The sequence below is a fragment of the Asticcacaulis sp. W401b genome (genome assembly GCF_046503825.1).
GTDB lineage: Bacteria > Pseudomonadota > Alphaproteobacteria > Caulobacterales > Caulobacteraceae > Asticcacaulis.
This window is the reverse complement of the sequence record NZ_JBKFEE010000001.1, coordinates 906,488-1,008,907: the sequence shown is the minus strand read 5'-3', so window position 1 is coordinate 1,008,907 and position 102,420 is coordinate 906,488. Positions and strand designations below refer to the sequence as shown.

90 protein-coding genes and 4 pseudogenes (1 of these 94 running past the window's edge) are annotated in these 102,420 nt (G+C 56.1%); 64 read left to right on the top strand and 30 right to left on the bottom strand.

The features are described 5' to 3' along the window. From ACK8OE_RS04700 to ACK8OE_RS04675, 6 genes and pseudogenes are all read left to right on the top strand, one after another. Positions 1–453 (top strand): annotated as a pseudogene (locus ACK8OE_RS04700) (IS21 family transposase); the annotation flags it as partial. Then, the gene (istB, locus tag ACK8OE_RS04695; protein WP_410271580.1) at positions 443–1,222 is read left to right on the top strand and encodes an IS21-like element helper ATPase IstB; all 780 of its coding nucleotides are present in this window, start codon (positions 443–445) and stop codon (positions 1,220–1,222) included. The pseudogene ACK8OE_RS04700 and the gene istB (ACK8OE_RS04695), both read left to right, overlap by 11 nt. 87 nt (positions 1,223–1,309) lie before the next feature. Beyond that, positions 1,310–1,462: pseudogene (locus ACK8OE_RS04690) on the top strand (Mu transposase domain-containing protein); the annotation flags it as partial. Between the two features lie 183 nt (positions 1,463–1,645). After that, entirely contained in the window at positions 1,646–1,846 is a 201-nt protein-coding gene (locus ACK8OE_RS04685) for a hypothetical protein (protein WP_410271579.1), read from the top strand. A 20-nt stretch (positions 1,847–1,866) separates the two neighbouring features. Next, a complete protein-coding gene (gene istB / locus ACK8OE_RS04680; RefSeq protein ID WP_410271598.1) occupies positions 1,867–2,610 on the top strand; it encodes an IS21-like element helper ATPase IstB in 744 nt (247 codons plus the stop codon). 158 nt (positions 2,611–2,768) lie between these two features. Next, positions 2,769–3,386 (top strand): glycosyltransferase, encoded by a 618-nt coding sequence (locus ACK8OE_RS04675; RefSeq protein ID WP_410271578.1) that lies wholly within the window; start codon positions 2,769–2,771, stop codon positions 3,384–3,386. A 77-nt stretch (positions 3,387–3,463) separates the two neighbouring features. Here the strand turns inward: ACK8OE_RS04675 and ACK8OE_RS04670 are convergent, their stop codons facing one another. Beyond that, positions 3,464–4,771 carry an O-antigen ligase family protein gene (locus ACK8OE_RS04670; RefSeq protein ID WP_410271577.1) on the bottom strand — a complete coding sequence of 436 codons (1,308 nt, stop codon included), beginning with the start codon at positions 4,769–4,771 and terminating at the stop codon, positions 3,464–3,466. 231 nt (positions 4,772–5,002) lie between these two features. Next, positions 5,003–5,254 (bottom strand): hypothetical protein, encoded by a 252-nt coding sequence (locus ACK8OE_RS04665; RefSeq protein WP_410271576.1) that lies wholly within the window; start codon positions 5,252–5,254, stop codon positions 5,003–5,005. 219 nt (positions 5,255–5,473) lie between these two features. Here ACK8OE_RS04665 and ACK8OE_RS04660 point away from each other — a divergent pair, with 219 nt between their 5' ends. Both ACK8OE_RS04660 and ACK8OE_RS04655 read left to right on the top strand, forming a co-directional pair. Continuing rightward, on the top strand, positions 5,474–5,869 hold the full coding sequence (locus ACK8OE_RS04660) for a VanZ family protein (protein ID WP_410271575.1): 396 nt from the start codon (positions 5,474–5,476) through the stop codon (positions 5,867–5,869). Positions 5,870–6,037: 168 nt separating this feature from the next. Next, a complete protein-coding gene (locus ACK8OE_RS04655; protein WP_410271574.1) occupies positions 6,038–6,382 on the top strand; it encodes a hypothetical protein in 345 nt (114 codons plus the stop codon). Between the two features lie 177 nt (positions 6,383–6,559). On the opposite strand, the gene ACK8OE_RS04650 is transcribed toward ACK8OE_RS04655, so the two are convergent. Both ACK8OE_RS04650 and ACK8OE_RS04645 read right to left on the bottom strand, forming a co-directional pair. Then, positions 6,560–7,729: a hypothetical protein gene (locus ACK8OE_RS04650; protein WP_410271573.1), complete on the bottom strand. Its 1,170-nt coding sequence runs from the start codon at positions 7,727–7,729 to the stop codon at positions 6,560–6,562. 464 nt (positions 7,730–8,193) lie between these two features. Then, positions 8,194–9,594, bottom strand: coding sequence for a hypothetical protein (locus ACK8OE_RS04645; RefSeq protein ID WP_410271572.1), 1,401 nt, complete (start codon positions 9,592–9,594; stop codon positions 8,194–8,196). Positions 9,595–10,111: 517 nt separating this feature from the next. Here ACK8OE_RS04645 and ACK8OE_RS04640 point away from each other — a divergent pair. Continuing rightward, the gene (locus ACK8OE_RS04640; protein ID WP_410271571.1) at positions 10,112–10,585 is read left to right on the top strand and encodes a VanZ family protein; all 474 of its coding nucleotides are present in this window, start codon (positions 10,112–10,114) and stop codon (positions 10,583–10,585) included. A gap of 426 nt (positions 10,586–11,011) precedes the next feature. Further along, a complete protein-coding gene (locus ACK8OE_RS04635; RefSeq protein WP_410271597.1) occupies positions 11,012–11,419 on the top strand; it encodes a MucR family transcriptional regulator in 408 nt (135 codons plus the stop codon). A 109-nt stretch (positions 11,420–11,528) separates the two neighbouring features. Here ACK8OE_RS04635 and ACK8OE_RS04630 read toward each other — a convergent pair whose 3' ends face one another. Continuing rightward, on the bottom strand, positions 11,529–12,674 hold the full coding sequence (locus ACK8OE_RS04630) for a flagellin (protein ID WP_410271570.1): 1,146 nt from the start codon (positions 12,672–12,674) through the stop codon (positions 11,529–11,531). A 307-nt stretch (positions 12,675–12,981) separates the two neighbouring features. On the opposite strand from ACK8OE_RS04630, the gene ACK8OE_RS04625 reads away from it, so the two are divergent. Continuing rightward, on the top strand, positions 12,982–14,121 hold the full coding sequence (locus ACK8OE_RS04625; RefSeq protein WP_410271569.1) for a Fic family protein: 1,140 nt from the start codon (positions 12,982–12,984) through the stop codon (positions 14,119–14,121). Positions 14,122–14,371: 250 nt separating this feature from the next. On the opposite strand, the gene ACK8OE_RS04620 is transcribed toward ACK8OE_RS04625, so the two are convergent. Further along, positions 14,372–14,713, bottom strand: coding sequence for a helix-turn-helix domain-containing protein (locus ACK8OE_RS04620; protein WP_410271568.1), 342 nt, complete (start codon positions 14,711–14,713; stop codon positions 14,372–14,374). A gap of 137 nt (positions 14,714–14,850) precedes the next feature. Here ACK8OE_RS04620 and ACK8OE_RS04615 point away from each other — a divergent pair, with 137 nt between their 5' ends. The 4 genes from ACK8OE_RS04615 to ACK8OE_RS04600 all read left to right on the top strand — a co-directional run bounded on the left by ACK8OE_RS04615 (position 14,851) and on the right by ACK8OE_RS04600 (position 21,610). Continuing rightward, positions 14,851–15,657 carry a sigma-70 family RNA polymerase sigma factor gene (locus ACK8OE_RS04615; protein WP_410271567.1) on the top strand — a complete coding sequence of 269 codons (807 nt, stop codon included), beginning with the start codon at positions 14,851–14,853 and terminating at the stop codon, positions 15,655–15,657. 131 nt (positions 15,658–15,788) lie between these two features. Next, a complete protein-coding gene (locus tag ACK8OE_RS04610; RefSeq protein ID WP_410271566.1) occupies positions 15,789–16,700 on the top strand; it encodes a FecR family protein in 912 nt (303 codons plus the stop codon). Positions 16,701–16,808: 108 nt separating this feature from the next. Then, on the top strand, positions 16,809–19,376 hold the full coding sequence (locus ACK8OE_RS04605; RefSeq protein ID WP_410271565.1) for a TonB-dependent receptor domain-containing protein: 2,568 nt from the start codon (positions 16,809–16,811) through the stop codon (positions 19,374–19,376). 128 nt (positions 19,377–19,504) lie between these two features. Further along, positions 19,505–21,610: a prolyl oligopeptidase family serine peptidase gene (locus tag ACK8OE_RS04600; protein WP_410271564.1), complete on the top strand. Its 2,106-nt coding sequence runs from the start codon at positions 19,505–19,507 to the stop codon at positions 21,608–21,610. 20 nt (positions 21,611–21,630) lie between these two features. On the opposite strand, the gene ACK8OE_RS04595 is transcribed toward ACK8OE_RS04600, so the two are convergent. The 4 genes from ACK8OE_RS04595 to ACK8OE_RS04580 all read right to left on the bottom strand — a co-directional run bounded on the left by ACK8OE_RS04595 (position 21,631) and on the right by ACK8OE_RS04580 (position 25,107). Next, positions 21,631–23,313, bottom strand: a complete 1,683-nt coding sequence (locus ACK8OE_RS04595; RefSeq protein ID WP_410271563.1) for an asparagine synthase-related protein — start codon at positions 23,311–23,313, stop codon at positions 21,631–21,633. A 67-nt stretch (positions 23,314–23,380) separates the two neighbouring features. Next, entirely contained in the window at positions 23,381–24,049 is a 669-nt protein-coding gene (locus ACK8OE_RS04590; protein ID WP_410271562.1) for a lasso peptide biosynthesis B2 protein, read from the bottom strand. A 52-nt stretch (positions 24,050–24,101) separates the two neighbouring features. Next, positions 24,102–24,239: a benenodin family lasso peptide gene (locus tag ACK8OE_RS04585; RefSeq protein WP_410271561.1), complete on the bottom strand. Its 138-nt coding sequence runs from the start codon at positions 24,237–24,239 to the stop codon at positions 24,102–24,104. Positions 24,240–24,504: 265 nt separating this feature from the next. Then, entirely contained in the window at positions 24,505–25,107 is a 603-nt protein-coding gene (locus tag ACK8OE_RS04580) for a GntR family transcriptional regulator (protein ID WP_410271560.1), read from the bottom strand. A gap of 352 nt (positions 25,108–25,459) precedes the next feature. On the opposite strand from ACK8OE_RS04580, the gene ACK8OE_RS04575 reads away from it, so the two are divergent. The 27 genes from ACK8OE_RS04575 (at position 25,460) to ACK8OE_RS04445 (ending at position 56,754) form a co-directional block, all read left to right on the top strand. After that, entirely contained in the window at positions 25,460–25,639 is a 180-nt protein-coding gene (locus tag ACK8OE_RS04575) for a hypothetical protein (protein WP_410271559.1), read from the top strand. A 60-nt stretch (positions 25,640–25,699) separates the two neighbouring features. Next, positions 25,700–26,299: a thymidine kinase gene (locus tag ACK8OE_RS04570; RefSeq protein WP_410271558.1), complete on the top strand. Its 600-nt coding sequence runs from the start codon at positions 25,700–25,702 to the stop codon at positions 26,297–26,299. Beyond that, a complete protein-coding gene (locus tag ACK8OE_RS04565) occupies positions 26,296–27,279 on the top strand; it encodes a serine/threonine dehydratase (RefSeq protein ID WP_410271557.1) in 984 nt (327 codons plus the stop codon). The genes ACK8OE_RS04570 and ACK8OE_RS04565 overlap by 4 nt, the downstream gene beginning before the upstream one ends. A gap of 88 nt (positions 27,280–27,367) precedes the next feature. Beyond that, entirely contained in the window at positions 27,368–28,135 is a 768-nt protein-coding gene (locus ACK8OE_RS04560) for a hypothetical protein (RefSeq protein WP_410271556.1), read from the top strand. Between the two features lie 2 nt (positions 28,136–28,137). After that, positions 28,138–29,022 (top strand): hypothetical protein, encoded by an 885-nt coding sequence (locus ACK8OE_RS04555; protein ID WP_410271555.1) that lies wholly within the window; start codon positions 28,138–28,140, stop codon positions 29,020–29,022. A 58-nt stretch (positions 29,023–29,080) separates the two neighbouring features. After that, on the top strand, positions 29,081–30,040 hold the full coding sequence (locus ACK8OE_RS04550) for an NUDIX domain-containing protein (protein ID WP_410271554.1): 960 nt from the start codon (positions 29,081–29,083) through the stop codon (positions 30,038–30,040). Between the two features lie 128 nt (positions 30,041–30,168). Next, positions 30,169–31,335 carry an AGE family epimerase/isomerase gene (locus tag ACK8OE_RS04545; protein ID WP_410271553.1) on the top strand — a complete coding sequence of 389 codons (1,167 nt, stop codon included), beginning with the start codon at positions 30,169–30,171 and terminating at the stop codon, positions 31,333–31,335. Between the two features lie 79 nt (positions 31,336–31,414). Beyond that, positions 31,415–32,227 carry a 3'(2'),5'-bisphosphate nucleotidase CysQ gene (gene cysQ / locus ACK8OE_RS04540; protein WP_410271552.1) on the top strand — a complete coding sequence of 271 codons (813 nt, stop codon included), beginning with the start codon at positions 31,415–31,417 and terminating at the stop codon, positions 32,225–32,227. A 125-nt stretch (positions 32,228–32,352) separates the two neighbouring features. After that, positions 32,353–32,871 (top strand): hypothetical protein, encoded by a 519-nt coding sequence (locus ACK8OE_RS04535; RefSeq protein ID WP_410271551.1) that lies wholly within the window; start codon positions 32,353–32,355, stop codon positions 32,869–32,871. 91 nt (positions 32,872–32,962) lie between these two features. Continuing rightward, positions 32,963–33,829 carry a hypothetical protein gene (locus ACK8OE_RS04530; RefSeq protein ID WP_410271550.1) on the top strand — a complete coding sequence of 289 codons (867 nt, stop codon included), beginning with the start codon at positions 32,963–32,965 and terminating at the stop codon, positions 33,827–33,829. A gap of 124 nt (positions 33,830–33,953) precedes the next feature. Further along, a complete protein-coding gene (gene cysD, locus ACK8OE_RS04525) occupies positions 33,954–34,868 on the top strand; it encodes a sulfate adenylyltransferase subunit CysD (RefSeq protein WP_410271549.1) in 915 nt (304 codons plus the stop codon). Further along, a complete protein-coding gene (cysN, locus tag ACK8OE_RS04520; protein WP_410271548.1) occupies positions 34,868–36,790 on the top strand; it encodes a sulfate adenylyltransferase subunit CysN in 1,923 nt (640 codons plus the stop codon). Before cysD ends, cysN begins: the two co-directional genes overlap by 1 nt. A 113-nt stretch (positions 36,791–36,903) precedes the next feature. Further along, entirely contained in the window at positions 36,904–37,764 is an 861-nt protein-coding gene (gene kdsA / locus ACK8OE_RS04515; RefSeq protein WP_410271547.1) for a 3-deoxy-8-phosphooctulonate synthase, read from the top strand. A 1-nt stretch (position 37,765) separates the two neighbouring features. Continuing rightward, positions 37,766–38,497: a 3-deoxy-manno-octulosonate cytidylyltransferase gene (locus ACK8OE_RS04510; protein WP_410271546.1), complete on the top strand. Its 732-nt coding sequence runs from the start codon at positions 37,766–37,768 to the stop codon at positions 38,495–38,497. A gap of 3 nt (positions 38,498–38,500) precedes the next feature. After that, positions 38,501–39,499: an SIS domain-containing protein gene (locus ACK8OE_RS04505; RefSeq protein ID WP_410271545.1), complete on the top strand. Its 999-nt coding sequence runs from the start codon at positions 38,501–38,503 to the stop codon at positions 39,497–39,499. A 154-nt stretch (positions 39,500–39,653) separates the two neighbouring features. After that, complete coding sequence (gene galU / locus ACK8OE_RS04500) at positions 39,654–40,523, top strand: UTP--glucose-1-phosphate uridylyltransferase GalU (protein WP_410271544.1); 870 nt, start codon at positions 39,654–39,656, stop codon at positions 40,521–40,523. Positions 40,524–40,552: 29 nt separating this feature from the next. Next, positions 40,553–42,058 carry a phosphomannomutase/phosphoglucomutase gene (locus ACK8OE_RS04495; RefSeq protein ID WP_410271543.1) on the top strand — a complete coding sequence of 502 codons (1,506 nt, stop codon included), beginning with the start codon at positions 40,553–40,555 and terminating at the stop codon, positions 42,056–42,058. A gap of 212 nt (positions 42,059–42,270) precedes the next feature. Beyond that, positions 42,271–43,305 carry a GDP-mannose 4,6-dehydratase gene (gmd, locus tag ACK8OE_RS04490; RefSeq protein ID WP_410271540.1) on the top strand — a complete coding sequence of 345 codons (1,035 nt, stop codon included), beginning with the start codon at positions 42,271–42,273 and terminating at the stop codon, positions 43,303–43,305. A 124-nt stretch (positions 43,306–43,429) separates the two neighbouring features. Further along, positions 43,430–44,389 carry a GDP-L-fucose synthase family protein gene (locus ACK8OE_RS04485; RefSeq protein ID WP_410271542.1) on the top strand — a complete coding sequence of 320 codons (960 nt, stop codon included), beginning with the start codon at positions 43,430–43,432 and terminating at the stop codon, positions 44,387–44,389. Between the two features lie 41 nt (positions 44,390–44,430). Next, on the top strand, positions 44,431–46,425 hold the full coding sequence (locus ACK8OE_RS04480; RefSeq protein WP_410271541.1) for a DUF4214 domain-containing protein: 1,995 nt from the start codon (positions 44,431–44,433) through the stop codon (positions 46,423–46,425). 2 nt (positions 46,426–46,427) lie between these two features. After that, a complete protein-coding gene (locus ACK8OE_RS04475) occupies positions 46,428–47,582 on the top strand; it encodes a glycosyltransferase family 4 protein (protein ID WP_410271596.1) in 1,155 nt (384 codons plus the stop codon). A 120-nt stretch (positions 47,583–47,702) separates the two neighbouring features. Next, a complete protein-coding gene (gene gmd / locus ACK8OE_RS04470) occupies positions 47,703–48,737 on the top strand; it encodes a GDP-mannose 4,6-dehydratase (RefSeq protein ID WP_410271540.1) in 1,035 nt (344 codons plus the stop codon). Then, positions 48,721–49,608 carry an NAD-dependent epimerase/dehydratase family protein gene (locus tag ACK8OE_RS04465; protein ID WP_410271539.1) on the top strand — a complete coding sequence of 296 codons (888 nt, stop codon included), beginning with the start codon at positions 48,721–48,723 and terminating at the stop codon, positions 49,606–49,608. The genes gmd (ACK8OE_RS04470) and ACK8OE_RS04465 overlap by 17 nt, the downstream gene beginning before the upstream one ends. A gap of 1,447 nt (positions 49,609–51,055) precedes the next feature. Continuing rightward, entirely contained in the window at positions 51,056–53,320 is a 2,265-nt protein-coding gene (locus ACK8OE_RS04460; protein WP_410271538.1) for a glycosyltransferase family 4 protein, read from the top strand. A 101-nt stretch (positions 53,321–53,421) separates the two neighbouring features. Beyond that, positions 53,422–54,504 carry a hypothetical protein gene (locus ACK8OE_RS04455; protein ID WP_410271537.1) on the top strand — a complete coding sequence of 361 codons (1,083 nt, stop codon included), beginning with the start codon at positions 53,422–53,424 and terminating at the stop codon, positions 54,502–54,504. Positions 54,505–54,663: 159 nt separating this feature from the next. Further along, complete coding sequence (locus tag ACK8OE_RS04450; protein WP_410271536.1) at positions 54,664–55,494, top strand: FkbM family methyltransferase; 831 nt, start codon at positions 54,664–54,666, stop codon at positions 55,492–55,494. Positions 55,495–55,956: 462 nt separating this feature from the next. Beyond that, positions 55,957–56,754: a WcbI family polysaccharide biosynthesis putative acetyltransferase gene (locus ACK8OE_RS04445; protein ID WP_410271535.1), complete on the top strand. Its 798-nt coding sequence runs from the start codon at positions 55,957–55,959 to the stop codon at positions 56,752–56,754. Between the two features lie 77 nt (positions 56,755–56,831). Here the strand turns inward: ACK8OE_RS04445 and ACK8OE_RS04440 are convergent, their stop codons facing one another. The 4 genes from ACK8OE_RS04440 to ACK8OE_RS04425 form a co-directional block, all read right to left on the bottom strand. Beyond that, positions 56,832–57,650 carry an FkbM family methyltransferase gene (locus ACK8OE_RS04440; RefSeq protein ID WP_410271534.1) on the bottom strand — a complete coding sequence of 273 codons (819 nt, stop codon included), beginning with the start codon at positions 57,648–57,650 and terminating at the stop codon, positions 56,832–56,834. A gap of 347 nt (positions 57,651–57,997) precedes the next feature. Further along, a complete protein-coding gene (locus tag ACK8OE_RS04435; RefSeq protein WP_410271533.1) occupies positions 57,998–58,837 on the bottom strand; it encodes a glycosyltransferase in 840 nt (279 codons plus the stop codon). Further along, a complete protein-coding gene (locus ACK8OE_RS04430; RefSeq protein WP_410271532.1) occupies positions 58,815–59,621 on the bottom strand; it encodes an ABC transporter ATP-binding protein in 807 nt (268 codons plus the stop codon). Before ACK8OE_RS04430 ends, ACK8OE_RS04435 begins: the two co-directional genes overlap by 23 nt. A 2-nt stretch (positions 59,622–59,623) precedes the next feature. Beyond that, on the bottom strand, positions 59,624–60,436 hold the full coding sequence (locus tag ACK8OE_RS04425) for an ABC transporter permease (RefSeq protein ID WP_410271531.1): 813 nt from the start codon (positions 60,434–60,436) through the stop codon (positions 59,624–59,626). 589 nt (positions 60,437–61,025) lie between these two features. Here ACK8OE_RS04425 and ACK8OE_RS04420 point away from each other — a divergent pair. Beyond that, positions 61,026–62,084 (top strand): mannose-1-phosphate guanylyltransferase/mannose-6-phosphate isomerase, encoded by a 1,059-nt coding sequence (locus ACK8OE_RS04420; protein WP_410271530.1) that lies wholly within the window; start codon positions 61,026–61,028, stop codon positions 62,082–62,084. Between the two features lie 194 nt (positions 62,085–62,278). Here the strand turns inward: ACK8OE_RS04420 and ACK8OE_RS04415 are convergent. From ACK8OE_RS04415 to ACK8OE_RS04400, 4 genes and pseudogenes are all read right to left on the bottom strand, one after another. Continuing rightward, a pseudogene (locus tag ACK8OE_RS04415) lies at positions 62,279–62,617 on the bottom strand (glutamate racemase); the annotation flags it as partial. Beyond that, entirely contained in the window at positions 62,618–63,613 is a 996-nt protein-coding gene (locus tag ACK8OE_RS04410) for a glycosyltransferase family 2 protein (protein ID WP_410271529.1), read from the bottom strand. 57 nt (positions 63,614–63,670) lie between these two features. Next, a pseudogene (locus ACK8OE_RS04405) lies at positions 63,671–64,126 on the bottom strand (His/Gly/Thr/Pro-type tRNA ligase C-terminal domain-containing protein); the annotation flags it as partial. Between the two features lie 111 nt (positions 64,127–64,237). Further along, complete coding sequence (locus ACK8OE_RS04400; protein WP_410271528.1) at positions 64,238–65,089, bottom strand: glutamate racemase; 852 nt, start codon at positions 65,087–65,089, stop codon at positions 64,238–64,240. 173 nt (positions 65,090–65,262) lie between these two features. On the opposite strand from ACK8OE_RS04400, the gene ACK8OE_RS04395 reads away from it, so the two are divergent. The 7 genes from ACK8OE_RS04395 (at position 65,263) to ACK8OE_RS04365 (ending at position 73,260) form a co-directional block, all read left to right on the top strand. Further along, entirely contained in the window at positions 65,263–67,374 is a 2,112-nt protein-coding gene (locus ACK8OE_RS04395) for a M3 family metallopeptidase (RefSeq protein WP_410271595.1), read from the top strand. A gap of 122 nt (positions 67,375–67,496) precedes the next feature. Continuing rightward, entirely contained in the window at positions 67,497–68,039 is a 543-nt protein-coding gene (rfbC, locus tag ACK8OE_RS04390) for a dTDP-4-dehydrorhamnose 3,5-epimerase (RefSeq protein WP_410271527.1), read from the top strand. A 38-nt stretch (positions 68,040–68,077) separates the two neighbouring features. Continuing rightward, on the top strand, positions 68,078–69,139 hold the full coding sequence (gene rfbB / locus ACK8OE_RS04385) for a dTDP-glucose 4,6-dehydratase (RefSeq protein ID WP_410271526.1): 1,062 nt from the start codon (positions 68,078–68,080) through the stop codon (positions 69,137–69,139). A 2-nt stretch (positions 69,140–69,141) separates the two neighbouring features. Beyond that, positions 69,142–70,032 (top strand): dTDP-4-dehydrorhamnose reductase, encoded by an 891-nt coding sequence (rfbD, locus tag ACK8OE_RS04380; RefSeq protein WP_410271525.1) that lies wholly within the window; start codon positions 69,142–69,144, stop codon positions 70,030–70,032. A gap of 24 nt (positions 70,033–70,056) precedes the next feature. Next, positions 70,057–70,929 (top strand): glucose-1-phosphate thymidylyltransferase RfbA, encoded by an 873-nt coding sequence (rfbA, locus tag ACK8OE_RS04375; protein WP_410271524.1) that lies wholly within the window; start codon positions 70,057–70,059, stop codon positions 70,927–70,929. Between the two features lie 223 nt (positions 70,930–71,152). After that, positions 71,153–72,379 carry a putative DNA modification/repair radical SAM protein gene (locus ACK8OE_RS04370; protein ID WP_410271523.1) on the top strand — a complete coding sequence of 409 codons (1,227 nt, stop codon included), beginning with the start codon at positions 71,153–71,155 and terminating at the stop codon, positions 72,377–72,379. Next, the gene (locus ACK8OE_RS04365) at positions 72,376–73,260 is read left to right on the top strand and encodes a TIGR03915 family putative DNA repair protein (protein WP_410271522.1); all 885 of its coding nucleotides are present in this window, start codon (positions 72,376–72,378) and stop codon (positions 73,258–73,260) included. Before ACK8OE_RS04370 ends, ACK8OE_RS04365 begins: the two co-directional genes overlap by 4 nt. Here the strand turns inward: ACK8OE_RS04365 and ACK8OE_RS04360 are convergent. Both ACK8OE_RS04360 and bioB read right to left on the bottom strand, forming a co-directional pair. After that, positions 73,230–74,396 (bottom strand): nucleotide sugar dehydrogenase, encoded by a 1,167-nt coding sequence (locus ACK8OE_RS04360; protein ID WP_410271521.1) that lies wholly within the window; start codon positions 74,394–74,396, stop codon positions 73,230–73,232. The genes ACK8OE_RS04365 and ACK8OE_RS04360 overlap by 31 nt on opposite strands. 159 nt (positions 74,397–74,555) lie before the next feature. Continuing rightward, positions 74,556–75,542, bottom strand: a complete 987-nt coding sequence (bioB, locus tag ACK8OE_RS04355; protein ID WP_410271520.1) for a biotin synthase BioB — start codon at positions 75,540–75,542, stop codon at positions 74,556–74,558. Positions 75,543–75,693: 151 nt separating this feature from the next. On the opposite strand from bioB, the gene ACK8OE_RS04350 reads away from it, so the two are divergent. Then, entirely contained in the window at positions 75,694–76,356 is a 663-nt protein-coding gene (locus tag ACK8OE_RS04350) for an exopolysaccharide biosynthesis protein (protein WP_410271519.1), read from the top strand. Here ACK8OE_RS04350 and ACK8OE_RS04345 read toward each other — a convergent pair. After that, entirely contained in the window at positions 76,350–77,678 is a 1,329-nt protein-coding gene (locus ACK8OE_RS04345; protein WP_410271518.1) for an amidohydrolase family protein, read from the bottom strand. The two genes, ACK8OE_RS04350 and ACK8OE_RS04345, sit on opposite strands and share 7 nt — an antisense overlap. A 177-nt stretch (positions 77,679–77,855) precedes the next feature. On the opposite strand from ACK8OE_RS04345, the gene ahcY reads away from it, so the two are divergent. Next, a complete protein-coding gene (gene ahcY / locus ACK8OE_RS04340) occupies positions 77,856–79,253 on the top strand; it encodes an adenosylhomocysteinase (protein WP_290797076.1) in 1,398 nt (465 codons plus the stop codon). Between the two features lie 69 nt (positions 79,254–79,322). Here the strand turns inward: ahcY and ACK8OE_RS04335 are convergent, their stop codons facing one another. Continuing rightward, positions 79,323–79,517 carry a hypothetical protein gene (locus tag ACK8OE_RS04335; protein ID WP_410271517.1) on the bottom strand — a complete coding sequence of 65 codons (195 nt, stop codon included), beginning with the start codon at positions 79,515–79,517 and terminating at the stop codon, positions 79,323–79,325. A 279-nt stretch (positions 79,518–79,796) separates the two neighbouring features. On the opposite strand from ACK8OE_RS04335, the gene ACK8OE_RS04330 reads away from it, so the two are divergent. Both ACK8OE_RS04330 and cutA read left to right on the top strand, forming a co-directional pair. Next, the gene (locus ACK8OE_RS04330; protein WP_410271516.1) at positions 79,797–80,153 is read left to right on the top strand and encodes a vanz family protein; all 357 of its coding nucleotides are present in this window, start codon (positions 79,797–79,799) and stop codon (positions 80,151–80,153) included. Positions 80,154–80,191: 38 nt separating this feature from the next. Continuing rightward, positions 80,192–80,509 (top strand): divalent-cation tolerance protein CutA, encoded by a 318-nt coding sequence (cutA, locus tag ACK8OE_RS04325; protein WP_410271515.1) that lies wholly within the window; start codon positions 80,192–80,194, stop codon positions 80,507–80,509. Here cutA and ACK8OE_RS04320 read toward each other — a convergent pair. Both ACK8OE_RS04320 and rhaI read right to left on the bottom strand, forming a co-directional pair. Continuing rightward, the gene (locus ACK8OE_RS04320; protein WP_410271514.1) at positions 80,499–81,248 is read right to left on the bottom strand and encodes a DUF1961 family protein; all 750 of its coding nucleotides are present in this window, start codon (positions 81,246–81,248) and stop codon (positions 80,499–80,501) included. The two genes, cutA and ACK8OE_RS04320, sit on opposite strands and share 11 nt — an antisense overlap. A 40-nt stretch (positions 81,249–81,288) precedes the next feature. Then, on the bottom strand, positions 81,289–82,629 hold the full coding sequence (rhaI, locus tag ACK8OE_RS04315) for an L-rhamnose catabolism isomerase (protein ID WP_126422467.1): 1,341 nt from the start codon (positions 82,627–82,629) through the stop codon (positions 81,289–81,291). A 370-nt stretch (positions 82,630–82,999) separates the two neighbouring features. Here rhaI and ACK8OE_RS04310 point away from each other — a divergent pair, with 370 nt between their 5' ends. The 4 genes from ACK8OE_RS04310 (at position 83,000) to ACK8OE_RS04295 (ending at position 87,045) form a co-directional block, all read left to right on the top strand. Further along, complete coding sequence (locus ACK8OE_RS04310) at positions 83,000–84,445, top strand: FGGY-family carbohydrate kinase (RefSeq protein WP_410271513.1); 1,446 nt, start codon at positions 83,000–83,002, stop codon at positions 84,443–84,445. Positions 84,446–84,583: 138 nt separating this feature from the next. Next, on the top strand, positions 84,584–85,432 hold the full coding sequence (locus ACK8OE_RS04305; protein WP_410271512.1) for a DeoR/GlpR family DNA-binding transcription regulator: 849 nt from the start codon (positions 84,584–84,586) through the stop codon (positions 85,430–85,432). A 138-nt stretch (positions 85,433–85,570) separates the two neighbouring features. Next, a complete protein-coding gene (locus ACK8OE_RS04300; protein WP_410271511.1) occupies positions 85,571–86,188 on the top strand; it encodes a hypothetical protein in 618 nt (205 codons plus the stop codon). Then, complete coding sequence (locus tag ACK8OE_RS04295) at positions 86,185–87,045, top strand: nucleotidyl transferase AbiEii/AbiGii toxin family protein (protein WP_410271510.1); 861 nt, start codon at positions 86,185–86,187, stop codon at positions 87,043–87,045. The genes ACK8OE_RS04300 and ACK8OE_RS04295 overlap by 4 nt, the downstream gene beginning before the upstream one ends. Before the next feature lie 131 nt (positions 87,046–87,176). Here the strand turns inward: ACK8OE_RS04295 and rhaM are convergent, their stop codons facing one another. Both rhaM and ACK8OE_RS04285 read right to left on the bottom strand, forming a co-directional pair. Then, positions 87,177–87,494 (bottom strand): L-rhamnose mutarotase, encoded by a 318-nt coding sequence (gene rhaM, locus ACK8OE_RS04290; RefSeq protein ID WP_410271509.1) that lies wholly within the window; start codon positions 87,492–87,494, stop codon positions 87,177–87,179. A 5-nt stretch (positions 87,495–87,499) separates the two neighbouring features. Next, on the bottom strand, positions 87,500–88,744 hold the full coding sequence (locus ACK8OE_RS04285; RefSeq protein ID WP_410271508.1) for a rhamnogalacturonan acetylesterase: 1,245 nt from the start codon (positions 88,742–88,744) through the stop codon (positions 87,500–87,502). A 323-nt stretch (positions 88,745–89,067) separates the two neighbouring features. Between ACK8OE_RS04285 and ACK8OE_RS04280 the strand changes: the two genes are divergently transcribed. The 3 genes from ACK8OE_RS04280 (at position 89,068) to ACK8OE_RS04270 (ending at position 95,936) form a co-directional block, all read left to right on the top strand. Further along, positions 89,068–92,937, top strand: a complete 3,870-nt coding sequence (locus ACK8OE_RS04280) for a beta-galactosidase (protein ID WP_410271507.1) — start codon at positions 89,068–89,070, stop codon at positions 92,935–92,937. Positions 92,938–92,969: 32 nt separating this feature from the next. After that, positions 92,970–94,166, top strand: a complete 1,197-nt coding sequence (locus ACK8OE_RS04275) for a glycoside hydrolase family 105 protein (RefSeq protein WP_232037047.1) — start codon at positions 92,970–92,972, stop codon at positions 94,164–94,166. A gap of 156 nt (positions 94,167–94,322) precedes the next feature. Beyond that, positions 94,323–95,936 (top strand): MFS transporter, encoded by a 1,614-nt coding sequence (locus ACK8OE_RS04270; protein WP_410271506.1) that lies wholly within the window; start codon positions 94,323–94,325, stop codon positions 95,934–95,936. Positions 95,937–96,095: 159 nt separating this feature from the next. Here ACK8OE_RS04270 and cimA read toward each other — a convergent pair whose 3' ends face one another. The 4 genes from cimA to ACK8OE_RS04250 all read right to left on the bottom strand — a co-directional run bounded on the left by cimA (position 96,096) and on the right by ACK8OE_RS04250 (position 99,651). Then, complete coding sequence (cimA, locus tag ACK8OE_RS04265; RefSeq protein ID WP_410271505.1) at positions 96,096–97,688, bottom strand: citramalate synthase; 1,593 nt, start codon at positions 97,686–97,688, stop codon at positions 96,096–96,098. A 104-nt stretch (positions 97,689–97,792) separates the two neighbouring features. Beyond that, a complete protein-coding gene (pseF, locus tag ACK8OE_RS04260; protein WP_410271504.1) occupies positions 97,793–98,485 on the bottom strand; it encodes a pseudaminic acid cytidylyltransferase in 693 nt (230 codons plus the stop codon). Next, the gene (locus ACK8OE_RS04255) at positions 98,482–99,423 is read right to left on the bottom strand and encodes a phytanoyl-CoA dioxygenase family protein (RefSeq protein ID WP_410271503.1); all 942 of its coding nucleotides are present in this window, start codon (positions 99,421–99,423) and stop codon (positions 98,482–98,484) included. Before ACK8OE_RS04255 ends, pseF begins: the two co-directional genes overlap by 4 nt. Before the next feature lie 6 nt (positions 99,424–99,429). Beyond that, positions 99,430–99,651: an acyl carrier protein gene (locus ACK8OE_RS04250; RefSeq protein WP_410271502.1), complete on the bottom strand. Its 222-nt coding sequence runs from the start codon at positions 99,649–99,651 to the stop codon at positions 99,430–99,432. Positions 99,652–99,777: 126 nt separating this feature from the next. Here ACK8OE_RS04250 and ACK8OE_RS04245 point away from each other — a divergent pair, with 126 nt between their 5' ends. The 3 genes in view from ACK8OE_RS04245 to ACK8OE_RS04235 are tightly spaced (each overlapping or abutting the next) and all read left to right on the top strand, a layout consistent with a single transcriptional unit that may run on beyond the window. Further along, positions 99,778–100,839: a 3-oxoacyl-ACP synthase III family protein gene (locus ACK8OE_RS04245; RefSeq protein WP_410271501.1), complete on the top strand. Its 1,062-nt coding sequence runs from the start codon at positions 99,778–99,780 to the stop codon at positions 100,837–100,839. Beyond that, positions 100,832–101,944 carry an aromatic ring-hydroxylating oxygenase subunit alpha gene (locus ACK8OE_RS04240; RefSeq protein ID WP_410271500.1) on the top strand — a complete coding sequence of 371 codons (1,113 nt, stop codon included), beginning with the start codon at positions 100,832–100,834 and terminating at the stop codon, positions 101,942–101,944. Before ACK8OE_RS04245 ends, ACK8OE_RS04240 begins: the two co-directional genes overlap by 8 nt. Further along, on the top strand, positions 101,941–102,420 hold the 5' portion of the coding sequence (locus tag ACK8OE_RS04235) for an SDR family NAD(P)-dependent oxidoreductase (protein ID WP_410271499.1). Its footprint extends 321 nt past the window's final position; 480 of the gene's 801 nt are visible here — the first part of the coding sequence; it begins with the start codon at positions 101,941–101,943; its stop codon lies off the right edge, out of view. Before ACK8OE_RS04240 ends, ACK8OE_RS04235 begins: the two co-directional genes overlap by 4 nt.

Sequence of the window (102,420 nt, the reverse complement as noted above, 5' to 3'; positions counted from 1 at the left end):
GAAGGCCAGATCCTGTGTGAGCACAAAAGGATCATTGAGCGCTCTCATCATGGAGGCGGTCGGACGATTTACGACTGGCGGCATTATCTGGCGGTGATCCAGCGCAAGCCCGGCGCCTTACGCAACGGCGCCCCATTCCTGGAGTTGCCTGAAGCCTTCCGCCGCCTACAAGTTCATCTCCTCAAACGGCAGGGCGGGGACCGCGAAATGGTGGAAGTCCTTGCCTTGGTTCTGCAGCACGATGAACAGATTGTTCTGCAGGCCGTAGAGATGGCACTGGATGCAGGCGTGCCTACAAAGACCCATATCCTGAACCTGCTGCATCGCCTGGTTGACGGCACGACACCGCCGGAAACCATAGATGCCCCCCAGGCCCTGCGGCTGGCACAAGAACCCCTGGCTAACGTGGAGCGCTATGATGCGCTGCGCGGGGAGGCTCGCCATGCGTCATGATCCTGCCAGTGCCGCCATTGTCATCATGCTGAAATCCCTGAAAATGTACGGCATGGCCCAGGCTGTCGGCGAGTTGATGGAGCAAGGCTCACCGGCCTTCGAAGCGGCAATGCCAGTGCTGTCGCAACTTCTGAAGGCCGAGACCGCAGAACGCGAGGTCCGGTCTATATCCTACCAGATTAAGTCCGCCCGCTTCCCAGCCTACAAGGACTTATCCGCCTTCACGTTCGCCTCTAGCGAGGTCAATGAGGCCCTGGTGAGACAGTTGCATCTTTGCGAGTTCCTCAACGGTGCGCAAAACGTGGTCCTGATCGGTGGGCCTGGCACTGGCAAAACGCATATGGCCACCGCCATCGGCGTCCAGGCCGTCGAGCATCACCGCAAGAAGGTCAGGTTCTTCTCGACCATTGAACTGGTCAACCTCCTCGAACAGGAAAAGGCACAGGGTAAGGTGGGGCAAATGGCCGATCGATTGCTCAAGCTCGACATGGTCATCCTCGACGAGCTTGGGTACCTGCCGTTCAGTCCATCTGGCGGCGCTCTCTTGTTCCACCTGCTGAGCAAACTCTATGAGCGCACTTCGGTCGTCATTACGACCAACCTCAGCTTCAGCGAATGGGCAGGGGTCTTCGGTGATGCGAAGATGACAACGGCGCTACTCGATCGGCTAACGCATCACTGTCACATACTTGAGACCGGAAACGACAGCTTCCGCTTCAAGGCAAGCTCCGCAACCGCCAAAACCAAGAGGGAGAAAACTATGTCTTGACGCACTGCAAACCCGCACCATTATACCTTTTAGCGGGTCAATTCTCAGTGAAAATCCTAGGTCAATTCTCGGCGAAAATTAACAGGCATCGATTATCACGTCGAATTCGACCGGCACTTTTACTCGATCCCCTACCGCTATGCCCGCTGCGACGTTGAACTGCGCGCTACCCGCCGGACAATCGAGATCTTCCTTCATGGCGAACGTATTGCGTGTCACGTGCGCGGATCGGGTGATGGTAAGCACACCACCCTGGCCGAGCACATGCCTTCCAGCCACCGCCGTTACGACGGCATGACGCCTGCAGCCTTGCTCCGGTCCGCCGAGGCGGTCGGTCCCAATACCGCACTGCTTTGCCAACGCATTCTTGACCGGCGGCCCCACCCAGAGCAGGGCTTCAGAACCTGCCTGGGCGTTGTACGCATGGCTAAAGTCTTTGGTGCCGCTAGACTGGAAGCGGCCTGCGAGCGGGCACTTGAGATCGGGGCCCTGAACTACGGCTCAATCAAATCCATCCTCGATAACCGCCTGGAGGGCCGGCCTATCAACCGGCGTGGCGAAGAGGTCGATCAGTCGCACGACCTCTTCCACACCAATATCCGAGGCTCAACCTACTACCACTGAAACTGGAGGAGACTGTGCCGTTGCTACCTCATCCGACAATCGACCAGCTGAACGCCATGGGCCTTTATGGCATGGCCAAGGCCTTCCACGATATCGCCGCTAACCCAGACGCCGATGGGCTGTCACATGGTGAATGGCTCGCCTTGCTGTTAGATCGCGAACAGGCACTGCGATATGACAAACGCCTGGCCGCACGGCTGCGCTTCGCCAGGCTTCGGCACAAGGCCGCAGCGGAAGACATCGACTTCCGCGCCGATCGCGGCCTCGACAGGCGCCTGATCCAGGATCTCCTTACCCTCAAATGGATCGATAACCATGAAAACCTGATCCTGGAGGGACCGACGGGTGTCGGCAAAAGCTGGTTAGCCTGCGCCTTCGGTCAAAAGGCTTGCCGCGATAACCGCGCCGTCCTCTATGTGCGAACGCCCAAGCTCTTTGATGAGCTGGCGCTCGCCCATGCGGACGGCTCTCTGGCCAGGCGGATAAAAGCGCTCGGTGCCGTCGAACTCCTGATCATGGATGACTGGGGGCTGACACCGCTTGATACCCAATCTCGCCATGACCTTCTCGAAATCCTCGAAGATCGGTATGGTCGCAAATCAACCCTCATCACCAGCCAACTGCCCGTCGCTGACTGGCACAGCCTAATCGGGAATGCGACCTATGCTGACGCTATCCTCGACAGACTCGTCCATAATGCGCATCGTATCTCGCTGAAAGGCGAATCCATGCGCCGGCTAAAATCAAACTCGCCCTTGACCTGAGACACATAATCAGACCACCTAAAACAACATCAACGGCTCGCCAGTGGTGCGCGGCATGATGTCGGAATAGTGCGCGGCTTCATCTCGGAATGAGTGCTCGGCATCGTCGGAATCCGCACCTTAGCATCGTGCGGAATTGGGTAGATGTAGACAGTCTGGTGCCGCGTCCAGGTCGCAACACGTACCGTGATGAACTGGGGATAGACGCAACCCAGTTCGTTGTCCTCTATGCAGGTAACATAGGAAAAAAGCAGGCATTGCATCTGGTGGCCGATGCGGCGGAGGCTCTGCAAGAAAATGCTGGCATAGTGTTTGTGATAGCTGGCGAAGGGCCAGAAAAATCCAAACTTGTCGAACGTAATCTGCCCAATATTCGCTTTCTCCCCTTGCAGCCGGAAGAGCGTCTCGGAGACCTTTTGGCATTAGCCGACGCCCACGTTTTGCCTCAAGAGAGTGACGTGGCAGATCTCGTACTCCCTTCTAAACTTGGCGGGATGTTAGCCAGTGGTCGGGCGATGATTGTCATGGCGAATGAAGACACAGAGCTATTCGATTTCTTGGAAGGGGAAGCCCGAATTGTTCCTCCAGGGGATGCGTCAGCCCTCGCACAAGCGATTCTTGCTGAAATCGAGACACCATCACCTAAGCATACGGGTAGGCGCGAGCGGCTTCTGAGGGCGTTATCTCGGCCTGACGCGATGAGCGTGTTCACGGATTCCCTTCTCTCGCAAGGAAGACCCGCCGAAGACCAATTGCTTTTGAAGCCGACTCAATAGGTTCGCTTCATTTTGGTGGTTCGGACAAAGCGCGCCGCGTTGAGCGGGCCTTAGTTCATTTAAGGCAGGAACCTCTTCTATCCCCGTCCTCTCTCGTTCGTCGCCAAAGCGAGCGCATTTCCAAGGATGGTCGCAACGAAGATTGTCAGGGCGGGTTCCTGAAATGCGTAATCGGTAAATCCGTGGAGCAGGAAGACGCTGTGGGCCGCAAGAACAGTCGGCAGGCGTGGACCGACACTTTGGCGTCTACGGAACCCGAGCCAAATCAAGACGACTATCGAAACATTTAGGGCGATCAGACTTATTAGGCCAAGCAATCCTGTTTCCAGATACCATTGGAGGTACACATTGTGCAGCGCACCAATGGTCGACAGTTCCGGATAGTTCTCGGGCGACAAAATGAGGCTATTGACCTGCTGGAACGACCCAAGCCCGCTACCAAACAATGACTGACTCGAGGCAATATCCTGGTGAGCGGAAAAAATGACATTTCGTGTTGCCGCGTCCGTCTCTGTAGCCTCAAAACGCCCTACGACCGCCTGCAGGGGTGCCGCAAACATCACCGCCAGAACACATACCGCTGCTACGAGAGTGAGCCCACTCTTGACTGGCGACATCTTGCGAAAGGTTAGAACCAGAAAGATCAGAACGCTGGCAATCACGGTTGACAACATACCGCCGCGTGACGATGTCATCAGCAGCGCGCCTAAAGTTGCTAACCAACATGCAAAATAGGCAGGATCGATCCGGCTTAAGGTGGATCGGCTCCTCGTCGACTGAAACCGATCAATCAGCCGACCGAGTGCTAAGACCGAGACCGATCCAAAAAGAGTAGCTGCGCTGTTGGCTGACGAGAACGCACCCGTAAGGCGACCAGCTGCCATTTTTTGTATGCCGTAGATACCGTTTGGGTCCGCAATCTGCATCAGTATCGACACCACAGCCCATATACCACCCGCATATATGACGCCGTCCAGGAGGGCTTTACCGCGCTCATCCGTCATGGACATCCGGAACGCGCCTGTGAAGCAAAAGGCCACGCCGGCAAGGAGTAAGTACTGGACCAATGCGGCAGACGGATCGAAGAGGGCTAATGAGGGGTAGCTGTGACCCACGGCAAGGTGAAGCAAGGGCTTCATCCCAATGATGAGAGCGAATATGAAAAATGCTGCAGCTACAAAAACAAGCTCAGGACGCTTCATCAACGCGGGTGAGGTTTTCAACGGCCACAGCCAGACGCCCGCGCTCAGAACGCACCCGATCGAGATAACAAGGCCCGCGACGCTCGGCTTCGAGCTATCCGGCAGCGCCCAGGCAAATAGAAGCAATGCCCCGAACAATAACCCCGGCAGGGCAGATAGAAGTCTCGATTGGATCGTTAGCATACCAGTCTCAAGTCAACGAACGGCGAACCCGTGATAAAACCGGATGGCCGCAACTGCACCTAGGGTAGGGCGTCATGCCGTGTCGCAGAGTTACTAACGGACTTTCCCCCAAGCTAAAATCTAGCGTGGGGCGAGATTTTTGGAAATGGAAATCATCGAGGGAATTGCCGAAAAACTCCCAGCACTGGGGCCGGCATCGACCGCACGATGCTCAATTTGGCGCAGATAGCCTCAATGCCAGATCAGAAGCGCGAGGAGGGCCCAAAACGTGCCGCAAAACGCCACTAAACCGAGGAGGGTCCAACCAAAAGGCGTCTTCTTTTCCTCGGCGAACGACTGCGCAACATGATCTTGTAATATCAGAGCGGGCGAAGCGGTTTGCGCGAGTTCGACGTCGGAGGCATCAACCGATTTCAAGACCGCAGACTTTTTGCCGCGATTTTGAGATTTGGACATCGTATGCCAGAGGGGTTGAGCTGCCATGGGATCCTCGCTGAGTCCCTTTATGATACTTTATGACAGTTAATTACAACTTTAAAAACAAGGATAAAAAAATATTACTCACGCTTTTTTATAAACAGCTTGAAAGTGACTATCCCTAAATGCTGCACTTGCGTTATTTGCTTCGCGGACGCAATATTAACATTAAGCGACGGTAAACGGCCGTGCAGACTATTTAATCGTTTCGAAGTGGAGTGGGTTATGACGAAGGCACCTACAGGCTTAAGAGGGGTACAGGTGTGCGTGGGTATCCTCTTCATCGTGATTGCGGTCCTCACCCTCGGCCCCTTTCAAGGCGCGGAGTCACAGTTCGGGCTGAGTGACAAAGAGGCGCACTTGCTGGCTTTCTTTTGTTTGACCCTGCTTCTACAGGCTGCGCTGCCCTCAAGCCGGCGCATACTCATCATCGTAAGCCTGCTTGGCTTTGGCGCGCTGATTGAGGTGGTGCAGTTTTTCACGGGTCGAAGCGCTAATGTGTTTGATTTCACCGCGGATGCTGTTGGCGTGGCCATGGCATCGGTCGCAGCTCTTTTTGAAAAGCTCCGTATGCACTTTAAGGCCTTGATCTCCGCGACATCAGACACCCCGGATATTTGATCATTTAAACCGCTGCGGAGCGGTGATTTTCTGGAAACCGTTGGCTACACTGAGTATAGCGCCCATATTTCCAGAAATTACGAATGTTAAAGAGCTATGCATTCTGTTTGCGAAATCAATTCGGATGAACAGGAATCGTTATGGTGAGCCGCAAAGACCGTGACAGCGATGCAAGACTTTGCGCAAATTGAGTGGCCCGCGGGGATCAGGGGGCGCGTTGGCTCTATTTTGGACCATCAGGAACCGCTTCCTGATGGTGCAGATCTGAAGAATGCGAAGAGCCTTCGTCGGCAGCGCGAGTTTAATGCTGGCCGAAACATCGCACGGGATCTGTTAGGTGACGGCGACGTGGTGGGCATTAATCCTCAAACCGGCGCGCCTGTTTGGCCGTTGGGGGTGGTGGGGTCCATCAGCCATAGTCGTGAACTGGTCGCAGTCGCTCTGGCCCCAAGCTCCGCTATAGCGGGGATAGGGATAGATATCGAAGCCCACGGTCGGTTTCGCAATGGTTAGCACTGTCCTAAATTGACCTTTAAGGCGAAAGTTGACATACACTCTCCTTATGCTTCGTGGCAACGCCGAAACGTTCTTTCAGAGGAATCTAAGATTGCGATAAGAAGGCGAATTATTATTCAGATATGTATATCTAAAGCACCACTTGATGCCCAAATATATTGGCGGCCTTGTTGGTCACAATTTTCCCATATTTCTCAATTCTTTTTCAATATATATTAATTCGTTCTCTATTTCCTTTATGCGATCCTGAATGTCATTTTTGTCATATTTATTTAATGAAGAATTTTGATTTTTGCGCGACAATAAACTTTTTAACCTATCTCGTTCCTCATTTAATTTCTCTTTCTCTTTTTGTAATATTTCAGCTCTATTATACTCATCTATAATGAAATCGTCTTTAACGCTGTTCGCACTGACAACCACGTCTTCGAACCTATGAAGGCGATTGTTTGATTTCCCATTTGCAGGACAAAGCACTTCCACTGGATGGATCTCGGCGCTTAGTGGAGCGACGCTCAGATTAATCGCGGATATAGTCCGACGTGTTTTTGGGCTTGAAGCGCAATAATAGTGTATGTTGTGTGGGTCTCTTTGACTATGGATGACGCAGGTGACAGTGGTGAAAGCCGTATTGTTCTGGCACTTCCACTCAATGCCCCCACTTTTTTCGCGATAGCCTGTTTTTGGATTAAGATCGGTCGACTCGCGATAAAAGGCTGCGATTAAGTGCGACGAGCCCCTGCCGCGACCACCAGGGTCGGCCACCAAGACACGGCCGTATGACACGGGGCGCCACTCGCTGGTAAGGAAGTCTCCGGTAAACCCTCTACTTTCATCTTCATCAGCGCTTCGAGAATTCCTTACGGCGAAAGGCACACCGACGATATCAATATTTCGTCTTCTCTGACCTCGTGCTCTACGGATCTCTCGACCGCGCTCTGCTTCGGACTCAATCAGAGTTGAGCTCCATTCGCAGCTTGCACGGTAATCCGGAAAATTTGCTTTCACATAACTCTGGTAGTCACGTTCAATGTCATCGAAATCGCTTTGTTCCGCGACAAAATGATCTGTGAAGAAGACGGTTTCTCGTCGATCCATGTCTTCATGCACGCTTTTTTCGACCTCAATGCGACAAGCACGTTCCTTAAGGCGGTCACGGCTACCCTGCAGACACGCCGCCATGCGTTCCGACGTCAGATCCTCCCTGACAAATTGGCTCGAGGGGGGGCCGCGATTGTACATTGGGCTAGCCGAACAGAACATATAGCCCTCATTCGCGCTTGCAATAGTGGTGGCGCCAAGCCAACCAAGGCACGCCAATCCAATCTTCCTGATGACTTGCATGCCATCCCCCTCTTAGCACCCGCAGCATTTTTAAATCCTCCCGAGCCATACTGTCAACAGACCTGTCGTGGATTTCAGGCCAGGATAGAGTAATCCGCTGCCAGGGCGACTGAAAGGTTGCCTAAAGGCAAAGAAATAATGTTTAAAATCAATTAGTTTTAATTTTCAAACAGGGCTCGACGGCGTCGCTTACGATACACGCCCTCACGACCACAACCTTTTGCTGAGACTGGGCAATTGCGTTGGTGCCGATCGCAAATTCGGGCTTTTTCAACCCTCTGTTATCAGCGATAGAAATCTTCCGGCACGCCGTCTTAAGGTAACGCCCCGGGCCTGCTGACTGAACCTTCAGGTCTGACCATGGCTCTGATAGAACGAAATGAAACCAGGATCACCACAGACGGCACTGAACCGGGGCGTTCCATTACCATTTACAGACTCAGAAAGCGGACGGCACCGGGTCCCTATGCCGGGGTGAATAGTCTGACCCGTGTCCGCTCGACACTCGACGGATCGAGGAGCGTACCGGTCCAGTCTTTCCACGCGACGGCGAACCCGTTCCCGACGGTTCCAATTTTCGGATAGACCTTTGGGTCGGGGGAGGGGGTGTTCACGAGGAACTCGTTACCCGTCTTGCTCCCGTCGGCCGTGAAAGCCTGGGCCTTGATGGTACTGATGGCAGTGTCCCCCAAGGTCTGGCTATTGTCCTGCCAGGCGATAACGAAATGCCCGCTGTTCAAGACGGCAATGCTCGGTCGGCTCTGGTTATTGGCTGTATTTGTGTTCACCAGAAACTCTGGACCGCTTTTCGATCCCGTAGCGGTAAAGACCTGCGCCTTTATGGCGCCGACACTGGCGTCGCCGCCGAGCAAACTCGTGTCTTCCCATGCCGCTACAAATCCGCCGTTCAGCAAACCCGCAACAGAAGGGAACCATTGCAACTCGGCCGTTGTCGTATTGACCAGAAACTCTTCGCCGACACGCACACCAGCGGCATCAAAGATCTGCCCTTTCACGCTAATGCGGCTGGTGTCTCCTAAGGTTTTGCTGTCGTCGTGCCATAGGATTACGAACCCGCCCCCTGCGAGCCGCGAAACCGACGGCGCCGTCTGAAAGCTAATGGTGTTGGTGTTGACCAGGATCTCTGTCCCGATGAAAGCCCCGGTAGGTCCGAAAATCTGAGCTTTAATGGCATCGTCATTTAAATCACCGTAGGAATCGACCCAGGTCACCACGAAGCCAGCATTGGTCAATGACGCTACCCGCGCATAGGTTTGACTGCCGTCGAGCCGCGTGTTCACGCGAATTTCACCGCCGAGCTTATTCCCCAAACTATCGAACAGCTGCGCGCGCACACCGCCGGAGGGATCGGCCTGAATAAACGGAGGCGGAAGGTTCGGTCCGCCGCTGCCAAGAGCATAAAAGTCAGTCCAGACGAGGACAAAGCCTCCGATGCTGAGGGCTGCGCCATCGGGTTCCTGCTGATTGTCATTTACCTGCGTATTGACAAGTATTTCTGGGCCGATCTTTGCACCTGACGTGGTGTAAACCTGAGCTCGAACATCAGCTTGTGACTGAGCGCGATCGCTCCAGCTTGTGACGAAGTACTCACTTGAAAGCCCAACCGGAGCACCATGGCTCAGGCCGTTTGAAACCTGGGTTTTTATTGTGAATTCGGTGCCAGCATTAAAAGTTAGCGGCGCAGGCCCAGAAGAAGACGACGATGACGAAGATGACGAGGACGAAGCGCCGCCACCGCCGCCGCTTGAACTACCCCCGCCGCCTCCGCCGCCACAGGCGTTAACCCCCGCCGCCAGAGCCGACACGGCCAGCCCCTTGAGCACAATGCGTCTGTCTTTATGCATATCTTAAAGATCCCCCATCAAGACCGGCAAAAATGCCGTATTCCCAATGTCTAACTAGCCGATGGCAAGGCGGATGTTAAGCACCCAGCGACGTATCGTAGCTGTTTCGTTTCGATAAAGTCCCCAGATCTAATCTGGCTGATTGCCCAGGCCGGCCATATGGGTGAGTGGTTGTACCTGCCGCGCGCCCCGACCGCCGGTACCAAGGACAGAGCGCATCGCGGGTTGTCAACGATCTTCCATCGGGTGATGGCTGTTTGAGCGCAGACCGCAAAACAAACATTGCTCGAAGATAGCACTATGAGATTTAGAAGGGTGAGCGTGACGCCCGGTGCGGTTAAAGAGCCATTTCGTTAAGCATTCTTTGAGCAAAACTAATACCGCTTTAAAAATTACAAACATAACGGCTTCAAAATAGAAAGTTTGCGGTTATAAAAATTATAACGCCGTTTGCTTATATTTATAGGCGAAAATTTAACTCTGCTTCGTCATACTGAGAGATGAAGGAGAACGAACTATGCCGCGCGCTCACAAAGCCCTGATCTATATCCGAACCTGCCTTGGACTTTTATCCATCTGCATTGGCGTTTTGGTGCTGGGGCCATTTTCGGGCGCCGAAGAAGCGTTTGGGTTGACTGACAAAGAGGCTCACATCATCGCCTTTTTTGCGCTAACGATCATGCTCCAACTGGCCTTTCCGCGGATGCGGCGCACAGATCTCGCGCTCGGCGTCTTGGCGGTGGGTGCGTTAATTGAAGTGGCGCAGCTCTTTACCGGACGAAGCGCGAGCGTGGCAGACTGGATGGCGGATCTTATAGGGGTCGGCGCCGCAACCTTGCCTTCCTACATCGAAACCTTCAGACACTTTGCTCGCCTCGGCACCGCGGCCCCCGCTCGCCGGGCGTCAGACGCATCTGAGCAGACAGAAGGTGTCGTTCATGCCTCTTCAGGACCTGAAAGGGCGAGTCGATCGCAGACGAAGCAGGACTGATGACCGTATCGCGGCCTCGCGCGTCTTGAAGTGCCCTTGGCTCGGCGCATTTGAGCTTTCTGTCCCTATGAAAGTATAAGCTTTTGTAGGCCATAGCCAGACAGTCGCCCGCCACTGAAGAAGCCCTTCACGAGCGGACTTTAAGCCGTCAGCCAGACACGAGGGGCCATGCCTGCTCGTCCGGGGGCGCCCATCCGTGGACTGGATTATCGTTGGGGCTTATGTGGGTCCACCTGCGTACCGGAGCTGCCAGATGGACCCGGGTGCCCGTGTGCCTCACCACAACGAGCATCTTATTTCATCCGTGTTCGAGAAATCTGTCAACTTTAACGGATGTTTTGACGCGATTAGCAACACAGTATAAGAACGATAAAAATGGGCATCGCAACACCTTGTTGCTTGATTCGCTTCTTACAGGGCAAATACGTGGAACAAAAATCGGAAGTTACGAACAAGGTCGTTGACATCGTGGCCGCCTATGTTGGCAACAACTCTGTGGCAGCCAGCGAAGTCCCTCAGCTTATTTTGAGTGTGTATAACGCCTTGTCCAGCCTGACGGCCGAAGACATCAATCCAGCAGAACACCAGAAAGCACCAGCCGTTTCGATCAAGAAATCCATTACGGATGATTATCTGATCTGCCTTGAGGATGGTTTAAAGTTCAAGTCGCTCAGACGCCATCTGCGTACGAAGTACAATATGAGCCCTGAGGATTACCGGGCAAAGTGGAACTTACCGGCAGACTACCCTATGGTGGCCCCCTCCTACGCGGCCGCGCGTTCGAATCTGGCAAAACAAATGGGGCTTGGCCAGGGGAGCCGAAAGAAGCGATAGCCGCAACGGGCAGGGCACACCCTGAGGGCTGGAGACTGCCTACGAGCCTTGCACCTTTATGCTGGGCTGTCAGGCAGCGCAGATCATCGACTGAGGAGAGGCCAGGAGCCTACCTATTGAACAGGTTTAGGATCCATTGGGGCTGCTGGCTGGCTATGGACAAGGCTTGTGTTGCCAGTTGCTGTTTTATCTGTTGCGCTTGTAAAATAGCGCTTTCTTTCCCCAGATCAGCGTCCACGAGAGTTCCGATGCCAGCGTTCAAGGCATCCTGAGTTTTGACCGCTGCTATGTTCGCTCTTTCAAGCCCGTTCTGTTTGCTGCCGATAGCCTGACCAGCCTCTGTAACGATGTCACGTGCCGTTTTTACAGCTTGAACGACACTCGCAGGGTCATTGAAGTCTAGGGCTGACAGACCGATGGCGCCGCTCCTCAAATCCCATGTGCCAAGTCTGGTTGTACCGCCTGAGGGGTCAGACACAATGTCGACAGGCCTTGCAGAATTGCCTGAGATTGCCATGCCAAAATATCCGGTAGCGGGGTTGTAGGTAAATGAAACCGTACCTGGGGGGAGGGCGCTTGGCAGATCCCAATCATTGTGCTGGTCCCCATAGGGCGACGGATGCATGGGCTCTATGGCTATGTTTGTAATCGCTCCGGTTCCATCTGCGACGTGTTGAGCCGAAACGAGGCTGACACCAAAAGGCATCCAGCCGCCCACTGTGGTAATTTCGACCGGCAAATGGATGCTGAGCGTAGGTCCGGACTGCTGAAATGATGAAACCATATCGCCAGTCCAACTGCCTGGCCTGTTCAGAAGGTTTATTCCATCAAATGACGCTCCGTTGATGGCGGCATCAAACGCGGTAACGAGCCTTTGAATCTCCCCTTGAATGGCGTTTCGGCTGCCCGAACTCAGAGAGGGATCGGTAAGAGAAACTGCCTGCTCTTGCATCTTCTGGAGAGCATCCTCGGCATCAGCAACGCCCGCCGACGCTACATCGAGGATGGACTGTCCCCGGACTAAGCTGCGCTGTGCCGAAGTCCAACTCTCGCTGTTTGCCTTCAGATTTTGGGCGATGGAATAAATTGCAGGCTCATCCTTTGCACCGCTAACCGTCAGCCCCGAAGAAAGGCGAGCATGCGTTTGGTTCAGTTGACTGGTTGCCCGCCCAAGTGATTGCAAAGCGGTAATTGCACTCTGATTTGTGCGAATGGAGGTCATTTTCAATCGTTGTGGCGAATCATTTTTCCACAATTACGATACTATCATTTTTACGCGTAAACAAAAAACTCCTGTGAGTTGTGCAACATAGGAATACTCGATTGGCGCGGATCAGCAGCCTGGTCAACCAAGCCTGACGGGACATTCCGCATGCTTGGGGTTCTTGTTAGCGAGTTGAAAGCCGTCTGCCGCCCAAACCTTGGGCAAGGGCACGCCCCTCAATGCGTGTTGAATTTTTTTACGCTAACCTTTATTATGGAGCCAATATCTCGGTTTTAGTTAAGGTTTTCCAGTGAGAAGAGACGATTTAGTATCAACGCTTAGAGAGCGGCTGAAGCGATTGCCGGAGCCCCACAGCGCACACTATGGTGTGTTGCCCGTTCCGCCACCGGAAGACAATTTTACCTTTGAAGACAAGAATGGGCGTCATCGAGTGGCACTGGCGCAGATCGCCAAGGTCGATGTATTGGCGAGTGAACTCGGCGATCCCTACCTGATCAGTCGTCTCCTCACGCGACGTGAAGCCGTAACGAGTTCGTCGATAGAGGGAACACACAGTACGCTCGATGAACTGCTGCGTGTTGAAGAAGACGATGAGACAGCGGGTGATGCCGCGCGCCAGGTGGGTGACTATGCCCTGACACTGGATCGTTTCATCCCACAAGCGCGGGCGTTCGGGCCGGAACTGTTCACGACGGGTTTGATATGCGATTTACACGCTGAGGCCATGAGGCGCGATCCAGATTACCGCGATCGTCCCGGTGACCTGCGCTCCGCGGTTGTCTGGATTGGAGGTAACGGACAAATTGCCTATTCCACGTTCAACCCGCCACCGCCGGAAGACGTTCCAGCATCACTTGAAGAGAACGCGCGCTATATGCGATGCGAGGGCATGCAGGCGTTCAAGCAAACCCTAATTGTACGCATGGCCCTCGCCCACGCGCATTTCGAAGCGATACATCCGTTTAGAGACGGAAATGGTCGTGTGGGACGCCTTTTACTACCGCTCATGATGGCAGCGGACCACCATACACCACTCTATCTCTCAGCCTATATTGAGGCGAACAAAACAGCCTACATAGACGCGTTGAAAGCAGCGCAACAGAGATTGGAGTGGGCCGCCCTGATCGACTATCTATCTTCAGCGGTCATCGCAACGGTCGATGAACTGTTCGACACGCGAAGAGCGTTGATGTCTCTCGCTGTTAGCTGGAAACAACGGAGAAGGTTCAGAGCGAACTCCGCCGCCGAACGATCACTAGTGTTGTTGCGGGACTATCCTGTTATTACGGCCAAGCGACTGGCCAACAAATTAGAGATATCAGTTCCCGCGGCGACGACAGCGGTAGAACAATTGCAGGACGCCGGGATTCTCACTGAGCGCACCGGCTATCGTCGTAACCGAATATACGTGGCAGCGGAAGTTCTATCGATATTGAACAGACCCTTTGGTAGCTCACCCTTTGTCAATCATGTGTAGAGTGGGGGAATGCAGCCTCAACCCATGACCTTGTATTTAGGGGCGTCGCTTAACTTGTGTGCGGGGGTTGCCATGCCGTATCCCGCCGCCACTGGTAGATAAATCATGAAGGTAGGGCGGCCTTAATTGTCTGATAAATCCAGAAGCAAACCGGCAACAGCTTCAGGTAGCTCAAATTTTGCTCGATAGGTTCGCGGCACCGTTGTCTTAAATATTCAATTTCGGACTAAGTCCGAAGGCAGCATCACGTTTAGCCACGTCGGGCAAGTATGCTGTCTAAAACGCCCTCCAGCCAATCCAGATCCTCATCGGATAGTTTTGCCAGACGCGCGGACATCGCAGAAAGTTTTGGTCGTTTTAGGGTGCTCCGGGGCACCTCTGAGGTGAACAATTCGGCGGGATCGATCTCGAGCGCATTCGCCAGCTTAACAATTGTCGGGAACCGCGCGCCAGAAGCGCCCGTCTCCATACGAGCAATCATATCCTTACTTAAGTCCGCGAGGGAACTCAGTTCGGGCTGGGTAAGCCCCCTGCGTCGCCTGTTCGCTGTAAGCAGCGACCCAAATCTGGCTCTGAGTTCCTTTTCATCCATCCCAAAACGGTAATCAGATTGCCTGGTTACGCAAATTAACTTGGGCGTCTATTTTCTCAAAAATAGACGCCTACTTGATATTTTTGGACGTAAAGATATATTTTCAGAATTCATGCATATAGCTTCCAAGAACGCTCATGTTCGAAACATCCAACTTTGCGTGCGCTGAGGATCACCTTTCAAAGGCCTTTGACCGCCATGCGGGCGGGCAGCTTCGTCTGCGGCGTCGAGCTATGCAGATTTCCCAAGAGCGGCTCGCTCGTGAACTGGGTATGTCTGTCGATCAGCTTCAGGCCATCGAAGAGGGAAGGGCGCGGATCGACCGGAGCGACATGGCTAGGGCGGCGGCTATTCTCGGTGTCCCGTTGAGATTTTTCTTCACGGGTTTTGACACGGGATACCGTATCCCGAAGGATGAACTCGAGCGGCATGAGCTAAACCGCTGGTTCTCTTCACACCTGTTTCCGCACGAGGGCATGTTTCTGGCGGTCGGTCGCCGCCTGACCGGCAGCGCCGAGACGGCACGAGAGCTCCTTCAGGACCTTTACGCGGATATTGTAGCTGGGGAAAAGTGGCGCAGGATCTCTAATCCGCGCGCCTACGCCCTGAAGGCGATCAGAAATCTGGCGGCCATGTGGTTTCGTCGGTCGCGGGTCGTGTCAATCGAGCTCGTTCCAAATTTTGATAGCTTTGATCCGGTAGACCTCAACCCCAGTGCGCACGAGGTCTTATCAGCCAAAGAGAAGCGTCGATTGATTCTGGAGGCGATAGAAACGCTACCCCCGCAGTGCAGGAAGGTGGTCAAGATGCGCCGCCTGAAAGAGATGCCGCCTCAGGAAATCGCGCGCGAACTTGGCATAAGCGTATCGATGGTCGAGAAGCATCTAGCCAAGGGGATGGCCATTATTGCGTCACGTCTGTGCCAGGATGATTTTGGCTCCTAGCGCCTCGGCAGAACGGTCCGAACACGGATTCGGACGAATAGACGGGACATGCCTTTCCCATTAAGCTTGAGCTTAGCGTTCGGGGGACGGAGATCATCAGAAACGTGAAAGAGGAGGAGATATCACGCTGGATGGCCCTGCACGAGGAGGCCGCTCTTTGGCATGCCCGGCTTGAATCCGGAACGGCTGACGTCGCCGAATTTAAGGCGTGGCGTGACGCCGACCCGCATCATGCAGTGGCTTACGCACGTATTCTCGATACCGCTGATGCCATGGAGGGTTTGGGGGGTATCGACATATCCGATGATCCTGACCTTAGACCCACCCCTAATATGGACCGGCGGAACTGGTTGAAACTGGCTCTGGGGGCAGGCGTCGTGACAACGGTGGCAACCATCTGGGTGATGGGCCGTGATGAGGCAGAGGCCTCAACGCGCGTGGGAGAACGCACAACAGTACGATTGGATGATGGTGTACGTCTCGACCTGAACACGGATACGCGCATTGTCTGGAAACCTGAGGAGGCGGGCACTCGCATCTGGCTAAAGCGAGGCGAATTGAGTGTGACGGTGCCGACGGGTGCCAGGCCCTGTATGATCGCTGCCGCAGATCAGATGGTTCGCGTGCCGGCGGGCGATGTGAACATGCGATTGCGCTCTACCGCGCTTGAAGTCATCGTGCTCGGGGGGGCGTGTTTGATTGGAAGTGGGGCGCAGACGCAGAAGATCGGAGCAGGTGAGGGGGCTCTCACCAGCGGACCGGATCTGCGCATCAGGGAGGTTGGTGCCTCTGACCGCGATTTCGCCACCTCGTGGCGCGACGACGTGGTGGTAATTGATGGCCAGACCCTGGCCGTCGCCGTAGACGAGTATAACCGCTACCTGACTCGCAAAATCATCATCGTTGACCCGGAGCTGTCCGGTATCCGCCTGGGCGGACGCTTCAGTACGCGCGACCCCCGCGATTTTCTTGCGACTTTGCACACGAGCTTCGGCATTCATGTAGCGTCAGCTAAAGACGGAACGGTATTGTTGTCAAAATAGACACAGCCGATGCAAAGCGGAAAAATTTCAGAGTGATGAAGGTGCGGTGATGGATTTGTGACGCAACGACTCCCCGACACGTCCATTTGGCGTGGTGAAGGGGATCTCATGTCTGTCAGTTCAAACCGTAAGCTTTTTACATCTGTTTCGCTGGGCGCTTTCGCCCTTGCCGTTTCGTTGACGCTGGGAGCTCCGGCCTTTGCCGAGGTGCCCAGATACGCACTTGATATTCCGTCGGAAAATGCAGCGAAGGCACTTCAGGCGTTTGCGCATCAATCTGGCGTTCAGATCATGTTTCCTTATGAGGCGGCGGCATCTGCGCAAGTACCGGCGCTAAAGGGGCAGTATACTCGCGAGGAGGCGCTGAAACTCATCCTCGCTCACACCGCCCTCGAAATCGCAAGTCAGGACGAAAAAACCGTCTCTTTGCGGGTGGCAACAAAAAACGTCCCGGACCCCGTCGTCCCGGATGAAGTTGTCGTGGTGATCACAGGTTCACATATCCGGAATGGTCACCCGACGTCACCCGTGAGAACTATCAACCGGGCTGAGATTGAACAGTCCGGCTATTCGCAGATCGGCGATGTGATGCGGGCGCTTCCCGAAAACTTCGCCGGCGGGCCAAACCCCGGCGTTTTGGGGGCCAACAATGTTAATCCGTCCAACTTCAATGCCACCAGCGCTTCGACCGTCAATATTCGGGGGCTGGGGCCTGACGCCACACTCGTCCTGCTGAATGGTCACCGACTGAACAATGACAGCCTTTATCAGTCAGCGGACATTTCCGGCATTCCCCTGGCGGCCGTCCAGAGAGTCGAGGTGCTGACGGATGGTGCCTCCGCACTCTATGGTGCCGACGCGGTCGCCGGCGTTGTCAATTTCGTCCTTCGCAAGGATTATGACGGTGGTGAAGCCAGTGTTCGTCTGGGAGGTACGACCCAGGGCGGCGGCTTTGAGCAGACCTATAGCCTGCTGCAAGGCAAGGCGTGGCGTGATGCCTATGCTCTCATCAATGTGGAATACTCCAACCAGACGGCCATCAAAGCCGGGGATAGGGCATTTACGCGTGAGGCAGTGCCGGTCACCGACCTGATTAGCCCGCTTGAACGCACGTCCGTATTCGTGGCTGCCGGACGAGATCTGTCAGATCGGATAAAGGTCGGCGCAGACGCCTTGTTCAGTCAGAGAGACGCGTCGCAGGACCTCAAATACACACCGACCGGGGCCTTATATTACAGCGCAAGGACCTCTCCCTCTCTCAGTGTGTCCACCCACGCGGATTTTGCGCTTTCTCCGCTCTGGTCGTTGCGGGTAACGGGAGGCGTGTCGCAAAGCCACAATAGCACGCGCGACACGGTGGCGACGGCGACGACGACAAGCCGGAGCATTTCCTATATTTTCAATGAAACCCAATACGCGGAGGCCACGCTCAGCGGGCCGGTGTTTTCTCTGCCGTCCGGCGATATTCAGGCCGCATTCGGTGCCGGTTACCGTAAAGACAACTTCCAGCTCGGACATCCGGGCGGGAGCAGCTATATGGCGCCCTCGCGCGAGATTGGCTACGCTTTTGGGGAACTTCAGGTGCCCGTTGTCTCCCCTTCTGCGGACCGTCCAGGCCTCAACAGCCTGACCTTAAGCCTTGCGTCTCGCTATGAGGACTATAGTGACTTTGGTGCGCAGACGAGCCCGAAGGTGGGCTTTCGCTATGAACCTTCGCGCAGTCTTGTGATTCGAGGCACCTGGGGTAAATCGTTTAAGGCCCCGACCTTTTATCAGGTCTACCAGCCACAGTATCTCTACCTCTATCCAGCCTCTGTCCTGGGATATACCGGCGGCGGCCAGGCGCTCTACACAAATGGCGGCAATGTCGACATGAAACCCGAACGGTCCGAGTCATGGACCCTCGGTGCTGACTATATTCCGACGAACCTGAGATCGCTCAAACTGTCGGCGACGTGGTTCAATATCGATTACACAGACCGGGTCGTGCGCCCCATTACCAGCACGGTTACGTCCCTGAGCAATCCGACCTTTGCACCCTTTGTGACCTGGTCGCCGTCCCTCGCTCTGCAATCAGAGCTCGTTTCGCGCGCTACGACCTTCTATAACACGCGCAATCTTGTCTATAATCCATCGAGCGTTGTTGCTGTAGCCTTCAACAACTTCACCAATGCCACAGCGCAGGCGATTGAGGGGGCGGATGTCAGCTATCGACAGACTTTCGAGCGTGGCGACGCGCGCATCAAGCTCTTTTTAAACGCGACCTGGCTGACGATTGACCAGAAGACGGTGCCCACGCTGCCCAGCGTTCAGCTCTCAGGTACCATTTTCAACCCCTCTGAGCTCAAAGCCCGCGGCGGTATCAACTGGGAACGCGGCGGATGGTCTGTTACGGGCATCGTGAACCATGTCGATGGCCTCGACGATACGGGCATGACGCCGGTTGTGAGAATAGCAAGCTGGACGACAGCAGACGCGACGCTCGTTTACCGCTTCGAGGGCCGCTCCCCGTTCTTGAAGGGCGTGCGGGTCTCACTCTCGGCAACAAACCTGTTCGACCGTGATCCACCGAAAGCCTTTAGTACGGCACGGACCTTTACTGGGTTCAACTACGACAGCACCAACCATTCGGTCATTGGCCGCACCCTTGCCCTGACTTTGAGCAAATCATGGTAGTTCGGCGCGTCCGTCTTTGGGTGTTGGTCGTCTGTCTGGGTTTAGCGGTGGTGGCGGGCTCAACTGGGCTCGCCGCCGCCGCGCCCGCGCCCGCGCCCGTGGAGTTTACTGAGTGGTCGATAAGGGCAATGATCGAGGCCCCCCATGTTCTGGAGACGGCGATCTCCGGAGATGGCCAACGGGGCCTCGTTCTGGTTCGATATGACGATCTTTCAACAAATCAGCGAACGCGCTATCTCATCGAGGTCGATCTTCAGACAGGGGCTCGGCGACACCTCCTGAAAGCGGAGTGGATATCGCGGATCGAAGCCATTCCCAATTCTGAGGACTGGTCGGTGTTGACGGACCAGGGAGAGGGGGTGCAGCTCTACCGTATCTGCGCAGACGGGCAAATCAGCCGTCTGGTGGCTGGTGCTTCGACTGTGCTTATTGGCGCTGACCCTCGTCGGGCGGTTCTCATGTCGACAACAGAAGCCAGCCATCGCTTCGGCGTTCTTGATTACGGGTGGGCGCCCGATGGCCGGTATCTTTGGTATTCAACGGCTCGAGTGGTCGATCCCCTACCGGGCGTCTTTCAGGTTATGGAGAACCCACTTGAACCACTCGATAGCTACGTCCCTAACCAGTCTGAATTAAGGCTACGAAGCCCCGACGGGAATGAGCGGCTTCTGGCAACGGCACGGGGAGAAGATCGGCCCTATCCGACTATTGTCTACGGTGCACAGGCGGCGACATGGCAGGCCAAAACAGGACAGGGGAACGAGCCCGTCCTCGTTTACAAAGCCCTAGTTCCGACTGCTGACGGCCGGTTGGTTTTTTCCCTGCGCCACCTCGGCGTCATCAGTGGCTCACATGAGCCGCCGTTTCAGGAGGCCAGCGGTATCCACGGCCCCAATGGTGGGACGCTTGAGATTTCGGGGTTCGGTGCCGAACGCGCACTGCGCGAGCGGCTATCATCAGGAGAGGTGAAAACCTTCGGCCCGATTGATTTTGAAATCGGCACGGCTCTGGCACCTCTTGCCCGGACGTACCCGTCGCTGGGTTTCGGCGTATACGGTGCGCGTTACCGCACGGGCGTGGTCCGCAATGGTCTTATCCGGGTGTCGAAGGATCAGATAGATTCCGTCCCGGTCAGCCACGACCTTTCTCTAAGCCAATGCAGCGCCGCGGATCTGCAACCTGTCGCGGTCTGCATTCGAGAGGGGCTGAATGCGCCGCCTGAGATCGTACGCGTTGATCTGCGGACGCTCACTCTGAGAGATCTCGGTGCCATCGATGAGCGTTACGCCCGTCTTCCGGCGCTTAAAGCTGAGGCGCGGGCCTGGCACAAGGACGACCTTACCGTCAGCGGCTTCGTGTTGCTTCCGCGCGGTTACAGGAAGGGCGCATCCTACCCGGCTATTGTGGTCACCCATGGCGGTGACGCGGACAATCGGTTCGTCAACCCGGAGATACAGTGGAGTTATCCGCTCCAGCAATGGTCAGAACGCGGGTTTGTCGTCGTCTACATTAACGACCTTGTTCAGTCGGACAACGTAGAACGGCTGGAGGCTTTCCGGCAGTGGTTTGCGAAAAAGGGGACCTTACCGGGAGACAAGGTGGTTCAGCGCGTCTGGCTCGACCAGGTGGCTATGTTCAAAGCGGCGATTGATGCGCTGGCTCAGGAGGGGCTGGTGGATCCCTCCCGGGTGGGCATCGTGGGGTACAGCCGTGGTTCGCAGATCGTAAATATGGCCGTCACTCAGTCGGACCTGTTTCGTGTCGCGTCCAGCGGTGACGGAGGATATTTTGCGCCGTCCTCATACTGGACTGAAGGAATCAATCCGACGCAGCAAATGTTGTTTGGCGGGTCACCCTACGATGCTGCCGCCCGCAAAAACTGGGAGCGCGCCGCACCTGTGTTTCGTGCGGGCAATGTTCGTGCTGCCGTCCTGTTTCAGGCGGCACGGGTCCTGAGCTCGCGCGTTGATTTTTTCCAGGCCTTGCGAGCCTGTAAGAAGCCAGCCGAATTCGGCTTTTTCCCGGACGAAACGCACCTCCTGCATGTCCCGTCCAACCGCGCCGTCGCAATGACGCAAAACCTTGAATGGTTTGATTTCTGGTTGAAAGGTGAGGAAAGCGGCGATCCGGTGAAAGCTCAGCAATACATGCGCTGGCGACGAATGCGGAACGATCTGGCGGCCGATGCGTCAAAGGAGGCATGCCCGCCACAGCCGGCGCCTAACGCATTCTAAGGACGGCCTGAACCCTGGCATCAGTTGAATTCTTCGCGCTTTTGCTGCCAGTACCGAACCCACGCTTCGGCCTCGAGAAGCTGGGTGAGACGCATGCGAACCTCTATTGGAAAGGGGCGCGGGTCTGAGAGTGTCTTCTCAAGGCTCGGCAAATCGAGCAGTCCCGCACCGGCGAGTTGACCTTTCAGCAGCCGGTCTGGCAACTCATTCCTGCGAGACGCGATAAACTGGTAGGCGAAGCTACTCGGTCCGCCCTTCGAGCGACGCCTGAGGAGCTCACGGGGCAAGCAGTCATCCGCCGCCTGGCGGGCGACGGAACGGTTGCGGCCCCCGGACACCCACTGCCAGGAGGGGATGCTGAGGCAAAGCTCCACAATCGGTTGGGACATCAGCGGGAGTATCTGAGGCGGGCCAGAGCGTCGCGGCAGAAAGTCGGGCGATACCTGCATCCGAAGTAGCATAGCAATGTGCGTGGCTTTACCGGGCAGGGCGCCTTCCGGGGCTTCAAGCCAGGGGTGCGACAATGGCCCCGCCGCCCGCACATGTTCGGGAGCCAGCAGTATTGTGTCGCCTTGCCAGCGATAGGCGGCCCCCTTGTGGTGGCGAGCCCAGGCCTGTCGGAACACATCCCAGACGCTGCAACCGTTTAGCCGGCATATGTCAATCAGGGTCGTCCACAGTTGGGGGCCAACCCCTTCGGCGAACAGAAGATCGAGAAGCGGCCCGGCAGATGGTGTCAGGCAAAAGACGTTGTCCCCGCCCGCCCCGCTCAAAAAAGCGTCAATTGATTTGTCTGACGCGATCGCCAGCTTGTGCTTTCGACCGCATTGGCCAATAGGTGTGCCAATGGGTAGCGGGAGATGAGGGGTGGTGGTCTTTTCGGGATCGATGTCTGACAGATCGTAGAAGGCTTCGACCAGAGGTCTATCAATGTGGCTGGCAAGGAGTCGCGCGTATCTGCGCTCGTCTCCACCTGGATCCCGCGTCGACATGGTCAGCAGGCTCAGGTCGGTGTGCGGGGCGGTGAGGGCCGCGACTATCGATGAATCGAGCCCGCCCGAAACCCCGAGCAATAGGTGAGAGAAAGTGCTGGCCCAGGCCCTGTGACAGGCAATGAGCGTAGAACGAAGGGCTTCGACGTTTTCGGGCTCGCTACGCGCGCTGTGTCTTGCCACATGATCCCATGGAGACCAGTCTTCGATCTGGCAAACCCTGTCGGCTTCTACAGCGAGGCTGAACCCCGGGCGCACTTCTTTCACGCCTTCAAGCGCAGTGTCTTCGTTACGCAGATCGGGAGCCATCAGATATCGCAGCAATCCCGGCCAATCGATACCGGGGCGTCGTTTACTGGCCTCGTACAGGGTGTCAACGTCTGAAGCCAGAAACAGAGCTCCACCAACTCTTGCGTAGTAGCACGGCAGGGCACCAGATGGGTCTCTCAGGACCCGAACCGTGCCCGTAGCGTGATCAGCGAAAATGGCGACGTAGGCACCCCAGTAGTGCGTCAGTAGGCGTTGCCCAGCCGTTTTGAGGATCTGTTCGGCCTCGCCATCGCCAAGGGAGGTGACACGCGCAGGGTCATCGGATCGGGTAAAGAGGGTGCCGAAGATCACACCTCCATGTCCCGGAAGGACGAAGGTTTCGACGGAGCGATCGCTCTGTGCGATCACGCCCTTCGACGCGAAAACCAGCTGAAGGTCCATCGTCTGAGGGACCGGGGGCGGCCCGAAAGTTTCCGACTGAACACGGACAGAATAGCGAAGGGCCATGTTACACCGCCAGAATGGGAGTGTAGAGTAAGACCCGATCGAGTTCGTCTGTTAGTACCATGTCCGCTTGCTGCACCCAGGCATGGGCGCCGAACGGATCGCTACGGACGCCGATGACAAGCGTCAGATCGGCACATCTGTGCGCAAAGGCGTCGAGACAGGCAATGGACCAGGGAAGGCATCGATCCTGAGTAGGGACTAAAAAACGCGTATCGAGAAAAGCCGCCAGGTGTTTAGCTGACAAAGAGACGCAGTGGCGACGTGACCGGCCCGCGTAGTCGAGTTTTCGCCTTTGAATGTGCTCGATCGTCCTGTGAAGAGGCTGGCATTTGAATCTGACAATCGAAAACAGACGCCGTGCCGTCGCCTCACAGAGGTCGAAAAGGCCGACGCGCAGCAACGACCCGTCCAGTATAGAGCTGAGGGGCACGTTGACATCGGGCGTCGGCCAGAGAAAATCGTTCCCATAGGTCTCGGTGAGTACACCTGCCTTGCACAAGGCTTCAAGCTGCGTCTGCATATGAACATGCGGTTTTCCGTCGCGCAAAGCGAGCAGAGTGTCGGCGAGGGTCTTGGGCAGCGCGGCATACCTGTTTGTTCTTAGGTTGAGGACAATAACCACACCGGACGCCTCGCAGGCGAAAACGTTACCTTCAAATCTGTATCCCATGGGCCACCTCCCAATTGAAAAAGGCTCTGCGCGAATAGCGCAGAGCCCTCTCTCAGTCGGCCGACAGCGGCGCGACAAACTGGCGACCACCGATTTCGGGGTCGTCTTCCTGCAGTTGTCCACCGCCACGCGTCTCAACGGTGACAGCACCGAGGTCGATCAGTTCAAGTTCATCGTTATGCTTGTTCATAAACAGTCTCCATTCTATTCAGTTTGTGCCGCCCCCAATGAGCGGCATGAATATAAATAAAGCGCATATTTAATTTTGAAAACTGATCATATATTAGTTTTATAATGATTATAATTTGAATTTGTATTGAATTCAGTGTGAAATCAGTTTGCGAATCGTATTTATTCACTTGAATATTTGTGCGTGTTGAAATTTGTGAAAAAATTTTCCCGAGTTGTCTCCAAGCTATTATTTTGAAATGTGCCAGTTTTGACAGACTCGATGGTCACGTTCTGGAAATCCGGGCAAGCTCGTGAACTTTTGACGTTCGAAATTCGATGTATTGCTCGAGGAGCATCTCGTATCTTGGAAGATCAAGTGCGCGTAGGGCTTCGATCAGGTCGTCGATGCCAACACCGGCGCTGTCGATAAATCCCCGTTTCTGAAGGCGTAATCGATGAAGCTGCCCATTATTTCTGCGCACTACTCCTGCGAATGCCAGCCCCTCGCTGAGGGTCGCAAGGCTCTCGAAGAAGCCCTCTGTGCGTTGCACGAGGTCTGCGTCTTCGCAGACAATCGGGAGGGTCTCGGCGTGTGGATTCAAGGCGATGAAACGTCGGGGCATTTCTTTCGCGATCCACTGGTAGAGCTTGTAGGCCTGCCAGATATGTTCTGCCGTGAGATGAAACACGAGAAAGATGTCTCCACGCCTTTCAAGCAAGCCTTCTGAGACAAGAACCTCGAAAAAACCACGCATGATTGGTCGACTGACCCCGTAGACGCTTGCCATTTGCGACACGCTGAGGTGATCGCCCTGGCGATAGCGACCTTCGATGAGATTTGAACGGAATTCGATCTTGGCCGCATCAGCCTTGAAAAGCTCATCCATTTTGTCGACTCTCGTAACGTGAGTGGGCCGGTCCAATCGCATGCACGGATAAAGAGGCTGTCCGTGCCAGGGAACCCTATGCCTTGAGTTGCAATATCAGCAACTAAATCGAGACCTATTGGTCTTGTCGCGTCGACGACGGGAGACCAGGAAGGCGAAGCGCTTTCTTTCTCGTCTGTCAGATATATATCTCATTAAATTGAATTTTATGTAATTCGTCCTTTAAGATCTATAAAGGGCCCACTTCCACGCCCCTAGTCGCTGTGTAACATTTTTTGAGTGGGTGCCCGCAACTTTAAGATGTTCTCGTGTTGATGGAAGGAACCGTTCGCTCAGAAGGCTCGGTGTTCTGTTGATTGTCACCGCCGCGATCGAGACGATGTTCTTCCTCAACGCGGTGTCCATGTTCCGGTCAATATGGCGTGAAAGCGTGGAGGAGCGCGTTCCTCATAAAGATGCTGGAATTGCAGGTATCACGGTGAAGCGACCGTTTCCTTTGTCGCCAAATCTGGACTCGATGGATTTGGAGTGAGCTATCCCAGTCGGGTGTGTAAACTGATGCCGATTCGTAATATGCCCGGAGGCATTTGAGATGTATGGCCGGTTAACGGTGATTTGCGGCCCGATGTTTGCGGGCAAAACGACCGAGCTACTCAAGCGTATTCTCTGGGCCCGCAATGGTGAGCGTAAGGACGTGCTTGTGGTCAAAACCGCCTTCGACGTGCGCTATTCGCGCACTGAGGTGATCACCCATGACGGTCTGGCTGCCGAAGCGGTGGTGCTGCACGCCTTCGCCGATATCGATGCGCGTTTTCAGGAGGCTGATCTCGTCTGTTTTGATGAGGTGCAGTTCTTCCAGAATATGGACCGCGACGTGGTGGAGGTGATCAAACGGCTGCTAGAATCAGGCACGGATGTAGTTGCCGCCGGACTTGACACCAACTGGAAGGGCGAGGCCTTTGCGGTGACGGGGCTCCTGATGGCCATGGCCGATGAGGTGGTGAAATTGCGGGCCCACTGTGCCGTGTGTGGGCAGCCGGCGCATAAGTCTTTCAAGAAGGTGGAAGACGAGGCCGAAATACAGCTGGGGCATGGCGATATTTACGAACCACGCTGCAACCGGCACTGGTTCTCAGAACTGCCACTGATTGCGATGGCGCGCGGTGCCGAAGACGAAAGATATATGGCATGAATGACGTAAGCCCCGAAGACACTGCTGCCGCTCAGGCGCGGATTGTCGGGCATGTCCATCGCACGCCCCTTATTCAATCAGGGACTTTGAACAGGGCCTTGGGTCACCGCATCGTCTTTAAGGCAGAAAACCTCCAAAAAACAGGCGCTTTCAAGCTAAGGGGTGCCACTAATACGCTCAAGGCATTAAAAGAACAGTACGCTCTGTCTGATCAGGTCTGCGCCTTTTCTTCCGGCAATCATGCGCAGGCCGTGGCCTATGCGGCCCGCGCCATGGGCGTTAAAGCCACGGTGTTCATCCCTAAACAGGCGTCCAGTCTCAAGATTGCCGCAACGCGTGCCTGCGGAGCCGAGGTGGTGGTGACCGAAACGCGGCAAATCGCTGAGGCGGCCGTGGCGGAGTACATCGAGCGCGGTGCTACCTTCGTCCACCCCTATGACAATCCGCATGTCATTGCGGGGCAGGGCACGGCCTGTCTGGAAGCCCTCCAGGACGGCGTTGAGGCCGATGCCGTTTTCGCGCCGTGTGGGGGCGGTGGGTTGATGTCGGGGACATGGCTGGCCACCCGGCTGGCGCGACCGCAGGCGAAGGTTTTTGCTTGTGAGCCGTCGATGGCCAATGACGCCCACAGGTCGGTGCAAAGCGGTGAGGTTGTACGTTTGAATGAGACGCCCATGACTATAGCTGACGGAGTGCGAACCCTCGCAGTGTCGGAGCGTACCCTGTTCTGTCTGCGTCAGCTTGATGGATTTTACGAAGTCGAGGAGTCCGACATTATCCTGTGGACCCAGTGGCTCACCCACCTGCTGAAGCTGACGATTGAGCCTACCTCAGCCATGTGCATGGCGGGGGTAGCACAGTGGCTAAAGACCCAAACGGCCCCGCGCACGGTTCTGGTCATTCTTTCGGGTGGTAACATCGGCGCGGATACACACAGACAAATATGGGCTAAGGATCGGCTTTTGACTCTCCCTTGGTAAGCCTCTACGAAGGACATCGCATCCTTATATCCTGATGCCGGTTTTTGCCGTATTTGGCCGTAACAGAGTGCCTTTCGAAGGAGATGTCATGGCCGCGAATATAGACCCTGTTACCCGACTTGTTGTATTGACGTTTGGCGCACCGGGCGTCGCCCTTCTGTTCGCGGCGGCCATCCTGCTCTTTGCCGTAGGGCTTATCGTCTATTCCGGCTTCAAGGCCTACAGGCCACTGTTGAATGAAATCCGAGACCGCTGGAATCTGCTGACAGGTCTGGCAGGACCCGGTGCGCGTCAGGCCTTTCTCGATCGGTTTGCCAAAATAGATACACGCTTTTCCGGTACGGTCGGTGATGGACACGTCTCGGCCGCTCTGGTCCTGGGTTGGGCCAATTATCGCAGCCTGCTGGTCGATAACGAAGGCGAAGGCTTTGTGACCTCCATTCGCGCGGCGGAAGCCTTTGATCGCCTTGATGAGCCCGCGCGCGCGCTTGAATGGTGGGCGAATATTCTGGTGGCTGTGGGCCTGGTGGTGACCTTTCTCGGGATCGTCGCAGCCCTGTCTGAGGCGACCTCGGCCATGCGTACAGGCAATGGGGGCGGCGCCATGCAATCCGCTCTGATGGGGCTTCTGGCTATTGCGGCGACCAAATTCTGGACCTCGATTGCGGGGGTACTGGCCTCGATCATCCTGCGTGTTGTCGCGCGCTTCCGCCGGCAGGCCATCGAAACCGCTGAGGCTGGTTTGTTTGTGGCGCTGGACGGCTGCGTTGGCTTTATGCCCCCCGAAAAGGTCTCACTGGAGCAGCTCAAGAGCCTGAAACGGGTTGAAGCCGCGCTTGTACGTCCGGGGGTCTGAACATGCAGTTTCGGCATAGGCGCGCCCGCGAACTCGAGGAAGGCGAAAGCTATTACGTCTCCATGACCGATCTGATGGTCGGGGTCCTTTTCATCTTCATCATCATGCTGGCTTATTTCGCCCTGCATTTTCGGGATACGACCGAAGAACTGGTCAGTGCCAAGGACGCTCAGACGACAGCGCTGATGCAGGTCGCCACCGATCTGCGCGCGCGTGAGGCCGAGATAGAGGTTGATCACAAAAACAGAATAGTCTGTCTGAAAGATACGGACCTACTGGAAGCGGGTGCGACGGGGGATCGACGCTGCTTTGCCTATTCCGCCACTACGCCTGGCCGCAATGCGGATGAGGCTTTGCAAAGAATCGCCGCGGCTCAGGCACTGTTCGCTTCATCGCTCAATGGTGATATCGGTTCGGCGGTGCCATCGGCCAGTGTCAATCTATCGGATGGTTCGACAAGTTTCGACGCGGATCGCCTCTTCATTAAGGGCACAGCTAGCCTGACCGATGAAGGCCGGACGGGGGTTGCGGAACTGGCGCGCGGTCTGGCCGCCCGGCTTCCCTGCATGGCCTATGGGGTAAGTGTCTCAAATTGTGCGGACACTCCGAAAATGAGCGCGGTGACGGTAGTCGCCTATGCGAATATCAACGCCTTCACTGCAGAGGGCCGCGCCGCGCAGACTCTATCGCTCGAACGATCGGTCGCTTTTTATCAGGCCTTGATTGCGGCTCAACCCCTGCTAGGTCAACTGCGCACACAGGCCGAAGGTGGAGAGCCCTTGTTGCGGGTTGCGTCCGTAGGTCAATCTTCAGTTAATGCTCCGACAAACGGTTCCGGGAAGACGTTGGCAATTCAGTTCCAAATGGCGCCCTTGCCACCGTCTTGAGAATACTGTTTTGATTGAGAACACCTATTTTTTGCGATGTGTTCTAAAGTCAAAACCCATGAATATTGTCCTCGTCTGTCGGTTCCAACCTTTTGTTTTGTCTCATCTTAATATTCTCAAATCAGCGTCTGCGACGAGCGAACGGCTTGTTGTCGTGGTGGTGGGGATGGAGGAGCGCCGAGAAGCGCGGTATCCTTGGACGGCTTTCGAACAAGCATTATTCGTCGAAAAGGCGCTGGAAGGGCAACAAGCGGAGATAGTGCGAGTGGGCGAGTATGGCGCCGATCAGGACTTGCTCCTCACACTTAAACCCAGTCTGGGTGAGCCGGAGTTATGGCGTTGGGGCGTAATCGAGGACGATTTTGACCCTGAGGCCCTGGGCTTACCCATTTGGTCAGTCCCCGATACGCGCTCTGAGACCAGGAGAGTTCGCGATGAGATTTTCGAGGGAAAATCGCCTGGCTCAGTCGCTACGGCGTCTGCAGTTGACCAGTTACGCGGGCTCCCTCAATGGGAAGACCTGGTTGCAGAAAATCGAATGATCAAAAAATACATGCAGTCATGGGAGGCCGCCCCGTATCCGGTAAATCTCGTGACCGCGGACAGTGTCCTCTACCGCGATGGGGCGATTCTACTCATTCAGAGAGCGCTGATTCCTGGAAAAGGTCTGTGGGCTCTTCCGGGAGGGTTTGTCGAACCTAATGAGTCTCTTTTAGCCGCTTCAATTCGGGAGGTGTCGGAAGAAACTGGGTTGCGACTTCCGCTACATGTGTTGAAGGGGCGCCTTTTGGGTACGCAAGTGTTTGATAGGCCCAATCGTTGTTCGCGTGGGAGAACCATAACTCACGGATTTATCTACGATCTGAGCGGTGTTGATTTGCCACCCTTGATGGCCGGCGACGACGCAGGGGATGCGATATGGGTACCTGTGGCGGCCCTGGTCGAGTGGCAAGAGGTTTTTTTTCAGGACCATTATCACATTGCCCTTTCTCTGCTTCGCCAAGCTGGCCTGGTTTAAAGCTAATCGCATTTAGGGTGTTTGACCTCCCACTCCTCTGACTGGTATAGGTCTGCAGTCCCAATTTAAGTTCATAATTACCACCCACTTCAGCCCATCAGTCTGTTTCCACGAAAGCTTTTAGATCTATGTCATTTCCTGCATTGAAGACCGCACTTGACGCCAAGAAATCTGACCTGAGAAGCTGGCTTTTTGAGGCCGCCCTGCCGATCTGGCGCGATATTGGCGTCGACAAAGAAAAGGGCGGTGTCTTTGAAACCCTGGCGCTCGACGGTACGCCTGCGGACGTCAACCGCCGTACACGCGTCGCTGCACGTCAGGTCTATTCCTATGCCCTCGCAAAACAGATGGGCTATGAGGGTGATGCCGACACGGTCATCGATGCCGGGTTGAACTGGCTAGGTGGACCTGCGGCCGCGCCAGGCGGCCTCGTGTATGCCGTTCTGACGCCGCAGGGTGAGGTGGTGAAGGCCGAGTTCGATTTCTATGACCACGCCTTTGCGCTTTTGGCCTATGCCTCGGCCTTCAAGGTGCGCCCGCACGACAAGAGTCTTGAGCAAAAGGCCATCGCCATCCGCGATACATTGATGACGACCTACAAGCATCCGGTGCGCGGCTTTGAAGAAGCCAATCCGCGCACCCTGCCGCTAAAAACCAATCCGCATATGCACATGTTCGAGGCCTCGCTTGCCTGGATCGAAGCCGGCGGTGACAGCGTCTGGAAAGACATCGCGGGAGAAATCGCCCGGCTGTGTCTCGACAAGTTTCTGCACCCGGTAAATGGTAGCTTGCGCGAATATTTCGACGGCGACTGGAACCCTCTGGAAGGTGAGATGGGTCGCATCATCGAGCCGGGCCATCAGTTTGAATGGGCGTGGTTGCTCGTTCGCTGGGCGGCCATCAGTGGCGAAGATAAATTCATTGTGCCAGCCAAGCGTCTGGTCGAAATCGCGGAAGACTTCGGCACGGATCATGTGCGCAACGCCACCGTCTTCGAGCTGTGGGACGACTTCTCGGTTAAGGATAACAAGGCGCGCTTGTGGGCCCAGACCGAGCGCATGAAGGCTTATGTGGCCTTGCAGTCGATCGCCGCCACACCCGAAGAAAAGGCTGATTATGTCGCAAAGCTCATCAAGGGCGCCGAGGGTCTTGAGCTCTATTTCGATGCGCCGGTGCGCGGGCTTTATCGTGATAAGATGAACCCGGACGGCAGCTTCGTGCAGGAGCCCGCCCCGGCTTCGACCCTCTATCATATCATCTGCGCCATCGACGAAACCTTCCGCGTCGAAATGTGAGACTTAAAGACAGCTTACGGGCTTGAGTGCGCGTTCACGCCATTCTAAAAGCCCGTAAGTTTTTCGCGGAGTGCCCCGAATGTCTGATGTCCCGCCAATCCTGCTGATTCTGATTGCGCTGAAGGCGGGGGCCAGGATTATGGACGTCTACCAGACTGATTTTTCGGTTGATGCCAAGTCAGACGCCTCTCCGGTCACCGAAGCAGATGGCGCGGCGGAAGAGATCATTTTGACGGAACTGGCCAAGCTGTCGCCGGACATCCCTGTCGTTGCGGAAGAGGCCGTGTCGAAGGGTGACGTGCCGGAGACAGACAAGGTCTTCTATCTGGTTGATCCGCTGGATGGTACGCGTGAATTTATTTCCCGTAATGGCGAATTCACCGTCAATATCGCCCTGATAGAAGAGGGCGTACCTGTTACCGGAGTTGTCTATGCCCCTGCGCTTGGGGAACTCTTTTGGGGCGCGAAAGGTAAGGGCGCGTTCCGGGCTGCGGTGAAAGAGGGGGTTATAGGTTCGCAGGAACCTATACGGGTCCGTTCGGCCCCTTCAGCGGTGACCGCCATCGGCAGTCGCTCGCACGGCAGTGCTGAAACTGAAGAGTGGCTTAAGCAATATATGGTCAATGATTTTGTGGCCGCTGGGTCCTCGCTGAAATTCTGCCGCGTGGCCGAAGGCTCGGCCGATCTTTATCCCCGTCATGGTCGTACCATGGAATGGGATACGGCAGCCGGTGATGCCGTTTTGCGTGCGGCCGGTGGTCTGGTCACTACGCTGGATGGGCAGCCGCTCACATACGGCAAACGCGACCGAGCGGACGCCACCGATTTTGCCAATCCCTACTTCATTGCCTATGGGGATCAGGATCTTGTCGGCGCAACTGTCTCTGCTTAGCGCTGAAATCAAATCTGAATGGTGGGTAACGCTCTATGGTTGAGTACGTGGCCAACTTCTGTTGACCTCTGCCGCTCCTGAATTACGCTAACCGTCTTTCAGCGAGAGTACAGGCGGTGAGAGGCATGACCAAGGTCGGTGAGCAAAGTGTGGTCGCGTATCTTGGCGATTTAAAGCCGCTTTTCGTCGACAAATGCAAAAAGGATGGGTTGAGTGCGTCAGAGGGCTTAAGGCGGCTTGTCGTTGAAGCTTTGAACACCAAAGAGACCTCCTACCGTATTGAACCCAACGAACCTGAAGCGGTGTCAATCGGCGTTCAAGTCCGTTTCACGCCCACTGAGCTCGCTGCCGCGAAAGCGTGCGCTACGGCTTCCGGCCTTTCAATTCAAAAATGGTACGCGTCCTTATTGCGGGGTTACCTGACGCGCCTCCCTCAATTTGGTCAGTATGAGCTGGAGGCGTTGGGCGAAAGCAACCGTCGGCTGGCTCAGATGGTTCGCCAGCTTCGTGGTTCTGAATTCGCCTCCGTAAATGAAGCCATTCATGGGAATGACATTGTCTCTGAGTTGAGAACGCATCTTAAACACGTTGCCGTTCTCATGACCTGCAATCGTGACCGGTGGAGATTATCTCCTGATGACTGAGCCGAGTCCATTCACCGAAGACGACGTCCATGAGATTATCCCTTCCAAGGGCCGCACGAGCCGGCGGAACGTGAGTCTCATAAGCGGTGTTATGATTTCCGTTCCCACACCTTGGCATGAGTTGAAAACCAACCACGCTGCCGCCAACTTCTCGTCGCTTATGCGAGGTGCTCCGGAGGTTGTCAGCAAGATTACCCGTTCAAAAGGGGGGTATCCCTCGGCGGCTGCCACCCTCGACTATGTTTCGCGCGATGGGCAACTGGAACTCATAACCGAGGAAGGCGAAGTGATCGCTGGGCGTACCGATCTCCATGATCTAAAAGCGGAATGGCGGTATGGTGGCGTACCGATGCCCAGCGAGTCCCAATTCACTGAGGTGGTTAAGGTGGTGCTCTCAGCGCCAGAGGGCACGGATCCGGACTGCATTCTTCGGGCCGCCAGGGATACCGCCGAAATCATGCTTGCCGGGCATCAGTACGCAATGGTGCTTCATGACCCTCGCACTGATCCATCACCGAATGTCTCGCGTTATCCCCACGTACACATCGTTGTAAAAGCGATGTCATTACGGGGTGTCCGTTACAATCTTACACTCGGAGAAATTGACGCCTGGCGAAAGATATTCGCGGCAAATCTAAGGGCCTTGGGGGTTGAGGTTACGGCCTCGTGGCGTTTTGAGAGGTTCATGGACTACCAATATAAATTGGAGGAAGAGGGCATTCCAGAGCCGGGCATGGACATTAGAAAGAGTTTGACTGCGTCAGAAAATAAAGCGTTGCAAGCCTACGCCAAACTCTCTGTCGAGAGACTCGACGGCGCAGACGGGGATCCGCAAACGGCTTTAGACATCGTTCGCTTCCTCAAGCGCAAACTTGGCCCGAAAGTGATCGAAACGCCGCAGGACAAAGAAGAGCGCCGACAGCGACATAGAGAGCCGGATAGGGGCATCGACCGCTAGGTGTCATTGATTAGCACCGCTGAACCGTTCTAACAGCCTTTTACGTTTGTCCGCGTAAGTCTTCCTCCGTAAAAGCCGGACAAGAGAACGGACCGCGGGGTCCGCGAAAAGAGTGTGGCAAGGCATGTCGATTACCCCTGACCGGTTGACTCACCTGCGGCGGCTGGAAGCCGAGTCGATCCATATCATGCGCGAAGTGGCAGCGGAGTTCAAAAACCCCGTCATGCTCTATTCGATCGGCAAGGATTCGTCGGTCATGCTGCATCTGGCGCTAAAGGCCTTCTATCCCTCAAAGCCGCCCTTCCCCCTGATGCACATCGACACGACGTGGAAGTTCCGGGAGATGATTAAATTCCGCGACGATACGGCGGCGCGCCTCGGTCTGACCCTATTCAAACACACCAATCCCGATGGTCTGCGCGACAACGTCAACCCGTTTGACTACGGTAGCTCGGTCTATACCGGTATCATGAAGACCGACGCGCTCAAGCAGGCCCTGACGGCGCATGGCTTCGATGCGGCCTTTGGCGGCGCGCGCCGCGATGAGGAAAAGTCGCGGGCGAAGGAACGTATCTTCTCCTTCCGCACGCAGAACCACGGCTGGGATCCCAAGAACCAGCGGCCGGAACTGTGGAACCTCTACAATGCCCGCATCAAGCCGGGAGAGTCGATCCGTGTCTTCCCGCTGTCCAACTGGACCGAGTTGGATATCTGGCAGTATATCCTTGTCGAAAACATCCCTATCGTGCCGTTGTATTTCTCGGCCCCGCGTCCGGTGGTGCGGCGCGGCGGCCAGTGGATCATGGTTGATGATGAGCGCCTGCCGCTCGAACCCGGCGAAACCCCTGAAATTCGCAATGTCCGCTTCCGCACACTCGGCTGTTATCCGCTTACGGCGGCTATCGAGTCTGAGGCCACAACCTTGGAAGAGATTGTCGCCGAAATGCTGGTGGCCCGCACCTCTGAGCGGTCCGGTCGCCTGATCGACCACGATGAAGCCGGCTCGATGGAAAAGAAGAAGCGTGAGGGCTATTTCTGATGAACGCTCTGGAAAAGATCGATACCGCGGCCTTTACCGACTACCTGGCGGCGCATGAGAAAAAGAGCCTGCTGCGCTTTCTGACCTGCGGCAGCGTCGATGATGGCAAATCGACCCTGATCGGGCGTTTGCTCTACGACACCAAGCTCATCTTTGAGGACCAACTGGCGGGTCTGGAAAAAGACTCCAAGCGCTTCGGCACGGTGGGCGAGGAGATCGATCTGGCGCTACTGGTCGATGGTCTTCAGGCCGAGCGCGAACAGGGCATTACCATCGACGTGGCCTATCGCTTCTTCACCACCGAAAAGCGCAAATTCATTGTGGCCGACACGCCAGGCCATGAGCAATATACGCGCAATATGGCCACAGGGGCGTCCAATTCCGACCTCGCCGTGATCCTGATTGATGCGCGCAAGGGTATATTGACCCAGACGCGCCGGCATTCCTTCATCGTCTCGCTTCTGGGCATCAAGCACGTCGTGCTGGCGGTCAACAAGATTGACCTGATGGACTATTCGCAAGAGGTCTATGAGCAGATCACGGCCGACTATCGCGCCTTTGCCGCCGATTTCGGCTTTGAGACGCTGGTGTCGATTCCTCTGTCGGCGCGCTTTGGCGACAATGTGCTGGATCGCAGCGAAAAGCTCGGCTGGTATGAGGGCCCGACGCTCGTGGAGCATCTTGAAACCGTTGAGATCAACCGCGACGAGACGCAGAAACCCTTCCGGCTGCCGGTGCAGTGGGTCAACCGCCCAGACCTGAACTTCCGAGGGTTTTCCGGCACCATCGCGTCGGGCACAGTGCGCCCGGGTGATGAGGTCGTGGTGGCCAGTTCCGGCAAGACCTCGCGCGTCAAGGCCATCGTCACATATGACGGCGAATTGCCAGAAGCCGGGGCCGATGAAGCGGTTACCCTGACGCTTGAAGACGAAATCGACATTTCGCGCGGCGACATCCTTGCGGCACCGCAAGCCCGCCCGGAGGTGTGCGAGCAGTTTCAGGCCAGCCTGATCTGGATGAACGAGGACGAGCTGCTGCCGGGCCGCCCCTATCTGTTGAAAATCGGCGCGCGCACGGTCACGGCGACCGTCACCGACATCCGCCACAAGACCGACGTCAACTCGTTTGAAAAGCTGGCGGCCAGGACGCTGAAGCTCAATGAAGTGGCGACCGTCAACATCGCCGCGCAGTCGCCCATCGCCTTCGATCCGTATGAGGACAATCAGGCGACGGGCGCCTTTATCTTGATTGATCGCATCTCAAACCTGACCCTGGGGGCCGGGCTGATCGATCATGCCCTGCGTCGCGCCAGCAATGTTCACTGGCAGGCGCTGGAGGTTTCCAAAGAGGCGCGGGCAGGCATCAAGCGGCAGAAGCCGGCGGTTCTTTGGTTCACCGGCCTGTCGGGCGCGGGGAAATCGACCATCGCCAATCTGGTCGAAAAGAAACTGCTCAGCCTCGGCTATCACACGACCCTGCTGGATGGCGACAATGTGCGCCACGGACTGAACAAAGATCTGGGCTTCTCGGATGCTGACCGGGTCGAAAACATCCGCCGTGTGGCCGAGGTGTCCAAACTGATGACCGAGGCCGGTCTGATCACGCTCGTCTCCTTCATCTCGCCTTTCCGCGCCGAGCGCCAAATGGCGCGTGAGCTGCTGCAAGACGGTGAGTTCGTCGAAATCCACGTCGCTACGCCGCTGGAGATCGCTGAGGCCCGCGACGTCAAGGGCCTGTATAAAAAGGCACGCGCCGGTCAGATCCCCAACTTCACCGGTATCGACAGCCCCTATGAGGCCCCGGAAAATCCGGAAATCGTTGTGGCGAAGAACGGTGAAGCGCCCGAGGCCGAGGCCGAACGCATCTTCCAGTGGCTGTTTGAAAACGGCTATCTGCCGGTGGAACCGACCTACGTCATCTGATGGCGGCGGCGACTTGTAATCGGCGGCCAATGGCCCCATGTCTGTGCGCCTAAGCGGCGGGTTGAAGTGCTGCGCGTTATGCACTAGACCGCAACTGTCTCTGGAGTACAGCCATGTCCGAATTGCGCGCCAATTCCGTCGTCGAACTTGCCTCTGCCAAGTTCGGTAATCACCTGCCCATCTCGGTCATTGCCGGGCCTTGCCAGTTGGAAAGCCGCGAGCACGCGCTGGAAGTGGCATCGGCGCTAAAGGAAATCTCCGAGCGACTCGGCTTTGGCATCATCTTCAAGACCTCTTTCGACAAGGCCAACCGCACCTCGGCCAAGGCGGCACGGGGTATCGGCCTGAAGGACGCTCTACCCATCTTTGCGGAAATCCGTGAGAGCCTCGGCCTTGCCGTCCTCACCGACGTGCACGAGTCGCAGCAATGCGCCCCGGTGGCCGAAGCCGTCGATGTCCTGCAAATCCCGGCGTTTCTGTGCCGTCAGACGGACCTGCTGCTGGCTGCGGCGGCTACGGGGCGCGCCATCAATGTCAAGAAGGGGCAGTTCCTCGCCCCCTGGGACATGAAAAATGTGCTCGATAAGATCGTGCTGGGTGGCAATCCCAATGTGCTCCTGTGTGATCGTGGGACCAGCTTCGGTTACAACACTCTGGTTTCGGACTTCCGCGGTCTGCCCATCATGGCTTCGACCGGCGCGCCGGTGATTTTTGATGCCACCCACTCGGTGCAGCAGCCCGGCGGTCTGGGCGGCTCCTCTGGTGGTCAGCGCGAATTTGTGCCTGTTCTGGCGCGTGCCGCTGTCGCAGTCGGTGTCGCCGGCCTGTTTATCGAAACCCATCCGGACCCGGATAATGCGCCTTCCGACGGCCCGAACATGGTGCCGCTGGCGTCGTTCGAAGGCCTTATGCGCGACCTGATGGCCATTGATCAGGTGGCCAAGGCCATCACGGCGCGGGACTCTGCCCACTAAGATGAAGCCGGTCATCCTCATTCCGGCGCGTATGGCCTCGACCCGACTGCCGAACAAGCCGCTGGCGGACCTCAATGGCGAACCGATGATCGTGGCCGTGTGGCGGCGCGCCATGGAGGCCGATCTGGCCCCCGTCTGGGTGGCCACCGATACGCCCGACATCGCCGAGGCCATCCGTGCCGTGGGCGGCAACGCCGTGATGACAAAGCCTGAGCATCCGTCGGGCTCGGATCGTATCTATGAGGCGATCACCCGCATTGACCCGGATCGTCAGTACGACATCCTGCTCAATGTGCAGGGCGACCTGCCGACCGTGGCCCCGGAGACCATCCGCGCGGTGTTTGAGCCGCTCAAGGACGCTGAAGTGGATATCGCCACGCCTGTAGCCGAGATCTACACGGATCAAGAGCGGAATGCATCATCGGTAGTTAAGATGGTGGGGACGCCAATTGCGCCGGGACGTTTCCGTGCCCTCTACTTTACCCGCGCTACCGCACCCTGGGGCGAGGGGCCGCTTTATCATCATATCGGCCTCTATGGCTGGCGACGTTCGGCTTTGGAGCGTTTCGTGACTTTGGCCCCGTCGCCGCTGGAACAGCGCGAAAAGCTGGAGCAGTTGCGCGCCCTCGAACATGGTATGCGCATCGACGCCGTCGAAGTGGCCGAGGTACCGCTGGGGGTGGATACCCTGGCCGATCTGGAAGAGGCGCGCCGTCGCCTTAGCGGGAAATAGATTATGGTTCTTGAAACCGCCCTTGAGGCCACCTCTGCCCTTCAGGCCGCACAGCAAACCGTCGAGATCGAAACCGCCGGCCTGAGCGCCCTGCGTGACGCGCTGAATGGTGAACTGGGGCAGCGGTTTGAGGCCGCCATCGACACCATATTGAAGGCGCAGGCGCAAGGTGGGCGGATCATCGTCAGCGGTATGGGTAAGTCGGGGCACATCGGGCGCAAGATAGCCGCCTCACTGGCTTCGACAGGGGCGCTGTCACACTTTGTGCATCCGGCGGAGGCCAGCCACGGCGACCTCGGTATGGTTGGTAGTAATGACGTGGTCTTGGCCCTGTCGTGGTCGGGCGAAGCGCCGGAACTGGCGGACATCATCGCCTATACGCGCCGCTTCGAGGTGCCGCTGATCGCGATTACATCAGGCCCCAAAAGCGCGCTGGGGTCCGCGGCTGATATTGCGCTGGTCCTGCCGAAGATGGCCGAGGCCTGCCCCAATGGTCTCGCGCCGACGACCTCTACGACCATGCAACTGGCCATGGGTGATTGCATCACCGTGGCACTCCTGTCGCTGCGCAAATTTACGGCGCAGGATTTCCGACAGTATCATCCGGGCGGCAAGCTGGGCTCGCGCCTGCTCAAGGTGCGAGACCTCATGCACAGCGGCGAGGCCATGCCGCTGGTGGGCGAGGAGACCCCTCTGTCTCAGGCGATTGTCGAGATGTCGTCCAAGCGCTACGGCATGACCGGCGTCGTTGATGCCGAAGGCCGCCTGACCGGCATCGTTACCGACGGCGACCTGCGCCGCGCCTTCAGTGAGGGCTTTACCGACCGGGCTGTATCAGAGATGATGACAAAGGCCCCGCGTGTGACCACGCCGGATACGCTGGCCTCACAGCTTCTGGCAGAAATGAACGCACGCAGCATTACCGGCATATTCGCGGTGGAAAACAACCGCCCCGTCGGCGTCATTCACCTGCATGAAATTCTGCGAGCGGGTGTCGCTTGACCATAAGCTTCTCGTGATTTGCGTGAACGAACCGCAAAAAGACAGATTCATTTGACTACCACTTGCGGTTCGATCTTTGGACGGTTAAAGATACTACAGATTTTAGACTCCTCCTTAATTTTGATTTTCTTGAATTTTATTCGCTGAGATTGGCATGAAAAAGGTTCGCAAGGCTGTCATTCCGGTCGCCGGCTTGGGCACGAGAGTTCTGCCCGCGTCCAAAGTCGTTCCAAAAGAGCTTCTGAATTTGGTCGACAGACCAATCCTCGCCTATATCATCGAAGAAGCCCGCGCAGCGGGTATTGAGCATTTCGTCTTTGTGACTGGCCGATCCAAAGGAGCGATCGAAGATTATTTTGACCATCAAGTCGAGCTCGAGGCTCAGTTATCGGCTAAGAACAAGTCGGATGTCTTGAACGCGCTTCTCGCTGAACTCCCGAGAGAGGGCGAGATGAGCTTTGTGCGCCAGATGCAGCCCAAGGGGCTTGGCCACGCGGTCTGGTGCGCACGTGACATCATCGGTGACGAAGCTTTCGCGGTTATCCTGCCCGACATGGTTATGGACGCCGAGGTTGCGGCTCTGAAACAGGCCGTCGAGGCCTATGATAAGGTCGGCGGCAACGTGATCGTTGTCGAACGTGTTCCCCACGATCAGACACATCAATACGGTGTCGTTGCGTTGGAATCTCAAGAGGGTCGCCTGAACAAGATGACCGGTATGGTCGAAAAGCCCGCCAAGGGTACGGCCCCCTCCAACCTGATTGTGTCGGGCCGCTACATACTTCAGCCCGAAATCTTCGGACTACTGGCGACTCAGGAGAAGGGTGCCGGTGGCGAAATTCAGCTCACTGATTCTATGTCCCGCCTGATGGATAGCCAGTCCTTCCATGCGCTCGAGTATGAAGGCGTGACCTATGACTGTGGTGATAAGATCGGTCTCTTACGCGCGAACGTCGCTATGGCGCTGAAGCGCGATGATCTAGGTGAGGCTGCGCGTCGGGCGCTAGCTCCGTTTTTTGTCTAGTTTTCATTTACCTTTTTAAGTGCTTTTTCATGACCATCCTTTTACCGCGGACGGATCTAGTCCCAAACACGTATGAGTTCGAAACGGAGGCATTCGTCAAGACGACGGGCTTCCGAGAATACGATGCTCGCTGGCTGTTCGGAACGGAAATCAATCTACTGGGCATTCAAGCCTTGGGTTTGGGCCTCGGCACCTATGTTCAAGAACGGGGCGTGCAACCGCGCATCGTTGTCGGTCACGATTTTCGCTCCTACTCGATCAATATCAAGAACGCCCTGATTCTCGGATTGCTTCAGGCAGGCTGTGAAGTTCTCGACATTGGTCTTTGTCTGTCGCCGATCGCCTATTTCGCGCAGTTCGATCTGGATGCACCCTGTGTCGCCATGGTCACCGCTTCGCACAATGAAAACGGCTGGACCGGCGTGAAAATGGGCTGTCAGGCGCCTCTGACGTTCGGCCCGGAAGAAATGAGCCGCCTGAAGGAAATCGTCATGTCGGGCGCGGGCATTGTCAAGGCCGGTGGTACGCTTGAACTGGTTAAGGGTGTTCAAGAGCGCTACTTAGCTGACGTCTCTGCCAAGGTACAGCTAAAGCGCAAGCTGAAAGTAGTTTGTGCCTGCGGTAACGGCACAGCGGGTGCCTTTGCGCCTCAGGCCCTGCGCGCCATGGGGGCGGAGGTAATCGAGATGGATTGCGACCTCGACGCCAATTTCCCAAAATACAATCCTAACCCTGAAGATCACGAAATGCTTGTCGAAATGGCCAAGGCCGTAAAAGAACACGGCGCGGACCTTGCGCTTGGTTTCGACGGAGACGGTGATCGTTGTGGCGTTGTCGATAATACCGGTGAAGAAATCTTCGCGGATAAGATTGGGTTGATGCTAGCGCGCGATCTGTCCGACCTCCACCCCAACGCGACCTTTATTGTCGACGTGAAGTCGACGGGCCTTTACAAGACTGACGAGATTCTGAAAAAGAATGGTGCTTCCACCGTCTACTGGAAGACAGGACATTCGTATATTAAACGCAAGACCTCTGAGCTTAATGCGCTGGCGGGCTTTGAAAAGTCGGGCCACTTCTTCCTGAATAAACCTATCGGCCTAGGTTACGATGACGGCCTGGTGGCGGCCGCTGCCGTGTTGGCAATGTTGGATCGCAACCCCGACAAATCCCTCAGTGACCTTAAGAACGCTCTCCCGGTGGCCTACACGTCACTAACGATGTCGCCTAAGTGTGGCGACGAGGTGAAATATCAGGTCCTCGAAAGGCTCGTTAAGGAATACGTTGACCTCCACGCGGCGGGAGGGGAAATTCTGGGTCGCAAGGTTGTTGAGGTAATCACTGTCAACGGTGCGAGGGTTCACCTTGAAGATGGTTCCTGGGTGCTCGTTCGAGCATCGTCTAACAAACCAGAGTTGGTTGTGGTGGTGGAATCCTTGAGTTCCGCCGATGACATGCGCGACCTTTTCCGTAAAGAGATTAAGCCACGCCTTGCCAACCATCCTGAGGTGGGCGCGTTCAATCAAGAAATATGAGTCTGTTAGAAGGTCAATTATCTAAACAAGTTTCCTTGTTGAGCTACTAATTGCTTTTTTAAGTGGAGGGATTTGTCGCGCGTTCCACTTCGTGTACGTTGATTTGGTGAAAAATCTGAGCTATCGAAAAACTTGGCTCGGTGGTATTTCGCGCTGAAAAATTCATTGGCTAACTCTAACTTAGCCCAAAAGTCCAAACGGGATTAATTTTTATGTCTAACGTAGTTATTACTGGTGTAACGGGCCAAGACGGTGCGTATCTTGCGGAGTTGCTATTGGGGCAAGGTCATGTGGTTTACGGCACATATCGCCGCACCAGCACGGTCAATCTCTGGCGTCTTCAGGAGCTGGGTATCGACAAGCACCCGAATCTAAAGCTCGTTGAATACGACCTGCTGGACCAGGGGTCGGCGATCCGTCTTCTTGACAAGGCTGAGCCTGAGAAGGTGTTCAATCTCGCAGCGCAGAGCTTTGTGGGCGTTTCGTTTGATCAGCCGTATTCGACGGCGATGTACACGGGAGCGAGTGTGACGAACCTCCTCGAAGGCATTCGCACGGTCAATAAGGACATCCGGTTCTATCAGGCGTCATCTTCTGAGCTCTATGGGCTTGTTCAGGAAGTGCCGCAGAAAGAAACCACGCCGTTTTACCCTCGTAGCCCCTACGCGGTCGCCAAATTGTATGGGCATTGGATTACGGTAAACTACCGTGAGTCCTATGGAATGTTTGCGTCTTCGGGGATATTGTTCAATCACGAATCTCCGATGCGCGGGCAGGAGTTTGTCACGCGCAAGATTACGAACGCAGTGGCTCAGATTCATCTTGGTCAGCTTGACGTTCTGGAACTGGGCAACATTGATGCCAAGCGGGACTGGGGTCATGCGCGTGAGTATGTGGAGGGCATGAATCGAATGCTCGACCACAATGCGCCAGACACGTTCGTACTGGCCACCAATGTAACCACGACGATCCGCAGTTTCGTCGAAATGGCTTTTAAGAATGTTGACGTGGATGTCGTTTGGGAGGGGCAGGCGGAGCAAGAGACGGCTCGCTGCGCGAAAACCGGGAAAGTCCTGGTGAGGATAAATCCGCAATTTTACCGGCCGGCTGAAGTCGAGCTCCTTATAGGTGACCCATCAAAAGCTGAGGCGGCGCTAGGCTGGAAGGCTCAAACGCAAGTTCATGACCTTTGCAGTGAGATGGTCGCCGCCGATTTAGAACGGAATAAAAATGGCCGTTCATTCTAGGACGCGTTATAAGAGGCAGGGCTGAGTGTCCTGCCTCTTATGGCGACATATATAGGGGGAGGGCCTTTCGATGTTAATTTTTCGTGATTTCGCGGCGGCAAAAAATTATAGGGGATAGAATAAAGTGAAAAAGAAAATTTTTGTAGCGGGCCATCTTGGAATGGTCGGGTCTGCCATTGTTAGGCAGCTTGAGGCTCGGGATGACGTTGAACTAGTGTTGAGGTCACGATCACAGCTCGATTTAACAAATCAAGCTAGCGTGGCCAACTTCTTTGAGGCGAACAAGATAGATGAGGTTTACCTTGCCGCCGCAAAAGTAGGTGGGATTCATGCAAATAATACATACCCTGCCGATTTCATTTTTCAAAATCTTGCAGTTCAAAACAATGTAATTGGATCTGCATTTGCAGCTGGCGTGAAAAAGCTGCTCTTCTTGGGGTCTTCTTGTATCTATCCCCGTCTCGCTTCGCAGCCGATGTCAGAGTCCGAGCTTTTGACAGGATTGTTGGAGCCAACCAACGAGCCTTATGCAATCGCAAAAATCGCCGGGATTAAGATGTGCGAGAGCTTTAACAGGCAGCATGGAACAAGTTATAGAAGTGTGATGCCAACAAACCTTTACGGCATTAACGATAACTTTCACCCGGAAAATTCCCACGTTATTCCTGCCTTGATGCGCCGTTTTCACAATGCGAAGCTAAATGGCGATGCAGAAGTTGTGGTTTGGGGCACCGGTACCCCTAAACGGGAATTCCTCCACGTGGACGATATGGCCGCAGCGAGTATTTACGTCCAAGAGCTAGCTGATGAGATTTATGATCAGCACGTCGACCCTCGTTTGACCCATATTAATGTAGGCACCGGACAAGATTGCTCCATATCAGAGATGGTTCAGACTATGGCGGATGTTGTAGGGTTTGAGGGTAAAATTATATATGACACTACAAAGCCCGATGGCCCCCCGCGGAAACTGTTAGACACAACGAAGATAAACAGCCTTGGTTGGTCCCCAAGATACTCGCTGCACGAGGGATTAAAGTCCACTTACGAGTGGTTTTTGGGCAGCGACAATATTAGGTTGTAGAAATTTGATAACTGTATTTTAGGTCTATGATGTTGGGCAAGATGACAAATTTTTTCTCCAAGCTTAAATATGCTAGAGACGTGCTATGTGTTCATGAGATGGTGAAGACAAGCGCCCGAGTGCTAGGAGGAGAAGATAGTGTCTCTCCCGGGCTGATAGACAGGACGATCGCGGTATACTCCGACCCTAAGCAATTTGAGGTTTTTTTACGCGCCCTTATGCAAAGTGAGAACTTTGCAGAAGTAGCGGCAACTAGCTACGGTGTAGCTCGCCATTTCGTATCATTCGTATATAAATTGGTGTTGAGGCGGGACCCTGAAGAAGAGGCCCTGCATGCGTTTGCCTCAGCGATTAGCGAAGGTAAGCTGACATTCGATTCTTTTTCGATCGAGATTATGAGCAGCCCTGAAGCCAAAATGAAAGGTGGAGCGGGTCAAAAGGATTTTTATGCGGAATTTTTGAACCGTGTGAACGAAGATTTGTGTGAAGGGAGCGTTACGGCGTCGGAAATAGACTATCTATCGACAGAACTTGCGATGGGTCGGTCCAATATTGCCGAGGTTTACAGATCTCTGGTCAAATTTGAGCGTTTAACGATTGCGCCGGAAGATTTACCTAAACTTATATCTGTCATATACCAAGCGTGCTTCGATCGACGCCCGGGCGATGAGGAAATCAGTATCTGGAAGGGTCACATTTCTTCTCGCACGGTTTCAGTAGTTGACTTTTGTAAACTGATTTTTGAGTCAGATGAGACCAAAAACTACAGAAACCGGCTGAACCAAATCGCGACTCATCTTTCTGATGCTCAGTTTACACAGATGGTTTATGAGTCGCAGCTTGAGCGCGGAGCGGGCGGCGCTGAGATAGCGAGTTGGGCTCAACAGCTTTCAACGGGCCAGACCAACCGTTTGCAAATGCTGAGCGCTTTGTTCAACGAGTATGTTCTCGATAATACGGTCAGGCCTTTACCTGAGAATAATCCTTATGAGGTTCACCTCATGGGAACGACTAAGAAGGTGAATGCGGCGGATTGGAAGCGAGATCTTCAGGCGCTGAAAACCTCTAAAGGTCGAGAATCTCTCAGTAAATCTGATAAAATCTCTGTGCGGAAAGAAAGTCGTTTTGCATTCAACGTTAAGAAAAAGCAAACGTTAGTCACGGCGATTGCAAGTTTGTATAAAGGGGGGGATTATATTGAGCACTTCCTCAAAAACATAACAGAACAATCGATATTTAGAGATTATGCCGAATTAATTATTGTCGACGCAAACTCTCCTGAAAATGAATCGGTTATCATCGAAAAGTTCGTAAAGAGCTTTCCGAACATAAGGTATAAAAGATACGATTATCGGGTCAGCATTTATGACGCGTGGAACATCGGCGTCAATGCTGCAGAGGGTCAGTTCCTGACAAACACCAATATGGATGACGTTCGACGTCAAGATGCATTGGAGTGCCAGGCCGCGTCTCTTATTGCACTTCCCTTCGTTGACGTGGTCTACCAAGATTTCTACTATGCATTCGATAAGAATGTTGCTTACGATCACATCGCGGAGCTAGGTGCCAAGAGCCAAGTAGGCCTTGTTACGCCTCACGGCATGTTCTCATCAAACCCGCCACACAATGCGCCAATGTGGCGAAAGTCCCTACATGGCGAGCTTGGGTTATTTGACGGGACTTACAAATCGGCTGGGGATTATGAGTTTTGGATGCGGTGCCTTGCAGCTGGCAAAGTGTTCTATAAGTTAAATGACCCACATGCTACTTACTTTCAAAACCCGACTGGTCTTTCGACAAGTAAAGAAACACCCGGTCTAATCGAGTCTAAACGTATCACTAAGAAGTATGGTAGAAAGCTAATACCTGAAGCGTTCACGTGTTCATCGGAGGACTTTCTGCGACGCGTTGGCGCGGAAAAAGAAACGACACAGTTGGCCCTAAAGCCGTCTGATCGTTACGATTACATACAGCATCTGCTTGAAAAGGCAGCGTCGGACTTGAAGTATAAGATTGCCTTGGATCGGGGTAAGTGAAGATGAATTTGTTGGTTGATGCAGTTTTCTTTCAGCTTGCCTCAAGTGGTATTGCGCGGGTCTGGAAGTCGATCTTAGGCGAAGTTGCGGGGCATAAAGGCGTTAATCTTTTTATGCTCGATCGGGGTAACGCACCACTGATAACTGGCGCTACGGTTATTCCATTTCCGTCTTATGATCTGTCGAGAAACACGGCAGCGGATTCTGTTCTGATACAGAAAATCTGTGATTTGTATAAGATCGATGTGTTTTCGACGACTTATTACACCACACCGCTGCGCACGCCATCCGTGCTCGTGGTCTATGACATGATACCGGAACTTTTGGGCTTTGATCTATCGTTCAGGGACTGGAAGGAAAAAAAAGCAGCTATACTTTATTCTCAGTATCAAATTTCCATTTCCGCGAGTACGCGCAAAGATTTGCACGAATTCTACCCACATTTAGATGAAGTGCGTTCAAGTTTTTCTCATTTGTCTATTGATCGATCTATATTTAGAGAGAGAAATGCATCTGAGGTAAGCGCGCTTCGCGCGAAATATGATATAGATAAGCCTTATTATCTTTTTGTGGGATCTCGGCAGCAACATAATAACTACAAGAACGCGAAGTTATTTTTTGATGCACTTTCTGGAAATGACAAGTTCGATTTTGAGGTTGTTTGTATAGGCGGTGAGAAAACATTCGATGACGGCGTCTCCGCGCTCCAAGAGCGTGGGCTTAAAGTTCGCCGGTTTGATATGAACGATGACGATCTGGCCGCTGCTTACACTGGAGCATTGGCTCTTGTTTACCCATCGTTATATGAGGGGTTCGGGTTGCCTGTGCTTGAAGCGATGGCGTCTGGTTGTCCGGTCATAACTACAAACAGAGGGTCTTTGGCAGAGGTTGCCGGCGAAGCCGCGCTCCTTGTGAGCGGGCAAGACGTCGAGGAAATGAAGGCAGCTTTGAAAACTATTATGGATCCCAAGCGACGACAGTCATATGTCGCGAAGGGTTTAGATCACTCTCAGCTGTTCAATTGGAGCTTATTTGCAGGCCATTTCGTCGATGTCGCTAAGCGACTCAGCGAAGAGGCTGCGTCGGGTGCCTACGACGAATTCTTCCGTCGTTGGGAGAAGTTGAGACTTCTGCAGGCAGATGTTGATTATCAGTAGGGGCTTTGCAAAGTGCCAGGCTGAACAACACACGTGTCTTTTGGTGGCCTGAGGCTTTCCGACCGAGCCAGCCGCGAGACGTGTTGGCAATTCCTCTAAATGGTTTTTAGGAAAATTTTTATGTCTAACGTAGTTATTACTGGTGTAACGGGCCAAGACGGTGCGTATCTTGCGGAGTTGCTATTGGGGCAAGGTCATGTGGTTTACGGCACATATCGCCGCACCAGCACGGTCAATCTCTGGCGTCTTCAGGAGCTGGGTATCGACAAGCACCCGAATCTAAAGCTCGTTGAATACGACCTGCTGGACCAGGGGTCGGCGATCCGTCTTCTTGACAAGGCTGAGCCTGAGAAGGTGTTCAATCTCGCAGCGCAGAGCTTTGTGGGCGTTTCGTTTGATCAGCCGTATTCGACGGCGATGTACACGGGAGCGAGTGTGACGAACCTCCTCGAAGGCATTCGCACGGTCAATAAGGACATCCGGTTCTATCAGGCGTCATCTTCTGAGCTCTATGGGCTTGTTCAGGAAGTGCCGCAGAAAGAAACCACGCCGTTTTACCCTCGTAGCCCCTACGCGGTCGCCAAATTGTATGGGCATTGGATTACGGTAAACTACCGTGAGTCCTATGGAATGTTTGCGTCTTCGGGGATATTGTTCAATCACGAATCTCCGATGCGCGGGCAGGAGTTTGTCACGCGCAAGATTACGAACGCAGTGGCTCAGATTCATCTTGGTCAGCTTGACGTTCTGGAACTGGGCAACATTGATGCCAAGCGGGACTGGGGTCATGCGCGTGAGTATGTGGAGGGCATGAATCGAATGCTCGACCACAATGCGCCAGACACGTTCGTACTGGCCACCAATGTAACCACGACGATCCGCAGTTTCGTCGAAATGGCTTTTAAGAATGTTGACGTGGATGTCGTTTGGGAGGGGCAGGCGGAGCAAGAGACGGCTCGCTGCGCGAAAACCGGGAAAGTCCTGGTGAGGATAAATCCGCAATTTTACCGGCCGGCTGAAGTCGAGCTCCTTATAGGTGACCCATCAAAAGCTGAGGCGGCGCTAGGCTGGAAGGCTCAAACGCAAGTTCATGACCTTTGCAGTGAGATGGTCGCCGCCGATTTAGAACGGAATAAAAATGGCCGTTCATTCTAAACGTGTTCTCATCACAGGTTCATCCGGTTTCACAGGAAGAAAATTGTTTGATGCATTGAGATCACGTGGCCACGTGGTCCAAGGGCTCTCGCGCACTCCGGGCGAATTTTTGCACGTGTCCGAACATGACAGTCTGAGGGACGTTATCTCTAACTTTCGTCCATCTCATGTTGTTCACCTCGCGGGAATATCATTTCCGGCGCATCCGGTGAACTCGGAAGTTTACAATAGCAATGTTTTATACTCGGCGGAGCTTCTCGATTCTCTTATAGGGATGGACCTTCAACAAGTGATTGTTGTGAGTAGTGCAGCTGTGTATGGACAGACTACGAGTACAGAACCAATATCAGAGGAAGTCCCGCCTTCACCGATATCCCACTATGCGCTCTCTAAGGTTTTCGTTGAGCAAATGTGTGGACTTTATAGTAAAAGTCTTCCCATTCTCATTACTAGGCCATTTAATTACATCGGACGTGGGCAAGCGGAATACTTTTTCGTTTCCAAAATAATAAAGGCCTTTAAATCCGATCAAGCGTCCTTATCCCTTGGTAATATCGACATAGTCCGTGACTTTTCAGATGTCCGAGATGTAATAGAAGCTTATATCGGATTAATTGAAAATGATTGTGTTGGCGGGGTTGTGAATATTTGCTCCGGCGTCGGGATTCGCCTCCGCGAGATATTGGACATTGTATCTCGCATCACGGGTCGCAATTTGGAAGTTTTGTACGACCCTAAGTTCGTACGACCGAATGAGCCTAAAGTGATGGTCGGATGTGACAAGCATCTTAATTCGCTAATTGGAGAAAGGCAAAAGCGTCCCATCTGTGATACCCTTAAATGGATCATCGAGAACGACCCTGACAAGTAAAGCTTGTTTACCCCGCTGACGAAGTCCAAAGATGGAAAACAGATTCAGAAATCGAAACGAGCTTTCAGCTCATAGTTCGGAGCAAGGGTTGGAACGACTCATAGAGAGGCTTCAAACTCAGGTGGCGCTTTTAGCTTCTCAGGTTGAAGAGCTGACTTCAGCCAAGGACGAAAATTCTCGCCAAAATCAATTGTTAGTGGAAGATTTGTCAAATCAGATTAGTCAGAGGGATGAGCAACTTAATCGAATTTATAATTCTTACTCTTGGAAGTTAACTGCGCCCATACGTAAAGCTGGTTCGGGATACAGACTTTTGTCTAGAGGGATAAGACTTCTCCTATCATCTCCCCGTGAATTTGTATTGGTAGTCGTTACACTGTTGGCCCGCATTGTTCGACGGTTGCCTAGCGTGAGAAGGACAGCACATGTAGTGCTTCATGTGCTTCAGCCGCGCGCACGGGATTATCTGTCGCGATTGGCCCCTCCAAGCCCTCAAGAAATCGGCTATAATGTGGGACAGGCAGACGGTTCCCCCCAAACTCTTGGTGGAGACTGGGTTTGGATATATCGAAGAGTTCGATTGTCTGAACGGAGCGTCGAGTAGTACCTCTTCAAAAGCGAGTAGCGCCAGCAACATTTCCGGCGAGCATGCTTCCGATTGAACGCACTCCAAGGCAGTGGGCCAATAGCGGGGAAGTGTGGTGAAGTTTCAGTCCCCTCGGCGTTCCATTTCAAGTAAGACCGTCGCCGCTGGCACCATTTCATTGGCTGTCCAAAATTTCAACCTTAGCCGTTAGAAGAACACATGATGCATCTCGCACTGGACCTCCAAGCGATCGAAGGCGAGTCATCGGAGCGAGGGATCGGTCGGTATTCCACTGGACTGGCGGAGGCGATAATTCGGGCAAGCGCTTCTGCTCCAATGGTGATCCTAAATTCGGCCCTCCATGAGAGACATGAGCGCGCTTCGAAGTGGGCACGGAACCTCGTTCCCGATGAGCGAGTCGCCTGTCTGTCGGGGCCCGCAGGCGTGATGGGTTTGCTTCCAAATGGAGAAGGGAATTGGATTAGGGCCTCTGCTGTCTATGACGCGTTCTTAAGGCGCCACGGCATAAGTGTTGTCCACACAAGTTCTCCATTTGATGGGATGGGTGACGACACGGTGATCTCGAACCCCGCCAGCTTGGTCTATCCGCAGTTAATCAGATCAACTACCCTTTACGATTTGATACCCTTTCGAGAGCCTGAACTCTACCTTTTCGATGAGAGGTATCGACGTTGGTACAATCACCGCCTGGAGTGTATCCGTGGCTATGATCTAATCCTGACGATATCAGAGTACACTCGACAGGAAGCGATCAATTTTGCGGGTTTTGCCCCTCAGAAAGTCGTCAACATTTCCGCGGACACAACGGCTCAATTCAGGCCGATACTACTAACTGAAAGCATGAAGGCTGAGCTGTTTTCCAAGTACGGAATAATGGGCAGATTTGTCATGCATACGGGCGTACTCGAAGAGAGGAAAAATATCAGGACACTCATTTCGGCATTCTCAGCCCTTCCACAGCAGATCATAGCGGAAACACAATTGGTATTTGCCGCGAACGCGACTCAAGCTCAGAAAAATGCCGTTTTACGTCAGGCAGCGCAGATGCGCTTGCCTCCATCAAGAATTGTTTTCGCAGGCTACGTTCCGGATGATGATCTGGCGAAGCTCTACTCGGTCACTAGCGTTTTGGTGATGCCATCCACGTCTGAGGGTTTTGGCCTACCTCTTCTTGAGGCGATGCGGTGCGGCGCCCCAGTGTTAGGTGCGCGAGCTACGAGCATCCCTGAAGTGGTAGGTGCGTCTGAATATCTCTTTGACCCCTACAGTCCGGCGGATCTTTCAAAAAAAATGTATCGTGTTCTGTCTGATGCTGACGCGGAGAGGTTGGCGCGTGCTCACTCGTTAAAACGGCAATCTCATTTCTCTTGGGCTCAGACAGCGGTCAAGGCTATCGAGGCAATTCAAGAAGTGTCTCGCCACCGGGGCGTACATATTGATAGACGCACCCGCCTCCATGTCATTCCCCAAGCCTCTAATAGCCTTTGCAGCCATATCGCTGGTCTAGTGGAGACTACTCCCGCGTTGATCGAACGAACAACTTCGGTAAGCGATCCAAGCGCCCCTATTCTCGTTGTTGCAGATGGTCTGACTAAAGAACAAATGGAATGCGTGATTGAGGGGCCATTCGCAATTATCGTGAGGAGCCTGGACGATAGCATTAATGTTCCTCCGTCGATACGTTACCTTTGCAATGGCTACTTTGGAATGTTGCATCCCACCGAGGACGTGACTGCTCGTGATATCAGTCGAATGCCAACTTGTATCTATTGTGGCGAGGGGGTGAGCATTGATCGGATAGCCTCCCATGTCGATGAAATGCTGCCGTTATGCGACGCTGCATTAAATGATGTTATGAACTTGATAGCAAAAGGCCCTAACTGCCCAGACCACAATGCAGCGATGTGCTACGCTCGCCTAGCTCATAAGAATCTCTTCGAGCCTAGTTTCCGACCAGTATTGTATGTTGACATATCCGAACTTGTACACCGGGATGCCCGAACAGGAATTCAACGGGTCGTGCGGAGTATTCTTCGAAATCTTATCGAGAAAAAAAGAAATTATAGAATAGAACCGATTTACAGAGATGGTGATCAATTCAGGCTAGCGAGAAAGTTCATGATGTCCTTTCTCGGACTGCTTCCTCTTGAACTTGGTGACGATTATGTGTCTTTTAATGCCGGTGATACGTTCTTAGGGTTGGACTTGGATGCTCTGATTTCGCCAGGCGCACTCAATCTGCTACGACGTGAGCGCTTGAGGGGGGTGCGCGTGATATGGGTCGTGTATGATATATTACCTGAAACAAATCCAGAGTGGTTTGACCCGCCATTGGCTGCCGCTGTTCAGGGGTGGTTAAGGAAAGTAATCAAAGAAGCTGATGAGATAATCTGTATTTCGCGCTCGGTGGCTGATAGCTTGGGTGACTTTGCACGAAAAAGCGCACCTTGTCGGGAGCATCCTCTTAACATCTCGTGGTGGCACTTGGGTGCAGATCTGAATGCGTCGTCTCCGAGTCGCGGAATATCATCTGATGACTGGCGGAAAATGGACGCCATGCGCGAGGGAGCCATAACCTTTCTAACAGTAGGTACAATTGAACCTCGAAAGGGAATTGCCAAGCTGCTTGATGGTGCGGAAGCTTTCTGGGATCAGGGTGGTGATGCACAGTTCGTTATTGTGGGGAAACCTGGGTGGAACGTCGAAGGGTTGCTAAATCGAATCCGAAATCATGAGGAGCTTGACAAGCGCCTTTTCTGGTTTGAGGGGCCTACCGATGAAACGCTGGGGTTGCTTTATGAACGCGCAACAGCAGTCCTACTACCCAGCGAGGGTGAAGGATTTGGGCTACCTTTAGTCGAAGCTGCATTCCACGGTAAACCGATTATCGCCAGAGATTTGCCTGTTTTTCGTGAGATTGGAGGTGAAGGTGCGTATTATTTTTCAGCGGTCGAGCCAGACGAATTTAGGCTTCATCTGAAAGCTTGGATCGACCTTTGGCAAAGGCAGATGCATCCTCAGCCGGTGGCTACTCCCCTATCATGGGAGGACAGTACGGATGAACTTTTTTCGATACTGGTGGCCAAGAAGAACGTTGGTCCTTGAAGGCGAGGCAGTTAATTAGGGAGATGCATCAATTGGTATTGCATCTCCCTAATTCGCAAGATACATGACTACTTATATGTATGGAATCTTAGAGATTACAAATGAAAGTTGTTAGCACCGTCTGGATTCCTAACAGTGTTGCGGACTTCGAAATGCACGCGTGCCTGTCGATCCACGCGATGAGGGGGGCGGCAACCAGACACTGCCCTTACGAAGTGTTTGTTTTGGACGGGTTTGAGAAGCTCCCTAAAAACTACATATCGAGCTTGAAGGCACAGAATATAAACATTCACGATGCCTCTAAGCTAACGCGTAAAATCCTCAAGGAATATCAGGGGCTTAATAGTTTCTACAGCGCCGGTCAGGGCGCTCACTACGAGACGCTCTGCTTCATACGTTGGCTCGTTATGAAGGAGGTCATGAAGGGGGACTCGTTCCTTCATATCGATACAGATCTGTTCTTTCAGGAAAATAATGAGTTTATTTGCAATCTGTTTGAGGGACGGACCGGGACATTTGGTAGCCCATGCCTAACCTCGGTGTCAAACCCATCTTGGCTTCTCCAGTATGAGGATGCTCTGGCCAGAATGTTGGTGGATCGATCAAAGTTTCAGGCAGATATCGGATATAAAGGGAATGAGTTCCGGAAAGACATATCAAGCGACCAAGACTTGGTTATTGCCATGGAGAGTACGGGAAATATAGTTAATGAACATATGTCGGAGCTTAATCAAGCATTTCAGATATTTGTAAACCCGCTGTGGCCTTATGCTAGTCCTCCAGGCAGAAAAATACGGTACGAAGACAGGGGGGGGCGTGATTTTATCGATGGGAAGCCTGTACTGTTTTGGCATTTGCAAAACAACTGCGCTGACTATATTTCCCGCTACGTCTGTCTGAAGAATTACTCTTCCAGCTGGTTGAGTTCATACTTGCCCCAACGCTTGTGTTTCCCGTTTATACAGCTTGAGCCCAATGCGGAGAACTTCGCTTTTCAGGCGCTTAGAGATCTTTCTTGGCGAATTATTCATCAAAAGCAGGCTAATGGTTCTGTGAATATAGATGATTTTGGTAGTGAAGGTTTCTTTGCCCGCACTTGGATAAGCAGATATTTCATTATCCAGCGTCAAGGCCGGGAAATCTTTACTGACAACTACTGGTGGGAAGCCGGTCTATTTGAATGATTAAATTCACTAATGTATGAATTCCAAGATGGCTATTGGGGGAGTCTCTTGATCTAGGGACCATCTGCATTGGTAACCGACGGAGCGAGATTAAGATAACAACGTAAAGTGCATCACGTATATGCGTCGTAGAACGCAACGGTTAACGATGGAGGGGAGATGCTCCCAAAAGCTGCGGGGAATGATTTTCTGGGTCGCTTTCGTGAAATCATTTCTGACCCGTTGAACCTTTTGATACCGAGGCATCCTAAAGCTGGTGCTGTTGAAGGTGACTTGGTTTATCTTCATAATGGCCACTGCGTCCCACTGAGGGGGGAAGGGGCGTATTATGGTGACTTTAGCGACATATTTGTCATAAATAGAGGCGTGCACGAACCGGTTGAAGAATACGTTTTTCAACAAGTTATGGAGCGGCTTCCAGATGCCCCTGTCATGCTTGAGCTTGGTGCATACTGGGCACACTACTCAATGTGGATGAAGCAGTGCCGACCGAACTCCACAGCCTACTTAGTTGAACCGGACAAAGCGCATTTAGAAGCAGGCAAGGCTAATTTTCACAGACACCATTATGAAGGTGAGTTTATTCAGGCTTTCGTAGGGTCTGGTGCATTCGGAATAGATGATTTCTTATCTGAACGAAACATTTCGCACCTCAATATACTTCATTCCGATATACAGGGGTGCGAAGTGGAGATGTTAAAAGATTCGAATAAGTCTTTGGCGTCACACGCGATAGACTTTTTATTAATCTCTACTCATTCTCAGCAAATTCACAAGGATGTTGTAGAAACCATGTACTACCATGGTTACCGCGTAGAGGTTTCCTGTGACTTCGAGGGTGAGACGACTTCCTTTGATGGGTTCGTTTTTGCCACGTCGCCACTTATTCCCCGGTTGTTCAATAACTTCACACCAATGACTAGGGTAGACATTTGTCACGCCTCCCCGAAAAATTTAATTGATTTTGTCGTGCGTGCGATTGCAGAATGAGTTTCGGCGTCATTAAGCCCAATTCACAGCTCAAATCCTCAACTCTCTGCGGATCCTTTTTTTTGCCGCCCGGCTTCCTACAACCTCTGTAGCTAGCGTTAAGTATGTTTCTTTAGACTTGTTTAGATCATTATGATTTCTCGTATGTACATAATGACATAGGCTTTTTTTAGAGCGTCTTTCGCTCAAGTGGATGCCGGTTGAGCGTAAAAAAGCGCAAAAATCAGAAGTTTAGAGCGCGTTTCCGATTTACTCTGAACGAAACGCGCTTTAGCCACTTGCCGAGCGGTGGCTTGTGACAGCTTGGTGGCCGCCTCAGTGGCGGCTTGAGCGGATTGATTCCATTAGAAATCATTCCGCTCTAGACACCGTATCAATAACCTAAAAGCCGACGGAGACAGGCCGCGTGCGTAAGAAGCGGATAAGGTTGCGGTTCGTTCAAGTCCATAGTATAATTTTGCGATGAAGATATTTATATACACAAACTGTCAAGGTGGGGCATTCGAAAAGCTGTTACCTAGACTTGTCGATAGGGACCTTTCCATAACTTTTGTGGAAAACTACAAGGTTATTAATGGCGATGTGGCGCTAGAGGTTGCTCAAGAAGCGGCAAAAAGTGCAGATATTTTTATTTACCAACCTCTCGGAGTTGAACACGGACCTAGGTCGACGGAGCGGGGGGCCGAAGATACGATCGGGTCTTTAGTTTCGAAACGGTCTTTGCGTGTGTCAATGCCATATATTTACAATGACGCTCTTTGGCCGCTTTTTGAGGATGGCCCAAAGATACGTAATGAAGATGTAATTATCGATTTAGTTAAGTTGGGGGCAGAACCTGCGGATATCTTGGAGATGTATGATCAAGGTAAAATAGACTGGCGCTTTGATGCACGATTTATAAATACTGATCGTATTCTCCGCGAGAAGGAGGCGGACCTGGACATCAAAGTAGCGGATGTTATATCCCAGAATCTTAAGCTTTCACCCGTTATGCTTACACAGAATCATCCGTGTAGTGTGGTTTTCTCAAGCGTTTTAACTCAGTTTCTCTCTATTGCAGGGTGGATGAAAGTTTCTGCGAGCGATAGACTTGAAGAGTGGACACGGGTAGATACGAATATTGCTGAACTACCTGGTAGATGGCCCACTGATCGGTATGCCGTACAGCATTATCGTTTTGATTATGATGCCAAGATTGACGAATGGGCTCATGAGTTCTATCGGTCTCTTGTTCAGAAAGTTCTCCTTTTGACACCTTAGGCTCATAAGGTCTATGGGTTCCTTAGAGCTTGCGGGTTAGATTCAGTCACTGTACAGAGGTGTGCGGCGAGAGAGGTCTATATAATTGAACTTTCTCTACATTTGCTTAGATTTTGCGCCGATATTACGTCTACGCGTACGAACCAGTCCTCGAAGAGCGTAACGCCTTGAAATACGTTCTCGTATCCGTTATCTGTCAGCAGGGTCCTTATCTCCATTCTTTTGTCCTCAACGAAATTATGCTCGCATACTATAACTTTGGGCCTGACCATTTCAAAGTTCGTTGATTTCAAAATGTCAAGTTCCGAACCCTCGGTATCAATAGAGAGAAAATCAAAATCGGTCGGAATTGCATGGGTCTCTAACAAATCCTGTAAAGACACTGTTTCTACTTCATACGACTGGGCTGAGGCTCTAACCGGGCCATGTGGATCGGAGTTCCTGAATTGTTCCAGCGTGCCGAGGCCGTCCACGTCAGTGTCGATAAACGTCAGTTTCTCACCGCTCCGTGACCATACGCATCGCGTATCAATCGAGCACGTTCTATTTTGTGTAAGGTCGGTATGGTAGCGTTGCACCGGCTCACATAAAACGCCCGTCCACCCGTATTCTTTTTCAAGAAGTAGGGAATTGCTTAAATATATTCCGTCTACTGCGCCAAATTCAACGAATACTCCATTCTTTTTCTCTTTCAATACAAATAATACAAATAAATCTTGAAATAATTGAGAGTTTGAATTGGATATATTATTTGCGCAGTATATCAAAAAATCCGACTCCATAGCGCTCATATACATAGAATGCCGATTTTTGATATCTTGTTTAACCCCTAATATTGTATGCTTTGTCGTGTATAACGTGTTGAAATAGGCCAGAGCGTAATTTTCTTTTTCCATGCCGTGCTCCTTGTGGATTGGTTAATTTTGTTAAATTTAGATCAATAAATGTTGAATTAGTCAAAAACATTATTTCTGAAAATAGCGGCAAATATAATTGTAAACTGTTCAAATATCCAAAATCGAGAATAATTACGCCACAGTTATATGAGCCGAGTCCTTTTTTGATGTTCGCTCGACATACCATTCAACTATTGTCAGGCAGAACGCCGAAGGGTAACCATAGCGTCTACGACTCCGCTTTTGGGTTCTCGTTACGAGCAGGCTGCAAGTTACTTTTTACGCTCAGCACGTTTGATCGTTCAATTTTTCACTTCCAACCAGTCAGACTAAGCGTTGAGTATCGTCTACAACTCACGCTCAATTTGGGCCTTTACCTCAGCTTCATCAATGTCTGGGAGGCCATTTTCCCGCGAGAAGGCATTTGATGCCTCCAGCATAGAGGTGATGTTTTGCCTCGCAAATGCAGTGAACCAAAATTCATTAGTTCCGTAACGCATATTAGGATAGAGAACAGCCCGAAGCGTAATATAGGAATATAATCCAAATTTCGCGTGCTCAAACCCGTCACGTTTATATTGGTTTAAATGATGGAGGACCAGAGGCAAATTCTCGCACTTATGGTAAGCATTGGTTTCCTCTATCCATAATTCCTCATGGATTACACCTTCAAATCGAATTCGGGGAATGTTCCGGTATACTCTACGGTGTGTTTCTTGGGTGCGGGGGCATGACTGCAGGATGCTGTTGATATCTGAAGTGTGATATCCAAACGTCTTGGCGTAATTTAGTCTGCTTACACTAAAGCAGTCTGCTTGACTTGTTGCAAGTCCTTCTATTGCGAGACGCGTAACGTCAACTTCGATATATTCGTCACAATCGATCGCTAGTATCCACTCGTTTTTGGCAAACTTAGCACCATAATTCCTTGGGTGCGCAAAGCCAAAACGGAATAGGTTTTCTCGAGGGTAAAAAACGACTTGATCTGCCCCCGTCAAAACACTTTCGTAGTATTCAAGGCTACCGTCAGTAGATCCCATGTCTACAACAATTAGCTGGTCACAAACCTCTTTAACGGGAGGTAAGGTTGTGGTTAGAAGATCCAACTCATTAAATGCCAATATTACCGCTGTAATCGTAGTCGGACGGCGTATGGTTGGTACGTCAGGTGTTTTGCGGGCGCGCATTCTCAACCTGGGCATCCTCTGGCAATTGACCATTCTGCAGTTCGGTATCTGCCTTGTAGGCAGCAATGATCTGACTGGGGCTTCCTTCCTTTACGATTTTTCCACGTTTCATGTACACCGCTTTATTGCAGAAACCTTCAATAATTTCCAGTGAGTGCGAGGCGAGGACGAGCACGCGAGACCGAGACACATAGTTTGTTGTACGGTCAATTGCTCTTTGTAGAAATGATGCGTCGCCCGCCAAAAGCCACTCGTCCATCAGGACCACGTCAGGTTCATAAGAAGTTGCAACTGCAAATGTGAGGCGTCCGAGCATCCCAGAGGAATAGGTGTGACACGGTAGGTCAATGTAATGACCTAGGTCCGTGGCCGCGACAATTTCATCCATGTGCGCGTTAATCGTCTTTTGATCGATTCCGCGGTAATAGCTAAGAAGTTTAATGTTTTCGCGGCCGGTTAACTCCATGTCTAGGCCGAGAGTTGTATTCAATGCGGCCGATATATCACCGGTCACAAACGCACGCCCTTCAGATGGGGCGATCACCCCCGCCATCACTTTGAGAAGCGTCGACTTTCCCGCTCCATTATGGCCAATAAGACCAATCCGGTCCCCGTCGTTAGCCACCAGGTTAATGTCATCAAGAGCCCTGACGTGAACTATGTCGTTTCGACTCTTGTAAAGCGCCCCTCCAACAAGTCCGCCAGAGATTGTACGCCTGAGCGACTTAGCAGAGGTCGAATAGACCGGTAAGTTAACGGTTACCGAGTGGATTTCTATAGTCATTTTTAAATCCAGAAATTAATGTAACGCTTGAACTTATTGAAACTCAAGAGTGTTATTACTGTGCCAAATAGCAGCATGACAGAACAGAAGAAGTAGCTGTCGAGAGGTACCCGGTGCTCGAACAAAGGTGCGCGGATGAGTTCGATAAGGTGATGTGCGGGATTGTAATGAACGAACGGCGAACCCGCTCTGACCTGGGAGGGCATCCAAATGATGGGCGTAATGAAAAGGGTTACTTGAATGCCGTAAAGCACTATCTGCGCCATATCCCTGAAGCGAGCACAAATCATCCCGATCAATAGAGACAGCCAATACAAATTTGCGCAGACGATTACTAGACCTGGGACGACGAATATGAGTGTGTAATCGACTGGGAACCCGCAAAACATAAAAGTGACAGCTACGGCCACGAGATAGTGGAGGAAAACTATAACATTTTTAACAATGTTTCTCAATATAACTGATGAATACGGAACAGAGATGGATTTCAATAAGCTCGCATGAGTCTGAAAGATTGTTGTTGCTTCAGATAGGGCCGTAGAAATGAAATTCCATGCCGCCAAACTCGCAGCGATGAACGGTATGAACTCTCCTGAGTCGGTGCGAAATATCTGACCATACAACAAGCCGATTCCAAGAATGGTAACGCCTAAGCCCATCACCATCCATAGCGGGCCAAGCATGCTTCGCACGTACCTCTGGCGGACGTCTTGGTACCCAAGAGCAAGCCAAAGCTTCCAGTCTTTAAATCCAGCAACAACATCCGCATATCCACTCCACAAGCGAGGGGACACACTCAATTTATTTTTCTTCATAATATTCAATCGTCCATTCGAAACCATGGATGGTTCTAACAGCTTTAAAAACCTTTAAATGTCCCGCGTCACGTAGCAGTACTCAATTGGGCAGGGGCGGATTGCTTACTTATTTTCGCTATGCAATCGGCATTTTTTCGCCTCTTATCCGATACAGAAAGATATAAAAGGCCTTGCTCATCCTGGCAATTCCTTCGGATATGCTTCAATTCTCATTAACTTTTTACCAGCCTCACAGGTGCGGCACCATTTAACCTAATACCAGTTGGTGGCCTAATATGGGCTTCGTGATGCCAGATAAGGTCGTATCTGCACCGAGCCGTGATAGCACTATGGCGGGTTGAATGTAAAGAGTGGGCGGCTTTTCACAAAGGGGGATCCGCTGACTCGGGCAGAAAAACCAAAATTACCATCGCAAATCATCGCCTCCTTTTGCGCCCGATCTATCCTTGCGCATCGGTGGACTTTTCTGTAGGAATTTTTTAGGCTGCGTTGTGGATATCATCAGTTCTCCCTTAAAAGTTGAGAACTTTTTTAATTATCGGCTCACTTTATGTGCGATTTATATTAATCTTGGGCAACTCTAAGCATGAAAATTTTACCCGTCATTATGTCCGGTGGTTCTGGCACGCGCCTTTGGCCGCTCTCGACTCCTGAGCAGCCAAAGCAGTTTCATGCTTTGGCGACGCAACACACGATGATTCAGGAGACGGCGATCCGTCTGTCAGGTGAGGATTTCCTTAAGCCCGTCGTTATTTGTGGGCTCACTCACGAACCCTTGGCAAAGGCGCAGCTCGACGCAGTGGGTTTGTCACCCCAAGCGGTCATCCTTGAGCCTTTTGCCCGCAATACGGCGGCTGTGGCGGCTGTGGCGGCATTAGTCGGTCAAGAACTTGATCCAGAGGCGCTCATTTTGCTGGTTCCGGCCGATCACGTTATCGCCAAGCCGGAAGATTTCAAGGCCGTTATCGCGCGGGCAGCGTCGTCGGCCGAGGAAAACATAATCACCTTTGGCATCAAGCCGAACGGCCCTGAGACCGGCTTCGGCTATATCCAGCGCGGCGACGCAATTTCGCCAGGCGTGTACGCTGTGAAGCGTTTCCTCGAAAAGCCCAATCTGGAGGCCGCCAAGGCCTATGTCGCCGACGGTGGCTACGACTGGAACGCCGGCATCTTCCTCTTCTCGCCGAAGGTCATGCTTGAAGAAGTATCGCTGCATGAGCCCATGGTGCTGGAGGCTTCGCAAAATGCCCTGAGGCAGGCGGCAATCAACGGCGCCACACGTCTGCTGGATCCGGAGAGTTTCGCTGAGTGCCCGTCTATTTCTGTGGACTATGCGATCATGGAACGCACTTCGCGTGCGGCCACGGCCCCTTGTGATATCGGCTGGGCGGATCTCGGCGGCTTCGCCGAACTGTGGCGTTTGGGCGACAAGGACGATGCGGGCAATCACGCCCGCGGCAGCGCTATTCTGATCGATTCCCAGAACTGTTTAGTGCGCTCGGAGAATGTTCCGGTCGCCATTATCGGGCTTAGCGACCTGATTGTAATCTCCACGGCTTCGGGCATTGTGGTGGCTCCGATTTCGCGTGCGCAAGACGTCAAGCTGGCGGCGGAAGCAGCCAAAAAGCTGCGTGAAATTAGCTAAACCGATCTGATCGTCGGCTCTAAAAAAGCCCTCGCCTGTGAAGGCGAGGGTTTTCTTCGTGCGCGTACTCATACCAATGGCCGAAGATGCTCTCCGCATCCGACCGTTGAAGGCACGAGACTGTCTCATATGTATCACCGACATGAGACAGTCTTGAAGGGAACACAAAGAGTCATTTTCAATGACCCCTGGTATCAGGCCGCTTGGAACGTCACGGGTGCACTCCAGAAGGCGTCGACGATGCGCGATTGCGGACCGGGTTCACCCGTCGTCAGAAAGCGGCGCAGGCCGGACGTGCCGATCTGATAGTCCGGGTGGCGGGCCACATAGCGTTCCATCGCATCGGCGACTGAAGACGGCTGATGGATGAGCGGCGTGCCTTCGGGCAGGGCGGCCTTGAACAGGTCACCGATGATCTCATAATGCGTGCGCCCCAGAATGGCGCGGTCGGGACAGCGTCCGATGCGGGTTTTGAGTGCCTGCGCATGGCTTTTGACGACGGCCTTGAGCTTGTCTTCCCTTTCGCCAGCCTCTCAGCTGAAATCATCCGCGTCGCGAAGACGCCGCCGCAGAACGGCACGCAGAACTGAGATACCCACGATCAAAGGCGCCAGAGCCAGAACATAGGCCTTGCGCCACAGACTATCTGCGCGCTTGCGAAAATAATAGACCAGCCCCAGCCCCTTGTTCATCTCGACAAAGACCGGGTCAACGCGCGACGTATGGCCTTCGTGGATGACTTCGGCAGTCGGATGGAACAGCACCGCGCCGCCCTTTTTACGAATGCGCCAGCACAGGTCCACGTCCTCGACATGCAGGAAGAAGCGCGTGTCAAAGCCGCCCACCGACAGAAAATCGGCACGGGCGATGCAAAAGCAGGCACCCGACACTGCGGCCACCGGTGCCGGGCTTTCCGGCAAAGGCTCATGCTCACGGTGAATTTCGTAGGCGCGCAGGAAGGGCAGGTATTTCGACAGGCGCATCAGTGAGACCAGAGTCGTCACCGGCGTGACTTCTCCGCGCCGTGACCCACGCTGTTCGGTGCCGTCCGGATTAAGGACGCGGGCCCCAATCAGACACGGGCGAGGTGTCTTAAGCGCCGTATCGACCAGCGCATCGACCGCACCATCGCACAGTATGGCATCGGGGTTGAGAAAGACGACCCAAGGCTGCGTAGCCAGTTGTGCCCCCATATTGGCCGCGCGGGCAAAGCCGATATTGCCGTGCCCCTGCACCAGCAGGACCCGGTCATAGGCTTCGTCGATCTCTCGCAGCAACTCAATGGTCCGCTCTGACGAGCCATTGTCGATCAGGATCAGTTGCATCACCGCCGTCTCCGCCAGCACCCGCTCGATCGAGTCGAATAGGATGCGGCCGGAATGATAGGCGATGATAACGACCGTCACGCCGCGCGTATCCCGAGCGGGCAGGACGATGTCTGTGCCAGGGACCAGACTTTCGGCCTCACCCGCCGCCAGCCTTTGGGCCTTGATCAGGTCTTTGATAGTAGGCGGAAGAGTACGTTTCATACGGCGGCTTAAAAAAACTTATTTCAAATCAGGCGGCAGGATTTCGGTACGCAACTGTTAAACGACATTATCGACCAACAAAACGGTCTGCCCTTCCTGACCCCAATACCGCAGGGCCACCCCACCGGTTTCGGCTTCTTTGCGGCCGACCATGGCTATCACTCGCACCTTGGCCAAAGAATGTTCTCAGGTCCCGTCGTTAATCTTCTCATTCCGGAGGTCCGTGTCAACCGAGAGTCCGACTGAACGCGATTTTGACGCAACCTGTTGCACGTAATCATTAGCATCAGATGCAATCGGTGCAACTACCACCTGTATGGGAGCCAGCCATAACGGGAACTTACCCCCGTAATTTTCGATCATTATGCCGATAAAGCGCTCGAAAGAGCCCAGAATGGTGCGGTGTAGCCTCACCGGACGCTGACGCGACCCGTCCTCGGCAACGTATTCAGCACCCAGACGCTCCGGCAGCACGTAGTCGAGCTGGATCGTACCGCAGGCCCAGGCGCGGCCGAAGATACTCACCGCATCCGGCCATTGAAGGCACGAGGCTGTCTTATATTTATCATCGACATGAGACAGTCTTAAAGGGAACACAAAGAGTCATTTTCAATGCCCCTGGTATCAGGCCGCTTCGAACGTTACGGGTGCACCCCAGAAGGCTTCGACGATGCGCGATTGCGGGCCGGGCTCGCCCGTCGTCAGGAAGCGGCGCAGGCCGGATGTGCCGATCTGATAGTCCGGGTGGCGGGCCACATAGCGTTCCAGCGCATCGGCGACCGAAGACGGCTGATGGATCAGCGGCGTTCCTCCGGGCAGGGCGGCCTTGAACAGGTCTCCGATGATTTCATAGTGGGTGCAGCCCAGTATGGCGCGGTCGGGATAGCGTCCGATGCGGGTTTTGAGCGCCTGTATGCGGCTTTCGACGACGGCCTTGAGCTTGTCTTCGCTTTCACCGGCCTCGATCATGCCGGCCAGTCCTATGCACGGTTCACTGAACACCGCCAGATCCTGACGGCGCTTATCGATTTCGATCTCATAGACGCGCGAACGGGCCGTCGCCGTGGTGCAGAAGATGCCCAGCACATCGACATTCTCGACCTTGGGGCCGCGGCGTTCGGCCTCGTGCTCCCACGGCAGGCCGGTGGCTGCTTCGATAGTCGGCACGATGATCCCCAGTACATTGACAGCACGACCGGCGGTCTGGCGATAACCGGCCAGCCAGCCCGATTGCAGGCGACGCAGCGCCACGGCCGATGCGGTATTACAGGCCAGTACGACCAGAGAGGCCCCGGCCTCAAACAGGGTTTCACAGCCCTGACGCGTCAGCTCGACGATCTCTTCGCCAGAGCGTTCGCCATAGGGGGCGTGCTTCTGATCGCCGAGGTAGATGAAATCGGCCTGCGGCATCCGGTCCACCAGCGCCCGGTGAATGCTCAACCCGCCGACGCCTGAATCGAAAACCCCGATAGCCATGATTGTTTTCCCTTACGCAACCACTCGGCAACGCCGAAAATGAGTGTCTTCTCGTCTATAGACCCGCGCCCTTGTCGCCAGCAAGGGTACATGCTTAGATGATTGCGAATGGAACGGATTTGGCGGCGCTGGGCGTTTATGCCGGAGTCCATAATCGTATTCAGGAGCAGCAGATGGAAATGGATCGTCGCATGGTGATCGGGTTAATGACTTCGGCCGGGCTGATGCCAGGCGTCGCTCTGGCGGCTACGGGCGCGTCGGCGCTGACGGCAGAATGGACCGGCCCCTATGGCGGCATCCCTCCCTTCGATAAGGTCAAGATCGCAGATTTCGAAGCGGCTTTTGACGCGGCCATGACCGCCCAGCGTCAGGAAATTGCGGCGATCACGCAAAACAAAGCCGCGTCCACCTTTGAAAACACGATCGTCGCGCTGGAGCGTTCGGGGCAGGAGATGGAGCGCGTGTCCACGCTCTACGGCGTGTGGAGCGGTGGGCTGTCCACGCCGGAGCTTCAGGCCATTGCCAAGCGCCTGTCGCCCAAGCTGGCGGCCTTTGGCGACGAGATCAATCAGAACGAAGCGCTGTTTCAGAAGATCAAGAGCGTCTATGACCGCCGTGCCACGTTCAAGCTGACGCCGGAGCAGGACCGCCTGCTGTGGGTCACCTATAATGGCTTCGTTCGTTCGGGGGCCGCTCTGACGCCGCAGGCCAAGGCGCGCGTCGCCGAAATCAACAAGGAGCTGTCGGTGCTGTTCAACCAGTTTTCCGACAACCTGCTGCACGACGAAGAGCAGGTCCTCTACCTCAGCAAGGATGAGCTGCCGGGCGTACCGGATGGCTTCATGGCGTCGGCGGCCGCGTCGGCCAAGGCGGCGGGTAAGGACGGCCTCTATGCCATCCCCAATACCCGTTCGGCGATGGAGCCGGTTACCACCTTCTGTACCAACCGCGCGACGCGCGAAAAGGTGTGGCGTCTGTTCGTCAATCGCGGCGACAATGGCGATCAGTGGGACAACAACGCCCTGATCAAGAAGATTCTCAAACTGCGAGTCGAGCGCGCCAAGCTGCGGGGGTATAAGACGCACGCCCACTGGCGCGTCGAAAACGCTATGGCCAAGACGCCTGAAAATGCCATGCAACTGATGGAGTCGGTATGGCCGGCGGCGGTCAAGCGCGTGCACGAAGAGGTGGCCGATATGCAGAAGGTCGCTGATGCTGAAAAGGCCGGTATTACCATCGAGCCGTGGGACTACCGCTTCTATGCGGAGAAGGTGCGCAAGGCGCGCTACGACCTCGATGAGAACGAAATCAAGCCCTACCTGCAACTGGACAAGCTGGTCGAAGGTATGTTCTGGGCCGCCAGTCAGTCCTACGGGTTTACCTTCAAAAAGGTGGCCGGTCTGCCCGTCTTCCATGAGGATGTGACGACCTACGAAGTGCTGCGCGACGGCAAGGTGTCGGGCCTGTTCTACTTCGACCCTTACGCACGCAAGGGCAAGCGCTCGGGCGCGTGGATGAACGCCTATCGCAGCCAGTCGAAAGAGGACGGCAAGCCGATCCTTCCGATTGTGTCGAACAATTCCAACTTTATCGAAGCGGCGCCGGGTGAGCCCATCCTGATCTCCTGGGATGACGCCACGACCCTGTTCCATGAGTTTGGTCATGCCATTCACGGCCTGTCGTCGAACGTTACCTATGCCTCGCTGTCGGGCACTTCGGTGGCGCGCGACTATGTGGAATTCCCGTCGCAGGTCAATGAACGCTGGCTCTCGACCCCCGAAGTGCTGTCGCGCTTTGCCCTGCACTACAAGACGGGTGAGCCCATGCCGGCAGCCCTGCTGGAGAAGATCAAAAAGGCCGATACCTTCAATCAGGGCTTTGGCACGGTGGAATATCTGTCTTCGGCCCTGATCGATATGAAGCTGCACCTCGCCGGCGACGCCGATATTGACCCGGACGCTTTTGAGCGCGAGGAGCTGAGCAAGCTCGGTATGCCGAAAGAGATCGTCATGCGCCACCGCACGCCCCAGTTCGCGCACGTCTTCTCGTCCGACGGCTATTCGGCAGGTTACTACAGCTACCTGTGGGCCGATGTGGTGGCGGCGGATTGCTCCGAGGCCTTCGCCGAAGCGCCCAAGGGCTTCTACGATCAGACCGTGGCCGCACGGATGCTGAAATACATTCTCAGCGTCGGCAACACCATCGACCCGGCGGAGGCCTATCGTCAGTTCCGCGGCCGCGACGCCGACCCGAAGGCGCTGATGCGGGCACGCGGCTTCGCCTGATAACCTCGCCTGCCGGAACGTGCCAAGGGCCGGTCCCCTCCATTGGGGCCGGCCCTTGCGACTTCCACATTGTACCGTCTGGCAAAACTGGTTATTCGTGTCTGACGCAACAAAGCCGTGCCATGCAGATACAATTCTACGACATAGAAGGCCCCGCCCGCATTGAGCCCAGACGCATCAGGGATACGCGCGGCTTTTTCATGGAAACCTTCCGCGACGACTGGTTTCGTCAAAACGTCGCGGACGTTGCCTTCGTGCAGGATAATCACTCTCTGTCTGCACAGGTCGGCACGATCCGTGGCCTGCATTATCAGTCAGCTCCCTATGCTCAGGGCAAGATCGTGCGTTGTCTGCGCGGTGCCATTTTTGATGTCGCGGTCGATATCCGCCCACAATCACCTACGTTCGGGAAGTGGGTGTCCGAAATCCTGACACCTGAGAATGCGCTTCAGCTTTGGATACCCGAAGGGTTCGCGCATGGCTTTTGCACGCTTAAGCCGGACACTGAGGTTTGCTACAAAACGAGCGAGCTTTACCGCGCGTCCCACGACTGCGGGATCGCCTTCGATGACCCGGATATCGGTATTGTCTGGCCTCTCGATGTGTCGCAGGCTACTTTATCCGCCAAGGACCGGGAGCAACCCCCACTCTCCAGTCTGCGCTGAGTCGCGGACCATTCCGCGCTGACACAGGGCTTTGAGCTATGCGTATTATTGTTACTGGCGGGGCCGGCTTCATCGGTTCAGCTCTTGTCCGCTATCTGGTTGCCGAGGTTGGGGCGGAGGTGCTCAATCTCGACAAGCTGACCTATGCGGGGAATCTGGCTTCGCTTGACCCCATTCGGGAGGCGCCCAACTATCGCTTTGTGCGGGCCGACATCTGTGACCGAGAGAAGGTCGTTGAAGCGATAAACGGCTTTAAACCCGACCGAATCCTGCATCTGGCGGCTGAAAGCCATGTCGACCGTTCGATCAACGGCGCTGGTGAATTTGTGCAGACCAATGTGGTGGGCACCTTTACCCTGCTTGAGGCTGCGCGCCATTACTGGAACGGCCTGGATGAGGTGGGGAGGGCCGCGTTCCGTTTCCTGCACGTCTCAACAGATGAGGTTTATGGAAGTCTGGGGCAGACGGGTCTGTTCAGTGAAGCCACTGCCTATGACCCATCCTCACCCTATTCGGCATCGAAGGCAGCCTCTGACCATCTGGCCAAGGCCTGGCACCGTACCTACGGACTGCCGGTCGTTGTGTCGAACTGTTCCAACAATTATGGGCCTTATCATTTTCCTGAGAAGCTGATCCCGCTCAACATTCTCAATGCGCTGGAAGGCAAGCCTTTGCCGGTCTATGGCGACGGTTCCAACATACGCGACTGGCTCTATGTCGACGATCACGCGCGCGCCCTGCATCTGATTGCCTCGAGGGGGCGACCGGGAGAAACCTACAATGTGGGCGGGCGCAATGAGTACAGCAATATCGAGGTAGTGCGCCGGATTTGCAGGCTCATGGACATCTTGTGTCCGCAGGGTGCGCCGCACGCGCGCCTGATTACCTTTGTGGCCGACCGGCCAGGTCATGATCATCGTTATGCAATCGACGCCCATAAGCTGGAGACAGAGCTGGGCTGGCGCGCACAGGAGACCTTCGAGACCGGGCTGGCGAAAACCGTGCGCTGGTATCTCGATCATCCCGACTGGTGGCAGCCTCTGCGCGGTCGGGTCTATGCGGGTGAGCGTCTGGGTGTCCTCAGCAAGACGAGGGACTGAGCGTGCGGATCGTTGTTACGGGCAAGACGGGTCAGGTCGTTCAGGCGCTGCGTGCCGCGGGCGAGACCGCGGGTGCTGAGCTTGTCTGCATTGGCCGGCCTGAGATCGACCTGTCACAGCCTCTGACACTGGAGGCCCCGATCCGGGCCTTGCGGCCCGACGTGATCGTTTCGGTGGCCGCCTATACGGCGGTCGATAAGGCCGAAGACGAGGCGCAACTGGCGCAGGTCGTTAATGGCGATGCGCCAGGTGCGCTGGCCCGTATCGCCGCAGAACGGAACATCCCCATCCTGCACCTTTCGACCGATTACGTATTTCCGGGCGACAAGGCAGGTGTCTATGTTGAAACCGACGCGACCGGTCCTCTCAATGTTTATGGACGCACCAAGCTGTCGGGTGAGCAGCAGGTGGCCCGCGCGACTGCAAACCATGTGATTTTGCGCACTTCGTGGGTCTATGCGCCCTATGGTCGCAACTTCGTTACGACCATGCTGGGGCTGGCGGATACGCTCGACGAGGTTAGGGTGGTGGCGGATCAGCAGGGATGTCCGACCTATGCGCCGGAAATCGCCAATGCCCTGCTGGTGGTGGCGCGTCGCGTCGTGGACGACGGCTCGCCGGAGCTACGGGGCGTGTTTCATCTGACGGGGCAGGGGGAAACGAGCTGGGCTAGCTTTGCCGAAGCCATTTTCGCCGGCAGCGTGGCGCGCGGCGGAAAAGCGGTCACGGTTCACCCCATTGCGAGCGCGGACTACCCTGCCGCGGCCCGAAGACCGACTAACTCACGGATGAGCGGGGAAAAACTGTCAAAAATCTATGACTTGCGGCTCAATCCGTGGCATTTATCGCTCGACGATTGCCTCACGCGCCTGATTGGGCTGCCAAGAGGATGATTGCAGGCGAAAAGGACTAGGCAGATGAGGGGCATTATTCTCGCGGGTGGCTCGGGAGCGAGGCTTTTTCCTATGACTGTAGGCATTTCGAAACAAATGATGCCTGTGTATGATAAGCCAATGATTTATTACCCGTTATCGACGCTGATGATGGCGGGAATAAGGGAGATCCTGATCATTTCGACACCGCACGATCTGCCCCTGTTTCAGAAACTACTGGGCGATGGCAGCAACTGGGGCATATCCCTGTCCTATGCCGAACAGCCCAGTCCCGATGGCCTGGCGCAGGCCTATATGATTGGGGCCGATTTTGTCTCGTGTCAGCCGTCCTGCCTAATCCTCGGCGATAATATCTATTATGGCTCCAACCTCATTGAAACACTTGATGGGGCGTCGAACCTGACCTCCGGTGCGGCGGTCTTCGCCTATCAGGTCTCTGACCCGGAGCGTTACGGGGTGGTGGAGTTTGACAGTGCGTTCAAGGCTCTGAGCGTCGAAGAAAAGCCGATACGGCCAAAGTCCAACTGGGCGATTACAGGCCTTTATTTCTATGATGAACAGGTTGTGGATATCGTCGCCAACCTCAAGCCTTCCGCGCGCGGCGAGTACGAAATCACGGATGTTAATCGCGCCTATCTTGAGCGGGGCCAGTTGAATGTCCTGCCCATTGGCCGCGGCTATGCGTGGCTCGATACCGGTACGCCCGACAGTCTGCTAGATGCGGCGGAGTTTGTGCGCGTTCTGGAAAAGCGGCAGGGTATGAAAATCTGCTGCCCGGAAGAGGTCGCCTGGCGGCAGGGCTTCATCGACGCCACGCAACTGGAGGCCTGCGCACGGCGACTGGGCAAGAGTGACTACGGCAAGTACCTCTTCCGTGTGCTGGCTCTGGGCACCTGACCCGCTTTGCGCCGCCATTATAAACGACTGGCAATGTCCGTATTCCGGCTTGTTGGGTGAGGCGCCACACTGTCTCCACACATGGGAGGCTTAGATGCGCGAACTCAAATCGACGGCGACGGTTATGATCATGGCCTTTGGATTTTGTGCCGCTCTGGTGGCCGGTCTTTCGGTAGGTCTGCCGTATTGACGGCAAGACCATTGGAACGTATCATGAACAATTATGAAGAAGACGCTCAGGGAACGCCTCGCCATCCTGTCTGATGCCGCCAAGTACGATGCCTCCTGCGCCTCGTCCGGGACGTCAAAGCGGGACTCGTCATCCGGCGGGCTGGGGTCCACCGAAGGCTCGGGTATCTGCCACGCCTATGCACCGGACGGACGCTGCATTTCGCTGCTGAAGATACTGATGACCAACTTCTGTATCTTTGATTGCGCCTATTGCATCAACCGCTCGTCGTCCAATGTCGAGCGGGCGCGCTTTACGCCGGACGAGGTGGTGTGGCTGACGCTGGAATTCTATCGCCGTAACTATATCGAAGGTCTGTTTCTGTCTTCAGGCATTATCCGCAATTCCGACTACACCATGGAGCAGATGGTGCGCATCGCCCGCGATCTGCGGCTGAAACACGATTTTCGTGGCTATATCCACCTCAAAACCATCCCTGAAGCCTCGGCAGCATTGATCGAAGAGGCTGGGCTCTATGCCGATCGTCTGTCGATCAATATCGAACTGCCGACCGATGCCGGGGTCGAGGCCTTCGCCCCGCAAAAGCACCCGGCCAATATCCGCCGCTCGATGGGTGAACTGAAACAGAAGATCGACGCGGCGTCTGAGCCGACCTACAAAAAGCGACGCAAGCGCTTCGTGCCGGCGGGGCAATCGACCCAGATGATCATTGGCGCCGACCAGACGACGGACGCCACCATTCTGGGCTCCAGCGCCGGGCTCTACAGCCGCTTTCGACTGCGCCGCGTCTATTATTCGGCCTTTTCGCCGATACCCGACGCCTCAAAAGTGTTGCCGCTGATCAAGCCGCCGCTGGTGCGCGAACATCGCCTCTATCAGGCCGACTGGCTCTATCGTTTCTATGGGTTCGATATCGGTGAGATCACGGCAGGGCGGCCCGACGGGATGCTCGATCTGGAACTTGACCCCAAACTCGCCTGGGCGCTGGAAAACCGCGCGCGCTTTCCTGTCGATGTCAACCGCGCGGAAAAGGAGATGCTGCTGCGTGTGCCGGGCTTCGGTGTGAAAGCGGTGCAGTCCATCCTCAGCGTGCGGCGCTTCCGGCGGCTGAAACTGGAGGACTTGCAGCGGCTCAAGGTGTCGTTGCGCAAGGTCAAGCCGTTCGTCGTCACCGCTGACTGGACGCCGGTGCGCCTGATTGACCGCGCCGATCTGCGCACCCTGTTTGCGCCTGAACCGCAGCAACTGGTGCTGCTATGAAGCGGTTTAAACTGCGCGGGCGCGGTGACTATGGCGAATGGCGCGAGGCGGCGCGTGAGGCCCTCCGTCAGGGGCTGTCGCCGAGAGAGGTGGAATGGGGCGCGACCGGCGCGCAGGTGGGCTTGTTTGATGCCGCCGGAGTCAACGGAGGCGGGGCAATACCCGGCTTCAACGCGACCGCAGACATCAGGGGAGGGGCTTTCACCGTCCCTTCCGCCTTTGTCGAATTGTCCAAAGCCGTGCTGTGTCACAGCGACCCCAGGCGCTTTGATCTCTGTTACCGCCTGCTGTGGCGGCTTCAGGCAGACAAACACCTACTGAGTGTGGTGACCGACCCGGATGTGGCGCTGGCCCATGCCTTTGCCAAATCGGTGGGGCGCGATACGCACAAGATGAAGGCCTTTGTCCGCTTCCGGGAAATCCCGGCGCCGGGACTGCGCCGCGCCTTTGTGGCGTGGTTTGAACCGGAGCATTTTATCGTCGCGCGTACGGCCGGTTTCTTTCAGCGGCGCTTCAATGACATGGACTGGCTGATTGCCACGCCTAAAGGGTCAGGCGCGTGGGATGGTGAGATTTTGCGGGTGAATGATGATCCGGCCGAAAAGCCCGATATCCGCGACGAGACAGATGACCTCTGGCGTACCTATTTCGCCAACATCTTCAATCCCGCGCGCCTGAAGGTACAGGCCATGCAGTCGGAAATGCCCAAGAAATACTGGAAGAACCTGCCGGAGGCCGAGCTGATCCCCGACCTGATCCGCAGCGCTGAGCAGCGTGTGCGCGACATGAAAGAGCGCGGTGCCTCAGACACCGCGCCCAGATTTCATGAACGGCTGCAACAAAGGGCCGATCAGTCGGAACCAAAAAGATCGCGAGTATAGATCTTGTCGGCGACGTCTTTCAGTTCATCGGCTAGACGGTTGGCGATGATGACATCCGATAGGGACTTGAAGGTCTCCAGATCACGGATGACCTTTGAATTGAAGAACTCTTCGGCCTCAAGGGCAGGTTCATAGATCACCACCTCGACGCCCTTGGCCTTGATGCGCTTCATGATGCCCTGCACCGAGGAGTCGCGGAAATTGTCCGAGTTGGTCTTCATGGTCAGGCGGTACACCCCCACGACCTCGGGCTTTCTGCGCAGGATGCTCTCGGCAATGAAGTCCTTGCGCGTGGTATTGGCCTCGACAATCGCCTTGATCAGGTTTTGCGGCACTTCGGAATAGTTGGCCAGCAACTGCTTGGTGTCCTTGGGCAGGCAGTAGCCGCCATAGCCAAAGGACGGGTTGTTATAGCCCTTGCCGATGCGGGGATCGAGCGAAACGCCTTCGATGATCTGGCGCGTATCCAGTCCCAGCGCTTCGGCATAGGAGTCCAGTTCGTTGAAATAGGCGACGCGCATGGCGAGGTAGGTATTGGCAAACAGCTTGATCGCCTCGGCCTCATCGCTGTTGGTGAAGAGGACCTCGATGTCCTTCTTCTCCGCGCCGTTTTTCAGCAGATCGGCAAACAGGCGCGCTTTTTCTGACTGTTCACCCACAATGATGCGCGACGGGTAAAGGTTGTCGTAAAGTGCCCGACCTTCGCGCAGGAACTCCGGCGAGAAAATGATGTGGGCGTCGGGGTGCATCGCGCGCAGACGGTTCGTATAGCCTACCGGGATGGTCGATTTGATGACGATGGTGGTTTTTGGATTGACCGACAGGATGCTGGCCGTGGCGGCTTCGATGGAGCGCGTATCGAAACGGTTGGTCGTCACGTCGTAATTGGTCGGCGTTGCGACGATGACGAATTCGGCGTTGCTGAAGGCGTCGTGCGCGTCCAGTGTGGCACGGAAGTTGATCGGCTCGCTGCTCAAATAGCGTTCGATATCGGCATCGACGATGGGCGATTTGCCCGCATTGAGCAGGGCGACCTTTTCCGGGACAATATCAAAGGCCACAACCTCATTATGACGGGCCAGCAACATGGCGTTGGACAGGCCCACATAGCCCATACCGGCAATACCGATTTTCATTTTCGCCTCATATATCCGGATCAGGTCGGTCGCCGTGATCTTTTTGCTTTCAGAAAGCCTTTAGACAGACAGAAAGAGGGTTAAGTGGCAACCCAATCCCGCTTCGCTGTAACGCATTGGCAGCCATTTGGGTATCTGTCGCATTCAAAAGGGAGGGATTTATGACGCGGCCATCGGACGCAGGCCCAGCGATTGCAGCAGGAAGGCGTCCGATCCGCGCTCCGGATTGGGCGTGGTCAGAAGCTGATTGCCGACAAAGATCGAATTGGCCCCGGCCAGAAAACACAGGGCCTGAAGTTCCTCGCTCATCTCATTGCGACCGGCCGACAGACGCACCATCGACTTCGGGCACAGGATACGCGCCACGGCGACGGTACGCACAAATTCGACCGGCGTGACGCCACCCTTTATTTTGGACAGTTCACCCAGCGGCGTGTTCGATACCGGCACCAGATTGTTGATCGGCAGGCTGTCCGGGTGGGCGGGCAGGGTGGCCAGCTGGTGCAGGAAGGAGACGCGGTCTTCGCGCGTTTCGCCCATGCCGACAATGCCGCCGCAGCAGGTCTTCATGCCGACCTCGCGCACGGCTTCCAGCGTGTCGAGGCGCTCCTGATAGGTGCGGGTGGTGACGACGCTCTCGTAATATTCCGGCGAGGTGTCGAGGTTGTGGTTGTAATAATCGAGCCCGGCCTCTTTCAGCGCCCTGGCCTGATCCGGGGTGATCATGCCCAGCGTCGCACAGGTTTCGAGCCCCAGCGCCTTTACCTCGGCAATCATTTCGGCGAGGGCGGGCACATCGCGGTCTTTCAGATCGCGCCATGCCGCCCCCATGCAGAAGCGTTGCGCCCCGCCGTCACGGGCCGCTTTGGCGGCGCTTAGAACCTCATCGACCGGCATCAGTTTGGAGGCCTTCAGACCCGTGTCATGATGTGCCGATTGCGAGCAGTAGCCGCAGTTTTCGGCGCAGCCGCCCGTCTTGATCGACAGAAGCTGCGACAACTGGATTTCCGACGGATCGAAGTGCTGACGATGCACGGTGGCCGCACGATAAACCAGTTCCATGAACGGCAGGTCGAACAAGGCGGCGATTTCCGTCTTTGTCCAATCGTGGCGCACAGTGGCAAAGGTCGGGGCGGTATCGGGCATCACAAACTCCGGGCTTTTATCCCTATGCCGAAGGCACGGGGTGTGCCCCTCGTCTAGCGCGATCAGGCAAACCGGTCAAACCCGACACATGACAGCCCACAGACGGCGCGTTATGGTAACGGCGTTGTCGCTGTGTTTGTGGAGATTCGCCATGCCTGATGCTACCGCCCCCCAACACGGGATTAGGGCTTCGCAACTGGTTGACGATCTGGCCGACTCGTTTGGCGATGCGCCCACCGTGACGGTCGGCACGCTTCTCAAAAACCTCGAAGGCCGCGGGCTGGGGCTGTTGCTGATCATTCTGGCCCTGCCGATCTGCATCCCCAACATTCCGGGCATTTCGACCCTGTTTGGTTTGCTGTTGATCGGGCCGTCGATCCAGATGCTGCTGGGGCACAAGGCGCTGTGGATGCCGGGCTTCATCAAGAACTGGGCGTTCAAGGGAGAGACCCTGCGCGGAGCCTTTCGCGCCTGTGGCGTCGTGCTGCGTAAGGTGGAGTTTCTGACCCGACCGCGACTGATTTTTCTGACGCGCGGGGCGTGGCTGTTCTATGCCGGGGCGCAGACGCTTCTGATGGCGTTGATCCTGCTGCTGCCCATGCCGGGGGCCAATGTCATACCGGGTATCGCTGTGGTGCTGACGGGGCTGGGCTTGCTGCAAAGGGACGGCGTCTGCCTGCTGCTGTCCGTCCCCGTGGCGGTTGGGGCTGCGGCCTGGGTCTATTTCGGGGCGCGCTACGTGATCGACTTTGCGCTTTGGATGTGGGAGTGGGCCGAAGGCGTGATCGGCCCACTTTGGTCTCAGCTTTACTGAGTCTTATAGACCGTTCCGCCCTTCATGACGAAGCTGACGGCCTTCAGACGACTGACCGACTGGGTGGGGTCGCTCTCCACCGCAATAAGATCGGCGGCCTTTCCGGGTTCGAGCGTGCCAATCTGCGACGACAGGCCCAGATGCTCGGCGGCGTTCACCGTCGCCGTGCGAATGGCTTCCGTGGGGCTAAGACCCGCCTGCACCAGCAACTCGAATTCATGGGCATTATCGCCATGGGCGGAGACGCCGCTATCGGTGCCGAAGGCAATCTTCACGCCGCTGTCGTGGGCGCGGCGCGCCATGTCGAGCATCTTTGGCCCGGCCTCCAGCGCCTTGGCCGTCTGAGCGGGCGTCAGGTAGTTTTTCGGGCTGCGCGCCACCTGCGTCACGAAGTCCCCGGCCATCAAGGTCGGGATCAGATAGGCACCGGAGGCTTTGAACAGGCGGATGGACTCGTCATCGAGATAGGTGCCGTGTTCGATCGAGTCGCCGCCGGCGCGCAGAAAGGAATTGATGCCATCGACGCCGTGGGCGTGGGCCGTTACCTTGCGTCCCATGCGATGCGCGGACTCGATGATGGCCGCCAGCTCGCTATCGCTGAACTGCTGAGCCAGACCGGCAGCCGTATTCGACAAAACACCGCCCGTGGCCGTAATTTTGATGATATCCGCCCCTGAGCGGACCTGTAGGCGCACGGCGCGGCGACAATCATCGGCACCCGAACAGACGCTTTCGGGCGAAAGCAGGTGCATGATGTCTTCTCGAAAGCCGTTGATATCGCCGTGGCCGCCATGAATGGAAACGGCAGAGCCTGCGGCAATGATGCGCGGGCCGGGGACATTGCCGCGCGCAATCCCCTCGCGCAGGGCAAAGATGGCTTCGTTCGAAGCCCCAAGGTCGGCCACCGTGGTGAAACCGGCCATTAGGGTCTTGCGCGCAAAGCCCGCCCCCACCATCGTCTGATCGGCATTGGACTGTGTCACTTCTTCCAGTCTGGAATTGGGGTTAAGCTCGCCCGTCAGGTGTACGTGGCTGTCGATCAGGCCGGGCAGCACGTACTTGCCTTTCAGGTCAATACGTTCCGCCTTGGGCAGGCCCAGTGCCGCGCCGCCGGGATAGCCGTCAACCACCGCCAGAACGCGGCTGTCACAAATGACTACAGTCGCGGGGCCGCGCGTCTTTTCGCCCGGCCGATCCATGACGTGTCCGGCTTCGACCAGCTTGCCCCCGCTGGCGCAGATTAGTGGTTTTGTCGTCTGCGCTGACGAGGGTGAAGCCAGGGCCAAAGTCATAAGCCCGGTGGCGAGGAGGATAGGTTTCATTCGGATGTCCCCTTAAGCGGCGCGCCCCTGCGCGTCAGAAAGACAGGGTGCCGTGAGTTTCGGGAGCTGGCAATAGGGCGTAGTTTGCCTCATATAAAGACATCTTTATATCTTGATTGCATCCGGCGCCATGGCCCGCTATAAGACGGCAACATTTGAAACTATGGATGCACCCCTATGGCCGCTCAAGACTTTATCGTAAAAGACCTGTCCCTCGCTGACTGGGGCCGCAAGGAACTCGACATCGCCGAAGGCGAAATGCCGGGTCTGATGGCGACGCGCGAGGAATACGGCCCGTCGCAGCCGCTGAAAGGCGCGCGCATCGCCGGTTCGCTGCACATGACCATCCAGACGGGCGTGCTGATCGAGACGCTTCAGGCGCTGGGGGCCGAGGTGCGCTGGGCTTCGTGCAACATCTTCTCGACGCAGGACCACGCCGCCGCCGCCATCGCCGCCAAGGGCACACCGGTCTTTGCCATCAAGGGCGAAACCCTCGAAGAATACTGGGACTACGCGCACAAGATTTTCGAATGGCACGACGGCGGCTATCCGAACCTGATCCTCGATGACGGCGGCGACGCGACCCTGCTGACCGTGCTGGGGCCGAAGGCCGAGAAAGACGCGTCGATCCTCGACAACCCGACCAATGAGGAAGAAGAAGCCCTCTATAAGGTCATGAAGCGCTATCTGAAGGAAAAGCCGGGCTTCTATTCGGCCATCCGCGACGCCATCACCGGCGTGTCTGAGGAAACCACAACGGGTGTGCACCGCCTGTACGCCATGGCACAAAAGGGCGAGCTGCCCTTCCCGGCGATCAATGTCAACGACTCGGTGACCAAGTCGAAGTTCGACAACCTCTATGGTTGCCGTGAATCGCTGGTCGATGCCATCCGCCGCGCCACCGACGTCATGCTGGCCGGTAAGGTCGCGGTCGTGCTGGGTTATGGCGATGTGGGCAAGGGCTCGGCCGCTTCTTTACGCAATGGCGGTGCGCGCGTTATCGTCACCGAAATCGACCCCATCTGCGCCCTTCAGGCCGCCATGGAAGGCTACGAAGTCCGCACCGTCGAAGAGGTGGCCAAGGTCGGCGACATCTTCGTCACCGCCACCGGCAACAAGGACGTCCTTCGTCTTGAGCACATGCGCGAGATGAAGCACAACGCCATCGTCTGCAATATCGGCCATTTCGACTCGGAAATTCAAGTCGCCTCCTTGCGCAACTATAAGTGGGACGAGATCAAGCCGCAGGTCCACCACGTGGAATTCCCGGATGGCAAGAAGATCATCGTCCTGTCGGAAGGGCGTCTGGTTAACCTCGGCAACGCCACCGGCCACCCGTCCTTCGTCATGTCGGCTTCGTTCACCAACCAGACCCTGGCGCAGATCGAGCTGTGGACCAATAACAAGGCCTATGACAAGCAGGTCTATACCCTGCCGAAGAAGCTCGACGAGAAGGTCGCCCTGCTGCACCTCGAAAAGCTAGGCGCTAAGCTGACGACGCTCAATGCGGAACAGGCCGACTATATCGGCGTGCCGGTCGAAGGCCCGTTCAAGCCGGAACACTATCGTTACTGATCGATGGCTACAGACATGTAAAAAACCCCGGAGCCTGCTCCGGGGTTTTTTATCTGTACAGCGGGCCGGTCAGTGCCGGGTCGCCAGACCCGCCACCAATGCCCAGAAACCGCTGCAAGAGAAAAACAGGGCCAGCAGGGTCCATTTCAGCGGCATTTTGGCTTCGATGACCGCGTGGGTGTCGAGCGCGCTCAGAAGGCCGCCGTCGTTTGCGGGTTTGTAGGCTCTGGAGGGGGCGTTCAGGTTCGCAGTATCAGGGCGCATACAGGGTTCCGGCGTGTAGGGTTCCACGCACCCTAGCAGCGCAGGGTTAAATAAGCGTCGATACCTGCGTGATTAACGTGATCAATGGGCATTCACGCGTCTTGACATTCTTCTGTTTGCCCGCGTGTTTAGGGGCGGGAGCGATAAGTCGAAACGTGTGAGCGGTTTTCGACAAAAAGATCAAGATAAACAAAAGTTTGATAGCTGGCCATGTCACGCGCACAGAAAGCCTTGCTGTAGATCCGTACCCGCCTGGCCCTGCTCACCCTGACCGTCGCGGTGCTGGTGCTGGGGCCGTTTTCCGGTGCTGAACAGGTTTTTGGTCTGACCGACAAGGAAGCGCACATCATCGCCGTCTTTGCCCTGACGCTGATGCTGCAACTGGCCTTTTCGCGCGTGCGGCGCACAGACCTGGCTCTGGGGGGGCTGGTGCTCGGGGCGCTGATTGAGGTGGCGCAACTCTTTACCGGACGCAGCGCCAGCGTCGACTGGCTGGCTGACCTGATCGACGTCAGCGTCGCCACCCTGCCTTCCTATGCCGGAACCTTCCGCCATTATGCGCGGTTAGGCCATCGCGCGCCGCGCCGCCGGCCCGGTGACGCGAGCGACCAGCGCGTGAAGCCGTCGAGGTTTTAAGGGTTTGGTAGGCGCAAAGGGCGCGTTATAATCCCCGCATGACCGATCTTGTGACCGTTTCCATCACCTGTGCCGACAAGGCCGAGGCCGAACGCACCGCGGAGCTTCTGGTAACGCAGAGGCTGGCGGCCTGTGTGCAGTGTGCACCGCTGCGCTCGACCTATGTGTGGCAGGGGAAGGTGGAGACGGCCGATGAGATCGGCCTGACGATCAAGACCCTGCGCGACAAACTCCCGGCGCTGGCGGCGGCGGTAAAGGCCGCCCATAGTTACGAGGTGCCGGAACTGATCGCCACGCGCATCGAGTGGGCCAGCGCCGACTACGAACAGTGGCTGAGGGACGCGCTTAAGCCTTGATCTTGCGCACTTCGAGATCGGCATATTCGGCGACCAGCGGGGCCATCTGACGAAAGCCGATGCTGCCGCCGGTGGGCCATTGGCGATCCGCGGCCCCGGTCCAGTTGACGACGGGCAGGTCGTTGATGGTGAAGGCCACACTGGCCTCCGACTTGCGGATTTTGATGCGGTAAGGCGGGCGGGCATCTTCGACATCGGGCAGGGGGTCCGCCCCCTGCGCCAGCATCTCAAAGCCCGGTGCGTAGCGCAGATTGGCCAGGTGGAAGGCGCGTTCCTCCTCCCAGCGGCGGCGGAAATAGGAGATCTGCAAGGCCTTGACGTCGCTCTTGGTATATTGGTCGTAGATGCCGGCGCGGGCTTTCAGCTTGGGCGACAGGATGTGTTCGCCATTCACCCCGCTGGCGGCAAAAAACAGGATGCACAGGCCGGGCTCTTTCAGCGGCCAGAAGTTCCAGCTTATCTCGACATGATCAGGAAAGATTTCCGGGCACCAAAAGACAAAGTTCGAGGCCTGACCTTCGGCGGCATCGCGCAGCGCGCTCAACTGCATGCGGCCATTGGGGAAATCGACCTTGGCATCGCCTTCCATTTTGAACTTTGCCACGTCGGACGCGGCCTTCAGCGGATTGGCATAGATCAGCTCACCCGCCTCGGCCGCGAACAGCGAGGGGGCCAGGAGCGAGGAAGAGGCGGAGGCGGCCAGACCGGAGGCCAGCCACTGACGACGCGAAAGGCTCATGCGAAATCTCGAAAGGGGTTGTGCGGATTACACGCGCGGATCAGACAATTCCGCCGCCATGCGCCGCGCGGGTTTTGCGCACCTTGGCCTTTTCGGCGCGATAGCCGGTGGCGCGGAAGGCCAGCATGGGGTCAATCGCTCCACCCTTGCGCAAACGCGCCATGGCCAGCGCCGGGCGCACGTCGGTCTCATAGGCCATACGCAGGCAATGGTGGGCCATCATCACGTCATTATTGGCCTGATGCTCCTTCAGCGCCTTGCGATCCACTATCAGCGCCTTGACATAGGCCCCGGCAATGGCGCGCGCCGAATTGAGCAGGCTCTCAATAGGGTCGGTCACGTTGTGCGACTGATCCATCATATAGGCCGGATTGAACTGCCCCTTGGCGCGCGTTTCGGCATAGACCAGTTCGTTGAAGATCAGGAAGAGCTGGAAGGGGTTGAGCGACCCGGCGTCGAGGTCATCGTCGCCGTATTTGGAGTCGTTGAAGTGGAAGCCGCCCAGCTTGCCGAACTGCGCCAGCCGCGCCACGATCAGCTCGATATTCACCGTCGGCGCGTGGTGGCCGAGATCGACCAGACACTGCGCCTTGGGGCCCAGCGTCTGCGCACAGAGGATGGACGTGCCCCAGTCCTGAATCACGGTGGCGTAGAAGGCGGGTTCGTACAGTTTGTGCTCGATAAACAGCCGCCAGTCGTGCGGCAGGGCGGCATAGATCGCCTTCATGCTGTCGAGATAGCGCTCCAGCGTGTCGGCAAACTCGTTCTGACCGGCAAAGTTCGAGCCGTCACCGATCCACACGGTCAGGGCCTTGGCGCCCAGCCGGTCGCCGATCTCGATACATTCGAGATTGTGCTCGATGGCCTGCGCACGGGTGGCGGGGTCCGAATGGGTCAGCGACCCATACTTATAGGACAGGCGCTGCCCCGGCTGATCCTGAAAGGTGTTGGAATTGACCGCATCGAAACCCATGCCGTAGGCGTGGGCGAAGTCGCGCACCTCGTCGATGTCGTTGGCCTTGTCCCAGGGAAAATGTAGCGAGATGCGTGGCGTCAGGCCCGACACCTGATGCACGGCGGCGCAGTCTTCGATCTTTTCCAGAATGTTGGTGGGCTCACCCGGCATGGGAAAGCGGGCAAAGCGCGTACCGCCCGACACCATGCCCCAGCTGGGGATGCCGACCTCAAGCGTCATCAGGCGATCGACCACGTGCTCGATATCGACACCCACACGCGCCAGCCTGACGCCCAGAGCTTCATAATCGGCCATATGCGCCGCCATCAGCCGCGCATTCTCCCGATCAATAATGTCCTGCGGCAGGGCCGACTGGGTCTTTTTGACGGCGACATAGCCCATTCGGGGTGTCCATTCCTTCAGCACATGGGCCTCCAGATAGGGTTAAAAGACGGACAGAGTCAAATCAACAGACCGTTCACGCGAACGGACTGGATGTGGCGCGCACGCCACGCCATATATGAGAGCGCGGGGAAACAACCCCTCAACCTGTTTTTTGTGGGCGCAGACGCGCTTTTCTTATAGGGTAGGAGAGTAACGGAAATAGCGGCAGAAAACAATCTCTGTTGCTAATTTTCGATCAATAATGATCGGCAATGGACGGGAAAGCCGGTAATCGGCTCCCGTTCGCTCATGAAAGAGCGGCTGATGTCGGGAGTGAAGGGTGCGCAATAGCCTGAGAGACGTGTCGGTAAGCCCCGTGACGGAGAGGGTTCCGTCGGCGGACGGTTACGCGATGACGGGAGTCTCCGGGGGCCATACGCGCGCCGCGGTGACGGGCGAGGGCGTCTGCGTTGTTTTTGATGTCGGCAAGACCAATGCCAAGCTGAGCGTGATTGACGCCGAGGGTCAGATCCTCAGCCGCACGACGTTCAAGACGCCGCACCTGCATACGCGGCTCTATGCGGCCTTCGATGTCGATACCCTGTTTGCCTGGTGCCTGAGCGAGCTGAAGCGCCTGTCGCAGCGCTACCGCATTGACCGCATCATCCCCGTCGCGCACGGGGCCGGTTGCGCCTTCCTCAGCGCCGATGAGCAGTTGCTGCAACCCATTCAGGACTACGAAGCCTCGATCCCGCTGCCCTATGAACGCGCCTATCAGCGGGTGCGCCCGGCCTTTGAGGAAACCCTGTCGCCGCTTCTGCCCAACGGGCTGAATCTGGGGGCGCAAATCTTCTGGCATGCTCGGCGCGACCCCAAATTCTTTGAGCGGGTCCGCTACATCCTCTCTTACGCACAGTACTGGACGTGGCGGCTGTCGGGCGTTTTGTGTTCGGAGGTGACGTCGCTCGGCTGTCACACCGACCTGTGGAACCCGACCCAGGGCACCTTCTCCAGCCTTGCCGTATCGGAGGGCTGGGCAGAACGCTTTGCCCCCCTGCGCTCGGCGTGGGAAAAGGCCGGGCCATTGCGCCCCGAAATCGCCGAGGCCGTGGGCTTAAGCCCCGACTGTCAGGTTCATGTGGGGCTGCACGATTCCAATGCCGCTCTGGCGCTGGTTATTGCGCGGCATCAGCACGATGAGGCGGCGGTACTACCGGTCATACTGACGACCGGCACCTGGTATGTCGCCATGGCTCCCGGTATTGCGCCGGCCGCCGTGTCGGACAGCCTGCGACCGGATCGCGACTGCCTCGTCAATATCGACGTCTATGGCCGCGCGGTGCCGTGCGCGCGCTTTATGGGCGGGCGGGCGCTTGAGCTGATCACCAATGGTCATGTCGATGTGCCGGTGACGCTCGATACGGTTATTGAGGTGATCGGCTCAGGGGCCATGGCCTTGCCGAGCTTCGTCGATGCCGGCGGGCCCTTTCCCGGACGGCGCGGTGAAATCGTCGGGCTCGAAACCGATACGCCGCAAACGCGCGCGGCATTGGGCCTGATCTACGTCGCGCTGATTGCGGTCACCTCGCTCGATATGATCGCCCCCGCGGATCGGCCCCTGCTGATCGAAGGCCCGGCGGCGCACAATGCCGCCTTCTGCACCCTTCTGGCCGCCATGCGCGACGCCCCCGTACTCGTCTGCGAAACCTCGTCCGGGGTGACGCGCGGCGCCGGGGCCATGGCCTTTTTCAGCGATCATGTGCCGCCGGTGCCAGCCTATAAGCCCGTCGAGCCGCAAGGCGTTGAGGCCATACGCGCCTACCGCGCCGCCTGGTTAAAGGCGATGGAAAACGATTGAAGCCCCTACCCAAAAAAGGTGCTTCCCACCATGTGGAATGCGCCCTATAAGAATCAATCACATTCGATCATCAATCGCGTAGGGCCGGGATCGGCCGCGCGTTTAAGGATCGTTACACAGAAACGCAGGGCGGGCCATATGCACCTTCAGGATCGCTGGAAGCTGATCATCGACGAACTCAATCCGGACCGCGTGACCTCGGTCGATGAGCTGACGGCGCGTCTGGGCGTGTCACCGGCGACGATCCGTCGCGACCTCAATGAGTTGCACGAACTGGGGCATCTGCTGCGCGTGCGCGGCGGGGCCATGCGCATTGAAGGCAAGCACTTCACGGCCAAGGCCGAGCCCAAGACGCCGGAGTTCCAGACCGACAGCCTGATCGGGCAATCGAGCTTTCTGGCCTCGACCATTGTCAATGCGCCGGTCAAACGCGCCATTGCCCGCGCCGCGCTCGACTTCCTCAAGCCCGGCATTTCGATGATTATCGACGGCGGCTCGACCACCTACACCATGGCCAATATGATGGCCAATGAGCCCTATCACGTGCTCACCACCTCCATTCCTATCCTGCAATGCCTGCTCGATCGCTCAAAGGTGAAGGTCACCCTGCCGGGCGGCGAGCTGTTCCGCGAACAGCGCATCATCCTCAACCCGTATGAGGACGGCATGTTGCAGAACTTCTCGGCGGCCAAGATGTTCATTGGCTGTCAGGCCCTGACGCGCAATGGCCTGATGCAGTCCGACACGCTGCTGGTGCAGTCCGAGCGCCGTCTGATGGAGCGTGCCGATCAGGTGATCGTATTGGCGGATTCCTCCAAAATCGACGCCCCGGCCTCGCTGTCGGTCTGTCCCCTGACGGCGATTGACGTGGTGATTACCGATGAAGGCCTGACCGACGCGGCGCGCGAATGGTTGGAGCACGCCGGTATCGAGGTGCGCATAGCCCAAGTCACCGCCGAAGACCGCAAGGCCTCGGAAGTGGTGTAACTCGGCAAATCGCTCAAGATTGGGTTGCGCATTACACACCGCTGAAAATTCTTGAAACTTTCATTTTTTGGAAGTATTGAGAATTTTATGCGCGGCTTGCAGGATACACTCAGGTTACACGGATATACGGATCGGATATTGACCGAGCGCCAGTTGGCGGAGGCTATCGGTGGCAGCGCGGCGCGGCGCTATGGTATCGTAAACAGGGCGCTTAAAAGCCGAAATCTTTTGCGTATCAAGCGCGGGCTCTATGCTCTTCCCGCCCATCTTCGATCCACACCGCTCCATCCGTACGTCGTAGCGCAGGCGCTTCTTCCGGGCAGTTATGTTTCCTTCGAAAGTGCGCTGTCCTTTCACGGCTGGATTCCCGAGGCCGTGCGTCAAACCGCGTCGGTCACGCCCGGACGCAAGTCGATCGACTATGAGACAGAGACCTTTGGAACCTTCACCTTTTTGCCGTTGGCCTTGCAGCCCTATCAATTTCTGGTTGGCGTGGAACGCCACCGCCTCAATGACGCGACGGCTCTGATTGCGTCCCCTCTGCGCGCCCTGATGGATATCGTGGCCCACCGCAAAATCACGTGGCAGGGGAGGGCGTGGATCACCGAAGGCCTGAGGGTGGATATCGAACAGATGTCCGGGCTCGATCCTCAAACATTCGAAGAGGTGTGCGGCGTCTATAAACACACAGCCGCGAGGGAATTCGCAAGCAGGCTTTATGACGCCTTGGCCCCATACAGGGAGGCGACGCGATGATAGACATCATTCGGCAAAAACTGAGCCAGTACAACGCCGTCAACGCCCTTGAGGTCGAAAATGCCCTCAAGGAAATCCTTCAGGAGATTGCTTTACACGCGTTGTGGCGTGCGGACTTTTTCGATACGTCGCTGTTTCAGGGCGGAACGTGTCTGCGTATTCTGCACGGCCTGCCCCGCTTCTCTGAAGATCTCGATTTTATCCTCCGCACGCCCGACCCGGACTTTGAACTCCAACCCTATTTGAAAACTCTGTCAGAGGTCTTCGACCAGTTTGGTCTCCAGCTAGAGGTGGTGTCGAAAGAACGCATGGACAGCGTCATTCGTGAAGCCGTCCTGAAGGATAACTCCATCGCCCGACAACTCGACCTCAGCTTTGCCGACGGGCGGCAAAAGACCATTAAGATCAAACTGGAAATCGACACAAATCCGCCTGAGGGGTCAGGAGAGGACACAACCTATCTCGATTTTCCAACGGATTATGAAGTCCGCCACCAGGACCTCCCGTCTAACTTCGCCCTCAAAATCCATGCGCTTCTTTGCAGGCCCTATGTGAAGGGGCGCGACTGGTTTGACTTCTCCTGGTACGTGGCCAGAGGTGTGAGGCCGAACCTGAATCTTCTGTCAGCGGCGCTGCGGCAAAAAGGGCCGTGGGCGGGCCAGACGGACCTTCAGGTCGATATGGACTGGGTACATGCCGCGCTGACGAACAGGATCGACGCGATTGTCTGGTCAGATGCCGCAGAGGATGTGCGGCGCTTTTTGCGCCCCTCCGAAGCCAAAAGCCTCGATCTGTGGAGCGCGCGGTTCTTCCACGCACGCGCCCAAAAACTCCATCAGGATTTCCATCGATCTTGAATGTCTGCGCACGCGGAGATGATAAAGCGATGCGCAATTTCCAAACCATCGCAGGCACCTTATCCTTGTAAATCTACCAGCCGTCGGTAGATTTACAAGGATGGGCCCCGGTTCGGGGCAAAAGCCTTACCTCAGGCCATGTAAAAGACCGGCTTCAAATCCGTCGCCACCGGCGAATTGTCGGGGTTTGAATCCATGATGTCGGCCATATAGGCCCACCATTTTTTCATCACCGGATGGGCGGGCAGGTCGGCCATGGTGTGGTTGTCTGTGCGGCGCAGGACGCCAAACAGGGTCAGGGTTTCCGGGTCGAGGAAGATCGAATAGTCCGACACCCCGGCCTCGTGCAACAGGTCCGACAATTCCGGCCAGATTTCATCGTGGCGCTTCTGGTATTCGGCCTCAAAGCCCGGCTTGAGCTGCATTTTGAAGGCGTGGATCTGGGTCATGAGGTTTAGTTCCCTGAAATCTTTGCCGGGGCCTCGCGCATGACGGGCCAGTCGGCGGGGGTGAGGTCATAGTGTTTCGGATCGGCCGGATGGGCCGGATCGAAGGCGGTGAAATCGGGCGCGGCCTTGAGGCCCAGCCCGCTCTGCGGATCGGTGATCGCCTGCGCCACGTAATTGGCGATCTGATAGGCGCCGTAGGCATTGTGGTGGGTCTTGTCCTGACCGTTATTGCCAAAGGCCAGCGGACTAATCTCAGGCCCCAGCGCCTCATAGAGCGTCTTCGTCTTCGCGGTCAGGTCGATAAACGGCACGTTCAGCTCGGCCGCCACCTTACGCACCGCGTCATCATAGCCGGCCAGCGTGTTGGTGATCTTGCCGTCTTGAAACGAGCGGCGCGACACCGGCGAAATCAGCACCACCTTCGCTCCGCGCGTCTGCGCATCCGTCGCAAAGGCCTTCAGCCAGGCCGGGTATGACCGCTCAGCATCGACATAGGTGCGCGGCCATTGCTTCTTCTGATCATTATGGCCGAACTGCATCAGCACCACATCCCCCGCGCGCAGATCGCTCAGAAGCTTGTCCCAGCGCAGGGAGGTGACGAACGACTTCATCGTCTCGCCAGAGCGCGCGTGATTGGCGACGGAGACGTCGCTGGCCAGAAAGCGTGGTAGCATCTGTCCCCACGAGGCGTAGTCCGTGCCAGCCTGATCGGTGACGGTTGAATCCCCGGCAATCAGGATACGGCGGGCTTTTATGGGGGTGATCTCAACGCTTTGCACGGCGGGTGAGGGGCCCGAAAATGCGATGGTCAGCCTGTCATCCCAGGTGCGCCCGATGTCTTCGTCGCCGCGCAGACCGACGCGCGGGGCCTTGCCCTTGGCATCCTGCTCGGACGTGATGACCGCGGCGTCGCGCACATTGACGATAAACTCAACCGTCTTCGTCTCACTCTTTTTCAGCACCACCGGGGCCAGCATCAGCCGCCGGTCTTCGGCCCAGATCGAGGTGCGGCTTTCTGCCTTTTTCGCGCCCAGAGTCACGCGCACGCGGTAATCACCCGGAGCCGCCTTTACGGCCAGAGCGACCTCGTTGCCGTCGCGTGTATTGGTAAAGCCATAGCCGCGGGTTGCGTCATAGGTCATGTCAGGTGTCACCCGCACGGCCGTCGCATCGGCTTTCAGGGCGGGATCAAGCAGGAAGCGCTGGGGCAGGGTCGTCACAGAGGCCTCCGAAGCTGCGGTCTGGGCCATGACGGATGTTCCGCCCAAAGTCAGGGCAAGCGTCAAAACAAGCACGCCCCTTCGCAAGCGAGTCTCATTTCCCTGATTACTTTTGATCATAATGGTGTTTTTTCTGATCATAATTGGCCCTTATGTGCTCGTTTGTGATATTTTTTCATTGATATGACCCGTCGTCAATGTCATCTTAACGCACCAGCCGCCACTGGCCGTCGCTGCGCGGGCGTCCAAGACCCGCCGATCTGAAGATCCCGACCACGGCGCTGTCTCAGAGGAACCCCAAAAGAGGACCCCCGATGCCCAACCAGAAACCGCTGCGCCGGAAGCTTTTCCGCATGGCAGCTCTTTCGCGTGTTTCGCAAATCGGTCTGATCGCCGCCGCCGGTGCCCTGCTGGCCTTTGGCGCGACGGCGCAGGAACTGGGGATTCCGCAGGGCTCCGATGCGCAAAAACAGGCGCAAGCCGCCAGTGACGCCGCCAAGGCACAAAACGTCTTCCTGATGTCGGCCTTCATGGCCACTTCGCAAAATACCCTCAGCCTGTTCACCTCCGTCGACGGCGTGACGTTCAGGACGCTGGGCTCTGAGGTCTATACGCCGCAAAAAGGTTTGCTGCGCGACCCGTCGATCATCCGCCATACGGACGGCTACTATTACGTGGTCTATACCACCAGCTGGGACGGCTCGGATTTCGGGATCACCCGCTCGAAAGACCTGAAAAGCTGGGAGCTTGTGCGCGAGGTCAAGATCGACCTGCCGGGAGTCACCAATACCTGGGCGCCCGAATGGTTCCGCGACAAGGACGGCAGCCTGAAGGTCGTGGTGTCCCTGTCGAAGGGCGGCACCAAGGGGCCGTTCGGGGCCTATGTGATCGAGCCCAACTCTGACTTCTCGCAATGGTCGGCGCCCAAGCCGATGCAGGGCCTGCAAGGCAACTATATCGACACCTTCTTGGTGGCCACCGACAAGGGCTACACCGCCTTCGTCAAGAACGAGACGACCAAATTCATCGAACTGGCTACGGCCAAATCGCTCTACGGCCCATGGAAAATCGAGAAAAAGGGTGACTGGGCCGGGTGGGGCGACTGGCGCGAGGGTCAGGCGCTGGTGAAGCTGCCAGATGGCGGGTGGCGCATCTATTTCGACGACTATATCACCAAGCGCTACTGGTATTCCGACAGCCACGATAACTTCAAAACCTGGACGCCGAAGAAGGAAATCGGCGGCGTGTCGGGCGTGGTGCGTCACTTCACCGTCCTGTCTGAAGACCCGAAGACTCTGGCCGAAGCCACCAAGCCCAAAAACCCACCGAAAAAAGTCACCTGGGACGAACACTCCCTGATGGTCGATGGCAAGCGCATCATGGTGTGGTCGGGCGAAGTGCACCCCTTCCGCCTGCCCAACCCGTCCCTGTGGCGCGACGTGTTGCAAAAGATGAAGGCGTCGGGCTTCAACGGCGTCGCCTTCTATTTCAACTGGGGCTACCACTCGCCGGCACCGGGCGTTTATGATTTTACCGGCATCCGCAATGTCGAACGCGCCATCGAAATCGCCGAGGAAGAGGGCATGTACGTCATTGCCCGCACCGGCCCCTATGTGAATGCCGAACTGACCGCAGGCGGCTTCCCCGGCTGGTTGCTGCGTCAGCGCGCCGAAGCCCGCACCGATGACCCGCTGTTTCTGGCCGCTACCGATGAGTGGATGACGCAGATCAACGCCATCATTGCGCGGCATCAGATCACCAACGGCACCGGCAATGTCATCGCCTATCAGCTCGAAAACGAGCTGGGCAAGGTCGAGCCCAAGCACGTGCGTCAGATGGAGCATCTGGCCAAAAAAGCGCGCGCTGACGGCATCACCGTGCCCTTCTTCCACAATGCGGCCGGGCGTTTGCCCGACTGGACGCCGAAGGACTCGACCGCGCCGTGGGCCAATCCGGGGCCGACGGACATCTATGCCTTTGACGGCTATCCGGGTGGCACCTGTAATGTTCATGCTGATCCGTCAGGTCCCAACAAGGCACCCGACTGGGGCATCTATGGCACGACGCCGCCGCGCATCGGCTCGCTGTCTTCGCCCAAAACGCCCGGTTTTGCAGCCGAGCTGGGTGGCGGCTGGTTCGACTACTGGGGCTCGAACGGCACCTATGAGTGTACGGCCAAGCGTCAGGGTAAGGGCTATCAGCGCGTCTTTTACGGCACCAATCTGATCAACCGCATCACCATCCACAACGTCTATATGACGTTTGGCGGGACGTCGTGGGGCTGGCTGGCCGGGCCGGTCGTCTATACCTCTTATGACTATGGCGCGGCCATTTCCGAAGACCGGGGCCTGCGCGAAAAGGCCTATGCGCTGAAGCAGCAGGGCATGTTCGTTCAGGCGGCGGAGCCGGTGCTGGCCGAAATGGACAAGGGCCCGGTGCTTAAAGTCTCGAACGACAAGATCAAGGTCTATCACAACATCAATCCGACGCTGAAAACCCACATCCTGTTTGCGGTCCATAACCCGTCCGATGCCCTGACCGACGACAGTGCCACGTTTGAGCTGACGACCAAGGACGGCACCTATACCATCCCGGTGCGCGTCAATGGTCAGGACGCCAAGATGCTGCTGGCGTCCTACGCGATGGAGCGTCAGCACCTCGTCTATTCCAACTCGGAAATCCAGACGCATTTCCAGACTGGTGAACAGGACACTGCGCTGCTGCACGGCCGTGTCGGGGAGGCGGGGGAAACCGTCCTGCGCTTCTCGCAAGCGCCGAAGGTCGAGCTCCTGTCTGGTCAGGCGACGACGAAGTTTGACGCCAAAACCGGCGATCTGAAGATCAGCTATACGCATAGCGGCCTGATCCGTCTGCGCATCACCGGGGGTGGCCGTGCGCCGTTGCTGCTGCTGATCGCTGATGAGCCGACCAGTTTCAATTTCTGGCGTCAGGAGACGGCGCAAGGCCCTGTGCTGCAAATGACGGCGGCACTGGTGCGCGAAGCCAGGCTTTCAGGCGGCAAGCTCGACCTGCTGGGCGACACCATGACGGAATCGGCCCTGACGATCTGGGGACCGAAGTCGGTTGAAAGCGTCACCTTCAATGGCGAACCGGTCGCCGTCACGGCGCAAAACGACGGCAGCCTGTTCAGCACCCAGCCCCTGCCGCGTCCGGAAAAGGTCACCCTGCCGGACCTCGCGCAGGTGGCGTGGACGCGCCGCATGGACAGCCCCGAAGCGCAACCGGGCTTTGATGACAGCCAGTGGGTCAAGGCCGATAACCGCCCGACGGCGGCCCAGACCTGGACGACCACCGAACGCGGTCAGCCGACGCTGAGCATGAGCGATTACGGCTTCCACCACGGCGATGTCTGGTATCGCGGGCGCGTGAAGATCACCGATCAGACGGCGGATCAGCTTGAGCTGTTCTACGGCGCGGGCGGGGCCGGCATGATTCAGGTGTGGGTCGATGGCAAATATATCGGCCAGCACGAACACGATACGGGCCGTCAGTTCCCCGAAACCACCGATAGCGTGAAGTTCAAGCTCGACAAGCTGACGCCCGGTGAGCACGTGATTTCGGTCATGGTGCGCAACAATTCGCACAACTGGGACCTGATGGCCGATGACGCGCACCGCGAAGCGCGCGGCCTGATTGCCGCATCGCTGACCACGCGCGCCGGTCGTCGTTTTGCGGTGCCGATCGAATGGCGCATTCAGGGCAACAAGGGCGGCGAACAGATCGCTGACCTCGTCCGCGGTCCTCTGAACAATGGCGGCCTCTATGGTGAGCGTGAAGGCTGGTATTTGCCGGGCAAACAAGAAGGTTGGGAGACTACGAGCCAAACGGCAGCTCCTCCCGCGGCGGGCACCTACTGGCTGCGGACTCAATTCAAGCTCGACCTGCCCAAGGGGCACGACGTGCAGCTTGGCCTGAGCTTCGGCGATACGACGCAGCCGCGCTCAGACCGTGAAAACCGTGTGCTGATCTTCGTCAACGGCTGGAATATGGGGCAGTTTATCGCCCATATCGGCCCGCAGCGCACCTTTGTCATCCCTCCGGGTATCCTAAACCCCAATGGCGACAATACCATCGCTCTGGCCGTCACCACCGATGGCAAGCCGGAAAACGCGCTGGAGCCCGTTCAACTGGTTAACCTGCGTACCGCGCGCACCAGTGTCCCTCTCGACATCATGCCCGCACCCAATAAGCTGCAACGCTAACAGTACCTTCCCTCCCAAGAAGTCCCTCTCTCATGACCGCTCAGATCCTCAAAAAGCCCGTCAATACGAACAATCAGGTCCTCACCCCGACCGATCCGTTCAACATCCATCCGCTGCTCCAACATCAGTCGGCGGCGCTGGATGCCGATCGTGACGATTATCGCCGGGCCATCGACCTGCTGATCGACAATCTGATCCACATTGAGGACACGTCGGGTGAGTTTCTGCTGCGCCTGACCGATGGCCGCGTGATCGACACCAAGGCCTGGCATGGCTTTGAGTGGACGCAAGGCATCGGCCTTTACGGCATGTACAAGGTCTGGGAGATGACCGGCGATAAAAAAGCCTGGGACATCATGATCAACTGGTTCGAGGACCGGTTCAAGGAAGGCTCACCGTCGCGCAATATCAATACGGTCGCGCCCTTCCTGACGCTGGCCTATCTGTTTGAGCGCACCGGCGACCGCCGCTATCTGCCCTATCTCGATGTGTGGGCGGAGTGGGTCTATAATGATCTTCCGCGTACGGAAGAAGGTGGCTTCCAGCACATCGTCTATAACAGCGTCAATAACCAGCAACTGTGGGACGACACGCTGATGATGTCGGTCGTGCCGCTGGCCAAGATCGGCCTGCTGCTCAATCGTCCGCACTATGTCGAAGAGGCCAAGCGTCAGTTCCTGATCCATATCAAGTACCTGACCGACCGCAAGACCGGCCTGTGGTTCCACGGCTGGACCTTTGATGGTCGTCACAACTTCGCCAACGCCCTGTGGGGGCGTGGCAATTCGTGGGTGACCATCGTCATCCCGGAATTTATTGAACTTCTGAACCTGCCGAAGGATGATGCCTTCCGTATGTTCCTTATCGAGACGCTGGAAGCGCAGGTCAAAGCCCTTGCAAAGGTTCAGGCCCCGTCGGGCCTGTGGCGCACCATCCTTGACGATGAAACCTCCTACGAAGAGGCCGCGGCCTCGGCGGGCTTTGCCTATGGTATCCTGAAGGCCGTGCGTAAGGGCTATATCTCGCGTGAGTATGAAGCCATTGGCATCAAGGCCGCCAAGGCCGTGCGCGCCCATATCAACAGCGCGGGTGAACTGACCCAGGTGTCGTTTGGCACGCCGGTGTTCAACTCCATTCAGGAATATAAGGACATCCCGCTGACCTCGATGCCGTTTGGTCAGGCTATGGCGCTGCTGACCATGGGCGAGTTCCTGTACCGCTTTATTTAACACGCGCCTCCCCGGTTCAGGGGAGGTGGATTTTTTGGTGTGAGCCAAAAAAAGACGGTGGGGTTCAGGTCGGCATGATCAGCCCCTTCCGTCGCCGTCGAGACGGCGATACCTCCCCCGCTATGCAAGGGAGACGGATTTTGGGAGTGAAACGATATGGCCGAAGTGGCAAGCGTACGTAAGCCAAGCTGGATCAACTACTGGGGTTGGGGATCGGGCGATATGCTCGGTGCCGGGGCTCAGGCCGTCATCACCGGCTGGCTGTTTTATTTCTTCACCAACTTCTGCGGTCTGAGCGCCATTGATGCCGGGTTTATCCTTGGCCTGCCGCGCCTGCTCGAAGCCATTACCTGCCCGCTGATCGGCTATATCTCCGACAATCTGCGCCATACCTGGGTGGGGCGTAAAATCGGCCGACGCAAGATCTTCCTGCTGATCACCATACCGCTGCTGCCGTCCTTCGCCCTGTTGTTCGTGACCGGTCAGACCTTCTGGTATTATCTCTTCGTCTTCATCTTCTTCGAACTGCTCTACACCATGTTCCTCATTCCGTGGGAAACGCTCGCCGCGGAAATGACCAAGGATTACAAGGAAAAGGCCAAGTTCGCCGGCGCGCGCATGATCATTGCGCAGTCTTCCGCCATCCTCGCCTCCTACCTGCCGACCTTCATCATCGACAATTTCGGGGGCAAGGATTCGCCAGACACCTTCCTGATCATGGCGACCATTTTTGGTCTGCTGTTCTCGCTGGTGGTTATTCTGGTGGTTGTCTTCTCGTGGGAGCGTCCGTACACGGAAGATGAAAAGCTTATCCAGCCGCAGCCCTTCAATGCCGCCGCCGCGCTGATGATCCCTGTCAACATGTTCCGCGATCTGTTCTCGACGCTGAAACTGCGCGCCTTTCGTCAGCACCTGTCGATCTATCTGGGCGGATACCTGTCGCAGGACATCTTCAACACTGCCTTCCCGCTGTTTGTGGCGACCGTTCTGGCGGCCGGGGCGACGCTGAGCAAGGGCGAAACCACGACGCTGATTTCGGGCATGATGACGCTGATGTATATTGCGCAGCTCGTGTCTGTGATGATCGCCATTCAGGTGGTGATCAAGACCGGCCCGACCCTGGCCTATCGCATCGCCATCAGCTTTGTGGGCGCCGCGCTGTTGCTGTTCCTCGCCTTCTACTTCACCCAGCCCGAAGGCATCGCGGCGGGTCTCGAAGGCCTCAATGGCAATCTGTTTGCGGCTTTCAGCCATTCCAATTTCGGCGTCGCCTTCTGGCTGATCGTGCCGATCATTCTGGCGGGTCTGGGTCGCGGCACGCTGAATTTTGTGCCGTGGTCGGTCTATAACTATCTGCCTGACATTGACGAGGCCGTGACCGGTCAGCGCCGCGAAGGTATCTTCGCCGGGGTCATGACGCTGGTGCGTAAGGTGGCGCAGTCTGCGGCCATCGTGGCGACCGGCTGGATCATTAATCAGGGTGGTTATCTGGCGGCACCGAAGGACTCGTCCGTTGTCATCCAGCAGTCGCCGGAAGCCATCCATACGATTGTGCTGGTCCTGATCGCCGGTCCGATCGTCGTGATGGTGCTGGGTATGATCATCTCTTGGAGCTTCGGCCTCAACGTCAAATCACATGGCATCCTTGTCCACGAGGTCGAGCGTTTGCGCGCGGGCGAGACCGAGCCGGAATCGGAGGAAAGCCGTCGTGTGGTTGAAAACCTGACCGGCTTCAAGTTTGAAAAACTTTGGGGCCGCTACAAGCGCTAAGCGAGAGAGCAGACCCCCGTCTCACGGAGACGGGGGTTCTTCATTGCAACCCCGGTGTTTAGAGCGATGTGCGGAAAAGTGTGAGCGGTTTTCCGCAAAACATCGCGACAAAACAAAAATTTAGAGCGAAATGGCGATTCCTCTTAAAGCCATTTCGCTCTAGCGCACCGCGACCTTCTGCTTGAGCAGGAACCACGTCACCGCATCGAACAGGGCGTCGTTTGAAGCGTCAATCACGTTGGGGCTGACCCCCAGCGTATGCCAGGCGTGGCCATCCGTATCGCGGCTTTCGATCACCACCCGCGTCAGGGCCGCAGTTGCGTCCGAAGGCGTCAGGATGCGCACCTTATAGTCCGACAGGTGCATGGCCTTCAGTTCCGGATAGTGCGGCGTCAGGGCCTTGCGCAGCGCCTCATCGAGCGCATTGACCGGGCCATTGCCTTCGGCGACCGTCATCACGGTTTCCCCGGCGACCGACAGCTTGACGGTGGCCTCGGCCATCGTGTCCTGCGTGCCGGAGGCCTCAACGCGGCATTCGTTCAGCGCGCGATAGCTGAGGAGTTCGTAATAGCGCGGCAACTGCCCCAAAAGGCCGCGCGCCAGAAGCTCGAACGAGGCGCTGGCGTCCTCATAGGCATAGCCCATCGCCTCGCGGTCCTTGACGATCTTGACCAGCTCATTGACGCGCTCATCGTCGGCCGCGACCTCAATGCCCATCTGCTCCAGACGGTTCAGCACATTGGCGCGGCCGGCCTTGTCCGAGACGAGGATCAGCCGCGTATTGCCGACCAGAGCCGGATCGATATGCTCATAGGAGCGGCTGTCGCGCGCCATGGCCGACACGTGCAGGCCACCCTTATGCGCAAATGCGCTCTTGCCAACATAGGCCGCGTGGCGGTTGGGTACGCGGTTCAGCCGGTCGTCGATCAGGCGCGACAGCGAGCCGATCTCCTTGAGCTGTTCCATCGACACGCCCGTCTCGTAGCCCATCTTGAGCATCAGGGTCGGGATCAGGGCGATCAGATTGGCATTGCCGCAGCGCTCACCAATGCCGTTGATCGTGCCCTGAATCTGACGCACGCCGGCCTCAACGGCGGCCAGCGAATTGGCCACAGCCTGCTCGGTATCATTATGGCAGTGGATGCCCAGACGTGCCTCAGGCAGCCTTGCCTTGACGTCGGAGACGATGCGATACACCTCGGACGGCATCGAGCCGCCATTGGTGTCGCACAGGATGATCCATTCCGCGCCGGCCTCATACGCAGCCGTAAGGGCCTCCAGCGCATAGGCGGGATTGGCCTTATAGCCGTCGAAGAAGTGTTCGGCGTCGAAATGCGCCTCGCGGCCCTGCGCGATCATGTGGCTGAGCGAATCCCCGATCATCTTCAGGTTTTCGCTGGTCGAAACCTTCAATGCCGTCTCGACCTGCCAGTCCCAGCTCTTGCCGACCAGACAGACGGCCGGCGTGTTGGCGTTGAGAATGTCTTGTAAACCCGGATCATTGGAGGCCGAACGCCCGGCGCGGCGCGTCATGCCAAAGGCCGAGACCTTGGCAAAGCGCGTCTTCGGCACGCGCGCGAAAAAGGCGTCATCCGTGGGGTTGGCCCCCGGCCAGCCGCCTTCGATATAGTCGATGCCAAAGGCGTCCAGCGCCTCAGCAATCGCCAGCTTGTCGGCAACGGTGAAGTCAATCCCCTGCGCCTGCGATCCGTCGCGCAGGGTGGAGTCATAAAGATAGATACGCTCGGCCATGGCTCAGCTATAGCCTGACTTTGGGGGCGTCAATAAAATTCCCACACCTGAACGGCAATTGCGCCGCCAAGTCTCTGAAATCGCGCCGTTCGTTTCGATGATTACTATTTCTCACTGGCTCTGAGGGCTGCGAACATCTGTTCGGCGACCTCCCAGTCTTCGGGTGTGTCGATATCGACGACCTCGGTGCGCGGCAGGATGACCGGGGCGGAGTGAATCGAAAAGACGTCTTCGCCCTTCAGCGCCGCCTCCGTCCAGCTCCAGTAGAACTGCGCCGCGTCGTGATAGGCGGGCACGAGGTCCTGAGACCGCGTCATACGGTGTTCGGGCTGGAACATGGCTACCCCGCCCTCCGGCGTGACGTAAAGCGCACGCTGGATAGGGAAGGCGTAGCTGGTCACCGAAAAGGCGTGGCGCTTGCCCTGAAGCGCCTCCCAGCCCTCGATCAGGCGTTTGGCCGTCAGAAACGGGGCGGTGGCATAGAGGCAGCACAGGGCGTCGGGGCGTTCTCCCTGAGTGATCAGCCAGTCGAGCGCGTGCGCCATGACCGCCCCGGTCCCCGCATGGTCGTTGGCCAGCTCTGGCGGGCGCACAAACGGTGTTTGCGCCCCGCAGGCGCGCGCCACCTCGGCGATTTCCGCGTCATCGGTCGAAACCATAATGCGCTCAAACAGGCCGGACTCAACGGCCGCGCGGATCGAATAGCCGATCATCGGCTGGCCGAAAAAGGGCTTGATATTCTTGCGCGGGATGCGCTTTGACCCGCCGCGCGCCGGAATGATACAGACCCGTCTCATCGCAGAAAGACCTGATTGATATAGGCGTCAAATCCGCCGGGATTGTCCATCACCGGGGCCTTCGGCGAATGCGGCGTGGCGTAGAGATTATACTGAAACGCCAGCAGCAGCCGCGGGCGCGATACGGGCAACAGGCCCTTATGGAAGCCATAGACGTCTTCGAGAAACCACGAGCCGGCCGGCGCCGTCAGGGTCACCAGATTTTCAGCGCCGAAGGCCGCTTCGATATCGGCGTCGGTCTGAGCCTTGCCCGTTTCCAGTATAGGCGAGCGGTGCGAGCCGCGCACGAACACATGCGGGCCGGATTGGGCGTCGATGTCGGTCAGGTAGTAGAAGAGTTTGACATTGCCGACGCAGTCGTAATCGCGATGAAACCGCTGCACGCCCTTGGCCGTGGTGCGTCCGGCAAATCCCCACGCCGCACCGATATTGTCGAGAATGGGCCGGGCACCCAGATACAGCTCAACGGCGGCCAGAACGTCCGGATGGTTGGCCAGAGCCAGCGCGTGCGGGGCGCGGATCACCTCTTCGGGTGTGTAATAGCCAATATTGATGTCTTCGGACGGCACCTCATCCCAGCGAAACCGCCCCAGATGCGGGCGATAGGGGTCGTGGCAGGGCAGGTCGCGGAAATAGGCCGTGAGGTCGCTCAACACCTGCGCATCAATGGGTGGCTGAATGGCAGTGAAGCCGTCTTCGCTCAGCTGCGCACACAGGGACTGCGCCAGAGGCGTGGGCGCAAGGTCGGGTGTACGAGGTTTAAAGTGCCGGATCAGGCGGCTTACCCGTTGCCGACCGCGGTAATCGAGCAGCGGCAACAGGTCGTAGGCAATATTGCGTCGGTCAGCGCGGGCGCGACCCAGAAACTGCGACACAGACGTAATGCGCGTGCGCAGGCGCTCAATCACAGGCGTCGCCTTCGCCGCAACCGAAGCCATAGTCGGCTACAGTCCGGCAACCGCAGCGAGGTCATTCAGCGTGACCGCGCTTTTAAGCTTTTCGCCATCAACGATTCGCCCCAGATCGGAATCGACCATGGCCACAAAGGAAATGACCGAAAGGCTGTCCCAGTTACCGACATCGCGGACGTTTTCTTCGCCGGTGAGGCCGCTGCCATCGACTTCAAGAATTTCCGCGATGGCGGCGAAAAAAGCGGGTTTGTCCATGTGCACATCTCCCCTTGGCTACAGGTTCTGGCTCGATAGAAACGCGGTTTCGTCAATATTTGCTTAAAACTTGCTAACTAAGGTTAACGGCGTAGTCGGGCTGAATGGGACTGGGGTCTGAAGCGCATGACCGGTGGCGTAATCAAAGGGGTGTCGATCCGTGGTATCCGCGCCTGCGTGCCCGCGCAAAGTCTGGGTATCGAAGGCCTGATCCCGGATGATGCCGAACGGGCGCGGCTGACCGGTTCTATCGGAGTCACGACCCGACGTATTGCGCCCGCCGGCGTCCTGACATCCGACCTGTGTCAAAAGGCCGCAGAGGGGCTGCTGGCTCAGCTCAGTTGGACGAAGGACAGTATCGACGTGCTGATTTTCGTAACCCAAAGTGCTGACTATGTGATCCCTTCGACGGCGTGCGCTCTGCAAACGCGTCTGGGGCTGGGCTCGTGTCTCGCCTTTGACATCAATTTGGGCTGTTCGGGCTATCCCTATGGGTTGTGGACGGCCGCCTCGCTTTTACAGACGCTTAAGATCGACGGCCGGCCGGCGCGCGCTCTGGTGCTTGCAGGGGATGTCTCGACGTCCAAGCTGATGCCTGGCGACCGCGCCACCGTTCCCCTGTTTGGCGATGCCGGTTCGGCCACGGCGCTTGAGGTCGATGAGGCCGCGCAGCCGATGTTCGGTGAATTCGGTACAGACGGGTCTGGTGCAGCGCATATTCTGGTCGAGGCCGGAGGGCTGAAACTGCCACTGGTGCCGCCGGTCGAGCCGCATCCGGCGGACCATGCCGAGCACCTGTTCAAGGCGGCGCGGCTGCATCTGAACGGCACCGAAGTATTCAATTTCACGCTGAAGGCTGTCCCGGCTCTGGTCGGGCGCATCCTTGAGGCGTCCGGCGAAACCGCTGACAGCGTCGATTACGTCGTCTTCCATCAGGCCAACGCCTTCATGCTCAACCACCTGCGCAAAAAGGCCGGCCTGCCAGCCGAAAAAGTGCCAGTGGCGATGGAGCGATTTGGCAATACCTCATCGGCCTCCATCCCGTTGACCATTGCCGAGGCACTGAGTGATGTCTTCGATAAACCGCGCGAACTGGTGATCATGGGCTTCGGCGTTGGCTGGTCGTGGAGCGCCATGAAGCTGACGCTTGGGCCGATCCCGGCTCCTGAGATCGACGACTATGTATAGGGACCTTCTGGGACAGATACCGGCCGATGCCTATGTCCGCGAAGACGTGCTGGCGGCAGAAATCGCGCAGGTCTTCCGGCCGTCCTGGCTGTGCGTCGGTTTCACGGAAGATCTGAAAAACCATCAGGATTTCATTACGTCGCAGATCGGTCCGCATTCCATAGTCGTGCAAAACTTCGATGGTGAACTTCGGGCGTTCCGCAATGTCTGCTCACACCGCTTTGCGCGCATTCAGACCGAAGCCTCCGGCAATCGCCCGCTGCAATGCCCCTATCACGGCTGGACCTATAATGGTGAGGGGCATCCGGTAGGTGTGCCGCTGAACAAGCCGTGCTTTAACCTGACCGACGCCGACAAGGCCGAACTGGCACTCGAAGTCTACGCGCTTGAGGTGGTAGGGCATTTCGTCTTTGTACGGATGGAGCCCGTCGGACCCGATCTTAAAACCTTTCTGGGCGACTATCACGAAGAGCTGCAACACCTGTCGGCGGTTTGCACGGATCGCTTTGAAACCGTTAGCTATGAGTGGGAGGCCAACTGGAAGCTTGGTATGGACAATGCCGCCGAAGGCTATCACGTGCCGCTGGTCCATGCCGACAGTTTCGGCCTGATCCTCTCGCTGCAACTGGAAATCTCCAGTGTGCCGGACCATAGCCGCTATACCGGCAAGCTGAAGGACCGCTCGCTAAAATGGTGGCACAATGTGCATAAAAACCTGAAGATCACGCCGTCCGACCGCTATCCCGAATACGGCAATTTCCTGATCTTCCCCAATATCGTCATCACCTTTTCCGGTGGTGCGTTTTTAACGTTTCAGACATTTGACCCGATTGCGCCGCAGCGACTGCGCATCAACTCGACCTCGTGGCTGGCGACCAATCGTGGTGGCCAGACGCGCGATCTGGTGGTGGGGGAACTCAAAACCTTTTCAGCGCAGGTGCGCGATGAGGATGCCGAAATTTGCCGCGTGACGCAGGCCGGGATGCGCGATGTGCCCGATAATCGCGCACCCCTTCTGGGGCAGATGGAAGGGCGGATCGCGCATTTTCAGAAGGCTTGGGCCAAACGCATGGGCGCCTGGTCCGTGTCAGGAGCATCGGCATGAGCGAAATCCTGACTCCGTCTGTCCCAAAGCCCGTCGATGCCGGTTTTAACCCTTTAAGTCTCAGTGGGCGCACCATTATGGTCACCGGGGCAACGTCCGGCATCGGTCAGGCCACGGCGATTTATCTGTCGCGCTTGGGGGCGCGCCTGATCGTTACCGGGCGTAACCTTACGCGCCTTCAGACGACGCTCGATGCTCTCTCCGGAGAGGGCCATCAGGGCCATCTGTTCGATCTGGCCGCTATCGAAAATATCGTTCCGTGGATGAAGACGGTCTGTGCTCAGACGGGACCGCTGAACGGTCTGGCCCACTGCGCCGGCGTGCAGGCGACGCGACCCATTCAGGCTGTAAAGCCCGACTTTATTCAGGACGTGCTGACGCAGAATCTGGCGGCGTCGCTGATGCTGGCCCAGGCGTTTCGCTTAAAGGCCTGCCACGTTCCGGGGGCGTCACTGGTCTATGTGTCATCGTCCGCC

What these genes read in the sequence shown, in the direction of transcription:
- ACK8OE_RS04670 (WP_410271577.1), bottom strand. Translation starts at nt 4,771, where the DNA reads ATGCTAACGATCCAATCGAGACTTCTATCTGCCCTGCCGGGGTTATTG.
- rfbC (WP_410271527.1), top strand. Translation starts at nt 67,497, where the DNA reads ATGCAGATACAATTCTACGACATAGAAGGCCCCGCCCGCATTGAGCCC.
- galU (WP_410271544.1), top strand. Translation starts at nt 39,654, where the DNA reads ATGAAAAAGGTTCGCAAGGCTGTCATTCCGGTCGCCGGCTTGGGCACG.
- ACK8OE_RS04535 (WP_410271551.1), top strand. Translation starts at nt 32,353, where the DNA reads ATGACCAAGGTCGGTGAGCAAAGTGTGGTCGCGTATCTTGGCGATTTA.
- ahcY (WP_290797076.1), top strand. Translation starts at nt 77,856, where the DNA reads ATGGCCGCTCAAGACTTTATCGTAAAAGACCTGTCCCTCGCTGACTGG.
- rfbA (WP_410271524.1), top strand. Translation starts at nt 70,057, where the DNA reads ATGAGGGGCATTATTCTCGCGGGTGGCTCGGGAGCGAGGCTTTTTCCT.
- ACK8OE_RS04360 (WP_410271521.1), bottom strand. Translation starts at nt 74,396, where the DNA reads ATGAAAATCGGTATTGCCGGTATGGGCTATGTGGGCCTGTCCAACGCC.
- ACK8OE_RS04280 (WP_410271507.1), top strand. Translation starts at nt 89,068, where the DNA reads ATGGCAGCTCTTTCGCGTGTTTCGCAAATCGGTCTGATCGCCGCCGCC.
- ACK8OE_RS04425 (WP_410271531.1), bottom strand. Translation starts at nt 60,436, where the DNA reads ATGAAGAAAAATAAATTGAGTGTGTCCCCTCGCTTGTGGAGTGGATAT.
- ACK8OE_RS04455 (WP_410271537.1), top strand. Translation starts at nt 53,422, where the DNA reads ATGAAAGTTGTTAGCACCGTCTGGATTCCTAACAGTGTTGCGGACTTC.
- ACK8OE_RS04610 (WP_410271566.1), top strand. Translation starts at nt 15,789, where the DNA reads ATGGCCCTGCACGAGGAGGCCGCTCTTTGGCATGCCCGGCTTGAATCC.
- ACK8OE_RS04650 (WP_410271573.1), bottom strand. Translation starts at nt 7,729, where the DNA reads ATGCAAGTCATCAGGAAGATTGGATTGGCGTGCCTTGGTTGGCTTGGC.
- ACK8OE_RS04310 (WP_410271513.1), top strand. Translation starts at nt 83,000, where the DNA reads ATGACGGGAGTCTCCGGGGGCCATACGCGCGCCGCGGTGACGGGCGAG.
- ACK8OE_RS04250 (WP_410271502.1), bottom strand. Translation starts at nt 99,651, where the DNA reads ATGGACAAACCCGCTTTTTTCGCCGCCATCGCGGAAATTCTTGAAGTC.
- ACK8OE_RS04410 (WP_410271529.1), bottom strand. Translation starts at nt 63,613, where the DNA reads ATGAAACGTACTCTTCCGCCTACTATCAAAGACCTGATCAAGGCCCAA.
- ACK8OE_RS04585 (WP_410271561.1), bottom strand. Translation starts at nt 24,239, where the DNA reads ATGAACAAGCATAACGATGAACTTGAACTGATCGACCTCGGTGCTGTC.
- ACK8OE_RS04545 (WP_410271553.1), top strand. Translation starts at nt 30,169, where the DNA reads ATGTCATTTCCTGCATTGAAGACCGCACTTGACGCCAAGAAATCTGAC.
- ACK8OE_RS04555 (WP_410271555.1), top strand. Translation starts at nt 28,138, where the DNA reads ATGCAGTTTCGGCATAGGCGCGCCCGCGAACTCGAGGAAGGCGAAAGC.
- kdsA (WP_410271547.1), top strand. Translation starts at nt 36,904, where the DNA reads ATGTCCGAATTGCGCGCCAATTCCGTCGTCGAACTTGCCTCTGCCAAG.
- rhaM (WP_410271509.1), bottom strand. Translation starts at nt 87,494, where the DNA reads ATGACCCAGATCCACGCCTTCAAAATGCAGCTCAAGCCGGGCTTTGAG.
- ACK8OE_RS04345 (WP_410271518.1), bottom strand. Translation starts at nt 77,678, where the DNA reads ATGAAACCTATCCTCCTCGCCACCGGGCTTATGACTTTGGCCCTGGCT.
- ACK8OE_RS04400 (WP_410271528.1), bottom strand. Translation starts at nt 65,089, where the DNA reads ATGGCTATCGGGGTTTTCGATTCAGGCGTCGGCGGGTTGAGCATTCAC.
- ACK8OE_RS04600 (WP_410271564.1), top strand. Translation starts at nt 19,505, where the DNA reads ATGATCGAGGCCCCCCATGTTCTGGAGACGGCGATCTCCGGAGATGGC.
- ACK8OE_RS04245 (WP_410271501.1), top strand. Translation starts at nt 99,778, where the DNA reads ATGACCGGTGGCGTAATCAAAGGGGTGTCGATCCGTGGTATCCGCGCC.
- cysD (WP_410271549.1), top strand. Translation starts at nt 33,954, where the DNA reads ATGTCGATTACCCCTGACCGGTTGACTCACCTGCGGCGGCTGGAAGCC.
- gmd (WP_410271540.1), top strand. Translation starts at nt 47,703, where the DNA reads ATGTCTAACGTAGTTATTACTGGTGTAACGGGCCAAGACGGTGCGTAT.
- ACK8OE_RS04595 (WP_410271563.1), bottom strand. Translation starts at nt 23,313, where the DNA reads ATGGACCTTCAGCTGGTTTTCGCGTCGAAGGGCGTGATCGCACAGAGC.
- ACK8OE_RS04660 (WP_410271575.1), top strand. Translation starts at nt 5,474, where the DNA reads ATGACGAAGGCACCTACAGGCTTAAGAGGGGTACAGGTGTGCGTGGGT.
- istB (WP_410271580.1), top strand. Translation starts at nt 443, where the DNA reads ATGCGTCATGATCCTGCCAGTGCCGCCATTGTCATCATGCTGAAATCC.
- cysQ (WP_410271552.1), top strand. Translation starts at nt 31,415, where the DNA reads ATGTCTGATGTCCCGCCAATCCTGCTGATTCTGATTGCGCTGAAGGCG.
- ACK8OE_RS04530 (WP_410271550.1), top strand. Translation starts at nt 32,963, where the DNA reads ATGATTTCCGTTCCCACACCTTGGCATGAGTTGAAAACCAACCACGCT.
- ACK8OE_RS04510 (WP_410271546.1), top strand. Translation starts at nt 37,766, where the DNA reads ATGAAGCCGGTCATCCTCATTCCGGCGCGTATGGCCTCGACCCGACTG.
- ACK8OE_RS04590 (WP_410271562.1), bottom strand. Translation starts at nt 24,049, where the DNA reads ATGGGATACAGATTTGAAGGTAACGTTTTCGCCTGCGAGGCGTCCGGT.
- ACK8OE_RS04480 (WP_410271541.1), top strand. Translation starts at nt 44,431, where the DNA reads ATGACAAATTTTTTCTCCAAGCTTAAATATGCTAGAGACGTGCTATGT.
- gmd (WP_410271540.1), top strand. Translation starts at nt 42,271, where the DNA reads ATGTCTAACGTAGTTATTACTGGTGTAACGGGCCAAGACGGTGCGTAT.
- ACK8OE_RS04460 (WP_410271538.1), top strand. Translation starts at nt 51,056, where the DNA reads ATGAAGGCTGAGCTGTTTTCCAAGTACGGAATAATGGGCAGATTTGTC.
- ACK8OE_RS04605 (WP_410271565.1), top strand. Translation starts at nt 16,809, where the DNA reads ATGTCTGTCAGTTCAAACCGTAAGCTTTTTACATCTGTTTCGCTGGGC.
- ACK8OE_RS04645 (WP_410271572.1), bottom strand. Translation starts at nt 9,594, where the DNA reads ATGCATAAAGACAGACGCATTGTGCTCAAGGGGCTGGCCGTGTCGGCT.
- cysN (WP_410271548.1), top strand. Translation starts at nt 34,868, where the DNA reads ATGAACGCTCTGGAAAAGATCGATACCGCGGCCTTTACCGACTACCTG.
- ACK8OE_RS04305 (WP_410271512.1), top strand. Translation starts at nt 84,584, where the DNA reads ATGCACCTTCAGGATCGCTGGAAGCTGATCATCGACGAACTCAATCCG.
- ACK8OE_RS04495 (WP_410271543.1), top strand. Translation starts at nt 40,553, where the DNA reads ATGACCATCCTTTTACCGCGGACGGATCTAGTCCCAAACACGTATGAG.
- ACK8OE_RS04685 (WP_410271579.1), top strand. Translation starts at nt 1,646, where the DNA reads ATGGCTAAAGTCTTTGGTGCCGCTAGACTGGAAGCGGCCTGCGAGCGG.
- ACK8OE_RS04475 (WP_410271596.1), top strand. Translation starts at nt 46,428, where the DNA reads ATGAATTTGTTGGTTGATGCAGTTTTCTTTCAGCTTGCCTCAAGTGGT.
- ACK8OE_RS04560 (WP_410271556.1), top strand. Translation starts at nt 27,368, where the DNA reads ATGGCCGCGAATATAGACCCTGTTACCCGACTTGTTGTATTGACGTTT.
- ACK8OE_RS04450 (WP_410271536.1), top strand. Translation starts at nt 54,664, where the DNA reads ATGCTCCCAAAAGCTGCGGGGAATGATTTTCTGGGTCGCTTTCGTGAA.
- ACK8OE_RS04420 (WP_410271530.1), top strand. Translation starts at nt 61,026, where the DNA reads ATGAAAATTTTACCCGTCATTATGTCCGGTGGTTCTGGCACGCGCCTT.
- rfbB (WP_410271526.1), top strand. Translation starts at nt 68,078, where the DNA reads ATGCGTATTATTGTTACTGGCGGGGCCGGCTTCATCGGTTCAGCTCTT.
- ACK8OE_RS04320 (WP_410271514.1), bottom strand. Translation starts at nt 81,248, where the DNA reads ATGAGCCTTTCGCGTCGTCAGTGGCTGGCCTCCGGTCTGGCCGCCTCC.
- ACK8OE_RS04615 (WP_410271567.1), top strand. Translation starts at nt 14,851, where the DNA reads ATGTTCGAAACATCCAACTTTGCGTGCGCTGAGGATCACCTTTCAAAG.
- ACK8OE_RS04465 (WP_410271539.1), top strand. Translation starts at nt 48,721, where the DNA reads ATGGCCGTTCATTCTAAACGTGTTCTCATCACAGGTTCATCCGGTTTC.
- ACK8OE_RS04295 (WP_410271510.1), top strand. Translation starts at nt 86,185, where the DNA reads ATGATAGACATCATTCGGCAAAAACTGAGCCAGTACAACGCCGTCAAC.
- bioB (WP_410271520.1), bottom strand. Translation starts at nt 75,542, where the DNA reads ATGCCCGATACCGCCCCGACCTTTGCCACTGTGCGCCACGATTGGACA.
- ACK8OE_RS04505 (WP_410271545.1), top strand. Translation starts at nt 38,501, where the DNA reads ATGGTTCTTGAAACCGCCCTTGAGGCCACCTCTGCCCTTCAGGCCGCA.
- ACK8OE_RS04285 (WP_410271508.1), bottom strand. Translation starts at nt 88,744, where the DNA reads ATGGCCCAGACCGCAGCTTCGGAGGCCTCTGTGACGACCCTGCCCCAG.
- ACK8OE_RS04350 (WP_410271519.1), top strand. Translation starts at nt 75,694, where the DNA reads ATGCCTGATGCTACCGCCCCCCAACACGGGATTAGGGCTTCGCAACTG.
- ACK8OE_RS04655 (WP_410271574.1), top strand. Translation starts at nt 6,038, where the DNA reads ATGCAAGACTTTGCGCAAATTGAGTGGCCCGCGGGGATCAGGGGGCGC.
- ACK8OE_RS04440 (WP_410271534.1), bottom strand. Translation starts at nt 57,650, where the DNA reads ATGGAAAAAGAAAATTACGCTCTGGCCTATTTCAACACGTTATACACG.
- ACK8OE_RS04565 (WP_410271557.1), top strand. Translation starts at nt 26,296, where the DNA reads ATGAATGACGTAAGCCCCGAAGACACTGCTGCCGCTCAGGCGCGGATT.
- ACK8OE_RS04370 (WP_410271523.1), top strand. Translation starts at nt 71,153, where the DNA reads ATGAAGAAGACGCTCAGGGAACGCCTCGCCATCCTGTCTGATGCCGCC.
- ACK8OE_RS04240 (WP_410271500.1), top strand. Translation starts at nt 100,832, where the DNA reads ATGTATAGGGACCTTCTGGGACAGATACCGGCCGATGCCTATGTCCGC.
- cimA (WP_410271505.1), bottom strand. Translation starts at nt 97,688, where the DNA reads ATGGCCGAGCGTATCTATCTTTATGACTCCACCCTGCGCGACGGATCG.
- ACK8OE_RS04365 (WP_410271522.1), top strand. Translation starts at nt 72,376, where the DNA reads ATGAAGCGGTTTAAACTGCGCGGGCGCGGTGACTATGGCGAATGGCGC.
- ACK8OE_RS04275 (WP_232037047.1), top strand. Translation starts at nt 92,970, where the DNA reads ATGACCGCTCAGATCCTCAAAAAGCCCGTCAATACGAACAATCAGGTC.
- ACK8OE_RS04395 (WP_410271595.1), top strand. Translation starts at nt 65,263, where the DNA reads ATGGAAATGGATCGTCGCATGGTGATCGGGTTAATGACTTCGGCCGGG.
- ACK8OE_RS04550 (WP_410271554.1), top strand. Translation starts at nt 29,081, where the DNA reads ATGAATATTGTCCTCGTCTGTCGGTTCCAACCTTTTGTTTTGTCTCAT.
- ACK8OE_RS04445 (WP_410271535.1), top strand. Translation starts at nt 55,957, where the DNA reads ATGAAGATATTTATATACACAAACTGTCAAGGTGGGGCATTCGAAAAG.
- ACK8OE_RS04435 (WP_410271533.1), bottom strand. Translation starts at nt 58,837, where the DNA reads ATGCGCGCCCGCAAAACACCTGACGTACCAACCATACGCCGTCCGACT.
- ACK8OE_RS04640 (WP_410271571.1), top strand. Translation starts at nt 10,112, where the DNA reads ATGCCGCGCGCTCACAAAGCCCTGATCTATATCCGAACCTGCCTTGGA.
- pseF (WP_410271504.1), bottom strand. Translation starts at nt 98,485, where the DNA reads ATGAGACGGGTCTGTATCATTCCGGCGCGCGGCGGGTCAAAGCGCATC.
- ACK8OE_RS04665 (WP_410271576.1), bottom strand. Translation starts at nt 5,254, where the DNA reads ATGGCAGCTCAACCCCTCTGGCATACGATGTCCAAATCTCAAAATCGC.
- ACK8OE_RS04620 (WP_410271568.1), bottom strand. Translation starts at nt 14,713, where the DNA reads ATGGATGAAAAGGAACTCAGAGCCAGATTTGGGTCGCTGCTTACAGCG.
- ACK8OE_RS04570 (WP_410271558.1), top strand. Translation starts at nt 25,700, where the DNA reads ATGTATGGCCGGTTAACGGTGATTTGCGGCCCGATGTTTGCGGGCAAA.
- ACK8OE_RS04430 (WP_410271532.1), bottom strand. Translation starts at nt 59,621, where the DNA reads ATGACTATAGAAATCCACTCGGTAACCGTTAACTTACCGGTCTATTCG.
- ACK8OE_RS04335 (WP_410271517.1), bottom strand. Translation starts at nt 79,517, where the DNA reads ATGCGCCCTGATACTGCGAACCTGAACGCCCCCTCCAGAGCCTACAAA.
- ACK8OE_RS04580 (WP_410271560.1), bottom strand. Translation starts at nt 25,107, where the DNA reads ATGGATGAGCTTTTCAAGGCTGATGCGGCCAAGATCGAATTCCGTTCA.
- ACK8OE_RS04270 (WP_410271506.1), top strand. Translation starts at nt 94,323, where the DNA reads ATGGCCGAAGTGGCAAGCGTACGTAAGCCAAGCTGGATCAACTACTGG.
- ACK8OE_RS04255 (WP_410271503.1), bottom strand. Translation starts at nt 99,423, where the DNA reads ATGGCTTCGGTTGCGGCGAAGGCGACGCCTGTGATTGAGCGCCTGCGC.
- cutA (WP_410271515.1), top strand. Translation starts at nt 80,192, where the DNA reads ATGACCGATCTTGTGACCGTTTCCATCACCTGTGCCGACAAGGCCGAG.